Origin of the sequence: Janthinobacterium leeuwenhoeki (assembly GCF_051380795.1) — a bacterium.
GTDB lineage: Bacteria > Pseudomonadota > Gammaproteobacteria > Burkholderiales > Burkholderiaceae_D > Janthinobacterium.
The window spans coordinates 230686-343891 of record NZ_JBNYXT010000001.1 but is presented as its reverse complement, the minus strand read 5'-3'; the positions used below and the strand labels follow the sequence as shown (position 1 = coordinate 343891).

The window sequence follows — 113206 nt, the reverse complement described above, 5'->3', positions numbered from 1 at the left end:
CAGGAAGGGCAGGTGGTGCGTTCGCGCGACCTGTCGACGGCCTTGGGCATCCTGATCAGCATGAAGGTCTTCATTTACCTGCTGCCGGGCTACCTGCAAAGCTTTCGCGAGCTGTTCGCCATGGCCTTCATGCCGCTCGACAGCAAGGGCGCGCTGGAAAATGCCATGTCGATGGCGTTTACCACCTCGGTGGGTTTGCTGATCAAGATGATCGTGCCGCTGTTTTGCGTGCCCCTGTTCGTCGTGCTCGGCTCATTGATCCCCGGCGGCTGGGTCATCAGCACGAAGAACTGGATGCCGAAGATGGAGCGCCTGAGCCCGGCCAAGAACCTGGGCCGTTTGATCGCGCCCAAGCATGCTTTTGAATTCGGCTTGTCCATCGCCAAGGCTGCCGTGCTGGGCATGGTGCTGGTGCATGTCAGCCGCTCCAGCCTGAGGCAGTACGTGGACTTGCAGCACCGGCCTTTGCAGCAAGCCATGCTCGATGGCTCGGCGCTGATGCTCGATGGCTTGATGGCGCTCATTTCCGTCTTCGTCCTGTTTGCCATCATCGACGTGCCGGCGCAGGCGTTCTTCTTTGCCCGCAACCAGCGCATGAGCAAGCAGGATGTCAAGGAAGAACATAAAAGCAGCGAAGGCCGCCCCGAAGTGCGCCAGCGCATCCGCCAGTTGCAGCAGCAGATCGGCCGGCGCAGCGTGCGCAAGACGGTGCCCGACGCCGACGTGGTGATCGTCAATCCCGAGCATTACGCCGTCGCGCTCAAGTATGACCAGGACCGCGCCGAGGCGCCGTTTGTCGTTGCCAAGGGCGTCGACGAGATGGCGCTGTATATCCGCCAAGTGGCGAAGGAACACCATATTGAAACGCTGGAGTTGCCGCCGCTGGCGCGCGCCATCTACAACACCAGCCAGGTGCAGCAGCAGATTCCCGTGCAACTGTACCAGGCCGTGTCACAGGTGCTCAACTACATACTGCAGCTGAAAGCATTCCGGTCCGGGCAGCGTGCTGCCCAGCCCGTATTACCCACCGAGATGGCCGTGCCATCTCATTTGAGCGAGGTAGTCCCTTCATGAATTTCCTGAACCGGTTGGTTGCCGAAATGCGCCGCCACAAGTTCGCCACGCCGCTGTTCCTGCTGGTGATACTGGCCATGATCATCCTGCCGCTGCCGCCCGTGCTGCTCGATATCTTGTTCACTTTCAATATCGTGCTGGCACTGATCGTCATCCTCGTCAGCGTGTCGGCCAAGCGGCCACTCGATTTCTCCGTCTTCCCGACGGTGATCCTGGCCACCACCATGCTCCGGCTGACCTTGAATGTGGCCTCGACGCGCGTGGTGTTGCTGCACGGCCATACGGGCGCGGACGCGGCCGGTAAGGTGATCGAGGCCTTCGGTAACGTGGTGATCGGCGGCAACTTCGTCGTCGGTATCGTGGTCTTCGTGATCTTGATGATCATCAACTTCGCCGTCGTCACCAAGGGCGCCGAGCGCATCTCGGAAGTATCCGCGCGCTTTACCCTCGATGCCTTGCCAGGCAAGCAGATGGCCATCGATGCCGACTTGAACGCCGGCCTGATCAATCAGGAAAAAGCCCAGATCCGCCGCAAGGACGTGGCCGCTGAAGCCGATTTCTATGGTGCCATGGACGGCGCGTCGAAGTTCGTGCGCGGCGATGCCGTCGCCAGTATCTTGATTTTGATCATCAACATGGTCGGTGGCGTGGCCATCGGCTCGCTGATGCACGACTTGTCGTTCGGCGATGCCTTCCGTCAATACGCACTGCTGACCATCGGTGATGGTCTGGTGGCGCAGATTCCGGCGCTGCTGCTGTCGGCTGCGGCCGCCATCCTGGTCACCCGCATCAGCGATTCGGGCGACTTCGAACAGCAAGTGGCAGGCCAGGTGCTGACCTCTCCAACAGTGATCTACAGCGCGGCCGGCATGATGGTGGCGCTGGCATTGATCCCGGGCATGCCGTGGTTCATGTTCATGACCTTTGCGGGCGTGCTGGCTTTTGTTGCCTGGCGCCTGACCAAGCGCGTGAAGGGGCCCGACGCTGCCGGCATGGCGGCTATCGAGGCGGCCTTGCGCGACGAGCGTCCGGCCGAACTGGAGTGGCAGCAACTGCCAGCCGTGCAGCCGCTGATGGTGATGCTCGGCTACAAGCTGGTTGGCATGGTGGATAAAACCCAGGGCGAACCGTTGAACAAGCGGGTCAAGGGCGTGCGCCAGAGCCTGTCCGAGGCCATGGGCTTGCTGCTGCCAAATATCGGCGTGCGCGACGACCTGGCCCTGAAGCCGTCGCAATACGCGATCGTGCTGTCGGGCACCGTGGTGGCGCAGGCGGAAGTGCAGGCCGACCGCCTGATGGCGATCCCCTCGCCGAACGTGTATGGCCAACTGGACGGTATTCCCGGCATCGAGCCTGCCTACGGCATGCCCGTCACGTGGATAGAACCGAGTGAAAAGGCGCATGCGCTGGGCCTCGGTTACCAGGTCATCGAGGCGCCCAGCGTGATCGCCACGCACTTGTCGAAAATGGTGCGCGAATACTTGCCGGAACTGTTCCGCCACGAAGATGTCTCGAACATGATGGAACGCCTGACGGCCCTGTCGCCCAAGCTGGCTGGCGCGCTGGACAAGGCGCTGACGCACACGCAGCTGCTGCGCGTGTTCCGCGTCTTGCTGGCGGAAAATGTGTCGCTGAAGGATATCGTGCCCATCGCCACCACCTTGCTCGACAGTTCGGAAACGACCAAGGATCCGATCTTGCTGGCGGCCGAAGTGCGCTGCGCGCTGCGGCGCCAGATCGTCAGCGGCCTGTTCGGCCAGAAGATGGAAATGCAGGCGTTTAACCTGGGTGGCGAGCTTGAAAACATGCTGCTCGGCTCGCTGAACCAGGCGCGTCAGTCCGGCAAGGTGACGCTGGATAATTACCCGATCGACCCGCACCTGCTGTCGCAACTGCAAGTAAACATGCCGGTGGCGCGCGAGCAGATGAAGCAGCAGGCCACGCCGCCGCTGCTGCTGGTGCTGCCGCAGATCCGTCCGCTGCTGGCCCGCTACGCGCGCCTGTTCGCACCTGGCCTGCATGTGCTGTCGTACAACGAAATCCCGGAAAACCGCGAAGTGAGCATCATCGGCACGGTGGGGTAACATGAAAACCGGCGCTCACTCATGGCGCCGGTTTTTTATTCCGCGTCTATCTTGTTTCAGGCGGCTGCGCACCACGCGCAGGCCGGCGCCCCGGCGAATGATTCAACAAAGCCGCTTGTCATGCACATTCCACGCAATGGCCGTTTGCCGACGCTAAAATAGTTGCCCTTGTTTTTTATTGTGTAGTAACATGGCTACATTATTCAATCATGCGAGGTGCCGCCATGATCATTACCACCTTATCAAGTCGCGAGTTCAATCAAGGGGCGAGCGAGGCAAAACGGGCCGCAAACAATGGGCCTGTGTTCATTACAGACAGAGGCCGGCCGGCGCATGTTCTGATGAGCATCGAGCTTTATCAGCGTATTACCGGAAGCCACAAGAAGATTGCCGATTTGCTGGCAATGCCGGGCATCGCCGATGTTGATTTTGAGATTCCGCGCTCGCGTGAGCTTGCACGACCTGTGGACTTTTCCTGATGTTCCTTCTTGATACCAACGTGGTCTCTGAGCTGCGAAAAATTCGCCTTGGCCGAGCCGATAAAAATGTGACGCAGTGGGCCGACAGTGTGGATGCCGTAGACCTGTATTTGTCGGCCATCGCCGTGCAGGAGCTGGAAATGGGTGTGTTGTTGCTCGAGCGCCGCGACCCTCCACAAGGCGCTATTTTCCGGACTTGGTTCGAGAGCCATGTTTTGCCTGCCTTTGCCGGCCGTATCCTGCCGGTTGATACAGCAGTTGCGCAGCGTTGCGCAGCGCTTCATGTGCCCGACCCGCGCCCGGCCATGGATAGCCTGATTGCAGCAACCGCGCTTGTTCATGGCATGACCGTGGTAACGCGAAACGTGGCTGATTTCCAATCATCTGGCGTGACGATACTCAATCCATGGGAGGCCCAATGATCGACACACGATCAGCAATGCCGTTCTGAACAAATTATGTTGGCGCTGACTCTTTTACTTGACTTCAGTCTCGGCCGGGCTGGACCGATTCTTCAGCACAAAGTTCGGGCTGAGCACCCCTTGATCGCGCATGAACTACCCCGTGTTTTAATCCTGCTCGTCGATGGCCGGCAGCAGGTCTTGCGCCGCCGGCTCCATCTGGAGCAGCGACACTTCTTCAGCCATATCACCGTCGCCGTAGTCATAGCCCAGCGGCGCTGCCACTTCCCTCGATGTCACGACCTCTTCCTCGGGGGCGGCGGGAGCCGGCGCGGCCTGCTCGTCCGGGTTGGCAGCAGCTTCCGCTGGCGGCTGCGTCAGCAATAGCGCCACTTCCGCCATGGCGCGGAACAGGGCCAGCGACAGCGAGGCGGCGCCCGCCTGCATCGGGTAATTGCCGTGCATGCGCTGCGCATGCAACTGGCGGTTCAGGCGGCAGCGCACCACGCGCAGGCCGGCGCGCCGCACGGCGTCAGCGATCTCGGGCAGGGCCAGGCGCAAATGGCGCAGCGCGGCTTCCTCGTCGGCAGCCAGCTCCAGCAGCACGCCATCGCCGGCCGGTTCCATCTGGATCACGACGCGGCCGATGCCGATGATGATCAGTTCGACGCGCAGCGCCACCTTGCCGCGCCGCCTGGGCGCCGCATTTTCTTCCTCGTCGCTGGCCAGCACGCGCAGCAGCAGGCGCTGGCCGCCCCAGCCATACACGGCAAAGCGCCACGCTTCGCTGTCGACCGTCAAGGGTGGACGGGCGCCTTCGCGCAGCAGGGCCGGTTGCTGCTCAGCCATGAACAGATTGCCCGGTACGTGCTGGCCGCGCGCCTGTTCCTGCAGGGCCGCATAGTGCTCGCCATACGTCTTGACCATCACGCGCCACGAGGCGGCCAGCTGCGCCGCGTCGGGCGGCTGCCAGACCAGTTGGCGCGTGAAAAACAGCTGATTGACCTGCATGGCGCTGCTGTCGCGCGGCATGGCGCCACCGGCGCCATCGGCATTCGGCTTGATGAGGGACGCCAGGCTGTCCTGTCCCTTCTGCTGCAGCTGGGCGGGCAGGGTGCCGGCGTCGGGCGCGGGCGCCATGTAGGGGCCGATGGGTACCAGCGGCTGGACCACGCCCGGCACCATCGGCGTGGCGGGGCTGACGTCGAAGCGCTGGGTAATCAGGGGCAGGGGATTGCCTGCGGAGACACGCTCTATCGCCATTGCTGCTCCTCCCGCATGGGATGAATAAAAAAAAGCCAACTGCTTGCGCAGTTGGCTCTGGTCGGCCTGACCTGAGCCAGGTCAGGACACGGCTACTATTATTGCAGCAGGGACATGACCATCGAGGACATGCTGTTGCTTTGTTTCAGCATCGCGGTGCCGGCTTGCAGCAACATTTGCGACGACGTCATGTTCGAGCTTTCCGTAGCGAAGTCGACGTCCATGATGCGGCCGGTAGCGGCCTTGGTGTTGGTGGCGATGTTCGACAGGTTGCTGTTGATGTGGTCCAGGCGGTTGGCTGTTGCACCCAATGCCGAGCGGATTTCGCCCACGTTGTCGATCAGCGTGGCCAGTTTGGTGATGGTGCCATTCGCGGCTGTACCCGTAGCGATTTCGGTGCCAGGCGTCCCCGGGGTGCTATAGGTGCCAGTGGCGAGGCCCAGATTGGTGTCCAATGCCGTCATCTTGGCGGATACATCCAGGGTCATCTGTTCTCCGGCGCTGGCACCGATCTGGAACGTCATGGCTCCGCCTATGGTGCCGCCGACCAGCAGGCCGCTACCGCCGAACGTGGTTTTTGTCATCACATTGCTCAGTTCTTTGCCCAGGGCGTCGAACTCGGCTTGCATAGCGGTCTTGTCATTGGTGGTCGACGAGACATCGGCTGCCTGGGTGGCCAGGTCTTTCATGCGTACCAGCATATTGGTGACTTCGTTGAAGGCACCTTCAGCTGTTTGCAGCATCGAGGTGCTGTTCTGGGTGTTGCTCATGGCGACCGTCATGCCGCTGGTTTGTGCTTTCAGACGGGTGGCGATCTGCAGGCCGGCCGCGTCGTCCATTGCCGAGTTGATGCGGAAGCCGGTGGAGAGGCGGGTCATCGAGGTCGACAGTTGCGCTTGGGTCTTGGCGATCGAATTTTGTGCGGACAGGGATGCGTTGTTGGTGTGCAGGCTCAGCATGAAGATACTCCAGTTAGGTGATTAGGTGCGGAGCAGCATATTCTGCGCTCTCCCAAGTACAAGACGACCATTGCTCCAACTAAATTAAATGCTTATGAGAAATTTTTTAATTTATTTTCAGATCTTGCCAGGAATGTATGCTCGGCCCATGAAAAAGCGCGGCGCCTTGCGGACCGCGCCTTGTCATTATGGCTATCCAGGAAGCTGACATAATCGGATAATTCGGTCCGCCGCCGCTCGGCGTCGTCATCCTTCTTCAAGAATGCGTACACGCCGGCGTGACAGTCGTGCGTTTTCGGGCCCGCTTGCATGGCTAGTTTGATTCTTAAGTATATGAGAACCCTAATAATATGTAGGGTTTAAGCTTACTTGTTGACCTGATCGCTTACGCGGCGTACACTTTTCTCATTGCATAGACGAGTTGTTGATGGTTTTTTGGGGGGGGGTATGAACAAGATGCAAGCAATGAGGACACTCGCGGAGCTTGACCGGCAAGGCGTGTACGTACTGACGAAGGGGGATCTGGCAAAGGCATTTTCGGCAGAGCAAGAGAAGGCGCTGGAAAAATCACTACAGCGCCTCGTTAGCGATGGCATTGTCCAGCGCGTCGCAAGAGGCGTCTATCTCAATCCGATGGCCAAATCCAAAACCAGCCGTGTCGTCGAAGATATCGCGGCCGTACTCAGGCGGGGTCACTATTCCTATGTGTCCCGAGAGTCGATGCTTTCCGAATACGGCGTCATTTCCCAGGTTCCAATGCGCCGGATTACGCTAATGACGACTGGTACTAGCGGTGTCTACGATACTCCCTACGGCACCATCGAATTCACACATACGAAGCGTCGGCCGGCGGAGATTATCCGGCGGACAGTTTCAGTCAAGGATAGGCCACTCAGATTGGCCACCAAGGAGGCGGCCGTGAGGGATCTGGTGCGATCAGGCCGGAATGTGAATATGATGGATGCGATGGAGTTGACTGATGGATAAGCAAGATTTTAACGAACTGGTCAATCTCGCCATGGAGCAGCCTGGACGGCAAACGATGAGGCCGGTAGTCGAAAAGGAAATTCTTCATTACGATATCTTTCATGCCCTGGATACCGCCGGCTTGTTAAAAGACTTGGTGTTTCAAGGAGGGACGTCGTTGCGCCTGTGCCGCGGATCAAATCGTTTTAGCGAAGATCTCGATTTTGCCGGTGGCAAGGATTTCACTTCCCAAAAAATGCAGGCCATTAAAACATGTATCGAGAAACATATCGGTGAGCGATATGGCTTATTGGTGGAGGTAAAGGAGCCGAAGGAGATGGCCGCGCTCCCTGATTACGAAGGTGTCAAGGTTGATAAGTGGCAGGTGACTGTCGAAACCGCACCGCAACAGAGGGACATGCCGCGGCAACGCATCAAGTTGGAAATCGCAAACATTCCTGCGCATACCAGCGAACTGCTGCCTTTGCGCCTGAACTACGATTTCCTGCGCGGGTATGGCACGGTCCTGGTGAATACGGAGACCCTGGACGAAATTATGGCTGACAAAATTGTCGCTTTTCCCGCCTCAGTCAAAAATATCCGCTATCGCGATATTTGGGATCTCGCGTGGCTAGTCCAGCAGGGCGCCATCCTGAATCCGGAGCTAGTCAAGCTGAAGGTCGCAGACTATCATATTGAGGGATACGATCAATTGCTGGAAGATGCAATCACGCGCCTGCCGGCACGCATCGCCGACAAGCCCTTCAAGGACCAGATGCTACGCTTTATTGACTCGGAGACGATCGCGCAGACTCTCGATGACCCACGCTTTCTAAGCTATCTGACGAAGACGGTGGGCGGGCTGTTTGGAGCAATGGCAGCGTATCTCAGAAACGACCCTGAGGATGGCGGGGAGCCGATGTTCAAAATGTGACTGCCTGAACAGGCTAAGATGGAAGCCACTGCAGCGGTTCACGCCAGGTGCAAAATGCCGGGGTGGGACCTTGAGGGGCCGACCCCGGAACTTGCTTTTGGGCTAAAAATTGCCGCTTAACGGCATGCGAGCCGCAAGCTTACATATTCGGATAATTCGGCCCGCCACCACCCTCCGGCGTCACCCACACGATGTTCTGCGTCGGGTCCTTGATATCGCAGGTTTTACAGTGCACACAGTTCTGCGCATTGATCTGCAGGCGTTCGGCGCCGTCGTCGTTTTTCACGAACTCGTACACGCCGGCGGGACAGTAACGCGCTTCCGGACCTGCATACGTGGCCAGGTTGACGTCGACGGGCACGCTGGCGTTCTTCAACGTCAGGTGGATCGGCTGGTCTTCCGCGTGGTTCGTGTTCGAGATGAACACGGACGACATCTTGTCGAAAGTCAGCTTGCCATCGGGTTTCGGGTACACGATCTTTTTCGACTGGGCGGCCGGTTTCAGGCACTCGTGGTCGCCATGCGAGTGGTGCAAGGTCCACGGCGCCTTGCCGCGGAAGATCAACTGGTCGATGCCCGTCATCAGGCTGCCCAGATACAAACCTTTCGACAGCCATGGCTTGACGTTGCGTGCCACGTGCAGTTCTTCATGCAACCAGGATTGTTCGAACGCGACAGGGTAGCTGGTCAGTTCGTCGTGCTGGCGCTGTTCGCCCAGCGCGCCGAAGGCCGCGTCCGCCGCCAGCATGCCGCTCTTGATGGCTGCGTGGCTGCCCTTGATGCGGCTCATGTTCAAAAAGCCCGCATCGCAGCCGATCAGCGCGCCGCCGGCAAACACCAGTTTCGGCAACGATTGCAGGCCGCCGGCCGCGATCGCGCGCGCGCCGTACGAGATGCGCTTGCCGCCTTCGAAGAACTTGCGGATTTCCGGATGCGTTTTATAGCGTTGGAATTCCTCGTACGGCGACAGGTAGGGATTCTCGTAATTGAGGCCCACCACATAACCGACCATCACCTGGTTGTTTTCCAGGTGGTACAGGAAGGAGCCGCCGTAGGTTTTCGTGTCCAGCGGCCAGCCGCTCGAGTGGATGACCAGGCCAGGCTTGTGCTGGGCCGGGTCGATTTCCCACAATTCCTTGATGCCGATACCGTAGGACTGCGGGTCCTTGCCGGCGTTCAGGTCATACTTGGCCATCAATTGCTTGCCCAGGTGGCCGCGCGCGCCTTCGGCGAACAGAGTGTACTTGGCGTGCAATTCCATGCCCAGCTGGAAGTCGGGGCCCGGTTCGCCATCGCGCTTGACGCCCATATTGCCGGTCGCCACGCCTTTCACGGAACCGTCGTCGTTGTAGAGGATTTCCGCGGCAGGGAAGCCGGGGAAGATTTCCACGCCCAGGTTTTCCGCTTGCTGGCCCATCCAGCGCACCACATTGCCCAGCGAGACGATGTAGTTGCCGTGGTTTTCAAAGCAGGCCGGCACGGCGAAGTTCGGTGTTTTATAGGCTTTGGTTTCTGTCAGGAACAGGATGCGGTCTTCCGTCACTTCGGTGTTCAGGGGCGCGCCCAGTTCTTTCCAGTTCGGAATCAGTTCGCTCAAAGCTTTCGGGTCCATGATGGCGCCGGACAGGATATGCGCGCCCAGTTCGCCGCCTTTTTCCAGCACGCAGACGGACACTTCCTGGCTCTTTTCAGCGGCCAGCTGCTTCAGGCGGATGGCCGCCGCCAAGCCTGCGGGGCCACCGCCGACGATCACCACGTCATACTCCATGGTCTCGCGCGGTCCGTACTGTTCAACTAAGTTATTAGGCTGTGTCATGGTCTCGATTGTTAGTCACTAAATGGGTGGGTGAGGAATCTTCGAATAAATTTAAGCACGAGTGTGCTTGTTTTTGGCGAGGATTGCAACTTTGGCGCCATTTTGCGTGACATTGCCCCTCGCCGCAATCTAAATCCGGCCATTTTGTGTAATGATGGCGTTTACCTTAGCTCAAGTACGACGCAAGGTATTTTGCCCCTGTGCCAGTGGCACGGCGTAAAGTGTTATCTAAAATAAAACAGGAGTAGCTCGTGGGCATAGAAGTCAATTTCGAGGGCAAGATTGCCCTGATTACCGGCGCATCGAGCGGCCTCGGCGCGCGTTTTGCGAAAGTACTGGCCCAGGCTGGCGCGCAGGTCGTGCTGGCCTCGCGCCGCACCGAACGCCTGAAGGAATTGCGCGCCGAAATCGAAGCGGATGGCGGCGCCGCGCACGTGGTGTCGCTCGACGTGACCGACTTCGCCAGCATCAAGTCGGCCATCGCGCATGCGGAAACGGAAGCGGGCCCCATCGATATCCTCGTCAACAATTCCGGTGTCTCCACCACGCAACGCCTGGTCGACGTCACGCCCGAAGATTACTCGTTCGTGATGGACACCAATCTGCGCGGATCGTTCTTCGTGGCCCAGCAAACGGCCAAGCGCATGATTGCGCGCGCCAAGGGCGACCCGAAAAAACAGCACCGCATCATCAATATCGCTTCGATGGCGGGCTTGCAAGTGCTGCCGCAGATCGGCGTGTATTGCATGAGCAAGGCGGGCATGGTGCACATGACGCGCGCCATGGCCGTGGAGTGGGGCAAGTACGGCATCAACACCAACGCCATCTGCCCCGGCTACATTTCCACCGAGATCAATGAAGATTATTTCGCCACCGAGCAGGGCAAGAAGCTGATCGAAATGCTGCCGAACAAGCGCCCGGGCAAGCCGGAAGACCTTGACGGCCTGCTGCTCTTGCTGGCGGGCGAGGATTCGCACTTTATCAACGGCGCGATCATTTCTGCAGACGGTGGAATGAGTACCTTCTAACGCTGCAGCTGCAGTCCCACCAGCTTGTGCACCAGCTCGGATGACGTGGCGGCCGCAAACTTGCGCATCAGCTTGGCGCGGTGCATTTCCACCGTGCGGGGGCTGAGGTCGATCTGGCGGGCGATGACCTTGCTGGTCTTGCCTTCCACCAGCAGGGCGGCGATTTCGCGCTCGCGCGGGGTCAACTGGGCCGTCACGGGGCGTTTCTCGCTGACATCCTCGAACGTCCAGATGCCGGCCCCCAGTGGCTGGCCCGGCAGCATGGCGTGGCCCGTGACGTGGCACCAGAACAATTCTCCATTGCTGCGGCGCATGATGCGCTCGTCCGAATAGCGGCCCTTGGCGTTCATGATGGGGATGATGCGGTCACCCGTGCGCAGGAATTCATCGTGCGTGGGGTAGAGTACTTCGAAGGACTGGTCGTCCAGCTGGGCGCGCGCATAGCCGAACATGGCTGCCAGCGCCTCGTTGCAGCTGCGCATGATACGGTTTTCCGACATGCACATGCCCACGGGCGCGTGCAGGAAGATGCTTTCATAATCGATGGCTGACGCGGCGTTCATCTGATACGTATCACTCTCACAGGGGGGATGGCTGGCACGGCGCCGGTAGTTCTACGGTATTGTACTTTCCACTCGCGTATTTTATGCTGAGTCGCTGCCTGAGTCATGGACTCAAGAACCAAGCTTAACAAAAGATAGAGGGACACCCATGAATAAAGTTTATCCTGACGCCGCCTCGGCCCTGGCCGGTATCGTCCAAGATGGCCAGACCATCGCCGTTGGCGGCTTTGGCCTGTGCGGCATTCCCGAAGCGCTGATCGGCGCCTTGCGCGATTCGGGCGTGACGGGCCTGACGGCCATCTCCAACAACGCCGGCGTGGACGGCTTCGGCCTGGGCCAGCTCTTGACCACGCGCCAGATCAAGAAAATGATCGCCTCCTATGTGGGTGAAAACAAGGAATTCGCGCGCCAGTACCTGGCCGGCGAACTGGAACTGGAATTCACGCCGCAAGGCACGCTGGCCGAGAAACTGCGCGCCGGCGGCGCCGGCATTCCCGCCTTCTTCACCAAGACCGGCGTGGGCACCATCGTTGCCAACGGCAAGGAACTGCGCGAGTTCGACGGCGAACAATACGTGATGGAACGCAGCCTGGTGGCCGATGTGTCGCTGGTAAAAGCCTACATGGCCGACCGCGCCGGCAATTTGGTTTATCGCAAGACGGCGCGCAATTTCAATCCGAACGTGGCCATGGCCGGCAAGATCACCATCGTCGAAGTGGAAAAACTGGTCGAAGTGGGCGAGATCGACCCGGACCAGGTGCATACGCCCAGCATCTTCGTGCACCGCATCGTGGTCAACGCGAACCCGGAAAAACGCATCGAGCAGCGCACCGTGCGCACTGACTAAATACAAGATTGGGAGATGATAATGGCTTGGACACGTGATCAAATGGCCGCGCGCGCGGCAAAGGAATTGCAGGATGGCTTTTATGTGAACCTGGGCATCGGCTTGCCGACCCTGGTGGCGAACTATGTGCCGGACAATATGGAAGTGTTTTTGCAGTCGGAAAACGGCTTGCTGGGCATCGGCCCGTTCCCCACCGACGATGAAGTCGATGCTGATCTGATCAATGCCGGCAAGCAGACGGTGACGGCCTTGCCGGGCGCCGCCTACTTCAGCTCGGCTGACTCGTTTGGCATGATTCGCGGCGGCAAGATCAACCTGGCCATCCTGGGCGCCATGCAAGTGTCGGAAAAGGGCGATCTGGCGAACTGGATGATTCCAGGCAAGATGGTCAAGGGCATGGGCGGCGCCATGGACCTGGTCGCCGGCGTCAAGCGCGTCGTGGTGCTGATGGAGCACGTGGCCACGGCCAAGGATGGCACGACGTCGCACAAGCTGCTCAAGCAGTGCGACCTGCCGCTGACGGGCGTGGGCGTGGTCGACGTCATCATCAGCGACCTGGGCGTCATCGACGTGACGGAAAACGGCTTGAAGCTGGTGGAGCTGGCGCCGGGCGTGACCAAGGAGCAGGTGCAGGCGGCCACAGGCGCGGAACTGGACGTTTCCGCCGTGTAAGCCAGGCGTATCGTCGCATTACAGCAGGGCGGACAGCGATGTCCGCCCTTTTTTATACGACAGCCTTGCCGCGCAATGCGTCCAGGCTATAGGCGCCGGCGCCTGCAACTGCGAAGTATAGAAAGGTGAAGCAGTACATCACGGCCATCTCGCCGCCGTTCAGTATAGGCAAAAAGCCGGCAGGTGCATGCGCCATGAAATAGGCGGCCGCCATCTGGCCCGACAGGATGAAGGCGACGGGGCGCGTGAACAGGCCGACGAGCAGCAAGCTGCCGCCCACCAGTTCGATGACGCCGGCCGCGCCCATCACGGACATCAGTTGCAGGCCGTCGAACATGGCCACGTGCGGCGCGCCGAACAGTTTTGCGGTGCCGTGCTGCAGGAAGAGGAAGCCGAGGATGATGCGCAGCAGGCCCAGCAGGCGTGGGTTCCAGGTGGCGTAGAAGGTGGGCGTGAGGGACATGAGCTACTCCATTCAAAGGTGGATGGTTCGGTGTCAGGCTTGCATTAACGCAATGTCATTATGCGCGAGCCTGGCGGCGAACAGATGATAGTACTGTAACGGTTTTTGATTCATTGATCATCGTGATAAATATTGATGCATGATTTACTGTGTGTTGATGATGAGTGCAGTGCGCGCATGAAAAAAGCCCCGCAGAGTGATCTGCGGGGCTTTTCAGGAAGACGTCTCGCTTACTTGACGATACTTACGGCCGGGGCAATATACGCGTCGTCGGCCGGGTGAGTGGGATGGGCCAGCTCGCTATGCAGCTTGTCCATGTCGAGTTCTTTTTCCCATTTCGACACGACGATGGTGGCCACGCCATTGCCCACAAAATTGGTCAGCGCGCGGCATTCGCTCATGAAGCGGTCGATGCCCAGGATCAGCGCCATGCCGGCCACGGGGATCGTCGGCACCACGGCCAGCGTGGCGGCCAGGGTGATGAAGCCGGCGCCCGTGATGCCGGAGGCGCCTTTCGAGGTCAGCATCGCCACGCCCAGGATGGTCAGTTCCTGCCAGATGGTCAGTTCGGTGTTGGTTGCCTGTGCAACAAACAGTGCGGCCATGGTCATGTAGATATTGGTGCCGTCCAGGTTGAACGAGTAGCCGGTAGGCACGACCAGGCCGACCACCGGTTTCGAGCAGCCCAGGCGTTCGAGTTTCTTCATCAAGGCCGGCAGGGCCGATTCCGACGAGCTGGTGCCGAGCACGATCAGCAGTTCTTCCTTGATGTACAGCAAGAAGCGGCCGATGGAGAAGCCCGTGTACTTGGCGATCAGGCCCAGCACGACGAAGACGAACAGGAAGCAGGTCAGGTAGAACGAACCCATCAGTTTAGCCAGCGGAATCAGCGAAGCCAGGCCGTATTTGCCGATGGTAAAGGCCATCGCGCCGAACGCGCCGATCGGTGCCACTTTCATGATGATGTTGACCATGCCGAAGATGGCATGCGACAGCTCGTCGATCAGCTTGGTGACGGGACGGCCGCGCTCGCCCAACAGGGACAGCGAAAAGCCGAACAGGATGGCGATCAGCAGCACTTGCAGGATGTCGCCCTTGGCGAAGGCGTCAACGAAGGTCTTCGGGATGATGTTCATCACGAAGTCGGTGGTCGTCATGCCCTGGGCATGCGTGTATTGCTCGATCGACTTGGCATCGAGGTGAGCCGGGTCGGCGTTGAAGCCGGCGCCCGGTTTGAGCAGGTTGGCAACGACCAGGCCGATGGCCAGCGCGAAGGTGGAGACCACTTCGAAGTACAGCAGCGCCTTGCCGCCTACGCGGCCGATCTTCTTGACGTCTTGCATGCCGGCAATGCCGGAGACCACGGTACAGAAGATCACCGGGGCGATGATCATCTTGATCAGTTTGATAAAGCCGTCGCCCAGCGGTTTCATGTCGACGGCGTTCGAGGGGTAGAACACCCCCAGCAGCACGCCTGCCACGATGGCGAACAGCACCTGCACATACAGGATTTTATAGAACGGTTTTTTCACGAGTGGTCTCCTCTTGCGGGTTGATGGATGCGATCATCCGCGCATTGGATCGCCCGCTCAATTGTGGATAACCGCAGATATGCACTTTCGCTATATCGGGTATTGCGCCATGGCGGGCGTGCTGCGGCGCAGCATTTCATGCGTGCGCTTGGAGCATTGCCCGCGCTGCGCTACACTGCCGTAGCGTCGCGCGCGAGGCAACCGGCAAATCGCCGGTTTCTTTGTTTTTTACTACCAAATAACGACGCCGGATAAAACCGTAGCGAGCGGAAGGGAGTTGTGGCCGAGAAGCGCAACCGTACTGAAGTACGGTGAGCATCGCAGGCCGCAAACACCGACGCGCAGTAGGTTTTCTCCGGTGTTAAAGGAATCGCATGATCGAAGCCAGCATCAAATCCGTCCAGTGCATTTCCCCCGCGGGCTTGCACACCATGTCCTACAAGGAATGGGGCGCACCGGACAATCCGAACGTGCTCGTCTGCGCCCACGGCGTGACGCGCGTGGCGGACGACTTCGACAACCTGGCGCGCGCCATGGCCAGCGATTACCGCGTGATCTGCCCCGACGTGGTGGGACGCGGGCGCTCGGGCTGGCTGGCCAATCCCCAGTTCTACCGCGTGCCGCAGTATGTGAGCGACATGGTGACCCTGCTGGCGCGCGTGCTGGCCTATGGCGAACGCCAGACGGTGGACTGGTTCGGCACCTCGATGGGCGGCTTGATCGGCCTGGGCCTGGCATCGTTGCCCAACAGCCCGATCAGCAAGCTGGTGCTGAACGATATCGGCCCGACCCTGGCGCCGGAAGCCTTGCAGCGCATCGGCGACTACATCGGCCAGGACTTGCGTTTCGAGACATTCGAACAAGGCGCCAAGTTCGTGCGCGACGTGTCCGCCAGCTTCGGCCCGCACACGGACGCGGAATGGCATAAACTGGCCGTCGATGTGTTGCGCCAGGATAAGGATGGTCACTGGCGCCGCCACTATGATATGGGACTGGCCATGCCGTTCCGTTCGGCCACGCCGGAATCGGCGGCCAGCGACGAAGCCATGCTGTGGGCCGCGTATGATGCCGTACGCTGCCCCACCTTGCTGGTGCGCGGGTCGGAATCCGATTTGCTGTCGCATGCGACGGCGCAAATGATGCTGGGCCGTGGCCCGAAAGCGGAGCTGGTGGAAATCGCCGGCGTGGGCCATGCGCCCACTTTTATCCACGACGACCAGATCGCCATCGCACGCAAGTTTTTGCTGGGCAAGTAAGAAGGCAACAAGCAATACCGCCATACAGATTTTGAAACAACCGAAAGTAAAAGCATGGAAATTACACGACTGCACGTAGGCAAACGCCTCTCCGAAGTAGCGATACATAACAACACCATCTACCTGGCTGGCCAGATCGCCGAAGACACCACGCAGGGCATCGTCGGCCAGACGCGCGAAGTGCTGGGCCACGTCGACCGTTTGCTGATGGAAGCGGGCAGCGACAAGACTTGCATCCTGTCATGCCAGATCTACATCGCCGACATGAAGGATTTCGCCGGCATGAATGAGGTGTGGGACGACTGGGTCGCGTCAAGCCACACGCCGCCGCGCGCCACGGTGGAAGCGAAACTGGCCAATCCGGCATGCCTGGTTGAAATCGTCATCATCGCTGCAGAGCGCTAGCTTATGCAGTTATTTAGTTTTTAAGTTTATAAGGCATCACATGGTTTCCATCTCGGCCCCGAATAGCGCCACATCGGAACAACTGGTAGAGGGCTTGAGCGCGCCGGACAGCGCACGCGTGCTGGACGCGTTCGCGTATGCCACCGAAGCGTATGGCGACAAGCAGACCTTTGCCGGCCGCTCTGCGCTGGATTTCGCCCTCGGCGTGGCCACCACCCTGGCTTTCCTGCGCAGCGATGCGGAAACGCGCATTGCCGGCCTGATGTTCGAGCTGACCTTGCTGGAGCCGGATACGGCGGCCGACATCGAGCCGCGCTTCGGCAAGCAGGTGTGCGACCTGGCAACCGGCGTGCGCCAGCTGATCCGCCTGCGCGCGCTGACCCAGGCGCCGCACGGCAGCGCTGCCGGTCGTGGCAAGAATGCGGCGCAGCAAGCCGTGGCCCAGGTGGAAACCTTGCGCAAGATGCTGCTGGCAATGGCCTCCGACATGCGCGTCGTGCTGGTACGCCTGGCCGCTTGCGTGACCACCTTGCGTTACTTTGCCGAACTAAAACTGTTCAACGAAATGACGCGTGAATACGGCAAGGAAACCCTGGATTTGTACGCGCCGCTGGCCAACCGCCTCGGTATCTGGCAGCTGAAGTGGGAACTGGAAGATTTGTCGTTCCGCTTCATCGAACCGGAAGCATATAAACGCATCGCCAAGATGCTGGAAGAAAAGCGCATGATGCGCGAGGGCTTTGTTTCCTCGGCAATTTTGCGCCTGCAAACGGAGCTGGCTTCGGCCGGTATCCAGGCGGAAGTATTTGGCCGCCCGAAACACATTTACAGCATCTGGAACAAGATGCGCGGCAAGGAACTCGATTTCACGTCCCTGTACGATGTGCGCGCCTTCCGCGTCATCGTTTCCGACGTAAAAACTTGCTACACGGTACTGGGTGTGGTCCACAATATCTGGACCCCTATCCCGAAAGAATTCGACGATTACATTTCGCGCCCGAAACCCAATGGATATCAGTCGCTGCACACGGTGGTGACGGCCGAGGATGGCCGCCCGCTGGAAGTGCAAATCCGCACCAATGAAATGCACAGCTTCGCCGAATACGGCGTGGCCGCGCACTGGCGCTACAAGGAAGAGGGCGGCTCGAACTTTGCCGGCCAGAAATACGACGAAAAGATCGCCTGGCTGCGCCAGTTGCTGGCGTGGAAGACGGAAGTGGCAGACGCCGTTGTGGGCCAGGAAGAAATTCAGCGCGAATGGGTGGAAAAGCTCAAATCGGCCACCTTGGACGACCGCATCTTCGTCATGACGCCGCAGGCGCGGGTGCTGGAACTGCCCGTGAGCGCGACGCCCGTCGACTTTGCGTATCACCTGCATACGGACGTGGGCCACCGCTGCCGCGGCGCCAAGGTCGACGGCATCATGGTGCCCCTGAATACGCAGTTGAAGAACGGCCAGACCTGCGAAATCATCACGGCCAAGGGCGCGCCGGGCACGGCCGGGCCGTCGCGCGACTGGCTCAGCGCCGGCTACGCCGTCAGCACGCGCACGCGCTCGAAGATTCGCGCCTGGTTTCACGCCATCGACATGCAGGAAACCCTGGCCCATGGCCGTGCGCTGGTGGAAAAATCCTTGCAGCGCGAAGGCAAGACGGCCGTCAACCTCGAGGCGCTGGCGCAAAAGCTGGGCTTTGCGAAAGTCGACGAGCTGTTCCTGTCGGTCGGCAAGGATGAATTCAGCCTGCGCCACGTGGAGCAGGCGCTGCACGACAATGGCGAAGTGGTGGTGCCGGAAGACGCCGTGCTGGTGGGCAAAAGCCGCGCATCCAGCGTGGAGCAGGGCGCCAAGTCCGGCGTGCTGGTGGTGGGAACCGAGGGTTTGATGACGGTCTTGGCCAAGTGCTGCAAGCCGGCGCCGCCCGATAGCATCGTCGGTTTTGTGACGCGCGGCAAGGGCGTCTCGATTCACCGCGCCACCTGCAAAAATTTCGAGGAAATGCGCGCCAAGTCGCCCGAAAGAGTGCTCTTCACGGAATGGGGCAGCACGGGCGGGCACGACACCGTGTATCCGGTCGACATTTTCATTCTGGCCGGCGACCGTCAGGGCTTGCTGCGCGACATCTCCGAAATTTTCTCGCGCGAAAAGATCAACGTCATCGGTGTCAACACCCAAAGCGCCAAGGGCCAGGCCCGCATGACCTTTACGGCCGAGATCAGCTCGACGGCGCAGCTATTGAAGGCCTTGAATGTCATCAAGGACGTGAGTGGTGTCCTGGAGGCAAGGCGCAGTTGACGCAATGAACTGCCGGGGTCAGACCCCCAAGGCCGCTAACGCAAAGTGTTGAGCTAGCGTGGCCGAGGGTCTGACCCCAGGCCTTGCTAGTGGGTCTTGTCACCCGCATGCAACCCAGCCATCGCGGCCGTCTCCGGCTGCAGAGTGATGTGATCGATACCGTGCTTGCTGAGTAACATCTTCTTGATCGCCCGCAAGACCTTCGGCCAATGGTCGAGGTGCTCGATTTCCACGTGGCCGATCAGGGCCGGCTGGCCCGGCGACATGTCCCACACATGCAGGTCGTGCACGGCGATCACGCCGTCCACTTGTTCCACGTCAGCGCCCACGGCGATGTAATCGATATGCATGGGCACGCCTTCCATCAGGAAGTGGTAAGACTCTTTCAATACCCCGAAGGTGGATTTCAGGATCAGCAGCGACACCAGCACGGACAGCAGTGGGTCGATCTGCATCCAGCCCGTGAAGTAAATCACGGCGCCGGCGATGATGGCGGCAACCGAGCCGAGCAAATCGCCCATCACGTGCACGAGAGCGGCGCGCGTGTTGACGCTTTGCTTGTCTTTCGACAAGACCCACGCCACTACCACGTTGATCGCCAGGCCGATGAAGGCAACGATGAAGACCATGCCGCCCTTGACCGGTTGCGGCGCGGAAAAGCGCAGCGCGGCTTCATAGCAGATCCAGCCCACCACGCACAGCATGGCCAGGCCGTTGACGAAGGCGGCCAGCGCTTCGGCGCGGCCAAAGCCGAACGAATGGCGCGGCGAGGGAGGGCGGCGCGCGATGAGCTGCGCCAGCAGTGCCAGGCCCAGCGCGGCCGCGTCCGTGACCATGTGGCCCGCGTCGGAGATCAGGGCCAGCGAATTGGACAGGAAGCCGGCCGCCACCTCGATGCCCGCAAACGACAGGGTCAGGCCCAGCGCCCACGCGAGGATGCTCTGGCTGCGCCCCTCGAACGAATGGGTGTGCTTGGCGTCGCCTTTCAGGTGGGCGTGCAAATGGGTGGCGTCGTGTTTGGTAGTCTCGTGCATGGAGTAGTTGGTGGGTGGGTGTTGCGCTAGTGTAAAGGAAATGGCGCGATGCCGGGCGCGAACACGCGCCAGGAGGCGCTAACTGGCGGGTGACAAAGCAAGAGATTTGGCTGCACGGTTCCCTGCATAATGAATTGCCGATGCCAGCCAAATTGGCGCCTGGCGGCATGGCAAGCTGAAATGCATGAAAGTTGCTTTACCTACCTGGAGATCCAACAATGAAGATGACATTGAAGGCGCATTTGAGCGTCGTGATCGGTTTTTTGTCGCTGCTTTCCATCGTGATCGGCTTGTTTGGCCTGTACGGGATGAACAAGACCAATGAGGGCTTGAAGACAGCCTATGAAGACCGTACCGTGGCCTTGGAGCAAGTCGCTCGCATCGACAGCCTGCTGGTGCGCAGCCGGCTGCAGCTGGCCGAGGCCCTGCTCGACCCCATCGCCACGAAAATCCACGCCAAGGCTGAGACGATAGAGACGACGATTGTCGAGGTTAACAAGATATGGAATGCCTATATGGCGACGTACCTGACGCCGCACGAGAGGCTACTGGCCGATAAGTTTGCCATCGACCGCGAGAAAATGGTCAAGGAAGGCCTTTTGCCCGCCGTCTCCGCCTTGCGCGAAGGCAAGATTGACGGCGCCAGGCAAGCCGAGGCGCACCTGCAATCGCTGATTCCAGCCGTGCGCGAAGGCATCAATGCTTTGCACAAGCTGCAAGTCGACGAGGCGAAAAAGGAATACGAAGAGTCGAGCTCGCGCTATGTCACCTTGCGCACGATCATCATCGTGATCATTGCCGCCGGTGCGCTGCTGGCCGCCATGATCGGGTTTTTCCTGATCCGCAATATTTATCGCCAACTGGGCGGCGAGCCGGAGTACGCGGCGCATATCGTGCGCAGCATTGCGGCCGGCGACCTGGCCGTGCAGGTGACCACGCACAGAGGCGACCAGCACAGCTTGCTATATGCAATGCAGATCATGCAACAAAACCTGGCGCAGGCGGTCGGTGAAATACGCGAGTCCATCGATACGATAGCCACTGCCTCGGGGCAGATCGCCACTGGCAACCATGACCTGTCGTCACGTACTGAAGAGCAAGCCAGTTCTCTCGAGGAAACGGCTTCATCGATGGAGGAGCTGACTTCCACCGTCAAGCAGAATGCGGACAATGCGCGCCAGGCGAATCAGCTAGCGCTGTCCGCATCGAACGTCGCGCTGAAGGGGGGCGAAGTGGTCGCGCAGGTGGTCGGCACGATGGGCTCGATCAACGAATCGGCGAAGAAGATCGTCGACATCATCGGCGTCATCGATGGCATCGCATTTCAGACGAATATCCTGGCCTTGAACGCGGCCGTGGAAGCGGCGCGGGCCGGCGAGCAGGGGCTCGGTTTCGCCGTAGTAGCCAGCGAGGTGCGCAATCTGGCGCAGCGGTCGGCCGCCGCGGCCAGGGAAATCAAGGAATTGATCACCCATTCCGTCGATGCCGTCGATACCGGCAGCAAGCTGGTCGAGCAGGCGGGCGCGACGATGGAGGAAATTGTCGAGAGCGTCAAGCGCGTGACCGATGTCATGAGCGAAATCACGGCCGCCAGCCAGGAGCAGACGTCGGGTATCGAGCAGATCAATCAAGCCATTACGCAAATGGATACCGTGACACAACGAAATGCGGCTCTGGTGGAAGAAGCTACGGCGGCGGCCGAATCCTTGCAGGACCAGGCCGCCAGCCTGGTGCAAGTGGTCAGCATCTTCAGGCTGGCCGCACCGGGCGCCGCCAGCACGGCAGTGGCCCCGGCGGCCAGCTTGGCGCGCGGCGCCCGGCGTGTGGCAGGCAACGCGAATCAGCTGAAACGCGCGGCAACGGCGAGCGTCACTACACGGGCCGGCCACGTGTTCCAGGCGCTGTAAGCGGCCGTGCTGTGCCGTGCCGGCCTCATGCGGCTGGTGCCGTGGTCTCGCCAAACTTGCCTTCGCGGAAATCCTGTACGGCCTGGAACACTTCCGCCTGGGTATTCATGACAAACGGGCCATATTGCGCGATGGGTTCGTTCAAGGGCTGGCCGGCGACGAGGATCACGCGGCCGCCTTCGGGGGCTTCGATGCGCACGCCGTCGCTGCCCGGCGTGTTGGCGAAGATGGCCATGCGCAGGGCGGGCACGGCCTTGCCATCGACCTGCACTTCGCCACGAAACGTGTACAGGAAGGCGTTATGGCCTGGCGGCAATGGCTGCTCGAAGCTGCTGCCGGCCGGTAAATCGATATCGAGGTATAGCGGCTGCGTCAGTTCGCGCTGCACGGCACCCGTCACGCCATGGCTTGCGCCGGCGATTACTTGCACGGTCACACAAGCGTCCGTCGTGTAGCGGGGGATTTCGCTGCTGGTGAAATCGCGGTACCACGGCGTGCGCATCTTGTCGCGCGCGGGCAAGTTCAGCCACAGCTGAAAACCTTCCATCACGCCTTCTTCCTGCTCCGGCATTTCCGAGTGGATCACGCCGCTGCCGGCCGTCATCCATTGCACGCCGCCCGACGTCAGCAAGCCTTCGTGGCCGGCGCTGTCCTTGTGGCGCATGCGTCCCGTGATCATGTACGAGACCGTCTCGAAACCGCGGTGCGGATGCTCGGGGAAGCCGGCGATGTAGTCGTTCGGCTGGTCGCTGGCAAAGTTGTCGAGCATCAAAAACGGGTCGAGACGGCGCTGCAATTGCTGCGTCAGCACGCGGTTGATCTTCACGCCGGCGCCATCCATGACGGCCTGGCCGGCGATCACGCGCTCGACGGCGCGTGGCTTGTTGACGGTGGTGGTATCGCTCATTGTTCTCTCCTCTAGGCCAGGACGACGCCAGTGCGCCGCCCCTTTCACTGCTGCGATTACACCAGGATCGCGTTGATCTCGGCGTCCGCTTGCGCCTGCGCCTTGGCAACGGCTTCCGGGCCCATGCCCATGCCTTCCGAATACACGTATTGCACCTCGGTCAGGCCCAGGAAACCGAACATGGTGTTCAGGTAAGGCACCTGGCTATCGTTGGCGCTATCGCGGTGCAAGCCGCCGCGGGACAGGCCCACGTAGACTTTCTTGCCGGTCAAGAGGCCCACGGGGCCGTTTTCCGTGTATTTGAAGGTGACGTTGGCGCGGGCAATCGCGTCGAACCAGCTTTTCAGTTGCACGGTGATGCCGAAGTTGTACATGGGTGCGCCGATGACGATGACGTCGGCTGCTTGTACTTGCGCAATCAGCGCGTCGTCCAGGGCGATGCGGGCCGCTTGCTCCGGCGTGCGCTTGTCCGCTGGCGTGAACAGCGCTTGCAGGGTCGGCTCGTCGAGCACGGGGTGCGGTTGGGCAGCCAGGTCGCGGCGCGCCAGGGTGGCTACAGGGTTGGCGGCTTGTACGCGGGCAACGATGGCGTCAGCCAGGCGGGTCGAGGCGGAACCGGTGCTGCGGGCGCTGGAATTGATTTGCAGGATGTTCATCTTGTTTTCTCCGTGGTGAGGTGTCTTGCGATGGATGAACTATAGCAATTCCAAAATTGATGCGGAAGCCGTTAAAATGGATAACATTAATCCACTGATGGAACAATAAGGACACATGGATATCGATCCCGGAGATTTGTTGCTGTTCGCCCGCGTCGTCGAATGCGGCAGTTTCTCGCGCGCCGCCCAGCGCGTGGACTTGCCCAAGTCGACCCTGTCGCGGCGCATCTCGCTGCTGGAGGCGAAATTGGGCGAACGGCTGCTGCTGCGCACCACGCGCAAGCTGGCGCTGACGGAGTTTGGCGCCAGCCTGCTCGAGCATGCGCGCAAGGTGGTCGAGGAAACGGAGGCGGCCGGCGCGCTGGCCCAGCACCGCCAGGCCGGACCCAGCGGCTTGCTGCGCATTTCCATGCCGGCCGACTTTGGCGACGCGCTGATGCGCCAGGTGCTGGCTGAATTCGTGCGCCGCTATCCGGCCATTTCGCTGGAACTGGACTTGTCGGCACGCCGGGTGGATTTATTGGAAGAAAACTTTGACCTGGCCATCCGCATGGGCAACTTGCCCGACGACGCCAGCCTGGCCGCGCGCCGCGTGGCCTTCAGTACGCTGGCGCTGTATGCCTCGCCGCAATACACGAGCGTGCACGGCTTGCCCGAGCATCCGGACGATCTGTACGGCCATGATTTGCTCAGCTTGCCACGGGCCGTGCATGGCCTCGTGCATTGGACATTGATCCGTGGCAAGACGACGTGGGAGCGCGATTTACCCGTGCGCCTGCTGGCCAATTCTCCGGAATTGCTGGTGCGCATGGCCTGCACGGGCGTTGGCATCGCGGCCAGCACGGATCGCTTCGCCAAGGCCTATGTGGCGAAGGGGGAATTGGTGCGCGTGCTGCCGGAATGGAGTTTTCCGCTGGTCACGGGCTGGGCCGTGTTTCCCGGCCGGCGTTTGATGCCGGCCAAGACGCGCGCGTTTCTCGACTTGATGGAGGAAATGTACCAGACAGATGCGCCTGTCTAAACAGGCGCGTTTGTCAGTTACTTGGGCACGTTACCCATGACTTCACCCAGCTGTACGGGGCCGGCCGGTTGCCAGTTGGCGTTGAAGTCCACGGTGCTTTTCGGGAACAGCATGACGACGGTGGAACCGAGCAGGAAGCGGCCCAGCTCGTCGCCCTGTTTCAGCACGACATTGTCGTTGGCATAGCTCCAGTCGCGCACCTGGCCCGTGCGGGGCGGGTTGACGACGCCGTGCCAGACGGTGGCCATGCTGCCGACGATGGTGGCGCCCACCAGGCACATGACGAAGGGGCCGTTGGCCGTGTCGAACACGCAGACGACGCGCTCGTTGCGGGCGAACAGGCCGGGAATGCCGCGCGCCGTCGTCGGATTGACGGAAAACAATTCACCGGGAACATAAATCATGCGCGTCAAACGGCCGTCGCACGGCATGTGGATGCGATGATAGTCGCGCGGGCTCAGGTACAGATTGGCGAAGCTGCCGTGTTCGAACTGGGCCGCCAGGGCCGCATCGCCGCCCACCAGGGCCGTGGTGCTGAAGTTGTGGCCCTTGGCCTGGAAGATCTGGTCCTTGTCGATGCTGCCGAACTGGCTGATGCGGCCGTCGACGGGGCAGATGTAGTCGGCCTTGGCCAGCGGACGGGCGTCCGGGCGCAGCGCGCGCGTGAAAAAGTCGTTAAAGCTCGTGTAGTGCGTGATGTCCGGGTCCAGCGCCTCATCCATGTTGACGTTGTAGCGGCCGACGAACCAGCGGATCAAACGCGTGGTCATGGCGCCGCCCTTGGCACCGGCGATCCGGCCGGCAAAATTGGTCAACGCTCCCTTGGGCAGCAGATATTGAGGCAAAACGGCAAGACGGTCAGACACGATGGGTAGCCTTTGACGGGGTGATGAGAATCGACGAAAACGCATTATAGCGGCGATGTGGCGCGCAATGATATGTACCGTATGCAAGGGTGCGTACTACAGCCTGTCGCCGAATTTAATTTGCTATAGGGAATATTTTCAGGAAACTGTGCCACTCGGAAAAAATTCCAGCACAATACAGCGGCCTGTTTTTTAGCATTTAGCCATTTTTATTCAGCCAACTTTTTTAGCCAGGTCATGATGCCACGCCGTTGCCTTCGCCTTACCGTTGTTTGTTCCGCTGTCCTGTTTGCCTGGAATGCCCAGGCCCGGCAATCCGAAACGCCCGCCGCCACCGATGCTGTCACCGCTGCGCCGCTGAAGGCAGAAAAGCCCATGCAAAGCGTGGAAGTCAAGGGCGGCGGCTATGATCCGCGCCGCGACGATACGGCCAGCAAGATGGTCGTGGGCAGCGAGGAAATCCTCAAGTATGGCGACACGAATGTCACCGACGTGCTCAAGCGCTTGCCCGGCATTACTGTTTCCGGCGCGGCCGGGCGCTCGGGCGGCGAAATCCGCATGCGCGGCCTGGGTAGCGGCTACACGCAGATCTTGCTCAATGGGGAACGGGCGCCGGCCGGTTTTTCGCTCGATACCCTGTCGCCCGACGTCATCGAACGCATCGAGATTTTGCACGCGGCCAGCGCCGAATACAGCACGCAATCGATCGCCGGCACCATCAACGTGGTGCTGAAAAAGGCCGTGAAAACAGCGCAGCGCGAGCTCAAGCTGGGAGTGCAGGGCAGCGACGTGAGTTTTTCACCCAGCGTCAACGTGCAACTGTCCGACCGCGATGGCAATTTCTCCTACTCGCTGGCCGGCTCGCTGTTCCGCTACGACTACCATTATGACAATCCGGGACTGGAACTGGGCTACGCGCCCGATGGCCGGCAAAACCTGCTGCGCCTTACCAACGGCACGGGCGATGGCCGCCCGGAAGGCATCAATCTGTCGCCGCGCCTGAACTGGATACTGGCCAACGGCGACAATGTGACGGCGCAATTCTTCTTCAATGGCGGACGCTCGAATCACCGCAATGTCAGCCGTGCCGAGACGGAGCAGGGCTTGCGCCCCGACTACGACACCAACACGGGCAGCTCGGGCAACCACAATGCCTTCGGCCGCAGCGACCTGACGTGGATGCACAAGCTGGTCGGCGGCGCCCGGCTGGAATTGAAAGTGGGCGCCTCGGCCGCCCGCAATACCTCCGACAGCCTGCAGCAAGGTTTTATCGACGGCAGCGGCCTGGCGCTGGAGCGCAAGGTGGGCGTGAAAGCGACGGAAAACGGCGTCAGTTCCACCGGCAAGTATTCCACGCCCTTGCTGCCCGGCCACGCCCTGTCGATGGGCTGGGATGGCGCCTACACCGAGCGTGAGGAAACGCGCCGGCAGCGCGAAGCGGCCCTGGGCGCCTCGGGTGCGCGTCCGCCCGTCAACAGCGACGAAGGTTTCGACGCCACCATTTCGCGCCTGGCCCTGTTTGTGCAGGACGACTGGGAAATCACGCCGCGCTGGTCGATGTATGCGGGTGTGCGCTGGGAAGGCATCGATACGCGCAGCGCGGGCGACACTTATGAAGAAGTGCAGCAGCGCACCAGCGTGTGGAGCCCGCTGCTGCAAACCCTGTGGAAGTTGCCTGATACCAAGGGCGACCAGGTGCGCCTGGCCCTGACCCGCACCTACAAGGCGCAGCCCACGTCGAGCCTGATTCCGCGCCGCAATACCTCGACCAACAATAGCCAGACGGACCCCGACCGCGAGGGCAATCCGTATCTGAAACCGGAGCTGGCGCTGGGCATCGATGTTTCGTACGAGCACTACTGGGCCGAAGGCGCCTTGCTCAGCGCGCGCGCCTCGGCCCGCCGCATCGACGGCTACACGCGCCAGGGCTTGCTGGTCATCAATGAGCGCTGGGTCTCCACGCCCGTCAACGATGGCCGCGCGAATACACAGACACTGGAACTGGAAGCGAAGTTCCCGCTGCGCGCCGTGCTGGCCGCGCCCGTGCCGGCCATCGACCTGCGCGCAAGTGTCAGCCGCAACTGGTCGCAGGTGGAACAGGTGCCGGGGCCAAGCAACCGTCTCGACCAGCAAACGCCCGTCAGCGGCAACTTCGGTCTCGACTACAAGACGCCGGACGGCATGCTGACGACGGGCGGCAGCTTCAACTTCCGCAATGGCGGCCCCGTGCGCATCACCGAGCGCCAGAGTGCCTACACGTCGCCGCGGCGCGACCTCGACATGTATGCGCTGTGGAAGTTCGATGCGAAGAACCAGCTGCGCCTGGCCGTGTCGAATTTGCTGGCGCAGGACTTCGAAAGCACCACCACATATGCGGATGCCAGCGGCACCATCGTGCGCAACAGCATTTCGCCGAGTTCGCCGCAGGCGCGCGCGACCCTGGAAATGAAGTTCTGACGGGTCTGCTTACTTGCTACTTTCGCGGTGAAACTCCGGCCGGCATCCCCGCTGGCCTATAATCTCGGCAATCGCGCGCGCGGCCCGTCCGTGCGCGCCACCTTTTCATTTGCCAAGATTGCTTTCCCCATGACGTTTTCCTCCCTCGGCCTGATCGATCCCCTGGTCCGCAAACTTGACGAGCTCGGCTATGCCAAGCCCACGCCCGTACAGGCGCAAGCGATTCCCGCCGTGCTGGCCGGGCGCGACCTGATGGCCGCCGCCCAGACGGGCACGGGCAAGACGGCCGGCTTTGCCGTGCCGCTGCTGCAGCGCCTGACTTTGGAAGGCGTGGTGGCGCCCCAGTGCGTGCGCGTGCTGGTGCTGGTGCCTACGCGCGAACTGGCCGAGCAAGTGTATGCCAGCTTCCGCAGCTATGGCGGCAATTTGCCGCTGCGCAGCTTTGTCGCCTATGGCGGCGTGCCCATCGAGCCGCAGATCAGCAAATTGCGCAAGGGTCTCGACGTGCTGGTGGCCACGCCGGGCCGCCTGTTGGATTTGCAGACGCAGGGCGCCGTCAAGTTCGAGCAAGTGCAGACGCTGGTGCTGGACGAGGCGGACCGCATGCTGGATCTGGGATTCGAACGCGAGCTCGACTTGCTTCTGATGAGCATGCCCAAGCAGCGCCAGACCCTGCTGTTCTCGGCCACCTTCTCGGACGCCATCCGCGCCATGGCGAAAACCATGCTGAAGGATCCCGTCTCGGTGGAAGTGAGCGCGCGTAACAGCACGGTCAAGGCCGTGAAGCAATCGGTCATCGTGTGCGACAAGAAACGCAAGCCGGAATTGTTTTTGCACTTGCTGAAGAAAAAGCGCTGGGGCCAGGTCCTGGTCTTCGTCAAGACCCGCAAGGGCGTCGAGTTACTGGTGAACACCTTGCTGGAGCAGGGCGTGCGCGCCGACTCCATCCACGGCGACAAGACGCAGCCGAACCGCCTGCGCGCGCTGGCCCGTTTCAAATCCGCCGAGGTGCAAGTGCTGGTGGCTACCGACGTGGCCGCCCGTGGCCTCGATATCGACCAATTGCCCGTCGTCGTCAATTTCGACTTGCCCACCGTGGCGGAAGACTATATCCACCGCATTGGCCGCACGGGCCGCGCGGGCGCCTCGGGCGAGGCAATTTCCCTCGTCTGCGCCGACGAGGTGGAATTGCTGTCGGCCGTGGAAGCGTTGACGCGGCAAACCCTCAAACGCAACGAGGAGCCCGGTTTCGAGGCCGAGCACCGCGTGCCGGGCACGTCCGCCGGTGGCACGATCCAGAAAAAGGCCGTCAAGGTGCTGGCGCCGAAGGCGGCCGAGCGGGCCAAGAAGCGCCGCTTCTACAAATAAGCGGCGCAGTTAGCTTGGCGAGGCAAGGCGCGCTGCACGGATATGGCATTCGTGCCATCATGCGCCATGACCTCGATACCTTTGTTCCCGCTCAATACGGTGCTGTATCCCGATGGCTATCTGCCCCTGCAGATCTTCGAGGTGCGCTACCTGGACATGATACGTCAGTGCATCATGGGCGAGCAGCCGTTTGGCGTGGTGCAGCTGCTGGACGGCGCGGAAGTGCGCAAGCCGGGCCAGCACGAAACCCTGGCGCCCGTGGGCACCCTGGCGCGCGTCATCGACTGGGCCGCGCCCCTGTCGGGATTGCTGCAAATCAAATGCATGGGCATGCAGCGCTTTCATATCCTCTCCAGCGAGCAGCTCAAGCACGGCTTGTGGATGGCGCAGATTGAATCCTTGCCGCCCGATAAAACCATTCCCATCCCGCAAGAGCAGCAAAACGTGGCCGACGCGCTGGGCGCCCTGATCCGCACCTTGCAGGAGGAAAAGATCCCGCCTGATCAAATGCCCTTGCAGCCGCCGTATCGCCTCGACGAGTGCGGCTGGGTGGCGAACCGCTGGTGCGAGCTGCTGTCCCTGAGCGCCATGCAAAAACAATTGCTGCTGAGCCAGGACAATCCCGTGCTGCGCCTTGAACTGGTGCAGGATATGTTGACGGAAAATGGTTTACTCGAAGAGTAAATCTGCTGAAGCCGCATGTTTTCTCACGCTTGCGTTGTGCAATTGCAATCTTTATTGAGAAATACTTTACGCTTAGCCGCCGCTGGCATAAGATAGTGCCCCTTGGCAAGATTGCCTTGGGCAACATTCAAGAGCAGACGACATGGCAAAAGTAAGCGCGGAACAGATCAATGCGGCAATGGAAGCGATGGCGGGCGAAGGCCAGGCCATCACGGTGCGCGCCTTGCGCGAACGGCTGGGCAACGGCGCCTGTCTCGGCACCATCAGCAAGCTCTTGCTGCGCCGCAAGGCGGGTGCGCAACGCCAGATCGCTGCCGCCGCCGAACTGTCGCCCGTGCTGCAGCAAGCCATCCTCGATTATGTAGGACAGGAATTAAGCGCCAGCCACAGCGCGCATGAAGCCGAGATGAACGACAATCAACAGGAATTGATGGATCTGGCCAGCGAGAACGAGCGCCAGCAAGAGTTGCTCGACCTGCAGGCGGGCGAACTGGAAACCTTGCGCGAGGAACTCGAACGGGAGCGGCAAGTGGCGAACCAGGCGCGCACGGACCTGGCCAAGGCGCAGCTGCGCCTGGAAGGCTTGCCGCGCCTGGAAGAGGCTGCCGAGCAGGCGCGCATGGATCTGGCCAAGGCGCAATTCAAGCTCGAAGGCATCCCACGCCTGGAAGAGGCGGCCGAAGCGGCGCGCGCCGAACTGATCCAGGCCCAGCTGAAGCTGGAAAGCCTGACCCGCGTGGAAACGGAACTGGCGGCCGCGCGCCTGGAACTGGAAGCGGAACGCGAAGAGCTGGGCGAAACGCGCGCCGAGCTGGACGAGGAGCGCACCCTGCGCATCAAGGCGCAGCAGTTCATCGTCGATCCCATCTTCAAAACCCCTGTCTGAGGACACCTGACCAAACCTGCTGCGCGTCGCGCTTTGCGGCCTGCGATGCTCACCGTACTGGAGTACGGTTGCGCTTCTTAGCCACAAATCACTGCCGCTCGCGTCGGTTTTGTCAGGTGTCGATGCGCCGGGGGTATGTGTTATGCGTGCTGAAACGGGCCTTGCTGGCTTAAAATGGCGCACTGTCGCGCCATGCCGTGCGATGCCTTGATCGCAAAGAAGGTTTATGTCTGTAGAAAAAGAAGTGCCGCTGCCGCTTGCGGCCGCCCCGATATCGCCGCGCGCCTTGCCGCCCAGGCCGCCAGCCGCATTCAGTTCACCCGCAGCAGCTCTTGCGCGCAAGCAGGCGCGCGAAGACAAGGATGCGCAGGTACGCGGCGTCACATCCATCGAGGCCATGCGCGAGGCCATCAAGCAGGCGGCGCGTGACTTGCCCACCATCACCGAGGTGCCGCGCCTGGCCATGCTGGACGCGGCCGCTTTCCGCGCGCGCGCCGCGCTGGGCTTGCCATTCCTGATGCGCGGGCTGGTGCAGCGCTGGCCCTTATCCAGGCTGGAGCCCGCAGTCTTGCGCGAACAGTTCAGACACGTGCCCGTGCGTGCGCGGGTGGGCGACTACATCAACACGGCGTTTGCCGCCGACCGCGCCATGCAAGACATGTCGATGGGGCAATATCTGGACCTGGTGGCAGAGGGCAAGTACGCCTTGCCGCCATACCTGGGCAACCTGGAATTGCGCGAGCTGAACCGCCTGTGCCACTGGCCCACGTATTTTGACAAGATGGGCCCGCCGCGCTTCTGGGTCGGGCCGGCTGGCACGGTGACGCCCCTGCATTGTGATTACGACGACAATGTCTTCGCGCAAGTGTGGGGCCGCAAACGCATCTTTTTATCGCCGCCGCACCACGATGCCTTTCTCTATCCCAGCGAAGCGAACGCCATCCTGTTCGGTTCGCCCTTCGACCCGGAAGCGCCCGATTTCGAGCGCTTTCCCCTGGCGCGCCAGGCCAGCATGATCGAATGCATCGTCGAGCCCGGCGACATGCTGTACGTGCCCGCCGGCTGGTACCACCAGGTGCGCGCGCTGACGTTTTCCCTGTCGTCGAATCGCTGGGCCAGGGCCGTGCCGCTGGCCCTGCATGGCGGGGCGGCGCTGCGGCGTACGGCCGATTGAACCATCATTCTTGAATCACTACTGGAGCAGCATATCGATACCCTGGCCCGCGCCCTGATACTTGCCACAACTTACATTGAACGTCTGGACGAGGGCGATCCTGATGCCGACATTGCCGCACTGGAATCGGTCGCGGCCGAATTGCAGCATGCCAGCGCGGAAGAGCAAGCCAGCCTGGTACGGGCCGCCCATGCGCTGGGCGTGCCTGGCTGGCCGGAAGAGATGGGTCTACTCTAATTAGCAAGTACACCGGTGTGATTTTTGCTTGCATCCGGCGGTTCACGCTGCCTTACTGTTGCACTGCCTTGGCCGCGCCGTTCCCCCGTTTCGGCCGCCATTCGCTGAGGATGCCCGCGCCAATGATCAGGATGGCACCCACGATGGCCAGGGCCGGCAGGCGCTCGCCGGCGATGCGGCCGATCACGCCGGCCCACACGGGTTCGCCTGCGTAGATCAAGGTGGCCTTGGTGGCGGAGATGCGCTTTTGCGCCCAGTTCATCACATATTGAATCAGCGCGCTGGCGCAGCCCAGGGCCAGGACGCTGAAGATGAAAGTCTTGCTGAGGACCGGCGGCGCTTCGCCCATGACGGGCATCAGCAGCAGGGCGATCAGGGATGCCGTCGCCAGTTGCACGATGGTCACGCGCAAGATGTTCAATTGCGGCGAGACGCGGCTGATGAGGATGATTTCCAGCGCGATGGCGATGGCGCCCACGGCCGTGATCAGCTCGCCCGTGCCAAAACCCATGCTCAAGCCATCCGTGCCGGTGAGCAGCAGCAAGCCGGCGAAAGCCAGCACCACGGCCGCCCACACGGCAGGGTGGGGCCGCTGCTTGAAGACCAGCCATTGCACCAGCGGCACGATGGGCACATAGAAGGCCGTGATGAAAGCTGACTTGCTGCTCGTGATATACATCAAGCCATAGGTTTGCAGCGCGTAGCCGCCAAAGATGCTCACGCCGATGGCCATACCCGTCAGCAACTCCGCTTTCGTCAACTGGCGCAGCTGGCCGCGGCAAATCAGGGCGCCGATACTGGCGGCCACGGCAAAGCGGGCGGCCACGAAGGCCAATGGCCCGCTGACCGTCACGGCATGCTGCACGATGAGAAAAGTACCGCCCCAGATGAAGGTAATGGCGATCAGGGCCAGTTCGGGCAGGCCGAGGGCGGGCGGGGGACTTGCGTGTGTTTTCATGGGGCGCTATGCTATGAGCAAAATATTTCCCATCATCATAGGAGCAATATATTGCGCAGTCAAGCCGAGGACGGTGGTGTGCTGGCACACCTGGCCAGAAATCTGCGGCGCTTGCGCCTGGCTGCCGGCCTGAGCCAGGAAGAGCTGGCGCGCAAGTCGGGCCTGAGCCGGCGCATGGTCAATGGCGTCGAGGCGGGCAGCACCAACATCAGCCTGGCTAACCTCGACCATGTGGCGGCCGCGTTGAGCGTGGCCTTTGTCGACCTGGTGCAGCCGCCGCAGCAGCCGCACGACAGCCTGCGCGTGCTGATGTGGCAAAGCGCCTCGCAGGCGAGCCAGGCCGTGCTGCTGGGCGCGGCGCCCGCCAGCCGCCAGGTGGAATTGTGGTCGTGGACCCTGGCACCGGGCGAGCGCTATGATGCGCAAGCCGATCCGGCGGGCTTCAGCGAAATGATCTACGTGCTGGAAGGAACGCTGCAACTCGTGCTGGCGGCGGAAACCAGACAGCTGGCTGCGGGCGATTTTCTTGTCTTCAGTAGCGCGCAAGCGTATGCCTACGTGAATGCGGGCGCGTCCACCTTGCGGTTTACGCGCAATGTCGCCAGCTGACGGCGCAGTTACTTGAGGCTACACCCCACCAGCAGCAGCATCGGCCGCTCGCGCTCTTCCGCCAGGGCCGGTTGCTGCGCGACCTGTGCGTCGGTCGGGCCCCATTCTTCCACATGTTCCAGCTGGAAACCGGCGTGTAACAGCGCATTGATGGTCGTGCTCAGGGTGCGATGCTGCTTGATCACGCCGGGCGCCAACCAGTCCGACACGCGCGGGCCTTGCTGCTGGTAGCTGTCGACAGGCCAGCACGTGCGGCCTTGCGCATCCGTCAGCCAGCCAGGCTGGCGCGGCGACATGAAGATCGGGTGTTCGATGGAAAACACCAGCTTGCCGCCCGGTTGTAAACTCTGGCGGATGGCGGCCACCAAGGTGGCAAAATCCTCGATGTAGTGGAAGGCCAGTGAGCTGTAGACGAGGTCGTAGCTGGCCGGCGGCAAGGCCAGTTGTTCCAGGTCAAGCCGGGCATATTCGAGCGCCGCGTGTGTCCCCATGGCGTTCGCCTGCGCCAGCATCTTTTCCGACACATCCACGCCCAGCACCCGCGCCGCGCCAGCGTCAGCCGCCCAGCGGCAGAACCAGCCATAGCCGCAGCCCAGGTCGAGCACGCTTTTTCCCTGCAGTGTGGGCAGCATGGCGCGCAGGGCTGGCCATTCGGGTGCGCTGTCGAGTCCGCCGATGGAGCGGGGCAGCTGGCTGTAGGCCGTGAAGAAGGCGTCGTTGTCGTAGATATTCTGTGTCATGTGTCTTGATCCTTTTGGACTGTGCGTTTGGCGTGGCCGCCCCGCTGCGCCCGGTAAATGCCCGCGTGGCCGGAAAACAGATAAGCCACGACGCAGGCGATGGCCGCGTACACGCCGATTTCGGCGCCAAACAGTTCCATGGCCATCAGGGTCGAGGCGATGGGCGTATTGGCCGCGCCGGCAAACACGGCAACGAAGCCGATGGCGGCCAGCAGGGTGACGGGCTGGTGCAGCAGGGGCCCCAGCGCATTGCCCAGGGTCGCCCCGATGAAGAACAGGGGCGTCACTTCGCCGCCCTTGAAGCCGGTGCCCAGCGAGACGATGGTAAATGCCATCTTGCCGAGAAAATCCCAGGCGGGCAGCGGTGTCTTCAGCGCGTCGACGATGGTGGGAATGCCCAGGCCGATGTAACGATCCGTGCCGATCAGCCACACGGCGAGCGCGATGAGTACGCCACCGGCCAGCGGACGCAGGGGAGGATAGCTGATCCAGCGCTTCATCAGAGCGCTCAAGCCGTGCGTGGCTTGCGCAAACACTTTACCCGTCACGCCGAACAGCACGCCCGCGATCACCATGGCGCACAAAGTCCAGGCGGAAAGGGCGGGGATCAAAGGCACGGCGTAATGCGTATGCTGGACGCCCCACAGCAAGCCCACCTGGTCGGCGATGACGGCAGCAGCCAGGCAGGGCAGCATGGCTTCGTAGCGCAAGCGGCCGATGGCCAGCACTTCCAGGCCGAAGATGGCGCCCGCCAGCGGCGTGCCAAAGACGGAGGCAAAGCCGGCGCTGATGCCGGCCATCAGGATGATGCGGCGGTCTTCATTGTTCAGGCGAAATATGCGCGTCAGCTGGTCGGCCAGCGCGCCGCCCATCTGCACGGCCGTGCCTTCGCGTCCGACAGAGGCGCCGAACAAATGCGAGAGGACGGTGCCGCCCAGCACCAGCGGCGCCATGCGCAAGGGGATGATTTTTTTCGGGTCGTGGATTTCATCGATGAGCAGGTTCGCGCCGCCTTCGACACTGCTGCCGTAACGCAAATACAGCCAGCCGACGGCAAAGCCCGCCACGGGCAGCAGCCAGATCAGCCAGGCGTGCGCCATGCGCGTGCGCGTGGCCCAGTCGAGGGCAAACAGGAAACCGGCCGATGCCGACCCGGCCAGCACGGCCACGACAAAGGCCAGCAGCAGCCATTTCAGCAGATGCCGCAAGAGGTCGGTGAGGGCGCTAAGACGCTGCATCGTGCATCCAGTCAAGGCTGATGGGTGGGTGTTTCCTTACAAGCCCAGTTCCGCCACCAGCGCCTGGCCGATGGCGCGCTGCTCGGCCAAAATGGCGCGCAGGTGGTGGGGGCGCGTCTTGACATTCGTCATGACTACGCGCAGCACGTTGGTCGGGCCAGGGTAGCGCGTCGATTCCAGTACCGTGCGCGAGACAAAGCTGTGGCCTTGCGCCTTTTGCCGGTTTTGCAGCTTGGCATTGAGCGTATTCAGTTGCGTGTTCAGTTCGGTTGCCGCGTCCAGCTGGCCGCTGGCCAGGAAGCTTTCCATGCGCTGGCGCAAGTGCGCGGGCACGTAGCGATAAGTCAGAATGAAGGTGTCCGAGCGCGTGACGAGTTCGAAGTCCTGCTGGTCGGCCAGCAAGTCCTGCAACTGGCCACTCAGAGTGCCCGCCTGCTGCAGCAAGGTCGTGTAGCCGGACACGCCCAGCACCTTGAACGAGGTCCACAGTTTCAAGGCATCGAAGCGGCGCGAGCCTTCCAGCGAGGTCTGGCCCAGGTCGCCCGAATTGTCGCGCAAGATGTAGTTGGCGTTGTGTTTCAGCAAGTTCAAGCTGGCGCTATCCTTGAACAGCACCATGCTTTGCGCCATCGGCACCCACAGCAGCTTATGCCCGTCGATGACGACGGAGTCGGCCAAAGCAATCCCGTCGTACAGGGCGCGGTACTGTTCCGCGATCAGCAGGGCGCCGCCCCAGGCCGCATCCACGTGGAACCAGATGCTTTCTCGCGCGGCAATCGCCGCCATGGCGGCCAGCGGATCGATGGCACCCGTTTCCGTCGTGCCGGCGATGCCGATCATGGCGATGACCTTGATCTTGCGCTGTTTTAAATCGGTAATGGTGGTTTCCAGCGCGGCGATATCGATGCGGTTGTCGCGGTCGACGGCCACCAGTTGCAAGGCGTTTTCGCCCAGGCCCAGGGTCGCCAGCGCCTTTTTCACGGAGTAATGGCTGCGGGCCGAGCCGATCACGGCCAGCCCCGCATGGCCAGAATCTTGCATGGCGGCAAACAGTCCCCGCTTGCGCGTGCCGGGCAACTGCTGTTCCAGCGCCACGGCCAGCGCCGTCAAGTTGCCCATGGTGCCGCCATTGACGACATTGCCCAGCGCCCCGCTGGTGGCGGCCATCGCCTGCGTGTAGACGGCATCCGGTTGCTGGTACACCTGGCGGTGCAGCCAGCCGAGGATCTGCTTTTCGATCAGGGTCGACACATACGCCGTCTCGATCTTGACCTGGTTCTGGTTCAGGGTGGCCGTAAACGCTTCGGCCAGCACGCTGATCCAAGGCAGGGCTTGCGTCATGTGACCGATGTATTGCGGGTGGTTCAGCTGGGCCGTATTGGCCAGCACGGTAGCGTCGAGTTCTTGCAGGAATGCCGCCACGGGCATGCCGTGCGCGGGCAGGCAAGTGTCGGACAGTTGCGTCAGCAGTTCCGCGTATGGCGTGTGCGGATACGGCGTGTCGCGCTCGGCCGCCAGCCAGCCGCCCAGCATGCGCAGCGCCTGCTGCAGGGGCGCTGGTGCTTGCTGCAGCGCATCGATGGAAAAATGCTGCTGCAGCAGTTGTTCGATAGCGGAGTCGGTCATTAGCTATGTTTCAATATATGGTGACCCTAAGACAAGTGCTGGGGTCGGACCCTCAGGGTCCGACCCCAGACTCTGCTGTTGGGTTAGGCAAAAAAATAGCCCTGGCGGAGACGGGATTCTACCCGACTCCGCCAGGGCGCATCAGTTTGCTCTTGGGTTTGCTAATCAGAAATAGTTCAGGCCCAGCGCCGACTTGACTTCATCGGCCGTGCGGGCCGCCACTTCGCGTGCCTTGAAGGTGCCTTCTTTCAGCATCTGGATGACTTGCCCCTTGTCTTTGGCGAACTCTTCGCGGCGGGCGCGGATCGGCGCCAGCATTTCTTGCAAGACCAGATCCAGGCGCTTCTTGACGATGCTGTCGCCCAGGCCGCCACGCACATAATGGGCTTTCATCTCGGCCAGCGCCGCTTTTTCCGGGTCGAATGCATCCAGGTAAGTGAAGGCGATGTTGCCTTCCAAGTGGCCCGGGTCTTCCACGCGCAGGTGCAGCGGGTCGGTATAGACTTTTTTCACGGCGGCCGTGATTTCTGCCGAGGTCGCACCCAGGTTGATGGTGTTGCCCAGCGACTTGCTCATCTTCGCCTTGCCGTCGATGCCGGGCAGGCGGCCGATGTCCGGCACCAGCGCCTTGCATTCCATCAAGACTTCACGGTTGTACATGCGGTTGAAGCGGCGCACGATTTCATTCGTTTGCTCGATCATGGGGATCTGGTCTTCGCCCACGGGCACCACGCCCGCCTTGAAGGCCGTGATGTCGGCCGCCTGGCTGGCAGGGTAGGTCAAAAAGCCCGCCGGGATGTCGCGTTCGAAGCCGCGCAAACGGATTTCTTCCTTGACGGTGGGGTTGCGTTCGAGGCGCGCCACGGTAACGATGTTCAGGTAGTAAAAGGTCAGCTCGGCCAGTTCCGGGATTTGCGACTGGATGAACACCGTGGTTTTCGTCGGGTCGATGCCGACGGCCAGGTAGTCGAGTGCCACTTCGACGACGTTGCGGTGCACCTTGTCGATGTCATCCATATTGTCCGTCAGCGCTTGCGCGTCGGCCAGCATGATGAATTGCTTGTAGTTGTTCTGATACGAAACGCGGTCGCGCAGGCTGCCCACGTAGTGGCCCAGGTGCAAGGGGCCGGTCGGGCGGTCGCCCGTCAGGATCACGGATTGCGCAGCGATGGCGGCAGCGGACAATGGTGCTGCCGGGGCGTTGTCGGTATCGGGAGTATCTGGAGTATTAGGCAAGCTCATCAAGTTTCCTTTTGAGCCGCCTGCATCGGGGATGATCCAGGCTGAGCCTGTTACGCCACCGATCGAGGCGGCGTGGATCAAATTCACATCACTATAGAGTGGCCGCGCGAAAGTGAGCGGGACCACCAATTCAAGCAGGCGTGTTGTGACGGGATAAATTTCATGGCGTTATGGTTGCAGTTCGTGCGCGTTCTGTCAAGTTGCGTGCCGATATATCTGCTGCGCTGCATCAGAGGCTGGCCTACTGCAAAACTTGCTTTCCGGGTACTATTGCTCTTCGGCCACTTTTGCGTGGCATGAATCATTGGAGAACAGTATGCGCGTGTCGTCCCCCGTCCGGCTCACCGGTCTGGCCCTGGTTGTCAGTTCCCTATGCAGTACTGTGCTTGCTGCGTCCATGCAGCCGCAAACGCCGCCCATGACGCCCGATATCGGCGCCAGGCTGGTAATGCCCGACATGAATGACTACGTCAAGCGCGTGGCGATGATACCCATGCGTGACGGCGTCAAGCTGTACACGGTGATCGTCGTGCCGAAAGGCGCCCAAAAAGCGCCCATCATGCTCACGCGCACGCCGTACAACGCGGCCCGCCGCGCCCAGCGCGCGGCCAGCCCCAGCATGCTGGCCACCTTGCCGCAGGGTGACGATACCCTGGTGGAAAACGGCTACATCCGCGTGTTCCAGGACGTGCGCGGCAAGCATGGCTCCGAGGGCGATTACGTCATGACGCGCCCCGTGCGTGGCCCGCTGAACCATACCAAGGTCGATAACGTCACGGATGCGTGGGACACCATAGCCTGGCTCGTAAAAAATGTGCCGGAAAGCAATGGCAAGGTAGGCATGCTGGGTTCCTCCTACGAGGGACATACGGTGCTGATGGCCCTGGTGGACCCGCATCCGGCGCTGAAGGTGGCCATACCCATGAGCGCCATGGTCGATGGCTGGCGCGGCGACGACTGGTTCCATAACGGCGCCTTCCGCATGCCGAGCTTGTCTTACCTGGCGTGGCAGACGAGCGTGCGCGGCAGCGGCGACGCGCCTGTGACGGGCGTCTACGACGACTACGAGGCGTATCTGCGCATCGGCTCGGCCGCCGACTACGCGAAAAAGTTCGGCATCGACAAGCTGACCTACACGAAAAAGCTGTTCGAACACCCGGCCTACGACAGTTACTGGCAGGAACAAGCGCTCGACAAAATCCTCGCCAAGCGCCAGCTGATCGTACCCACCATGCACGTGGTGGGGCAGTGGGACCAGGAAGACATCTATGGCCCCTACGCCAGCTACTGGGCAATGGAGGGGCGCGACACACGCAACAACCTCAATTACCTGGCCATCGGCCCGTGGCGCCACAGCGGCGTCAACTATGACGGTTCCAGCCTGGGCGCCCTGAAGTTTGACGGCGACACGGCGCGCCAGTTCCGTGAAAAAGTCATGCAGCCCTTCCTCAATCAATATCTGAAGGATGGCGCGCCGGAGGCCAACACGGCGCCCGTGGTGTCGTACCAGAGCGGCACGAACCAGTGGCAGCGCTTGTGGCAGTGGCCGCTGGCTTGCGAGACCTGCGAGACGAAACTGACGCCGATCTACCTGCAGGACGGTTCCAGGCTGGGCTTTGCGGCGCCATCGGGCGCTGCGGATGCGGCTGAAGGCGCGTTCGATGAATACGTGGCCGATCCCGCCAAGCCCGTGCCTTTCGTGCCCCGTCCCGTGCGCCTGAGCGATGGCGACCAATGGAAGCCATGGCTGGTCAGCGACCAGCGCGGCTATGCGGACCGCACGGACGTGCTCAGCTACGTTTCCGAGCCCTTGAAAACGGCCGTGCGCATCGCCGGCGCACCGATGGTCAAGCTGTTTGTCTCCACCAGCGGTACGGATGCGGACTGGGTGGTGAAACTGATCGACGTGTATCCGGACGAAGTACCGTCGCAGCCGGCCATGGGCGGCTACCAGCTGGGCGTGGCGATGGATATTTTCCGCGGCCGTTATCGGGACAGCTTCGAGCACCCGACGGCGATACCTGCGGGTAAGGTCGAGCGCTACCGTTTCGCCTTGCCGAACGCCAACCACGTCTTCCTGCCAGGCCACCGCATCGCCGTGCAAATCCAGTCGAGCTGGTTCCCCCTGTACGACCGCAATCCGCAAACCTTCGTGCCGAACATCTTCCTGGCCCAGCCAGGCGATTACAAGAAGGCCACGCAACGCGTGTATCACGCGGCAGGGGCGGCCAGCGCCATCGAGTTGCCGATCGCGCCGCTCGACGCCCGCTAGCCACTCGCATGGGGATGGCGCCCGCCGCGATCAGGGCTGCACCCAAGGATACCAGCAGCGTGCTGAGAAAGGTATCCTTGCCCGACTTGACGATGGCGTTCTAGCTGGCGTGCAGCCGGGCGGCAAACAGGACGACGGCGACGACCAAACCCGACATGTGTATGTCCTTAGCGCGGACGTATGCTGAGCGAGAGCAGTTCCTGGCGGTGATGGCGCTGGAAGGCGTCCATCACGGAACCCGAGCGGCCCGCCTTGTCCAGCAGTTCGCGCAGGGTCGCCTGGTCTTCCGCCGTGAGCGACTTGCGCGACAGGTAGACGCCGCTCATGCCCCACGGCAATTCCGGCAGTGCTTCCAGGCGCAAGCGGTCAGCCAGACCGTACACGCGCGCATCGTTTTGCGCCACGCCGGCCAGGATGGTGGGCGCCATGATGGTGGCATCGATGAAGCCGCTTTGCATCAGGCGCGCCACGGAGAGGGCGTCGACTTCGTAGAACAGGCGTCCCTGGCTGCTCAGCTCCTTCGCCAGCGCCTGGTACGGTGCGCCATAGTCGTAGCCGCGCACCAGCGCCACGCGCAATTCGCGCCGCTCGATCAGTTCCTGCATGGTGTTGATGGGCGCGCGCGCGCCCTGTAGCGAGATCAGCAGGGGGCGGCTGCCCAGCATGGGGATGAACAGGCCATGCTGGTCGCGCCGCAAGGTGCTGCTGGCGGGGATCAGCAAGTCTGCCTTGCCAGCCTCGAACATTGCTTCCAGGCGCGCACGGGGCACGGCCGTGAAGATGAAATTGCAGCCGAGTTTGGCACCCATGCTGCGCAGCAAGTCGGGATAGATGCCGCTGATGGCGGCGCCATTGATCACCACGCTGGCGCCGATGGCCGAGACGGGCACCTGGATGTCGCGCGAGCATTGCGCGCCCGCCAGTGACGGCAGCGCCAGCGCCAGCATGGCAACGGTTCGGCGCCAGGCGCTGGAATAAAAGTCAGTCATACCCATCCTTGCTCACCATCAAATGCAGGACATCGGTAACGCCCCGCTGATTATCTCATTCTCGCCTATTTATTTCTCAAATGCAATATTATCCCGCCGACTACTTTGTGGTGGAAACCACAAGTCTTGCCTGGCGTTGCGCCTTGAAGTAGCGCCAGGCTACCAGGATGCCCAGGATTTGCATGATGGCGCACAGGTAGAAGGTGCTGCCGATGCGCCAGTCCTGCGGCGGCAAATGGCTCACTTTGCCCAGGATCATGCTGCCCAGCAAAGGCATCATGATGATGCCCAGGCTGCTGATCGATTGCAGGGAGCCCATCAGTTCTCCCTGCTCGCTGGCGTCGGATGATTTTGAGATGATGCCTTGCAGGGCCGGGCCGGCGGCAAAGGCCAGCAGGTTGCACAGGATCAGCGCATACATCATCCATCCCTGCGTCGCCAGGCCGTACAGCAGGTAGGTGAGGGCGCCCGAAGCCATGCCCAGCAAGGACAAGCGCACTTCGCCGAAACGCTTGATGAGTATGCCCAGCAAGCCCGCCTGTACCACGGCCGCGCACAGGCCCACGCAGAACAGGGCGATGCCGTTCTGGCGCGGCGTCCAGTCGAAGCGGAAATGCGTGTACAGCACCCAGGTGGTATTGAGCATCATTTGCGCAAACGTCATCAGGCCGAAGGCCAGCACCAGGCCGCGGATCTCCACGCGGCGCACCAGTTTCAGCAGGGCGGCAAAAGGATTGATGCGGGCCAAAGTAAATGGCGCGCGCGGACCCGGCGGCAGCGATTCGGGCACGCAGAAATAGCCGTAGATGAAATTGGCCGCCGACAGCCCCGCCGCCACGTAAAACGGCAGGTGCAGATTGATCTCGCCCAGCAGGCCGCCCAGCATGGGCCCGCAAATGAAACCCAGGCCGAAGGCGGCGCCGATCTTGCCGAAGCTCTTGGCGCGGTTGTCCGGCGTGGACACGTCGGAGGCGTAGGCGGACGCGACCGACATGCTGGCCGACGAGACGCCGCCAATGATGCGGCCGATGAACAGGCAGGCCAGATTCGGCGCCCAGCCTGTGGCGAGGAAATTGATGCCCATGCCGGCCATCGAGTACAGCAGCACGGGACGGCGTCCCACGCGGTCGCTGATGGCGCCCAGCATGGGCATGAAGATGAATTGCAGCAAGCCGAAGACGGCTGCCATGATGCCGTACCAGAACGCCTGGGCATCCTTGCCGCTGACAAAATCGCCGATCAGGATGGGCAGTACGGGCACCACCAGGCCGATGCCCAGCATGTCGATGAAGACGCAGACGAGGATGAAATTGAGGTTGCCGGCGCGCGCGGGCGCGGCGGGCGATGACGGGGAGTGGCTGTCGGGGCTGGTTTTATCGGACATGCATGCTTTCGGCGCGTTGGCAAAGCGCCGGCGCGTTGCAGATTTCTGCTGACGCGCGGCGCGATGCTTGCATTATAGACAGCATGGGCCATGCTGGCTATCGTCACCCATGTCAGGGCGCACACCCCCATTCCTCGGCAAAGGCGGCGCGGAAATTCGTCAGCACGGCCAGCCGCTGTTCCGCCAAGGCGCGGCCTGCCGCCGTCTGCATCTTGCCGGGTAGTTTGTCGAGCTTGGTGACGATATGGTCGAGCGCGTATGCCTTGTCGTCAAGCGGACGCTGCCGAGCCAGCGGATCCGTGCCATGCGCCAGCGCGCTATCCATGCGCGCGGCCGTGTAAAACAGGCGTGCCAGTCCCACGGCGCCCAGCGCGTCGATGCGGTCGGCATCCTGCACGATTTGCGCTTCGATGGTGTGCGGCGGCAGGTTGGCGGAAAAACTGTGCGTCTCGATGGCGTGGGCCACGCCGGCCAGTTTTTCTGCAGGGAAATCCAGTTCCGCCAGCTGGCGGCAAGCCAGCGCTGCCGCCTGGCGCGAGGCCAGATGGCGCTCGGGATGGTTTTTCGGCAGGTTGACCAGGTCGTGCAAATAGCAGGCGGCCATCACGGTGAGCGCATCGGCTTGCGCATGTTCTTGCAGCAGGACACTGGCATTGCGCCAGACGCGCTGCAGGTGGTTGATGTCGTGGGCGCTGTCATCGCCCAGGCCGGCTGTGGCCAGCGTCAGCAGGCGTGGTTGCCATTGAGAAAGCAAAGAGTGCATGGTTCAAAGACGTAAAAAGCAGGGGCCGCCAGTGTGGCATAAAACGCCGCCGCGTGCGGTGGCTTGCCCGGCACTGCGGCGTGCCGTATTTGCCACATGGATTATTTTTCAGGAAAGTATCAGCCCATCGATTGCTCTTTTTTAGTGCATGTAAAATTTACATGAGGTAACATTGCCGCACGGAAATTAGAAGCATAAGCTAATTGCGAGAAAGTATTTGCAAAAATATACAAGTTGCAGCCATTCCATTGTACATGGCTCGCCACATTCAGAGCCTGCATGCAGCGTGCCTTGGCCTGCGCTCCAGGCGAATTAACGAAAGGATTATCATGAACACCATTTCCAGCGACACTGGCGCAAGCGTTGCCAAGGCTGCCGAATACCTGGCTTTTACCCTGGGCCAGGAAGAGTATGGCATCGACATCCAGAAAGTCAGCGAAATCCGCAGCTATGAAACGCCGACCCGCATCGCCAACGCCCCCGAGTTCGTCAAGGGCGTGGTCAATCTGCGCGGCATCATCGTGCCGATCGTCGACATGCGCATCAAATTCAATCTGGGCACGCCCAGCTATGACCAGTTTACTGTTGTCATCATCCTCAATATCGGCAACCGCGTCGTCGGCATGGTCGTCGACCGTGTCTCCGACGTCACTACCCTGATGCCCGAGCAGATCAAGCCGGCGCCTGACATGGGCCGTTCGATCAACACGGAATACGTGATCGGCCTGGGCACCATCGACGAGCGCATGCTGATTCTGGTCGATATTGACCAGCTGATGTCTAGCGCCGACATGGGCTTGATCGAAAAATTAGCCGCCTAGGCCGCCAGGAAAAGTCCAGGCCAGCGTTGCATTGCCTCGCCGTACATTCGTACTGTCTTCGGCAACGCGCCTTGCCCTGAACATTTCCTGACACCCTAGTGCCGAGAGGGTTTCTTAGAAACAATTGACCCCAAGCATTGTTTGCTTTTTCTGCAAGGCACACACTAGCGCATTTCCTGGCGCACGGTTCAGCTGAACCGTGCGCCAGTTTCACTTGAGTTTCACTTTTTACGCCCGTTTCGCCATGGCATCAGCGCTCTCTAGGATAGTCACATGAATTTATTACGCAACGTCAGCATCGGTGTCCGTCTCGGACTCGGTTTTGCCGTGATCTTGCTGTTTTCCATGCTCATTACGGGCATCAGCGTCTGGCGCCTGCACGACGTGGCCAGCGCTACGCGCGTCATGATGGAGCAGCCGCTGGCCAAGGAGCGCTATATTTCCGACTGGTATGGCCGTATCGACAGCGCCGTGCGCCGCACCATCGCCATTGCCCGCAGCAGCGACACTTCGCTGAGCGGCTATTTCGCCGAAGAGTCGAAAGTCTCGTCGTCCAGCTCAGCCGAACTGCAAAAGAAGATCGAGGCGCTGATCGACAAGCCGGAAGAAAAAGCCATGTTCGCGGGCTTGCTGGAACAGCGCAAGGTGTACATCAGTTCCCGCGACCAGGTCTACAAGCTGAAGGGCGAAGCGCAGGTCGATGCCGCCAATGAAGTGTTTGAAAAGACCTTCGTGCCGGCCGCCGCCAAGTACCAGAAGATGGTGCTGGACTTGCTGGAACACCAGCGCGCCAGCATCGACACGACGGCGCGCGAGATCGACGCCGTTGCCAATGCCAGCCGCAAGCTGATGCTGGCCCTGGCCGCGCTGGCGCTGGCTTTTGGCGTCGTCTGCGCCTGGATATTGACGATGGGCATCGTGCGTCCCCTGCGCACGGCCGTGGACATCGCCCGCAAGGTGGCCGATGGCGACTTGACGGCGCAGATCGACGCCAGCGCCAAGGATGAAACGGGGCAATTGCTGCAAGCGTTGAAGGACATGAACACCAGCTTGCTCAATATCGTGGGCGAAGTGCGCAGCGGTACGGACAGCATCGCCACGTCGTCGACACAGATTGCCGCCGGCAACCAGGACTTGTCTTCCCGCACGGAAGAGCAGGCGGGTTCGCTGGAGGAAACGGCCTCGTCGATGGAAGAACTGACCAGCACCGTGAAACAGAATGCGGACAATGCGCGCCAGGCCAACCAGTTGGCGGCCTCGGCGGCGCAAGTGGCCGTCAAGGGCGGCGAAGTCGTGGCGCAGGTAGTGGGCACGATGGAATCGATCAATGCTTCGTCGAACAAGATCGTCGACATCATCAGCGTCATCGATGGCATCGCCTTCCAGACGAATATCCTGGCCTTGAACGCCGCCGTGGAAGCGGCACGTGCGGGTGAGCAGGGCCGTGGCTTTGCCGTGGTGGCGTCCGAAGTGCGCAACCTGGCCCAGCGTTCGGCCAGTGCCGCGAAAGAGATCAAGACCTTGATCGGTGCTTCCGTAGAGCAAGTCAATGCGGGCAGCATGCTGGTGGCGCAAGCCGGTTCGACCATGAACGATATCGTTGACAGCGTGCAGCGCGTGAGCGACATCATCACGGAAATCACGGCGGCCAGCAGCGAGCAAAGCGTGGGCATCGATGAGATCAACCGGGCCATCGGCCAGATGGATGCCGTGACGCAACAAAATGCGGCCCTGGTGGAAGAGTCGGCGGCCGCCGCCGAATCGATGCAGCACCAGGCGCACAATCTGGCGCAAGTGGTCAGCGTCTTTAAACTGAATGGCCAGCAGGCGCTGAAACGCCCGGCAGCGCCGCACACCACCTTGCGCATCGGCACACGCTGATGGCGCTGCGGCTGCCCCGTGCAGCCGCTTTCTGCTGTTCCTCTTTGCTGTCCCCTTTTTTCTATGGTCTGGTTCCGCTTTTTTAGGATATTCACATGAATTTGTTAAGAAACGTCAGTATTGGTGTGCGCCTCGGCTTGGGTTTTGCCGTGATTTTGCTGTTTTCCATGCTCATCACGGGCATCAGCGTGTGGCGCTTGCATGACGTGGCCATGGCCACGCGCACGATGATGGAATTGCCGCTGGCGAAGGAACGCTATATTTCCGACTGGTATTCCAAGATCGATAGCGGCGTGCGCCGCACCACGGCCATCGCGCGCAGCAGCGACACGACATTGGGCGCGTATTTCGCGGAAGAGGCCAAGCAATCGTCGGTCGTATCGGGCGAACTGCAAAAGAAAATCGAAGCCTTGATTTCCAGCCCGGAAGAAAAGGAACTGTTCCGCCTGGTGAGCGAGCAGCGCAAGGTCTATCTCGATTCGCGCGCGCAAGTGTCGAAGCTGAAGGCGGATGGCCAGGAGGCGGAAGCGGAGCAAGCTTTCCAGAATGTCTTCGTGCCCGGATCGACGAAATACCTGAAAGTGGTCAACAACATGCTGCAGTACCAGCGCACCAGCATCGACACGACGGCGCGCGAGATCGACGAGGTCGCCAAGACGAGCCGCAACTTGCTGCTGACCCTGGCCGTGCTGGCGCTGGGTTTTGGCGTCGTCTGCGCCTGGTTGTTGACGATGGGCATCGTGCGTCCCCTGCGCACGGCCGTGGACATCGCCCGCAAGGTGGCCGATGGCGACTTGACGGCGCAGATCGACGCCAGCGCCAAGGATGAAACCGGGCAACTGTTGCTGGCCCTGAAGGACATGAACACCAGCTTGCTCAACATCGTCAGCGAAGTGCGTACGGGCACGGACAGCATCGCGACCTCGTCGACGCAAATTGCCGCCGGTAACCAGGATCTGTCGAGCCGCACGGAAGAGCAGGCCGGCTCGCTGGAAGAGACGGCTTCGTCGATGGAAGAGCTGACCAGCACCGTGAAACAGAATGCGGACAATGCGCGCCAGGCCAACCAGTTGGCGGCGTCGGCGGCGCAAGTGGCCGTCAAGGGTGGCGAAGTCGTGGCGCAGGTAGTGGGCACGATGGAATCGATCAACGCTTCGTCGAACAAGATCGTCGACATCATCAGCGTCATCGATGGCATCGCCTTCCAGACGAACATCCTGGCGCTGAATGCGGCCGTGGAAGCGGCACGTGCAGGCGAGCAGGGCCGCGGCTTTGCCGTGGTGGCGTCCGAAGTGCGCAACCTGGCCCAGCGTTCGGCCAGCGCCGCGAAAGAGATCAAGACCTTGATCGGTGCTTCCGTAGAGCAAGTCAATGCGGGCAGCATGCTGGTGGCGCAAGCCGGTTCGACCATGAACGATATCGTTGACAGCGTGCAGCGCGTGAGCGACATCATCACGGAAATCACGGCCGCCAGCAGCGAGCAAAGCGTGGGCATCGATGAGATCAACCGGGCCATCGGTCAGATGGATGCCGTGACGCAACAAAATGCGGCCCTGGTGGAAGAGTCGGCGGCCGCTGCCGAATCGATGCAGCACCAGGCGCACAATCTGGCGCAAGTGGTCAGCGTGTTCAAATTGACTGGACAGCAGGCCAGTGTCAGCGGTTTGAAGGGGATGAAACGCCCGGCGGCCAAGGCGCCGCAAGAAGCGTTGCGGATTGGCCGCGCCGCCTAAGTTGCTTACCCCGTAACGGCTGGGGTCGTACCCTGAGGGTACGACCCCGGTATTTAAGCCTCTGGGGTGAAGCCGGCGATCGCCAGCTGCGACAGGCGGTCTGCCTCGCCATTCCGGTGGCGCGGCAGCCAGCGCAAGCTCACATCATTGAATTGTTTCAGCAGGGCCACCACGGTGGCCCTGTGCGTTTCCAGTCCCTTGGCGCCCTGCGGCGTCGTTCCCAGCACATCGTTGATCACCACCTGGCTGTCGCCGTACAGCAGCAGTTGCATGGGCGGTGGGCGCACGCCGAGCGCCGCCTGCAGCACGGCTATCAGGGCGGCATATTCCGCGTCGCTGCTGCTGCCATGGCCGGCCGCCTGACTCACTTCGATGCGCTCGCCGTCCGGCCCCAGCAGCAAAGCGCCTATGCCCAGCTTGCCCGGGTTCGGGTGTGCGGAGCCGTCGAACCAGCCGCGCCAGGCCAGCGGGCCGCCGTGGTCCTGGCGGCTGAGCGCCAGCTGCGCGCGGCGCGCCTGCATCTTCGCCTCCTTGCGCAGTTTGCGCGCCTGCGCTTCCGGCGTCATGGCTTGATCAGCAAAGTGTCGATGAAGCTGCCTATCCAGCACACCACCAGCACGCCAACGGCCAGCGTCATGGCGGGTCCGTCATTGGCGGACAGCGCATCGACTTTTTCCACGATCAGCTGTACGTCGAGGGGCAGGGCGCCACTGTCGATCTGTGCCATTACCTGGTCCAAACGTGCCATGATCTGGCGCAATACGAGCACCAGCGCGACCAGGGCGGGCACGAGGAAGAGGCAGCCGCGTGCCTTGCGTCCGAGCAAGAAGTGTCCGCTGCCGGGAAACACGAGGGCCGACAGCAGCAGGGCTTGCGTGCGTTTGGATATGGATGAAGATGAGGGAGAGCCGCTCATGCGCGCCTTGTGTGGGTGGAAGAGCGTTTCATCATACTATTGCCAGCCGAATTTGCGTAGGTACACGCGTTTCATGAACGTCGTCAGCACCGTGTAGCAGACGAGGATGCCCAGCAGCCAGGGGAAGTAGCCCAGTGGCAAGGCTTGCAGCTTGAAGTAGGTCGCCAGCGGGCCCATCGGCAGGAACACGCCCACGGCCATGATGATGGTGGTGGCCACCAGTAGGGGCACGGAAGCAATGCTGTCGATGAAGGGCAGCTTGGGCGTGCGGATCAGGTGCACGATCAGGGTTTGCGTCAACAGCCCCACGACGAACCAGCCGGATTGGAACAGGGTTTGCTGCTCAGGCGTATTCGCGCCGAACACATGCCACATCAAGATAAACGTGCTGATGTCGAAGATCGAGCTGATGGGCCCGAAGAAGACCATGAAGCGGCCGATGTCGCGCGGATTCCAGCTCAGTGGTTGCTGGATCAGTTCGGCGTCGACATTGTCGAAGGGAATGGCGATCTGCGACACGTCATACAGCAGGTTTTGCACCAGCAAGTGTAGCGGCAGCATCGGTAAAAACGGCAAAAAGGCGCTGGCCACCAGCACGGAAAACACATTGCCGAAGTTCGAGCTGGCCGTCATGCGTATGTATTTGAGCATGTTGCTGAAGGTGCGCCGGCCCTCCAGCACGCCTTCTTCCAGCACCATCAGGCTTTTTTCCAGCAAGATGATGTCGGCCGCCTCCTTGGCGATATCGACGGCCGAATCGACGGAAATGCCGATATCGGCCGCGCGCAAGGCGGGCGCGTCGTTGATGCCGTCGCCCATGAAGCCGACGATATGGCCATTGCCGCGCAGGGCGCGTACCAGGCGCTCCTTGTGCAGCGGGCTGAGCTTGGCGAACACGGTGTTGTCCTCAGCTGCCCTGGCCAGGGTGGCGTCGTCCATGTCGTCCAGTTGCGGGCCTTGCAGCACGCCATGCACGGCCAGGCCCACTTCGCGGCAAATCTTCGCCGTCACCAGGTGGTTGTCGCCCGTCAAGACTTTCACGGTGACGCCGTGTTCCGCCAGCGCGCGCAGGGCGGGCGCCGTCGATTCCTTCGGCGGATCGAGAAAGGCGACATAGCCGATCAGGGTCAGCGCCGTTTCATCGGCCACGCCATACACGGTTTTATGCGGCGGCACTTCCTTGACGGCCACGGCCACCACTCTTAGCCCTTCCGCATTCAGGCCATGCGTGGTATCGAGCACCTTGGCCAGCAGCGCGGCATCGAGTGGAATGTTGGCGCCGCCGAGGCGCAAATGGCTGCAGGCGGCGAGGATTTCCTCGACGGCGCCCTTGCAGATCAGTTCATGGTGATCATTCTTTTCGGAAACGACGACGGACATGCGGCGGCGCACGAAGTCAAACGGGATTTCATCGACTTTGACGTAATCGCGTGCCAGTTGCATTTCCGTCTGCAATTCCACATGGTCGAGCACGGCGCGGTCCAGCAGGTTTTTCAGGCCCGTCTGGTAATGGCTGTTCAGGTAAGCGAACTGCAGCACTTCATCGGAGGGCTGGCCAAACACGTCCGTGTGGCGCTCCAGCACGATCTTGTCCTGCGTCAAGGTGCCAGTCTTGTCCGTACACAACACGTCCATGGCGCCGAAGTTCTGGATCGCATCGAGGCGTTTCACGACGACCTTCTTTTTCGATAATTTCACGGCGCCCTTGGCCAGGGTGCTGGTGACGATCATGGGCAGCATTTCTGGCGTCAGGCCTACGGCGACAGAGAGGGCGAAGAGGAATGCTTCCATCCAGTCGCCCTTGGTCCAGCCATTGATCAGGAACACCAGCGGCGCCATCACGAGGGCGAAGCGGATCAGCAGCCAGCTGACGCTGTTGACGCCCGCTTCAAACGCCGTCGGCGTGCGCTCGGTGGCCGTCACGCGCGTGGCGATCGTGCCGAAGTAGGTGCGGTTGCCGGTGGCCAAGACCAGCGCCGTGGCGGCGCCCGAGATCACATTCGTGCCCATGAACAGCAAATTGGCCAGCTCCATCGGGTCGCGGCCCGCGCTGTCGACCAGCTCGGCCATCTTTTCCACCGGCAAGGATTCACCCGTCATGGCGGCCTGGCTGACGAACAGGTCTTTTGCGGAAAGCAAACGGCAATCGGCGGGGATCATGTCGCCGGCTGACAGCACGATGATGTCGCCCTGCACCAGCTGGCGGATGGGTAGCTCGATTTGCTGGCCATTGCGCAGCACGGTGGCCGTATTGCTGACCATGGCTTTCAGGCGTTCGGCGGCCCTGTTCGAGCGGCCTTCCTGCACGAAGCGCAGCAGGGTCGACAAAATCACCATGGTGCCGATGACGATGGTCGCCTTCGGGTCTTCCGTCAGGTAGGAAACAATCGCCAGCACGGTGAGCAGCAGGTTGAACGGATTCTTGTAGCACAGCCACAGGTGCTGGTACCAGGCCAGCGGTTTTTCATGCTCGACTTCGTTGGGGCCCGTTTGCGCGCCGATGACTTGCGCCTCGGCATCGCGCAAACCTTCCAGGCGCGTGTGCAGGCGGTTCAGGGCGCTATCGATGTCTTCATGGGCGGCGGCCAGCAGCTGGCGCGCCAGGTGGTCGGGCACGGGCCGGGCCGTGCTGTTTTCCAGCGGCATGGCGCGGCGGCGGAAGTGACCAGCCGTATGGCGCTTGCGCAGGAACGATTCGAATAAGCGGGTGAAGAGATTCATGGCTCTTCCTTTCACGACGAGGTGTTGACGGGCGGCGCAGCCGCAGGCAGGCTTGCGTGCCGTCAGCGCGCATGACAAAGCATGGCGCTGGCGGGCAATCCGGGTCAGTAGCCGGTCGCGATCGGAAAGAGGGAGGAGGCGCGCGGCCAGACTGGCCGCACGAGACACCGCACCTTGCTCAGCAAGGCACGGAGGAAAGAGAGTTCCGCGTTGCTTGCTGTTTAGCTGCCGAGGCAATCACCGATACAAGATCGGCTACTGTCACTAGAACAAGTACCCACGTGGGACTCCGTAAATGAATAATGAGGGCATCTTATGGATGCGCTGCAAGGGTGTCAACTGAAGAAATCTTAGGTTTCCAAAGTGTAATGTGGGTGTGGGCGGGCATGCTAGTGGGGGCCGGAAGCGGCCATTCGCGTTGATGTGACAATGTGTTATTTTTTCCGCCTGGCAATCCGTTATGCTCGGGTACGCTGATGGGCTAGAAATAGCCGTGGTAAACGCTATGCAGATACAGAAAAACAAATGACTATGGAATTGATCGTCGGGGCAATAGTAGCCGGACTTGTTGTCATGCTCTTTGCCGGCAAGTACTTTTCTAAAAAACTACCCAAAGAAACACATTTCGAATGTGCCCGTTGCGGCACGCTTGCACGCCATACCGATCGAACCATCGACGCCTGGCGTAACAACAAAACCACATTCTTTTGCCAGTCCTGTCATATTAAATGGGTACGTGCCAGGGCGCTACGAGAGCGCGAGCGCAACACTTCTCTTGCAGGTTCCGGATCCGGATCCGGATGCCTTGGCGTTGTTGTGCTGTTTGCCGTCGTTCCGCTGGCTGGCTTTCTACTGGTGCACGCGTATGCCTGACCCATTTCTGGCGTGGTGCGCCTTGCCAGAAACATCTCCTTCCTTTCCAGCTTCTGGGATGTTGCTGCTCAGTATGTCTGGAAACGGGAAGATGACTGTTTTACGGCGAGCAGCATTGGCAGCGACGAATGTCTTTCGGCCTATTGTTTTGAATAAGCCGGGCGGCAACAATTTCGGATGGTCTCACACCTCCAGGCAAGCGGAGATTGTTCGCTATCAACGATGAACGACAAAATCGACGTTGACGCAGCCGAGAAATATCACCCAGTTGATTCGACCTTAGCGCTCGGCCAAGAGCATACGGTCGCTTTATCAAGGAGAAACAGCTTACGCACGCTAGCCACGAATTCGGTCGGACCCCCAAAGAGAGACAGCAAACTAAAACTTCTTCAGGTAAATTATTGTCGTTTTTTATGTGGATGCAGGTTTATTGGGATAATGCGGCCCCTTGGCTTACTTTGAAAGTGCGATAGTGGCTATAACGGACGTATCGACCCTATTCTTCGGCATGACACTTAACCTGTCGATCATGGCCGTGGCGTTGCCCTATTTTATGGGGCGGGTGAACCGTGCTGCGCGCTATGCACAAGCCGGTATCATATTGCAAACTGCAGGTTGGATTTTCCTGCTGTGGTCAAGTACTTTTGAACGGGGCGGCTGGGCCGACCACCTATTGTCAACGATGGCAATGGGCAGCGTCTCGGGCGGCATGGTATTCAACGCCATGGCCTTTCAATTGTGGTACGGCCGTAAGGCGAGTGCTCGCATTCCAGCCGCCATAGCCGTACTGATGACAGTCGGCTACTGCATCGGTTTTTCCGACTATCCGTTCAGGGTAGGCTGGGCGAATGGCCTGCTGGCATTGCAGATTGCAACCATCATAGTTCCCCTGTGCCGTGCGCCACAGGTGGCAGTTGGACGCTGGCGTTGGCTATTAATCATATGTCTTACAGTTCAGATGCTGGTACTTGCCGGCCGTGCCGTGCTGGGTGCGTTCTACACCGCTGAGTTTCCGAATTTTTTTGGGCCGTACCTGATCAACCGGGTGTTTGCCTTGTCATCGAACTCGATGATGATGATGTCGGTGGTGGCCATCCTCCTTGCGCACCGCGACGAGGCGGCCCGGGAACTGGAACGGCTGGCTACGCTAGACGGTCTGACCGGCGCCTTGAACCGCCGCGCCTGGATACTAAAGTCCGAAATCGACCTGGCCAGAAGTTTGCGATACAAGCAGCCGCTCGGCGTGTTGATGCTTGACCTCGACTATTTTAAGCAAATCAACGACAAGCACGGCCATGCCGGTGGCGACAGGGCGTTGCAAGTTTTCGTCACTGGCTTACGGGCTGTGAGCCGTACCGGAGATATGTTCTGTCGCTACGGCGGCGAGGAATTCTGCGTGCTACTCAACTGTGCCGACCTCGATTCGATCATAGCTTACGACGAACGCATGCGGCAGTGGCTGGCGCTGCATTCGCTCAACGAACTGGGTTTTGCCCTCTCTTACAGCGGAGGCATCGCCATGCGTATGCACAATACCGACACCATAGAGAATATGCTTGAGCGTGCCGACGTCGCCCTCTACAAAGCCAAGTCGCAGGGGCGTGGCTGTACGCTTGCCAGCTCGGAAGTTCTCTGCGCATAAAACGGTGGTTTTTTATGTCTGTAGCCCTTGCAAAACTGTTCACCCGCGACGGCATGGCGCTCCACAGCGCGCGACGCCAGCCACCCAGCCTTAGGGCTTTGCGAGGAATTGCGCAGTACCAGAGACCTTTCTCGTTTTGCCCAACTTCAAGGCTTACAAGCTGCATTTTTGTGAGCGGAAGCCAGGAAATATCGAAGAAAAGGAGCAGCAATTCTTCCCCCAACCAAGAGTGCCTCGCCATGCGATCCCGATCTGCGGACGGACGGTCGCCAATTCCTGGCCGGGCGACTGAATATTCAACAGGCGTTTGCTACCCTATTGATGGAGAAAATTGATGGGGATCGATCAAAGTCCGTTCAATGCCGACTAATTGCTGAATTTCCTCGCAAAACGCGAACTCGAAACGCGCATGCTGATTTGGACCTTGAATATCGATCTGACGCCGGTGTATGCGATTGAACCAAGCGAGCCATCCGCGCGCGACACTTATGCGCTGCTGAGATCAAAGTTGTGCGTCTGATTTTTGGATCGATTGAAACGCCCGCTTTGTGGCGCAAGCGGAACTTCGCATGCGCAGTTCCGGCAGCAAGCCTTACCACATTTGAATCTGGCAAACCCGTGCTGTCGAAGAGTCGATGGCAGCCTGTGTCAGACCTGTTCGTCGGTACACAGTGTGGCTGCAAGCTATAACGCTTCAGGACGATTGCGCCGCCATCGCCATCGCCAGCGAATCGGAGAGGATCTGCCACAAGGCCGCGTGGCGCTGCTGCAGCGCGGCGCCGCCCGCGTAGATCAGCTCCACGTGCAGGCTGTCGACGATACCCAGGTAGGCTTGCGCATACAGGTCGAGGCGCAGGGGTGCCAGGGCGGGCGCCATGCGGCCCAGGCTGGCCACGTAATACTGCTGCAGTTGCGCCAGCAAGGCTTCGTAGCCTGTGCCGACTTCGATGCGCAGCGTGGCGGGCGGCAAATACGCCGTGCGCAGCAAAAAGCGCAAATGGGCCGAATCGGCGTAGCGCTGCGCCATGCGGTCGCAGTACAGCGAGCCGGCGAGCTGGCCGCCGGGTGCCGTCAGCGACGCTTCATCGGCGAAACAGGCATCCATGAAGGCTTGTTCTTCGGCAAGCGCGTCGGCAAACACGTCCAGAAACAGGGCGTCCTTGCCGGCGAAGTGCGAATACAGCGACGCCTTGCGCATACCCGCCTGCCCGGCGATGTCGCTGAGGGACGAAGCGTCGTAGCCATGTTCGGAAAAGTGCACGACGGCGACGGCACAGATGTTATCGGCCGAGGCCGAGCGTTTTTTCATCATTGGGGTCAGTGTGAGTGAGGCGTCAGTGCGCTCCCAGGCTGCTGGCATGGACCGGATGGACGCGTGCAGTGGCCAGGGTCAGCCATGATACCAGCAGGCCGGCCACCGTCAAGAACAGTAGCCAGGGCAGCGGGCCCCATTCGGACAGGCTGGCCGCCAGCGGTGTGGCCAGCGATGACAAGGTCATCTGGATGGCGCCCAGCAGGGCGGCCGTGGAACCGAGTGCGCGCTGTTGCGAACCCATGGCCATGGCCATCAGCGCCGCTTCCGCGATACCCAGGCCAAACAGGGCCACGAACATGCCGGGCACGACGGCGACGATGCCGAAGCCCGCCCACGCACCCAGCAGGGCCAGTACGGCGCCGCCCAGCATGGCGGCGCTGCCCGCCACGCAGAGGCGCGCCACACCGTGCTGTTCCACCAGGCGGCCGCTGGCCATGGCGCCCAGCAGCACGGCCACGCCCGTGGCGCCGAACACCAGGCCGAAGCTGCCGGCGGACAAGCCGAAATCGCGCTGGTATACCAGCGACGCTCCGCCGATATAGGCAAACAGGAAAAAGAAAGTGGCGGACAGGGCCAGCGCGGGCAGCAGGAAGGCGCGGTCCAGCGCGATGCGCGCATACGTGCGGTGCAGGCCGCGCGGCGAGACCCGCCTGGTGACGGGTAAAGTTTCCAGCAAGAACAATGCGCTATTGAGCAGCGTCAAGGCGCCCAGCGCGGCCAGGGCCAGCATTACGGCGCGCCAGCCATAGTGCGCGTCGAGCAAGCCGCCGACGGCCGGCGCCAGCACGGGCGCCAAGCCGACGATGGTCATCAACAGGGCAAACAGCTGGGCCGCCTGCACGCCATCGGCCACGTCGCGCACCATGCTCATCACCACGACCAGGGTCAATGCCGCGCCCAGGCCCTGCAGCAAACGCGCCAGCAGCAGGGTGGTCAATTGATCCGCCTGCGCCGCCCACACGGCGGCAAGAATGTAGACGCCGATGCCGGCCAGTAGCGGACGGCGCCGGCCCAGCATGTCCGTCAGTGGGCCGCACAGCAACTGTCCGCCGCCCAGGGCCAGCAGGAAGACGGTCAGGCTCAGTTGCACATTCGCATACGAGGTGTGCAGCTCGCGCGCCATGGCGGGCATGGAAGCGAGGTACATGTCGATGCCTGCCGGGCCGAGCACGGCCACCAGGGCCAGGGAAGCCGCCAGCCCAAGACTGGCGGCGGGAAGAGTGGTTTGCTGCTGCATTGCGATTCCTTCGTGTTGTTAAAAAACCGGGCATGGACGCCGTCGTGTTTTTTATTGTACACTTACTTCCTACCGGTAGGTAGGTTGATCAATCAATGAAAAGGATGAGACCAATGAAAGAAGAAATCATGGCGGGCGCATTGCCGTTGCGGGGAGAACTGGCATGACGGAAGTGGGGATTTCGCTCAGCGGCGTGGCTGTCGCGCTGTTGTTTGCCGCGTGGAGTTCGCACCGCAGCCGCTGCGAGCGGCGCGATGTCATGTTGCTGACGATACTGGGCACCATGCTGGGGTTGCCGGGTGCGGCTTTGCTGGCGTTGTCGGTCGCGTAGGTCGGATTAGCGTAGCGCAATCCGACAACATTGTTGGCGAGGCCGGTGGTGGTGTCGGATTACGCGCTCACGCGCTAATCCGACCTACCCTTGCGGGCATGAAAAAAGGCAGGCCGTCTGGCCTGCCTTCCTGTCGCTGGCACGCCCGCCGAAGCGGGCGCGTGGCGTTTACTCCTCCTCGTACGAGCTGATCGGTGCACAGCCGCAGAACAGATTACGGTCGCCATACACGTTGTCGGCGCGGCCGACCGGCGGCCAGTATTTGCGCTGGCGCAGGGACGCGACGGGGTAGGCTGCGATTTCGCGGCTGTACTTGCGTTCCCAGTTGTCCGACATCAATACCTGTGCCGTGTGCGGCGCGTTCTTCAAGGGGTTGTCGTCGTGGTCGAATTCACCGCTGGCGACCTTGGCGATTTCCGCGCGGATGGCGATCATGGCGTCTATGAAGCGGTCGATTTCTACTTTCGATTCGCTTTCCGTCGGCTCGATCATCAGGGTGCCCGGTACGGGGAAGCTCATGGTCGGCGCATGGAAGCCGAAGTCCATCAAACGCTTGGCCACGTCTTCGTTGCTGATGCCGGTGGCGTCCGTGATCGGGCGCAGGTCCAGGATGCACTCGTGCGCGACCAGGCCGTCATGGCCCGAGTACAGCACCGGGTAGTGCGGCGCCAATCGGCGCGCGATGTAGTTCGCCGCCAGGATGGCCGTCTCGGTCGCTGCGGTTAATCCCTCTGCGCCCATCATGGCGATGTACATCCACGAAATCGGCAAGATGCTGGCCGAGCCGAATGGCGCGGCGCTGACGGCGCCTATACCCGCATCGGCTACGTCGCGCCGGTAACCCGTAGAACGCTGGTTCGGCAGGAATTTCGCCAGGTGGGCGCCCACGCCGATCGGGCCCACGCCCGGTCCGCCACCGCCGTGCGGGATGCAGAAGGTTTTATGCAGGTTCAGGTGCGACACATCGCCGCCAAACGAGCCGGGAGCGGCCACGCCGACCAGTGCGTTCATGTTGGCGCCGTCGATGTAGACCTGGCCGCCGTGCGAGTGGATGATTTCGCACAGTTCCTGGATGCCTTCTTCAAACACGCCGTGGGTGGACGGGTAGGTGACCATCACGCAAGCCAGGTTGGCGCTGTGCTTTTCCGCTTTCGCTTTCAGGTCGGCCAGGTCCACGTTGCCGTTGGCGTCGCAGCTGGTGACCACCACCTGCATGCCGACCATATTGGCCGAGGCGGGGTTGGTGCCGTGCGCCGACGATGGAATCAAACAGATGTTGCGGTGGCCTTCGCCGCGCGATTCGTGATACGCCTTGATCACCAGCAGACCCGCGTATTCGCCCTGCGAGCCGGCGTTCGGCTGCAGCGAGACGGCCGCGTAACCCGTCAGCGCGCACAGCATTTCTTCCAGCTGCGCAATCATTTCGCGGTAGCCCACGGTTTGCGCGTCTGGCGCGAACGGGTGGATGTTGGAGAATTCAGGCCAGGTGACGGGAATCATTTCGCTCGTCGCGTTCAGCTTCATGGTGCACGAGCCGAGCGGGATCATGGTGCGGTCCAGCGCCAGGTCCTTGTCGGCCAGGCTGCGCAGGTAGCGCAGCATCTCGTGTTCCGAATGGTAGCTGTTGAAGACGGGGTGGGTCAGGTAGGCGCTCTCGCGCGCCAGGTTTGCCGGCAGGGCGCTGGTCACATTTGCTTCCACGCTGTCCAGGTCAGGCGCGGCAGGTGCGTTGGCCAGGCCGTGCGCGAACACCTTCCACAGCAGCGCGATATCGTCGCGCGTGGTGGTTTCATCGAGCGACACGCCGACGTGGGTGTTGTCGATCTTGCGCAGGTTGACGCCGTGCTGCATGGCCGTCGCGTGCAGTTGCGCCGCATCGGCAACGTTGACGGTCAATGTGTCGAAGTAGCTCGCGTTGACGACGCCGTAGCCCAGGGTTTTCAGGTTGGCGGCCAGCACGCCCGTAAAGCGGTGCACGCGCTGGGCGATCTGCAGCAGGCCGGCAGGGCCGTGGTAGACGGCGTACATCGAGGCCATCACGGCCAGCAGCACTTGCGCCGTGCAGATGTTGGATGTGGCTTTTTCGCGGCGGATATGCTGTTCGCGCGTTTGCAGGGCCAAACGATACGCCTTGTTGCCTTGCGCGTCGACGGTCACGCCCACCAGGCGGCCCGACATATTGCGCTTGAATTCATCGCGCGTGGACAGGAAGCCAGCGTGCGGGCCGCCGAAACCGAGCGGTACGCCGAAGCGCTGGCTGTTGCCGACAACGACGTCGGCGCCCCATTCGCCAGGAGGCGTCAGCATGGTCAGGGCCAGCAGGTCGGCCGCGACGATGACCATGGCGCCATGCGCGTGCAGTTTTTCCACGCCGGCGCGGTAGTCGCGCACGACACCGTTGACGCCAGGGTATTGCAGCAGCACGCCGAAGCACGCGTCCAGCGATTCAATCTCTTCAGGTTTAACGACGCGCACCTCGATGCCGATCGGCTGGGCGCGCGTCTGCACCACTTCCAGCGTTTGCGGCAGCACGTCATTGGCGACATACAGCACGTTCGATTTCGATTTGCCCACGCGCTGGATCAGGGTCATCGCTTCGGCGGCGGCCGTGCCTTCGTCCAGCATCGAGGCGTTCGAGATGCCCATGCCCGTCAGATCGGTGATCACTTGCTGGAAGTTCAAAATCGCTTCCAGGCGGCCTTGCGAAATCTCGGGCTGGTAAGGCGTATAAGCCGTGTACCAGGCCGGGTTTTCAAAGATGTTGCGCAACACGACGCCAGGCGTAAACGTGTTGTAGTAGCCTTGGCCGATCAGGGATTTCAGCACCTGGTTCTTGCCGGCGATGGCTTTCAGGCGCGACAGGGCTTCCTGTTCCGGCATCGGCTGCGAGTACGCGCCCAGGGGCAGGGCGCCCTTGTTGCGGATGTTGGCCGGTACCAGGGCGTCGATCAGCGCGGCGCGCGATGGATAGCCGAGGGTCGCCAGCATGGCTTGCTGTTCGGTGGAAGAAGGGCCGATGTGGCGGGCGATGAAGGCATCGCGTGCTTCGAGTTGGGTCAGGCTGGTGCGGGTCATGATATAGAGGCCAAAAAAGACTGAAAAACCGGGATGCGGCGCGCGGGCGCAGCGCCGGGGCATAGCTACAAAATTAAATGCAAACGGGCCGCAATTGCGGCCCGTGAGTCAAACGCGATTAGGCGCTGGTGGTGGCGCCATAGGCGGCAGCGTCGAGCAAGCCGTCCAGGGCCGACACGTCGGCTGGCTTGATCTTGAACAGCCAGTTGGCGTAGGCGTCGGCGTTGATCGACTCTGGCGAGTTGACCACGTCGTCGTTGACGGCCACGACTTCGCCGGCGATCGGCGCGTAGATGTCGCTCGCTGCCTTGACCGATTCCACCACGGCGGCGTCGTCGCCCGCGCCATAGGTATTGCCCACGCTTGGCAGTTCGACGAAAACGATGTCGCCCAGGGCGTCCTGCGCGTACTCGGTGATGCCGACGGTGATGGTGCCGTCGCCTTCAAGGCGTACCCATTCGTGGGAAGCGGTGTACTTCAGGTCTGCAGGAATGTTCATGTGTGGCTCCAGATGGTAAGTGTTCGTTATTGATGTTGGTTGTACGGTCTTGCGGGCGGTGGCTCTCTATCGCTAATCGCTTACGCAGCCAGGATTTTACCGTTACGCACGAAAGGCAGCTTGACGACCGAGGCGGCCAGTTGCTTGCCGCGGATTTCCACGTGCACGGTGTCGCCTACAGCTACGCCGTTGGGTACGCGCGCCAGGGCAATCGCTTCCTGCATGGTGGGGCTGAAGGTGCCGCTGGTGATTTCGCCCGTGGCTTCGCTGCCGGCGATGATGACTTTTTGATGGGCGCGCAGCACGCCGCCTTTTTCGCGCAGGATTAGGCCGACGAATTGCGCGTTCTGGCCTTTGGCCAGCAGGGCCGCCTTGCCGATGAAGTCGCGCTCGCTGACCAGGTCGATGGTCCATGCCAGGCCTGCGTCGAGCGGGTTGACGCTTTCATCCATGTCCTGGCCGTACAAATTCATGCCCGCTTCCAGGCGCAGGGTGTCGCGCGCACCCAGGCCGGCCGGCTTGACGCCGGCGGCGATCAGGGCGTTCCACAGCGCTTCCACCTGGGTGGCGGCCACGCCGATTTCAAAACCGTCTTCGCCCGTGTAGCCGGTGCGCGCCAGCATGACTTCGCCGAACGCCGTCTCTTTGACGATGACGACGTTGAAGGGCTTGATGGCTTCGGAAGCGGCTTGCGTCTCTGGCAGCACTTGCCATACCTTGGCGCGCGCGTTCGGGCCTTGCACGGCGACCAGGGCCATCGGATTGTTGGCATTGCGGCGCTCGGTGATCGTCAGGCCGCTGTTGGTGCTGGTATTTTGCTGCTGCATCCAGGCCACGTCTTTTTCCGCCGTGCCCGCGTTGACGACCAGGCGGAACCAGTTTTCATTGAAGAAGTAGACGATCAGGTCATCGATGACGGTACCTTCGGCATTCAGCATGCACGAGTACAGCGCCTTGCCCGACACTTGCAGCTTGTCAACGTTGTTGGCCAGCAAGCCGCGCAGGAAAGCGCGCACGTTGGGGCCTTCGATATCGACCACGCACATATGGGACACGTCGAACATGCCGGCGTCGCTGCGCACGGCGTTGTGCTCTTCGATTTGCGAGCCGTAGTTGACAGGCATGTCCCAGCCGCCGAAATCGACCATGCGGGCGCCGAGAGCACGGTGGGCGTTATTGAGTGGGGTCGCTTTGAGCGTCATGGATTCCTCGGGACGAAGGTAAAGGGGAAGTTAACAGCACACACGGAGCCAAACACGGCTTTCCGGCGTGATCACTGACCCCCCTGTCCTTTGTACCTGAGAGATTACGGGGGCTTGCCCCGTGCGCCCCTTCGGTGGGCCGCCGGCAATAGCCGCGGCCGCTCTCCAGAGTTGAATTGAAGCTGCCGCCAAAGCAACAGCTTCAGTCCGCCTGATCGGTCCTTTTGCCTGAGAGTTTTTGGGTAGTGCCCCTTCGGCGGCAACGCTGGGTTGCCCTCTCCCGATCAAGTGGGAGGAATATATGCCAGCAGGGTGTTTCTGTCAATCTGAAAAGACGTTGCCAAATTGCAGGCAAAGCCCCGGTTTGCGGGGCTGGGAGGGGCGCTGGCCTGTTACAAAAGGGCGCCCGGCCGTGCGGGAATGCGCTATGATGAAAGCCTGGCTTTCTTGCGGGTGCCTGCCATGAACACTACACAAAGCGAGACGCAAAACAACACCGAGCAGCACGGTTACTTTACCCTCTCGGGCGATGTCAACAGTGACATGGTGCGGCGCGTCTTCAACGCCGCGGCCGACATCACGGAAGACAAGCTCACCACCGCGCACATTTTGATCCAGTCCAACGGCGGCTATGTCAGCGACGGGATCTGTCTGTACAACTTCCTCAGCAAGTTGCCACTCGACATCATTACCTATAACGCGGGCGCCGTGGCATCCATCGCCGTCACCCTGTTTCTGTCGGGGCGGCACCGCCATGCCAGCGACACGGCCCGCTTCATGGTGCACAAGTCGCATGCGACAGCCTCGCCCGGTTCCCGCCCCGATGCGCTCAGCATCATCGTCGAGGGCTTGCGCGCCGACGACATGCGCACCGAGCGCATCCTGCGCGGCCACGTCAACCTGACGCAAGAGCAGTGGCAGGTGCACGCGTATTCCGATCTGCACCTGACGGCCGACCAGGCGCTGGAGGTGGGCATGATCGAATCGATCCGCGATTTCGCGCCGCCCAAGGGCAAGCGCCTGACGAATATCTGACGCTCCGGCGCTGTGCAGGCGGATGGTTGGGCGCGGGAATTTTGTAATCGAATGTAATTCTTCGCTGCAGCACAGCAAAAGCCGCGCGGAACAGGGCTGAGTCGTGGCATAGTGCAAGCTGATCATGAAATAAGCGCGTGTACGATGACTTGGTGGAATGGGATTTCTTTTGCGGCCGATATGTCCGTCATGGGGCCGGCTGGCGTGGCGATTGCCCTGTGGCTGCTCGTCTCGCGCCAGTGGCGCCTGGTGCTCAGCTGGAGCCTGTGGTATGGCGGCGGCCTGGCCCTCGTAGTGTTGTCGAAGCTGGCCTTCATGAGCTGGGGCGTGGGCAGCAGCGCGCTCGATTTTACGGGTTTCAGCGGCCACGCCATGCGCGCCGGCGCCGTGTTTCCCGTGCTGATGTATGTGCTGCTGCAGCGGGCCGCACCGCGCTGGCGCCATGCCGGCGTGCTCGTCGGCGTGGCCTTCGCCGTGCTGGTGGCCATTTCGCGCGTGGTCGTGCATGCGCACAGCGTGTCGGAAGCCGTCAGCGGTTGCGTGCTGGGCCTGGCGCTGGCGCTGGGCTTCATGTGGAATGCCCGCGGCGCCGTGAATTTCGCCGTCAGCCATGCGCTGGCCCTGTCCAGCCTGGTGCTGATGGTAGTGCTCAGCTTCAAGGCGGAACCCATGCCGACCGAGCAATGGCTGCAAAAACTGGCCATCGTGCTGTCCGGCCATGAGCGCGTTTTTTCCCGCGAAGACTGGAAACTGGCGCAGGATGGCCGCCCAGCCCGTTAATATGGTGCCGGGATGGTGCCGGCCGGCACTTGACGCTGCTGTTTTTTGGCCAGAAAAGCATCAGGAAATGGTATGATGAGCCACTTTTTTGCGCTGAGCGGCCAGATTGTCGTCGCAATGGTGCATCTGAACTGAATATGAACCGGGTTCGCCGATCTCAACCGCCAGCATAGGCCAGGAACTCTAAAACACGTGCGTCTCTCTTCCATCAAGTTGTCGGGATTTAAGTCTTTCGTCGATCCCACCAATTTCCAGGTGCCAGGCCAGCTCGTGGGCGTGGTCGGGCCGAATGGCTGCGGCAAGTCGAACATCATCGACGCCGTGCGCTGGGTGCTGGGCGAATCGAAAGCATCGGAATTGCGCGGCGAATCGATGCAGGACGTCATTTTCAATGGCTCCACCCACCGCAAGCCGGCCGGGCGCGCTTCCGTGGAACTGGTGTTCGACAATAACGATGGCAAGGCGTCCGGCCAGTGGGGCCAGTACGCCGAGATCGCTGTCAAGCGCACCCTGACGCGCGATGGCACGTCCACCTATTACATCAATGGCCAGCCCGTGCGCCGGCGCGATATCCAGGATATCTTCCTCGGCACGGGCCTTGGCCCGCGCGCCTATGCCATCATCGGCCAGGGCATGATTTCGCGCATCATCGAATCGCGCCCCGAAGAATTGCGCGTCTTCCTCGAAGAAGCGGCCGGTGTCTCCAAATACAAGGAACGCCGCCGCGAGACGGAAAACCGCCTGCAGGACACGCGCGAAAATCTGTTGCGCGTGGAAGACATCTTGCGCGAACTCAATGCCAACCTGGAAAAGCTGGAAGCGCAGGCGGCTGTCGCCACGCGTTTCCACGCCTTGCAGGCGGATCAGGAAGAAAAGCAGAAACTGCTGTGGCTGCTGCGCAAGAACGAGGCGCAAAACGAGCAGACGCGCTATTTCCGCGAGGTGGAACAGGCGCAGACGGACCTGGAAGAGCAGACGGCCAAGCTGCGCAACGTGGAACTGACGCTCGAGCAGATGCGCCAGGCGCATTTTGCCGTGGGCGACCGCCTGCATACGGCGCAAGGCCATCTGTACCAGACGAATGCGGAAATCGGCAGCCTGGAAGCACAGATCAAGTTCGTCATCGAATCGCGCGCCCGCCTGCAGGCGCAGCTGGCGACCCTGACGGCCCAGCGCGACCAGTGGAACAGCCAAGGCAGCGAATACCAGGAACAGATCGAAGAGGCGGAATTCCACCTCGAAGAGCTGGCGGCCAAGGTGGAGCAATCGCAAATGATGGCCGAACAGAAGGGCGAGCAATTGCCCGAACTGGACGCCGCCTGGCGCGCCGCACAGAACAAGAGCACGGAATCGCGCGCGCGAATTATGCAGGCCCAGCAGCAGCTGGAACTGGAATCGGCGCACCAGCGTAACGCTTCAAACATCCTGGCCAGCCTGTTGACGCGCCGCGAGCGCCTGCAGCAGGAAAAGAACAGCCTGAGTTTGCCCGACAGCAGCCACCTGGAAAACCTGAAACTGCAGCTGGAAGAAAAGCAGCAAGCGCTGGAAGAACAGGGTTTCTACCTGGAAGAAGCGCTGGAGCAGCAACCCAAGCTGGAGCAGGAACGGATGGAGGCGCAGGCGCAAGTCAATGCCGAAACAAACGCCAACGCCCAGCTGGAGGCGCGTCTTTCTGCTTTGAAACAATTGCAGGAACGGGTACAGACGCAAGGCAAGGTCCAGCCCTGGCTGAAAAAGCACGAGCTCGACACCTTGCCGCGCCTGTGGCAAAAGCTGCAGATCGAGGCGGGCTGGGAAGCGGCCATGGAATCGATCTTGCGCGAGCGCACCTCTGCCCTGCAACTGTCGAATATCGACTGGGCCAAGGCCTTCTTTGCCGATGCGCCACCGGCCAAGCTGGCCCTGTATGCGCCATCGACCCTGGCGCCGTTGCCGCTGCCGGACGTGCCGGGCCTCAAGCCCTTTTTGAACTTATTGAAACTCAACGATCCCGGTTTGCGCGGCTTGCTGCAGGATTGGCTCTACAACGCCTACGCCGTGGAAGACGCGGCCGAAGCGCTGGCCGAGCGTAGCAAGTTGCCGCCGGGCGGCTATTTCGTCACGCGGCTTGGGCACGTGGTCACGGCCACCAGCGTGCGCTTCTATGCAGCTGATTCGGAGCAGGAAGGCATGCTGGGCCGCCAGCAGGAAATCGAGAATATCGGTAAACAGTTGCGCGCCCAGCAATTGCTGGCCGAAGAGGCGCGCGCCCGTTCCGTGCGGGCCGACGCAGCCGTGGGAACCTTGACGCGCAACCTGTCCGACTTGCGCCTGCGCATACAGCAGCTCACTTCTTCCGTGCATACTCTGCAACTGGACGTGGTGAAATTGTCGGAAGTGGAAGCCCGCTTCAACCAGCGCAGCACGCAGATCGGCGCGGATCTGGCCGAGATCGCCGCGCAGGAAGCCGAGCAGATGCAGACCAAGCTGGAATCGGAAGAAAAATTCGAACAGCTGGACATGGAACTGGGCAACTTGCAGGAAGCGCACGAAGACGGCCACACGGACTTCTTGCAGAAGGAACAGCGCTTGGCCGAAGCGCGCGAAGCCTTGCGCGACCTGGAACGCGCCGCCAAGGATACGGAATACGCGGAAAAAGCCCATCGCGCGAAGATCGAGGAATTGCGCCGCAACATCGCCACGGCCAGTACGCAGGCGCAGCAAGTGACGGCCAGCCTGCAGGCGGGTGAGCTGGAGCTGGCCAACCTGGAAAGCGGCGCGGCCGCCGACGGCTTGCAGGACTTGCTCGAGCGCCGCACCACGCAGGAGCGGGCGCTGGCGGACGCGCGCCATGAACTGGACCAGATCACGCAGCAGCTGCGCCTGTCCGAAGATGCGCGCACGCAATCGGAACGCAGCCTGCAGCCGCAGCGCGACAAGATCATGGAAATGCAGCTCAAGGAACAGGCCGCGCGCCTGAACCAGGAGCAATTCGCCCAGCAATTGCTGGAATCGGGCGCCGACGAGGCTGTCTTGAGCGAAAAGTTGCACCCGGACATGCGCCCATCGTATCTGCAGGGCGAAGTGACGCGCCTGACGAATGCCATCACGTCCCTGGGCGCCGTCAATCTGGCCGCGCTGGATGAGCTGGCGCAGGCGTCCGAGCGCAAGAATTTCCTCGACGCCCAGAATGCCGACCTGACGGAAGCGATCAATACGCTGGAAGATGCGATCCACAAGATCGACAAGGAAACGCGCGACTTGCTGCAAGACACGTTCGACAAGGTCAATCATCACTTTTCCGAGCTGTTCCCCATCCTGTTTGGCGGGGGGCAGGCCAAGCTGACCATGACGGGCGACGAGATTCTCAATTCCGGTGTACAAGTCATGGCGCAGCCTCCCGGCAAGAAAAATGCCACCATCCACCTGTTGTCCGGTGGAGAGAAGGCGCTGACCGCGACCGCATTGGTGTTTTCCATGTTCCGCCTGAATCCGGCGCCGTTCTGCCTGCTCGACGAAGTCGATGCACCGCTGGACGATTCGAACACGGAACGCTTCTGCCGCATGGTCAAGCGCATGTCCGACCAGACCCAATTCCTTTTCATTTCGCATAACAAGATTGCGATGGAAATGGCCCATCAATTGATCGGTGTGACGATGCAGGAGCAGGGCGTATCGCGCATCGTGGCGGTGGACATGGAGTCCGCCGCAAATTTTGCAACCGAGGCACAAGCAGCATGACAGACCTTCAAATTACCTTGTTCGGCGCCGGCGGCGTCTTTATCGTCGGCGTTTTTTCGTACAACAAATGGCAGGAATACAAGGCCAAGAAAAGCGTGGAACGGGCATTTTCCACCGACCACGATGACGTGCTGATGCGCGAGGGCGACGCCCCCGCGGTGGATGTCCAGGAACCCGTCTTGCGCCAGGAGCCGCGCTTTGACGCCGCGCCCGCCGCCAAGGCCGAACCATCGTTCGGCGCGCCGCCAGCGGCGCCTGTGTCCGACGCCCCCGTGCATGTGGAGCCGTCGCTGGGTGGGGGGGCTGCCGAGCCGGCCCCTGCACCAGCCGCCGAGCCCGTGCAAGAAGTCAGCGCCGCCAGCGAGCAGGCGACCAGCCTGGTCGACCCGCTGATCGATTGCCTGCTGCCCCTGTCGCTGGAAGCGCCCGTGCGCGGCGACAAGATCCTGCCCGTGCTGCAAACCCTGCGCCTGGTGGGCAACAAGCCCGTGCATTTCATCGGCTTGCACGTGAATGGCGACTGGGAACCGATCACGCATGGCGGTGTCTACACCAAGATGCAGGGCGGCGTGCAGCTGGCCAGCCGCAGCACGGCCTTGAATGAACTCGAATACTCGGAACTGGTCACGCGCCTGCGTGGTGTTGCCGACGAGATCGGTGCCGAGCCGGAAGTGCCCGACATGATGGAAGTAATGGCCGAAGCGCGCAATCTGCACCGCTTCGTGGCCGGCCACGACGCCCAGCTGGGCGTGAACCTGCACACGAATGGCGCGCCATGGGCCATTGCCACCTTGCTGTTCGCGCTGGAAAAACAGGGCTTTGACGTGCGTCCGGACGGCCGTTTCGTCATGCCGGACGGCGACGGCAGCTATCTGTTCTCGCTGTCGACGAATGTCACCCTGGCCGAGGAAACCACGCCGCGCCTGACTCTGCTGCTGGACGTGCCCTGCGTGGCGCCCGCGCGCGACGGTTTCGGCGCCATGGTCGCCTGCGCCAAGGCACTGGTGGGCCGCCTGGACGCGACCATCGTCGACGATTACAACCAGGCCTTGTCGGACGCGGCGCTGGCCGAGATCGCCGGCCAGGTGCAAGAGTTTTACCAGGAAATGGACGCGGCCGACATTCCCGCCGGCTCCACCCGCGCCCTGCGTTTATTTAGCTGAAGAATCCCGCAACAATGACTGATCCGATCAACCAGGACGCCGCCCGCGTCCTGGCACTCACTGCCGAACTCAATCGGCATCTGCACGCCTACCACGTGCTCGACAATCCCACCATCCCCGACGCCGAGTACGACAAGCTGTTTGTCGAACTGCAAACGCTGGAGGCGGCCCATCCGCACTTGCGCACGCCAGACTCGCCCACCTTGCGCGTGGGCGCGGCGCCGCTGCCGCAGTTCGAGCAAGTCACGCACACGGTGCCGATGTTGTCGCTGAATAATGGTTTCTCCGATGACGATATCGTCAATTTCGACCGCCGCGTGCGCGAAGGCCTGGACCTTGACGCTGCAGAAGTCGACTACGCGGCCGAAGTGAAGTTCGATGGCCTGGCCATCAACCTGCGCTATGAAAATGGGATGTTCGTGCAGGCCGCCACGCGCGGCGACGGCGCCACCGGGGAAGACGTGACGGCGAATATCCGCACCATTTCCGGCATCCCTTTGCGCCTGCATGGCGACAAGATTCCCGCCGTGCTCGACGTGCGTGGCGAAGTGATGATGTTCAAGGCCGATTTTGCCCGTTTGAATGAGCGCCAGCGCGAGGCGGGCCAGAAGGAATTCGCCAACCCGCGCAACGCGGCGGCGGGCAGCCTGCGCCAGCTCGATTCGCGCATCACGGCGCAGCGCAAGCTGCGTTTCTATGCCTACGGCATCGGCACCCTAGCGGGCGCCGCCATGCCGGTGTCGCATTCGGCCTTGCTGGACTGGTACGACACCCTGGGCATCCCCGTGTCGAAGGAGCGCCGTGTGGTGCAGGGTGCGCAGGGCTTGTTGGCATACTACGCCGATATCGGCGCGCGCCGCCCCGTCTTGCCGTATGAAATTGATGGCGTGGTCTACAAGGTGAATGCGACGCAAGACCAGCAGGAGCTGGGTTTTGTCTCACGCGCCCCCCGGTTTGCGCTGGCGCACAAGTTCCCCGCCGAAGAGGCGTTGACGCAGGTGCTGGGCATCGATATCCAGGTGGGACGCACAGGCGCCATGACGCCCGTGGCGCGCCTGGCGCCCGTGTCCGTGGGTGGCGTGACGGTGACCAATGCCACCTTGCACAATGAAGATGAGGTACTGCGCAAGGATGTGCGCGTGGGCGATACCGTTATCGTGCGCCGCGCCGGCGACGTGATTCCCGAAGTGCTGTCCGTGGTGCTGGAAAAGCGGCCGGAACCGGCACCGCTGCCGTTCAAGATGCTGGAAGCATGTCCCGTGTGCGGCTCGCACGTGGTGCGCGAAGAAGGCGAGGCGATTGCCCGCTGCTCGGGCGGCCTGTTCTGCTCGGCGCAGCGCAAGGAAGCGTTCCGCCATTTTGCGGGCCGTCGCATGATGGATATCGAAGGCCTGGGGGAACGTTATATCGATACCCTGGTCGAACTGGAATACGTGCATGGCTTGGCCGACCTGTACGGCCTGACCCTGGAAAAACTGCTGGAAATGAAGTTGCGCGCCGACGAGCGCGACGGCTCGACGCCAGAAACAGTGCAACAAGGCAAGATTCCCACCAAATGGGCGGAAAACTTGCTGGTAGGCATAGAAGCGAGCAAACGCCCGCCGCTCGAACGTTTCCTGTTCGCGCTGGGCATCCGCCACGTGGGCGAATCGACGGCCAAGACGCTGGCCGAGTGGCTGGGTAGCCTGGACTATGTGCGCCGTGCGCCGGCGGCCTTGTTGCGCGTGCTGCCCGATATCGGCGGCACCGTGGCCGAGTCGATTGCCGACTTCTTTGCCGAAGAAAAGAATCAGCAGGCGCTGCAGGCTTTGCTGGACGCCGGTGTCACGCCGCAGGGCGAACACGCGCCCAGCGCCAAGCTGCGCACGCAACTGGAACAAACCACGTTGCTGGCAGCCATCGGTATCCCCAAGCTGACGGAGCCGCGCAGCAAGCAGCTGGTGGAGCGGGGCGTGACCCTGGCCAGCCTGGCCGCGCAAGGCGCCAGCTTCCACGCGGGCTTGCCCGCCGCCGTTGCCGAAGCGCTGGCGCAATGGCTGGCCGATGAGGGTAATCTCAAGCTGCTTGCTCAACTGGACGCCTTGCGAAATGAATTACTGTCACAATTGCCTGAAATGCCAGCCGCTGGCGGCAAGCTGGACGGCAAGACTTTCGTCTTGACGGGCACGTTGCCCAATATGAGCCGCGACGAGGCTGCGGAGCTGATCGAGGCGGCCGGTGGCAAGGTCAGCGGTTCTGTATCGAAGAAGACAGGCTATGTCGTCGCCGGCTCGGACGCCGGCAGCAAGCTGGCCAAGGCGCAGGAACTGGGCGTCGCCATACTCGATGAGGCAGGCTTGCTGGCCTTGCTCGCGCAAGACTAATCATTAAAATATTATAGAAGACCCATGAAAAAAATCAGAAAAGCAGTCTTTCCCGTCGCCGGCCTGGGCAGCCGTTTCTTGCCTGCGACCAAGGCGCAACCGAAGGAAATGTTGCCCATCGTCGACAAGCCATTGATCCAGTATGCTGTGGAAGAAGCCGTGGCGGCCGGCATCACGGAAATGATCTTCATCACGGGGCGCAACAAGCGCGCCATCGAAGACCATTTCGATACGGCTTACGAGCTGGAGTCGGAACTGGAAGCGGCCGGCAAGCGCCAGTTGCTCGAGATGGTGCAAAACGTCATTCCCAAGCACATCAACTGCATTTACATACGCCAGTCTGCGCCACTGGGCCTGGGGCATGCCGTGCTGTGCGCCCGTCCCGTGATCGGCGACGAGCCGTTTGCCGTCTTGCTGGCCGACGATTTCATGGATGTGGAAGAGGGCGCGCGCCCCGTGCTGGCGCAGATGACTGATGTCTTCCAGTACGAGAATTGCTCGCTGCTGGCGGTGCAGGATGTGCCGCGCGCAGAAACCAAGCAGTACGGTATCGTGTCGGCAAAGAATTATCAGCCCGACCTGGAGCTGGTTTCTGCCATCGTGGAAAAACCTGCGCCCGAAGAGGCGCCATCGACCCTCGCCGTGGTGGGCCGTTATGTGTTGACCAGCCGCATCTTTAACCATCTGGCAAATATCGGCGCGGGCGCTGGCGGCGAAATTCAATTGACGGACGGCATCGCCGCCCTGATGCGCGAAGAGCGAGTGCTGGCTTATCGCTACCAGGGGCAGCGTTATGACTGCGGCTCCAAGCTTGGTTATCTGAAGGCAACGACGGCGATGGGCATGAAACATCCGGAAACGGGGGCAGCCTTCCGCACTTATCTGCAAGAACTGCAATCGGCACTGGACACGAAATGACCGTACGTGAAATCCTCAAGATGGGCGATCCGCGCCTGTTACGCATGGCCGAGCCCGTACGTGAATTCGATACGCCCGAACTGCAGGCCTTGATCGCCGACATGTTCGACACCATGCATGCGGCCAATGGCGCGGGCCTGGCGGCGCCGCAGATCGGCGTCAATCTGCAGGTGGTGATCTACGGCTTCAAGCAGAATTTGCGCTACCCCGACGCGCCGCAAGTGCCGGAAACAGTGCTCATCAACCCTGTGCTGACGCCTTTGTCTGAACGCAAGGAAGAGGGCTTCGAAGGTTGCCTGTCCGTGCCCGGCTTGCGCGGCAGCGTGCCGCGCTGGAGCGAGCTGCACTATGAAGGCGTGGACCAGTTCGGCCAGCCCATCAGCCGCGACTGCGACGGCTTCCATGCCCGCGTGGTGCAGCATGAGGTGGATCACTTGCACGGCATCCTGTATCCGATGCGTATCGTCGACTTCACGCAGTTCGGCTATACCGAGGTCATGTTCCCCGATCTCGATCCGAACGACGACGACTAGGCAGCCGACATCCGGGGGCAGACCCCCGGATGCGTTAGCGCAGAGCTTTGTGTTAGCGGTGTTGAGGGTCTGACCCCAGTCTCAGCGCACCTTGCGGCTGCTGCCCAGGTTATCCAGCAGCATTTTCAATTCATCCTGCATGGCATCCGTCAGGTTCAGGAAGCGGCAACCGATCTGCACTTGCTCGCCCAGCAGGAAGGAGCGGAAGGTGCGCGACAGGCGGATTTCCAGGTCGGCGATCATGACTTTGTCTGGCCCCAGTTCCAGGCGCACGCGCGACAGCTTGCGGCCCACATACAGGCCGACCGTGTCGCGCGGATGGGCGCGCATGCCGATGCCGCCGGCCGAGAAATCATACAGCTGCAATTCATATGGACGACCCTCGAGCACGAAGGCGGCCAGGTAGTACACGCCCAGCGGTGTTTCCAGGCGCGTCGATTCGCGCCGTTCCAGCACCAGGCAATGGCTGGGGAAGTTGGTCAGGTAGACGTTCGGCCGCTCGGGATACGCCTGCCATTCGCCATTGATGGTAAATTGCAGCTTGGCGCTTTGCACCCACGACACAAACGTGGCGCCACCAGGCGGCAGGGTAGCGCCTTCATTGAGTTCCAGCACGAATTGCGGCAAGTCGTCGTCGACGGACAAAATGCGCGCCATGATGACGTCTTCGCCGTCCGTCGGATAGATGGAAATGGCGTCGCCATTGTCAGCCAGGCTGCACAGGGTTTCGCCGATATCCCACGGATCGCTCATATGGTGCGGCTTGGTGCCTGGCGCCATCGGCTCGGCCACGTCGGCCAGGCTGGGCGCGCCTTTGCGCAGGGGATTAGGGATGGGATCGTTCACGACAGCGTATCTCTTTTGTTCTAATGGGGAATAGTGTATAGGTTTAAAGCAATATTTACTAAGTAAATTACAATAATTGTTTTTATATCACTTTATTCCTGTTGCTTATGTATCCTGGCTTGGCATGCCGCCTTGACGTCGCCGCTTAAAACTGTTCGTCCGCGCTCAGGTAACGCCATTGGCCCGTCGGCAAGTCGCCCAGCTTGACCTTGCCGATGCGCACGCGTTTCAATCCCAGCACTTTCAGGCCAACGGCTTCGCACATGCGGCGGATCTGGCGTTTCTTGCCTTCGCGCAGGGTAAAGCTCAGCTGGTCTTCGTTTTGCCAGCGCACCTTGGCCGGCAGCAAAGCCTTGCCGTCAAGCCACAGGCCGTGGTTGAGCTTTTTCAGCTCGCTGTCGGGCAGGGTGCCGCCCTTGCTGTAGCTCACGCGCACCAGGTATTCCTTGTCGATATCGGTATCGTGGCCGATCAGCTGCTTGGCCACGCGGCCGTCTTGCGTCAAGACCAGCAGGCCGACGGAATCGATGTCCAGGCGGCCGGCCGCCACCAGGCTGCGCAGCTGTGTCGGATGGAACTGTTCCGGGCTGCGGTCTTCCGCCCAGCGGTTTTCCGCCTTGATCAGGGCCACGGCTGGCGTGTAGCCGTCTTCGGCCTGGCCGCTGACATAGCCGACGGGTTTGTTGATCAGCACGGTGACCCGCTTCGATTGCTCTGCAGCCGCCTGGCGTTCCACGGTGACTTTCTGGCTGGGATAGACTTTGCTGCCCAGCTCGGATACCACCTTGCCGTCGACGCGGACCCAGCCGCGCGCGATCCACTCATCGGCTTCGCGGCGCGAGGACAGGCCCAGTTCGGACATGCGTTTGGACAAGCGTAATAATTCTTCGGTCATGTTGTTTCAGTTTCAGTAAGGGTAGGCGCTGCGCGGAAAGTCTATACTTTCAACGCATCGAGTAAATCGGTTTCCAGCAATATCTGGTTGCGGGCATTGTTGAGCGCGGGACCGTCGACGAGGAAGACGTCTTCGACCCGCTCGCCCAGGGTCATGATCTTGGCCGTGTGCAAGTTGATGCGGTACTTGGTCAGCACGTTGGCGATCGCGTACAGCAAGCCCGTGCGGTCGTTGGCCGCCACCGACAGCAAATAGTATTGGCCCTTTTCATCGGGCCGCAAATCCACCGTCGGCTGAAAGGGAAAGGTGCGCGACAGGCGCGACAAGCGTCCCTTGCCTGGCGGCGGCAGTGGCGTTTGCGACTGCAGCAGCTCGCCCAGCTCATGCTCGATCAGGCTGATGATGTCGCGGTAGCTCTTGGCGAAGTTTTGCTCGGTGACAAGGAAGGTGTCGAGCGCATAGCCATTCCTGGTCGTGTGGATCTTGGCGTCGAGAATGCTGAAGTTCTTGCGGTCGAAATAGCTGCAGATGCGCGCGAACAGGTCGGGCTGGTCGGGAATGTACACGGCCACCTGCAAGCCTTCGCCGATGGGCGCCAGACGGCATTTTACCACCGGCAACTTACTGTCGAGCTTGTCATATAGCGAGCGCGTCTGCCAGGCGATGTCGGAGGCGTCGTGGCGCAGGAAATACGCCACGTCCAGCTGCTGCCACAGTTTCAGATGGGCATCCGGCGGCAAGCCGTACAGGCGCAGGGTGGCCAGCGCCTCCTGCTGGCGGTTTTTCAGCTCGCGGTCGGCCGTATGCGGCTCGCCGCCCAGCACGCGCAAGGTGATCTTGTACAGGTCTTCCAGCAGCTTGCCCTTCCAGGCATTCCACACTTTCGGGCTGGTGCCGCGGATATCGGCCACCGTCAGCAGGTACAGGCCCGTCAGGTGGCGCTCGTCCCTGACCACTTTCGCAAAGGCGGCGATGACGTCCGGGTCGGACAGGTCTTGCTTTTGCGCCACTTGCGACATGGTCAGATGATTTTCCACCAGGAATGCCACCAGTTCCGTGTCTTCTTGCGACAGGCCGTGATCCTGGCAGAACTGGGTGGCGTCGGCCACGCCCAGCTTCGAGTGGTCGCCGCCGCGGCCCTTGGCGATGTCGTGGAACAGGGCCGCCACGTACAGCAGCCACGACTGCGAGAAATCGGCCATCAGTTGGCTGCAGAACGGGTATTCGTGCGCGTGTTCGCTCATGGTGAAGCGGCGCATGTTGCGCACCACCATCAAAATGTGCTGGTCGACCGTGTACACGTGGAACAGGTCGTGCTGCATCTGGCCCACGATGCGGCGGAAATTGGGCAGGTAGCGCCCCAGGATACTCATCTCGTTCATGCGCCGCAGCGCATGGATGATGCCCACGGGTGCTTTCATGACGCGCAGGAAGAGGGCGCGGTTGACAGGATCCTGGCGGAAGGGGGCGTCGATCTTGAAGCGCGCGTGCCACAGGGCCCGCGTGGCGCGCGAGGTCATGCCTTTCAGGGCCGGGCGCTCCGTCATCAGGACAAAAATTTCCAGCATAGCCGACGGATATTGCTCGAACGTATCGTCGGCGCTGATGTCGATCAGGCTGTTGACTTCATTGAAGCGTTCGTTGATGGGCACGGCCACGTCGTCTTGCGGAAACAACCGCGCTTCGATGTTTTGCAGCAGAATCGTGTTGAGCTGGGTCACCGTCTTGGCGGCCCAGTAGTAACGCTGCATGAGGAATTCGCTGGCGCGGCGCATGTGCGGCCCGCTGCCCGTCGCTTGCAAGCCCAGCGATTCGGCAATCGCTGTCTGCACGTCGAACACCAGGCGGTCTTCGCGCCGTCCCGCATGCAGGTGCAGGCGCACGCGGATGTCCTTGAAGGCGCGTTCCTTTTCCATCAGCTGGCGTGCTTCCGTCAGGGTGATCAGGCCGCCCGTGGCCAGCGTGCGCCACGAGTTCGCCAGGCCGGCCGCCTTGGCCACCCACAGGATGACCTGCAAGTCGCGCAAGCCGCCCGGGCTTTCCTTGCAATTCGGTTCCAGGCTGAAGGCCGTGTCTTCGTATTTGGCGTGTCTCTGGCGCATTTCCGCCGTTTTTGCCTGGAAAAACGCCTGCGGATCCATGGCCGCGTCATAGCGCTGCTGCAATTGCGCGAACAGGTCCGCGTTGCCGCACACGAGACGCGCTTCGAGCAAGCTCGTTTGCACGGTGATGTCGGCCTTCGATTCGACCATGCATTCCTCGACCGTGCGGATGCTGTGGCCGATTTCCAGGCCCAGGTCCCACAGCAGTTGCACCAGTTCCTCGAGTTTTTCCTGCGCGGCCGCATCCGGCGCCTGTTGCAGCAGGATCAGCAGGTCAACGTCGGAATACGGAAACAGTTCGCCGCGGCCATAGCCGCCCACGCCCACCAGGGCAGTGCCGGGCGGCAAGCCCGCCTCTTGCCAGGCACGCGCCAGCACGCCGTCGACGCTGTGGCGCAGGCTGCGCAGCAGTTTTTCCGGCTTGCCGTCGGCCTGGAAAGCTGCAATGACGACCTGGCGGTCGGCTTTCAGTTGCTGTTTCAGCTGTTCCCGAACTTGCTTTTTCATCTGGGCCCTGGGTGGCGGTGCGTGGGATGGAGAATCAGGCTTTGTTCAGGATCAACGCCGGTGGCGGCGGCATGCCGGGCGAGACGGTCAGCACTTCATAGCCCGTTTCCGTGACCAGCACCGTGTGTTCCCATTGCGCCGACAGGCTGCGGTCCTTGGTTTTGATGGTCCAGCCATCGTTCATTTCGCGGATTTCGCGGCGGCCCGAGTTGATCATCGGTTCGACGGTGAAAATCATGCCCGCTTCCAGGCGCTCCAGGGTGCCAGGTTTGCCGTAATGCAGCACTTGCGGCTCTTCATGGAAGACCTTGCCGATGCCGTGGCCGCAGAATTCGCGCACCACGCTGTAGCCGGCCTTTTCAGCGTGCTGCTGGATGGCGTGGCCAATATCGCCCAGGTGGGCGCCCGGCTTGATCTGGGCTATGCCCAGCCACATGCATTCATAGGTGATTTCCGACAGGCGCTTGGCCAGGATGGTCGGCGTTCCGACGAGGAACATGCGGCTGTTGTCGCCGTGGTAGCCATCCTTGATGACGGTGATGTCGAGGTTGACGGAGTCGCCGCTCTTGAGCACCTTGTCGCCGGGAATGCCGTGGCAGATGACGTCGTTGACGGAGGTGCAGATGGCCTTCGGATACGGCGTGTAGCCGGGCGGGCAATAGTTCAGCGGAGCAGGGATGGTGCCTTGCACGTTGACCATGTATTCGTGGCACAGACGATCCAGTTCGCCGGTCGTGACGCCGACCTTGACGAAGGGGGTGATGTAGTCGAGTACTTCGGCGCCGAGCTTGCCGGCAACGCGCATGCCTTCGATGTCGGCGGCGGAATTGATACGGATGGTAGACATGGTGTAATTCGCAATCTGCAAGAATTCAGGTGAAAAGCACAGACGTGTCCTGTTATACGGGGAAAAGTCTGCAAATATGTCGAAATTATAAACGAGGCGCCCTGTATCCGCCGCCTCCATCCTATGGCTGGCAGGCGATTTTTGCGGGAAAAGCCATGGCGGATACGCGTTGCACCACTGTGGTGCAACGTCTGCCATCGCTGCGCGCGCGATTTGCGTCGTGGACTTGATGGAATGGGCATTTCGGTGTAGAATCCCGGGTTGCTTGAATTCTCTTTTAAGCAATGTAGTAAAACAGTGTCTTTAATTTATATAAACACGCGAATCCGGTCGACAAGGGTGCCTGTATGGTGACTGATCGGATTCCAGACCCAACCCTGGAGTTAATAATGTCCGTAACAATGCGCGAAATGCTGGAAGCCGGTGTCCACTTTGGTCACCAAACCCGTTTTTGGAATCCAAAAATGGCACCGTTCATCTTCGGCCATCGCAACAAGATCCACATCATCAACCTGGAAAAAACCATGGCGATGTACCAGGACGCAATGAAGCACGTGCGTCAACTGGCTGCAAACCGTGGCACCATCCTGATGGTTGGCACCAAGCGTCAAGCTCGCGAAATCATCGCTGCTGAAGCACAACGCGCTGGCGTGCCTTTCGTTGATCAACGTTGGTTGGGCGGCATGCTGACCAACTTCAAAACGATCAAAACCTCGATCAAGCGTCTGAAAGACATGGAAGTCATGGTTGAAGACGGTTCGATCGAGAAGCTGTCGAAAAAAGAAGCGCTGATGTTCTCCCGCGAAATGATCAAGCTGCAAAAATCGATCGGCGGCATCAAGGACATGGGCGGCATTCCTGATGCAATCTTCGTTGTGGACGTCGGCTACCACAAAGGTGCGATCACCGAAGCAGCTAAACTGGGTATCCCGGTCATCGGCGTTGTCGATACCAACCACTCCCCAGAAGGCGTGAACTTCGTGATCCCAGGTAACGATGACTCCTCGAAAGCCATCATGTTGTACGCTCGCGGTGTTGCTGATGCAATCATCGAAGGCCGTGCAGCTGCCGGTAACGAAGTTGTTGAAATGGTTAAAGCAGCCGCTGGCGACGAATTCGTCGAAGTAAACGAACAGGCTTAATGGCCAGGCTATCGCAAGATAGCCGTTTGTAAGCACAGCAGTAAGGGAAAAGGGGTGGCAGCAGCTCCCCCTTTTTTTTAACAAAAAAACGATAGTGACCGCTGGCGAGGCATGCATGCCCGGCCGCGACTGTCGACTCACCGAATCAGGAGAAACACATGGCAGCGATTACAGCAGCGATGGTAGGCGAATTGCGCGGCAAGACCGACGCACCAATGATGGAATGCAAAAAAGCACTGACCGAAGCCGATGGCGACATGGCGCGTGCGGAAGAGATCCTGCGCGTCAAACTGGGCGGCAAGGCATCGAAAGCATCGGCACGCATCACCGCTGAAGGCGTCGTGGCAACCTACATCGCCAATGGCGTAGGCGCCCTGGTCGAAGTGAACTCGGAAACCGACTTCGTTGCGAAAAACGACGATTTCCTGGCACTGGCCAACAACGCTGCCCGTCTGGTAGCAGAACACAACCCGGCTGACGTAGCTGCCCTGCTGGCCCTGCCACTCGATGGCAAGACCCTGGACGAAGTGCGCGCTGCCCTGATCGGCAAAATCGGCGAAAACATGACCATCCGCCGCTTCCAGCGTTTCGAAACCAGCGCCAAGCTGGCGTCGTACCTGCACGGTGCGCGCATTGGCGTGATCGTCGAATTCGACGGCGCCGATGAGCAAGTGGGCAAAGACGTGGCCATGCACATCGCTGCCATGAAGCCAGTGTCGCTGTCGTCGAACGAAGTTCCTGCGGAACTGATCGAAAAAGAGCGTTCGGTTGCCCAACTGAAAGCCGAAGAAGACGCAGCCAAAGCGGCCGCCGAAGGCAAACCAGCGCAATCGCCAGAAATCCTGGCCAAGCGCCTGGAAGGTTCCGTACAGAAGTTCCTGAAAGAAGTGTCCCTGCTGAACCAGGCTTTCGTGAAAAACGACAAGCTGTCGGTTGAGCAAATGCTGAAGGCGGCGAACACCAGCGTCAAAGGTTTCGCCATGTACGTAGTGGGCGAGGGCATCGAGAAGAAGCAAGACGACTTCGCAGCAGAAGTCGCAGCACAGATGGCTGCCTCCCAGGGAGCGTAAGTAAAGCGGGCCGAGAGGCCCGTTTTTTTGGCCCGCCCGCACCTGTCGTGCCGGGCGGCGGCATGGGCAGCCCCGCGCGCCTATCCGGCGCTGCAAGGCGCTGCGCCATGTCATACTCGAATAACCTCATTTATGGAGCCCCAGCTCATGTCAAAACCAGCCTACAAGCGCGTCCTCCTCAAGTTGTCCGGCGAAGCCCTGATGGGGGATGATCCCTACGGCATCAACCGCGCCACGATCGAGCGCATGGTGGCCGATGTGGCCGAGGTGGCGAAGTTGGGTGTGGAACTGGCAATCGTGATTGGCGGCGGCAACATCTTCCGCGGCGTCGCGCCTGGCGCGCAAGGCATGGACCGTGCCACCGCCGACTACATGGGCATGCTTGCCACGGTGATGAACGCCCTGGCCCTGGCCGATGCCATGCGCCACGTCGGCATTACCGCACGCGTCATGTCGGCCATCGGCATCGAACAAGTTGTCGAGCCGTACGTCCGCCCGAAAGCCCTGCAATATCTGGAAGAAGGTAAAGTGGTGGTCTTCGCCGCCGGCACCGGCAATCCGTTCTTCACCACCGACACGGCAGCCGCCCTGCGCGGTTCCGAGATCAGCGCCGAGATCGTCCTGAAGGCCACCAAGGTCGACGGCGTCTACACGGCCGATCCGAAGAAGGATCCGAACGCCACACTGTTCCACACGATTACGTTCGACGACGCCATCGCCAAGCACCTGCAAGTGATGGACGCCACCGCATTCGCCCTGTGCCGCGACCAGAAACTGCCGATCAAGGTGTTTTCGATCACGAAACCAGGCGCCCTCATGCGTGTGATCATGGGCGAAGATGAAGGCACTCTGGTGCACGTATAGAAATAAGGAGCACCGAGAAACCGTCCATGGCTGCGTTGCAGCGCCTCGCCGTACATTAAGTACTGTCTTCGGCGCCGCGCCTTGCCCTGCACGGTTTTCGGCACTCCCGACTGAGCTAGTGTTTTCATCGCAAGCGAAGTAGAAATATTCATTATTATCAAGACAAGGAGTACAGTAATGTCCTTAGCTGACGTTAAAAAGAACACCCAGGAACGCATGACGAAGTCGCTGGAAACACTGCGGGCCGACCTGGCCAAAGTGCGTACCGGCCGCGCCCATACGGGCATCCTGGACCACGTGATGGTCGATTACTACGGTTCGCCAACGGCGCTGACCCAGGTCGCCAACGTGACCCTGATCGACGCGCGCACCATCGGTGTGCAGCCGTACGAAAAGAAGATGGCCTCGACCGTTGAAAAAGCCATCCGCGACGCCGACCTGGGCTTGAACCCATCGGCACAGGGCGACATGATCCGCGTCCCGACACCGCCGCTGACGGAAGAGCGCCGCAAGGAAATGGTCAAGCTGGTCAAGACCGAAGCGGAAGACGCGAAGATTGCCGTGCGTAACATTCGCCGCGATGCGAACGAGTCGCTGAAGAAACTGGTCAAGGAAAAAGCCTGCTCCGAGGACGATGAGCGCCGCTCGTCGGAAGAAGTGCAAAAACTGACGGACAAGTTTATTGCCGACATCGACAAGATGGTGGTCGACAAAGAAAAAGAAGTACTGACGGTCTAGTTTTCAGTCCTCTGACGCTGCCCGGGAAAGCATGGCTTTTCCGGGCAGTGCTATTTGGCGCATAATAGCTATCTTTTATTTTTGGTATTCGTGTTTTCATGATCTATTCGAGTTCGACAACAGCAGTACCTGAGGTGGGCACGGTGCCGCGCCATGTGGCAATCATTATGGATGGCAATGGCCGCTGGGCAACCAAGCGCTTCCTGCCCCGCGTGGCTGGCCACGTCAAGGGCGCTGACGCCGTGCGCGGTATCGTCGAGACTTGCCTCGACCGGGGCGTCGAATATCTGACCCTGTTTGCCTTCAGTTCGGAAAACTGGCGCCGCCCGGAAGAAGAGGTGTCGATGCTGATGCGCCTGTTCGTTACCATGCTGGAACGTGAAGTGGTCAAGATGCATGCCAGCGACATCTGCTTGAAAGTGGTGGGCGACCTGTCGCGCTTCAACGGAGAGCTGCAAACCCTGATCGCCAATGCGGAGCGCAAGACGGCGAACAACACACGCCTGACGGTGTCCATCTGCGCCAACTACGGCGGGCGCTGGGACATCATGCAGGCAGTCAATAAAATGACGGCCGAGGCTGCAGCCAATGGCCAGGCCCTGGCGCATGCCTTTACGGAGGAGCAGCTGGCGCCGCACCTGGCCATGGCCTACGCGCCCGAGCCCGACCTGTTCATCCGCACGGGCGGCGAGCAGCGCATTTCCAATTTCCTCCTGTGGCAACTGGCGTACACTGAGTTGTTTTTCACCGAAACTTTCTGGCCCGACTTCAATGCCGAGTGCCTCGACGCGGCAATCGCGTCTTACCAGCAGCGCGAACGGCGCTTTGGCCGTACCAGCGCGCAATTAACTGAAAAGACAAACTGATGCTGAAAACACGGATAATCACCGCCCTGGTCCTCTTGGCGGTCTTGCTGCCGGTTCTGTATCTGAATTATTTCCCCGCCTTCGCCGTGATTGCCACGGCGTTCTTCGGGGCCGCCGTCTGGGAAAGCTTCCGCATTTTCAAAAATCGCCATGCGCTCGTGATTGCCGCCGTCTGGACTGCCGCCTTCGCGTATACGTTCTTTGTCGGTAACGGCATGGCGCAGCTCAATTTCTGGTTCGCCCTGTGCGTTGCCATCTGGCTGATCCGCTTCGTGCCCTCGCTGGCGACGGGCTTGCCGCCCACCGAAGGCCTGGGCAATACCTTGCTCAGCCTGGTGTATCCGGTGACCATCGTCGGCTGCTTCGTCGCCATCATCGCCCTGTTCCTGCATAGCCCCTTGTACCTGCTGTCCGTCATGGCGCTGGTGTGGATCGCCGATATCGGCGCCTATTTCTCGGGCAAGGCTTTCGGCAAGCGCAAGCTGGCGCCAAGTATTTCCCCAGGTAAATCTTGGGAAGGCGCCATCGGCGGCGGCATCGCCGTGCTGGTCATTGCCGCCATCACCATCGTGGCCGCGCCATCGCTGCCGGTCTTGCAAGACACCTTCGCCGTGCAGCTGCAATTGCGCCGCGGCTGGCTGCTAGCCTTGCTGGTGCTGTTGCTGGTCGTCGCCGCCAGCATCGTCGGCGACCTGTTCGAATCCCAATTGAAGCGCCGCGCCGGCATCAAGGACAGCAGCAAGCTGCTGCCTGGCCATGGCGGCGTACTCGACCGTATCGACGCCTTGATCCCGGTCCTGCCATTTGCCGCCCTCGTGGCCAGCTGGCTTTAAGGAAACTCATGCAATACATCACCATCCTTGGCGCGACCGGCTCAATCGGCGTGTCCACCCTGGACGTGCTCGCACGTCATCCCGAGCAATACAGCGTGTATGCGCTGAGCGCGCACAGCCGTGTGGCCGAACTGGCCGCTCAGTGTCTGAAGTTCCGTCCGCAGCGCGCTGTCGTCGGCACTGCTGAAGCCGCTCTTGAACTGACGCGTTTGCTGCGCGGGCAGGGCGTTGAGACGCAAGTCGAGTACGGCGTGGAAGCCTTGTGCGCCATCGCCAGCGCGCCGCAAGTGACGGGCGTGATGGCGGCCATCGTCGGCGCGGCCGGCCTGGCACCCACTTTGGCGGCGGCACGTGCTGGCAAGAAAGTATTGCTGGCCAATAAAGAGGCCCTGGTCATGTCCGGCCAGTTGTTCATCGATGCCGTGCACGATAACGGCGCCGTGCTGCTGCCGATCGACAGTGAGCACAATGCCATCTTCCAGTGCATGCCGCACGCCCATGGCCGCGCGCCTGGCGCTGCGGGCGTGGCGAAAATCGTGCTGACGGCGTCAGGCGGCCCCTTCCTCACGCGCGACGTCGAGACGCTCGACACGGTCACGCCGGACCAGGCCTGCAAGCATCCTACTTGGGCCATGGGACGCAAGATTTCCGTCGATTCGGCCACCATGATGAACAAGGGCCTGGAAGTGATCGAAGCGCACTGGCTGTTCGGCGCGCCTGCCGAGCAGATCGAGGTGCTGATCCACCCGCAAAGCGTGATCCATTCCATGGTGTCGTATGTCGACGGCTCCGTGCTGGCCCAGTTGGGCAATCCAGACATGCGCACGCCAATCGCGCATGCGCTGGCGTATCCACAGCGCATCGCTTCCGGCGTGGCGCAACTGGACCTGGCGCAAGTGGCTACCTTGCAGTTCGAGCGTCCCGATCTGCGCCGTTTCCCTTGCCTGGCGCTGGCCTTCGACGCCCTGCGCGCGGGCGGCACGGCGCCGGCCCTGCTGAATGCGGCCAATGAAGTGGCCGTGCAAGCCTTCCTCGACGAGCAGATCGGCTTTCGCCAGATCGACCGCGTCATCGCGCACGTGATCGAGACGGTGCCGCACGGCGCCGCTTCCAGCATCGAAGCCGTGATGGAGCAGGACCGCCTGGCCAGGGCGGCCGCGCACGCGTACATCGCCCAAAGGCTGGCCGCATGACGCTGATCACGACCTTGCTGGCCTTTATCGTCGCGCTCGGTTCACTGATTACCCTGCACGAGCTGGGTCACTACCTGGTGGCGCGCTGGTGCGGCGTGAAAGTGCTGCGTTTCTCGATTGGCATGGGAAAAGTGGTGTATTCGCGCAAGTTTGGCAAGGACCAGACGGAATGGGCGATTTCCGCGCTGCCGCTGGGCGGCTATGTCAGCATGCTCGACAGCCGCGCACAAGACCTCAGCGACTTGCCGGAAAGCGAATTACGCCGCGAATTCACGCGTCAGAGCGTGTGGCGCCGCATCGCCATCGTGGCCGCCGGCCCGCTGGCCAATTTCCTCGTCGCCATCGTGCTGTACGCGGGCCTGTTCATGCATGGCATCGAAGAGCCGTCGAGCAAGCTTGGTCCCGTGGCCGAGCAGACGGCCGCCTATACGGCCGGCTTGCGCAGCGGCGATACGGTCGAAGCGGTGAATGGCAAGGCCGTGGCCAGCTGGTCCGAGCTGCGCTGGGAGCTGATCCAGGTCACCCTCGACAAGCAGCCGGCCCGCATCGAAGTGCGCCGGCCTGACCGTGGCCAGCAGGAAGCGACCTTGCCAATGGCCAGCCTGACGGAAACGGACCTGGAGGGCGACGTGCTGGGCAAACTGGGTCTGACCCTGGCTCGTTCTGCGCCGACCCTGATGGAAATCATGCCCGGTGGCGCCGCCGCGCGCGCCGGCTTGCAGAAAAACGACCAGATCCTGGCCATCGACGAACAGCCCGTGCACGACGTGGCGGCCGTGATCGCCACCCTGAGCCAGGCGCCGGGCCGGACCTTGCAATTGCAACTCTTGCGCCAGGGCAAGGACTTGACCCTGCCCATTACGCCGGAAGCCGTGCCGGGCGCCGGAGCAGAGAGAGCTGTAACAGTTGGTAAGATACAGGCAAAGCTGGGGCAGGTGCCAGATATGATCACCGTGGCATCCGGACCGTTCGCCGCCGTCGGCAAGGCCTGCGCCAAGGTCTGGGATACGAGTGTCATGAGCCTGAAAATGCTGGGCAAAATGATCACCGGCCAGGTTTCGCTGAAGAATGTGACGGGGCCCATTACCATCGCCGATTATGCGGGCCAGACGGCGCGCATTGGCCTGGTAAGCTACCTCAGCTTCATTGCCTTCATCAGTATCAGTCTTGGCGTGATGAATTTGCTACCCATTCCTGTTCTGGATGGCGGGCATTTGCTGTATTATTCGCTGGAAGTTTTGACCGGACGCCCCTTGCCGGAGCGCGTAGGCGAGATTGCCCAGCGCCTGGGGATCGGTTTGTTGCTGACCTTGATGGTGCTTGCCGTCTTTAATGACGTGTTGCGATTGCTGAACTAGGGCGGTGGTTGATGCCATTGCGTGAGTCGCACAAGCAATCTTTTGTGTATGTTGTCCATTGATTTACCCATTGAATAACCCCAATGAAATTACATTCTGCTCGTTTTGCCTTGCCTTCCTTTCGCCGCAGCCTGATCGGCGCCGCCGTCATGGCTTTCTGTTCCGGCCATGCGCTGGCCGTCCAGCCATTTACTGTCAAGGACATCCGGGTCGAAGGGATCCAGCGTACCGAAGCGGGCACCGTCTTTGCCTACCTGCCCGTGCGGGTTGGCGAGACGTTCTCCGACGAGAAGAGTATCGCTGCCATCAAGGCCTTGTATGCGACGGGCATGTTCAAGGATGTGCGCCTGGAAGCCGATGGCGACGTGCTGGTGGTGCTGGTCGAGGAACGTCCGGCCATCGCAAGCGTGGAATTTACGGGTACCAAAGAATTTGAAAAGGATGTGCTGGTCAAGGCATTGAAGGAAATCGGCGTCGGTGAAGCCAAGATTTTCGACAAAGCATCCGTCGACCGCGCGGAACAGGAACTCAAGCGCCAGTACCTGTCGCATGGCCTGTACGGCGTGAAAATCACCACCACCGTCACGCCGATCGAGCGCAACCGCGTCAACGTGGTGTTCGCCGTCGACGAGGGCGACGTGGCCCGCATCAAGCAGATCAACATCGTCGGCAACAAGGCCTTTACGGACAAGGAATTGCGCGAGCAGCTGGCCCTGAATACGGGCGGCTGGTTCAGCTGGTACACCAAGGCCGACCAATATTCGAAAACCAAGCTGACGGGCGACATCGAGTCGCTCAAGTCCTACTACCTGGACCGCGGCTATATCGAGATGCAGGTCGACTCGACGCAAGTGTCGATCACGCCCGATAAAAAAGACATTTACCTGACGATCAATATCACCGAAGGCGAGAAGTACAAGATCGCCGGCACCAAGTTCGAAGGCGAGATGTTTGGCCGCGAAGAGGAGCTGAAAGCGCTGAACCTGATGCGCGAAGGCGAGATCTATTCGGGCGCGCGCCTGACGGCGACGAACAAGCGCATCCAGGACCGCCTGGCCACGTTCGGCTATGCCTTTGCCAACGTCAACGCGAATCCGGAAATCAACCGTGAAAAGCATGAAGTCGGTTTTACTTTCTTCATCGATCCGGGCAAGCGCGTGTATGTGCGCCACATGAATATCGCCGGCAACACCACCACGCGCGATGAAGTCATCCGCCGCGAATTCCGCCAGTTCGAATCGTCCTGGTACGACAGCAACAAGATCAAGCTGTCGCGCGACCGTGTCGACCGCCTGGGCTACTTCAAGGACGTGACCATCGACACGCCGGAAGCGCAGGGCACGACCGACCAGGTCGACGTGAACGTGAAGGTGGTGGAAAAACCAACCGGTAACTTCCTGATTGGCGGCGCATTCTCGCAATCGGAAAAATTCACCCTGTCGGCATCGATTTCGCAGGCCAACTTTGCCGGTAGCGGCAACACTGTCGGCATTGAACTCAATACCAGCCACTACAGCCGCACGATTGCGTTTTCGCAAACCAATCCGTACTACACGGACGATGGCATTTCGCGCAGCTTTGAAGTCTACCTGCGTACGACGGAACCGCCGGCGCTGAACATCGGCAGTTACAAGATCAAGCAAACCGGTGGCCGCGTGAGTTTTGGCGTGCCGTTCTCGGAAGTCGACACCGTCTTCTTCGGTATTGGCGCCGAGCGGTCGCGCATCGAGACCGACATCACCAGCCCGATCCGCTTCAAGCAGTACGTGGTCGACAATGGCGGCCCGTCCGACGGTATCGGTTCGGCTACCACCAATTCCATCCCGCTGACGGCGGCATGGCAGCGCGACAGCCGCGACAGCGCCCTGACGCCATCGATCGGCCGCTACCAGCGCGTCAACCTGGAGGCTGACCTGATCGGCGACCAGAAGTACTTCCGTGCCATCTATGAGCACCAGTATTTCCGTCCGCTGTTCAGCAAGGTGACCCTGGCGCTGAAAGGCGAGATCGATTACGGCCACGGCATTGGCAATCACGTGTATCCGGTTTTCAAGAACTTCTACGGCGGCGGCATCGGTTCGGTGCGCGGTTACCTGAGTTCCTCGCTGGGCGCGGTCGAACCGAGCACCAACGATGCCTTGGGCGGCGCTTCGCGCCTGATCGGTAATGCGGAACTGCAGATGCCATTCCCCGGTTCGGGCAATGACCGCAGCCTGCGCTGGTTCGGTTTCCTTGACGGCGGCCAGGTCTACCAGGAAGGCGAAAAAATGCGTCTCTCGCAATTGCGCTATTCTGCTGGCTTGGGCATCAGCTGGATTTCACCGGTGGGCCCGCTCAAGCTGAGCTATGCCAAGCCGCTGAACGCCAAGCCGACGGACCGCCTGGAGCGTTTCCAGTTCCAGATGGGCACCGGTTTCTAACCGGCCATCTGAACCGGGGCGACAGCTTTTACCTTTTGACCATGGAGTATCATGAACACCGCATCCGCCACCCTGCCCAAGACCCTTGCCGTGATCGCATTGTGCTGGAGTTCGCTGTTGCCGGTGCAGGCGCAGGCTCAGGAGTCGAAGATCGCCTGGATCAGCAGCGAACGTATTTATAATGAATCGAGGCTGGCCAAGCTGGCCAGCGCCAAGCTGGCCGAAGAGTTCCGCTCGCGTGAAAAAGCCGTGCAGGAACTGGCCAGCCGCTTCAAGGTCGCCAACGAAGCCCTTGAAAAGGACATGCCGACCCTCAGCGAGGCGGAGCGCGCCAAGCGTCAGCGGGAGTTTTTTGAGCTGGACAAGGAGTTGCAGCGCCGCCAGCGCGAGTTCCGCGAAGACTTGAGCCAGCGCACGAACGAAGAGCGCAGCGCCATCGCGGAAAAAGCCAACACCATCATCCAGCAGATGGCGCATATCGAAGGATATGACATCGTGCTGCAGGAAGCCCTGTGGGCCAGCCCGCGCATCGACATTACCGACAAGGTCTTGAAGGCGCTGGACAAGTAATCGAAACGGTTTTAAGCCTGACAGTGCCGTAGCGAGCGGATGTGAGTTGTGGTTGAGAAGCGGAGCTGTGCGTATGCACAGTGAGCATCGGAGACCGCAAATCGCGCCGCGCAGTAGGCGTAGTCAGGCGTTCTTATAAGGGTAAAAGATGGGCACTCGACTAGGAGATTTGGTCGAACGCTTCGGCGGGCAATTGGCGGGCGATCCGAACCTGGAAGTTTCAGGCATCGCACCGCTGGCCGACGCCGGCGCTTCGCACATCAGCTTTCTCAGCAATAGCAAATTCCGCGTACAGGCCGCCCAGAGCGGCGCCGCGGCGCTGATACTCACGCCGGCCGACGACGCACTGATCGGCGACGAGTATGCCGGCGCGCGCATCGTCACCCCGAATCCCTATGTGTATTTCGCGCGCGCGGCGCAGTATTTCGCCGCCCTGCATGAGATTAAAGCCCCGCTCGGCATCCATCCGGGCGCCTTTGTCGACGCCAGCGCGCGGGTTGACGCCAGCGCCTCTGTCGGTGTACACGCGGTGATCGAAGCGGGCGCCGTGATCGGTGCCGGCTGCGTCATCGGCGCCGGCTGCGTGGTGGGCCGCGACGCCGTCATCGGCGCCGGTACCCAGCTGTTCGCCAACGTGACCTTCCACGCGCGCTGCGTGATCGGCCAGCGCGGCATCATCCATTCGGGCGCCGTGATCGGCACCGACGGATTCGGCTTCGCCAACGAAGGCGGCGTGTATATCAAGATTCCGCAGACGGGCAGGGTGGTGATCGGTGACGATGTCGATATCGGCGCCAACACCACCATCGACCGTGGCGCACTGGCCGACACCATCATCGAAGATGGCGTCAAGCTCGATAACCAGATCCAGATTGGCCACAACTGCCACATCGGCGCGCATACGGCCATGGCCGGCTGCGTCGGCGTGGCCGGCAGCGCCATCATCGGCAAGTACTGCACCTTTGGCGGCGCCGCCATGGTGCTGGGCCACCTGACCATTGCCGACCGCGTCCACGTGGGCTCGGGCAGCATGGTCTCGCGGTCGATTCTCGAAGCGGGCCAGTACACGGGTTTTTATCCGCTGGCCAAAAACGCCGACTGGGAAAAGAGCGCCGCCATCGTGCGCAACCTGTCAAGCATGCGCGAGAAAATCCGCGCGCTTGAAAAAACAATTAAAACACTGACCACGCAAGACGAAAAATGACTACTGAAAAAAAGACCCTCGACATCCTCGCCATCAAATCGCTGCTGCCGCACCGCTACCCGCTGCTGCTGGTTGACCGCGTGCTGGACTGGGAAGCGAACAAAACCATCACCGCTATCAAGAACGTGACGGTCAACGAAGAGTTCTTCCAGGGCCATTTCCCGCACAAGCCGGTCATGCCCGGCGTGCTGATGATCGAAGCGCTGGCGCAGACGGCGGCCTTGCTGTCGTTCCTGTCGATGGGTGTGAAACCTGACGAAAATTCGGTGGTGTACTTTGTCGGCATCGACAATGCGCGCTTCAAGCGTCCTGTCGAACCAGGCGACCAGCTGAAGATGGATGTGGAAATCCTGCGCGTCTCGCGCGGCATCTGGAAATACAAGGCTGTCGGTACGGTCGACGGCAAGCTGGCGGTGGAAGCGGAACTGATGTGCACCATCCGCAGTGCGCAGGATGCGAGCCAATCTGCGAGCCAGCCAGCGGGGCAGTGATGGCGGCTATCCACTCCACGGCAGTGATCGACCCGAAGGCCGAGCTCGACAGCTCGGTTGAGGTGGGTCCGTACACCATCATCGGTCCGCACGTGCGCATCGGCGCTGGCACCAAGGTTGGTCCGCACGTGGTCATCGACGGCCACACGACGATCGGCAGCGACAACCACCTGTTCCAGTTTTCCTCCATCGGCGCGCAGCCGCAGGATAAAAAATGGGCAGGCGAGGCAACGCGCCTGGAAATCGGCGACCGCAACACCATCCGCGAATTCTGCACCTTCAACACTGGTACGGTGCAGGGCGGCGGCGTGACGCGCCTGGGCAACGACAACTGGATTTCGGCGTATGTGCACCTGGCGCACGATTGCCTGGTGGGCAACAACACGATCTTTTCGAACAACGCGCAACTGGCGGGCCACGTGGAGATCGGCGACTGGGTCATCATGAGCGGTTTCGCCAATGTGCACCAGTTCTGCAAGATCGGCGCACACGCCTTTGTCGGCATGAGCACCAGCCTGACGCAGGACGTGCCGCCTTTCGTACTCCTGAACGGCAATCCCGCGCAGGCACATGGCGTGAATATCGAGGGCCTGAAACGCCGCGGCTTTACGCGCGAGCAGATCAACGGCATCCGCAGCGCGTATAAACTCATCTACCGCGCGGGACTGACCCTGGAAGAATCCAAGGCCGCCCTGTTCGAAGAAGAAGCGGCGGCGTCGCCGGAAGTGGCGCAACACATTCGCGCCATGCGCGAATTCCTTGGCGTGGCGTCGCGTGGCATCGTCCGCTGACCAGTCCAGCGGCCTGTCGGTCGCCATCGTCGCCGGCGAGGTGTCGGGTGACCTGCTGGCCAGCCGGCTGCTGTCCGGCCTCGTGCCGCAGCTGCCCGGCGCGCGCTTCCACGGCATCGGCGGCGAGCACATGGCCAAACAGGGTTTCGTTTCCGACTGGCCGCTCGACAAGCTGACCGTGCGCGGCTTGTTCGAGATCATTCCCCGCTACCGCGAGATCAAGGGCATCCAGAGCGCATTGCGCGACCAGCTGCTGGCCGAGCGTCCCGCCGTCTTCATCGGCGCCGACTATCCCGGTTTTAACCTGGGACTGGAGCAGCAGCTGAAGGAAGGCGGCATCCCCACCGTGCATTACATCGGACCGCAGATCTGGGCCTGGCGCGGTGGCCGCATCAAGAAAATCATCAAGGCTGTCTCGCACATGCTGGTGATCTTCCCGTTCGAGGAAGAGATCTACCGCAAGGCGGGCGTGCCCGTTACCTATGTCGGCCATCCGCTGGCTGAAATGATTCCCCTGCAGCCCGACGAAGCGGCCGCGCGCCGCAGCCTGGGCTTGCCGGAAGACGCGAATGTCGTGACCCTGATGCCGGGCAGCCGCATGGGCGAACTCAAATACAATGCGGTGGCGTTCGTGGCCGCCTGCAAATTGCTGCTGGCGCGCGACCGCTCGCTGCGTTTTGTCGCGCCCATGGCCGGCGAAAAGCAGCGCCAGTATTTCCTGCAGCTGATCCGCGAAGCTGGCTTGCAGGACGTCGAGATATTGCTGACCGATGGCGGTTCGCACACGGCCATCTGCGCCGCCGATGCGGTGCTGGTGGCGTCGGGCACGGCGTCGCTGGAAGTGGCGCTGTACAAGAAGCCCATGGTCATCGCCTACAAGATGATGCGCGCGTCGTGGGAAATCATGCGCCACATGGGTTATCAGCCGTGGATAGGTTTGCCTAACATCCTGGCGCGTGACTACCTGGTGCCCGAGCTGCTGCAAAACGCGGCCAGCCCGGAAGCGCTGGCCGAGGCCATGTGGCAGCAGCTGAGCGACGTGCCGGGCCGTCTGCGCCTGGTGCAGCGCTTTGCGGACATGCACCACAGCTTGCTGCGCGACAGCGCGCGCGAGAGCGCCAACGCCGTCATGCAAGTCATCGCCGCCAACCGCAAGTAAGCCCCGATCACCGCTTCAACCGCAGTACCAACCAAAGATTCAACGTGAAAAATATCTATCCCGGCCTGTTTGACGACTTGCCATTCTCGCTCGATGAAATCATCTGCGGCGTCGACGAGGCAGGCCGCGGCCCGCTGGCCGGCCCCGTGTTCGCCGCCGCCGTGATTCTCGACCCGCAGCAGCCGATCGACGGCTTGCGCGATTCGAAAAAACTCACCGAAGCCAAGCGCGACCTGCTGGCACCGCAGATCAAGGCCAAGGCCCTGGCCTGGGCCATCGCCGAAGCGTCGGAAGAGGAAATCGACCGCCTGAACATTTTGCAGGCGTCGATGCTGGCCATGCGCCGCGCCGTCGAGGCGTTGGCCACCGTGCCGACCCTGGCCCTGATCGACGGCAACCGCTGTCCCGTGATGCCGATACGCGGCATGGCCATCATCGGTGGCGACGACAAGGTCGATTCGATTTCCGCCGCCTCGATCCTGGCCAAGACGGCGCGCGACGCGGCCCTGGTGCACCTGCATGCGGCCTATCCCGAGTACTGCTTCGACCAGCACAAGGGCTATGGCACCAAATTGCACCTGGAACGATTGCACCTGCACGGCGCCTCGCCCGTGCACCGCCGTTCGTTCGCGCCCGTGCGCAACGTGATCGCCCTGTTTGGCGGACAAGAGGTGGTGGCATGAAAACGATTACCTCGCGCGACAACGCGCAATACAAGGAGTTGCTGAAACTGGCGGGCAGTTCGCAGGCGCGCCGCAAGTCGGGCCGTACCTTGCTCGACGGCGTGCATCTGTGCCAGTCCTACTTGCAGCTGCGCGGCATGCCGGAGCAGTGCATCGTCAGCGAAAGCGCCTTGCAGAACGGGGAAGTGGCGGACATCGTCGGCCAGCTGGAAAGCGACCGCGGGCACGTACTGGGCTTGCCCGATGCGCTGTATAAGGCAGTGAGCCAGGTGGAACACGGCGTGGGCGTGATGTTCCTCATCGAGACGCCGGAACGGGCCGTGACGCAGCCCCTGAGCGTGTCGGCCGTGCTGCTCGATAACCTGCAAGATCCGGGCAACGTGGGCTCCATCCTGCGCAGCGCGGCCGCCGCCGGCATCACGCAGGTGTACTGCAGCGCCGGGACGGCCTTCTGCTGGTCGCCGAAGGTGCTGCGCGCGGCCATGGGCGCGCATTTCGTGCTCGATATCTTTGAAAACGTCGACCTGGCGGCGCTGGTTGCCGGCGCCAAGGTGGCGACCCTGGCCACCAGCGGCTACGCCACGAAGCAGCTGTACGACGTCGACCTGCGCCAGCCCGTCGCCTGGCTGTTCGGCCATGAAGGGCAGGGCGTGGCTGACGATCTCCTGTCGATGGCGACGCACCAGGTGGTCATTCCCCATCTGGGCCAGATCGAATCGCTGAACGTGGCCGCCTGCGCTGCCGTCTGCTTCTTCGAGCAGCTGCGCCAGGGCCAGTCCTGAACTGGCCGCACCTGCCGCGTTGGGTTATCACGCGCGCCAGCTGCAGCAAGCCTTGCTGCAGCGCTTCCGCATCTTCACGGTGGAACGCAACATCGGCGATGCCGATATCGTGCGCGCCACGGTGGCAGTCAGTACCACCACCGCTGAGTTGGACCGGTTAGTGGCGGCGCTGACGGTACTATCCAGAGAAACGGACGCCTGACAAAACCGACGCGCAGCAGGTTTGGCCAGGTGTTCTAGTACTCGCGGCGGTTCGGCTTAATCTCTTGCAAGATCGTCGTGGAGATTTCCTCGATCGACTTGGTGGTCGAGGAGAGCCAGCGGATACCTTCGCGTTTCATCATTTTTTCCGCCTCGTTGACCTCGTACCGGCAATTTTCGATGGCCGCATACTTGCTTCCAGCGCGTCTTTCGTTGCGTATTTCCGACAAACGTTCGGGCGTAATGCTCAATCCAAAAATTTTATTCTTAAATTCCAACAGGGCCGATGGCAGCTTGTCGCGCTCGAAATCGTCGGGAATCAGTGGATAATTGGCCGCCTTGATACCGTATTGCATGGCCAGATACAGGCTGGTCGGGGTCTTGCCAGAGCGCGAAACACCCACCAGAATGACATCGGCCGAGGACAGGTTCTTGTGCGACTGGCCATCGTCGTGCGCCAGCGAATAGTTGATCGCCTCGATGCGGTTCTTGTATTCCTCGCTGTCGACGATATTGTGCGAGCGCCCGATGGTATGGGTCGACATCACGCCCAGCTCCTGCTCCAGCGGGGCGACAAAGGTCTGGATCAGGTCCATGTGCATGCCGCTGGACTTGCGGATCACGGCCGACAGATCGTTCTTCACCAGCGTGGAGAAAATGATCGGACGCTGGCCATCGGCGGCGAAGGCTTCGTTGATCTTGCGCGCCGCCTCGTAGGCCTTGTCCATGGTATCGATGAAGGGCAGGCGGATCTGGCGGAAGCGCAGATCGAACTGCGTCAGCACCGAGTGGCCGAAGGTCTCGGCGGTGATGCCGGTGCCGTCGGAAACGAAGAAGACGGTGCGGGCCGCGGAGGGCAGAGGAGGGCGTGGTTCTTGTGTCATGGGTTTTCGGATCAAGATTGTGCGTCGTCAATTTGCGCCGCACAAGGTAAAATGGCTGCAACGGTATGATTGTGCTGCACGACGCCAAGAATAACAAGAAGACTGTCTGTGCGCCGCGCGTAAAGATTTCTATCATCAGTAAGGGTGTCATTATGACCAACGCAGTATCGCAACAGCAGGAAGACAAGGACGCGGTGTATGTTGCCTCGTTCGAGCATTTGCGCATGACGGATGTCGAATCCGTCGGCGGCAAGAACGCCTCCCTGGGCGAAATGATCAGCCAACTGGCGGAAGCCGGCGTGCGCGTGCCTGGTGGCTTTGCCACCACGGCGCAGGCCTTCCGCGATTTCCTGTCGTATAGCGCCAATGGCGGCTTGCCGCTGGCCGAACGCATCGCCCAGCGCCTCGAAGGCCTGAACATCGATGACGTGCGCTCGCTGGCGCAAGCCGGTGCCGAGATTCGTCAGTGGATCGTGGAAACGCCATTCCAGCCACGTCTGGCCGCCGAAATCGACCAGTTCTACGCCAAGCTGGTGGCCGATTCCGATACCGAAATGTCGTTTGCCGTGCGCTCTTCGGCCACGGCGGAAGACTTGCCGGACGCGTCTTTTGCTGGTCAGCAAGAAACCTTCCTGAACGTGGTCGGCATCGACAACGTGCTCGATGCCATGAAACAGGTGTTCGCATCGCTGTACAACGACCGCGCCATCTCGTATCGCGTGCACAAGGGCTTTACGCACGCTGAAGTGGCCTTGTCGGCAGGCGTGCAGCGCATGGTGCGTTCCGACCTGGGCGCGGCCGGCGTGATGTTTACCATCGATACCGAGTCGGGCTTCAAGGACGTGGTCTTCGTCACCTCCAGCTATGGCCTGGGCGAAACCGTGGTGCAGGGCGCCGTCAATCCCGACGAATTCTATGTGCACAAGCCGATGCTGGAAAAAGGCAAGTCGCCTGTAATTCGCCGCAATATCGGCTCGAAGCTGCTGAAGATGGAATTTACGAACGAAGCGAAAGCTGGCCGTTCCGTGAAAACCGTCGACGTGCCCGTCGAAATGCGCAACCGCTACTCGCTGAACGACAGCGAAGTGGTGGAACTGGCCAAATACGCCGTCATCATCGAGAACCACTACGGCCGTGCTATGGACATCGAGTGGGGCAAGGATGGCCGCGACGGCAAGCTGTACATCCTGCAAGCGCGTCCTGAAACCGTCAAGTCGCAGCAAAAGGCGACCGACGTACAAGAGCGCTTCAAGCTGAAAAGCACCGGTACCGTGCTGACGTCCGGCCGCGCCATCGGTCAGAAGATCGGCGCCGGCCCCGTGCGCGTGATCCACGACCCGGCCGACATGGAACGCGTGCAGCCAGGCGACGTGCTCGTTGCCGACATGACGGATCCGAACTGGGAGCCGGTCATGAAGCGCGCTTCGGCCATCGTCACCAACCGTGGCGGCCGTACTTGTCACGCAGCAATTATTGCGCGTGAACTGGGCGTGCCGGCCGTCGTCGGCTGTGGCAATGCCACCGACTTGCTGAAAGATGGCACGTTTGTCACCGTGGTCTGCTCCGAAGGCGACGAAGGCAAGATCTACGATGGCTTGCTGGAAACGGAAGTGTCGGAAGTGTCGCGCGGTGAATTGCCGAAGCTCGACACCAAGATCATGCTCAACGTGGGTAATCCGCAGCTGGCGTTCGACTTCCAGTCCGTGCCGAATGCCGGCGTGGGCCTGGCGCGCCTGGAATTCATCATCAATAACAATATTGGTGTGCACCCGCGCGCTATCCTGGAATATCCGAACATCGATGCCGACCTGAAAAAGGCCGTGGAATCGGTGGCGCGTGGCCACGCTTCTCCAAAAGCGTTTTACATCGACAAGCTGGCCGAAGGCATCGCCACCATCGCCGCCGCGTTCTGGCCGAAAAAAGTCATCGTGCGCCTGTCCGACTTCAAGTCGAACGAGTACAAGAAGCTGATCGGCGGTTCGCGCTACGAGCCGGACGAGGAAAACCCGATGCTGGGCTTCCGCGGCGCGGCGCGCTACCTGTCGGCCGACTTCTCCGAAGCGTTCAACATGGAATGCGAAGCGATGAAGCGCGTGCGCAATGACATGGGCCTGACGAACGTGGAAATCATGGTGCCATTCGTGCGTACCCTGGGCCAGGCCGAGAAAGTCATCGACTTGCTGGCGAAAAACGGCTTGAAGCGCGGCGAGAACGACTTGCGCGTCATCATGATGTGCGAAGTGCCGTCGAACGCCATCCTGGCTGACCAGTTCCTCGACCATTTCGATGGTTTCTCGATCGGTTCGAATGACCTGACCCAGCTGACCCTGGGCCTGGACCGCGATTCCGGCATGGAATTGCTGGCCGCCGATTTCGACGAGCGCGATCCTGCCGTGAAAGCCCTGCTGGCGCTGGCCATCAAGGCTTGTCTGGCACGCGGCAAGTACATCGGCATTTGCGGCCAGGGTCCTTCCGACCACCCGGACTTCGCCGTCTGGCTGATGGAACAGGGCATCGAATCGATGTCCCTGAATCCGGACTCGGTGATCGACACCTGGCAAAAGCTGGCTGCGCTGAAAGCGTAAGCATCTATATCGCCGTCTGAAAACCCGCTGCCGTTGACCTGGCAGCGGGTTTTTTTATGACTGTCATGCGGCGCACGGCAGTATCTGATGGGTTTGCGCCAGATCAGCTAAAATGATTCCACCAATACATTGAAACAGGAGTTCACATGGCAAGCAAGAAACCAAGCAAAGTGGCAAAGATCGACATCGGCATTTCCGAGGCGGACCGCGCGAAGATTGCGGAAGGCCTGTCCGGCCTGCTGGCCGACAGCTACACCTTGTACCTGATGACCCATAATTTTCACTGGAACGTCAAGGGGCCGATGTTCAATACCCTGCACCAGATGTTCATGACGCAATACACGGAGCAGTGGGCCGCGCTGGACCTGATCGCCGAGCGCATTCGCGCCCTCGGTTATCCGGCGCCAGGCACCTACAAGGAATTCGTCAAGCTGGCCTCGATCAAGGAAATCGACGGCGTACCGCCGGCACTGGACATGGTCAGCCACCTGGTGTCGGCACAGGAGGCGACCGCGCGCACGGCGCGCCGCTTGTTCCCATTGCTGGAAAAAGCCAATGACCAGCCGACGGCAGACCTGATCACGCAGCGCCTGGACTTGCATGAAAAGACGGCGTGGATGCTGCGCAGCCTGCTGGAGGAATAAACGCCTGGCCTGCGGCGATAATTCGCCCCTGGCTATTGACGCCATCAGGAATTGCGTTAGACTGCATGTATATAGGTGTCTGGCAAGAATAATATCAGGCAGTCATACGCATTAAACCCCGTCGCTTATATAGGCTGCGGGGTTTTTTATTTTCGGGTTCGCAAAGATGGAGGCATCATGGCTGAATGGGTAGGCTGGTTTGTGGCGGCTGGCGCGGTATTGATCCTGGAGCTGTTTACGGGCACGTTTTATTTGCTGATGATCGCCATCGGCATCAGTGCCGGAGGGCTGGTGGCGCTGGCGGGCGGCAATGGCAGCTGGCAAGCGCTGACGGCCGCCATTGTCGGTGTGGTGGCCACCCTGTTATTGCGGCGCAGCCGTTTTGGCAAGGCGTCGCGGCGCGATGCGGCGCAAGACCCGAATGTCAATCTCGATATCGGCCAAAGCGTAGCGGTAGCGCATTGGATTGATGGTGCGGCGCGCGTCATGTATCGCGGCGCCTTGTGGGATGTGGAACTGATTCCCGGCAGCGATACCCAAGCTGGCCATTACACCATACGTGCTGTGCGTGGCAGCCGTTTGATTGTTGGATAACCTGGAGAGTAGATTATGGAAGTAAGCATTGGAAGCGTGTCGCTGATCTTGTTATTGCTGGCATTGGTATTTGTCTTCAAGACGGTCAATGTGGTGCCACAGCAGCATGCCTGGGTGGTGGAGCGCCTGGGCAAGTTCCACGCGGTATTGGGCCCTGGCCTGAATATTGTCGTGCCTTTTGTCGACCGCATCGCCTACAAGCACGTGCTCAAGGAAATTCCACTCGACGTGCCGCCGCAGGTGTGCATTACGCGCGACAATACGCAATTGCAGGTCGATGGCATTCTGTATTTCCAGATTACCGATGCCATGCGTGCCTCCTATGGCTCGTCGAACTATATTGCCGCCATTACGCAACTGGCGCAAACGACCTTGCGTTCGGTGATCGGTAAAATGGAACTCGACAAGACATTTGAAGAGCGCGACCATATCAATACGGCCATCGTGAATGCGATCGATGAATCGGCGGCGAATTGGGGCGTCAAGGTATTGCGCTATGAAATCAAGGATTTGACGCCGCCCAAGGAAATCCTGCATGCGATGCAGGCACAGATTACGGCCGAGCGCGAAAAGCGCGCCCTGATTGCCGCCTCGGAAGGGCGCAAGCAGGAACAGATCAATATCGCCAGCGGCGAGCGCGAAGCGGCCATTGCCCGCTCCGAAGGCGAGAAGCAGGCCTCGATCAACCGTGCCGAAGGCCAGGCCACGGCCATCGTCGCGCTGGCACAGGCCAGTGCCGAGGCGCTGCGCCAGGTGGGCGCCGCCATTCGCGAACCGGGTGGGGAAGATGCCGTGAACCTGAAAGTAGCCGAGCAGTATGTGGGCGCGTTCGCGCAATTGGCGAAAACAAATAACGCGATTATCGTGCCGGCCAATCTGAGCGATATGAGCAGTTTGATCGCCACGGCGATGCAGGTGGTTAAAACGCAGAAGCCGAAAGGCAGTGTGGCGATTCCCTGATTGCCTGCTGGATGGCAAACTAGTAGCAGGTTTGTTGTCCAAACTGCCCGCCATATCGCGGGCAGTTTTCATTCGCGCCACTGGAATATATGCTGGCAGCCGGGCTGCAGTATCAGCGCTTGAAGCAGTAACGTTGAAAATATTTTCTTTATGCTATGCTGTGCGCACTTTCGGGATTATATGCTGTCGTGCGACGCTTATCTTTTTGATTGAAGTAAAATCTGCCACGCATGCGTGGCGCCGATTGTGCTGATATCTGTGCCGAATGCTTGGCTGGTGTTCGGGAGTCGATGCGTAAATGGCGATAGTATTGCTTCCATGTATATTTCGAATTGCTATTTATAATTACTATAAATTGCAATGAAACAAAAAATACTGCAAAATAAATGCTGCCAATGATGTTGTATTGAATCGCAGCCGCACAAAGCAAAGACGCTTGCACAGGCAGTTCATGCACGATGCCGTTTCCCCATGCTGGAAGGATTGCGCTGCTTGAAAGCCGGGGAAGTAGGTTTTTTGGTAAGAGAATTGTAAAAAACAATCAAATCTGAAGAAAAATCACCTCAGTCGCGTTACAATTGGATAGAATTTAACTGTTCAGTTATATTTTTCAACTCACACAAGGAAATATCATGGATCTGTCCAGCTTATCCCTGTCCGAACTGCGCACCTTGCAGGACGACATCAAGAAACAAATGAAGAAACGCGAACAGGACGATCTGTCCAAAGCGCGCGAGCAAATCCTGGCCATCGCCCAGAGCGTTGGCGTTTCCGTAAAAGATCTGGTTGGCACGGGTATCCGCGCTAAAACCGGCACGGTCGCAGTGCGCTATCGTAATCCGGATGATGCAACGCAACAATGGACTGGCCGTGGCCGTCAACCGAAATGGGTCAAAGAGTGGACCGATTCGGGCAAGTCGCGTGATCTGCTGAAGGTTTGATTCTGAAGGTTTAAAAACCGTTCATTCGGATGCTTGTCCTGTGGAGTGGTACAGGTGTAGTACAAGGCGGCATGCAAGCATCCGGAACTTTCCTGATTTATCGTCTTTGGCCGGGCCGGCAAAGCTAATTCATTCGCTTATCTTCATGGTGTTTTCACGAATACCAGTTTTTTCCGCCGCATCTCTTTCATCTCCTGTTTTTTATCCCATTGCGCTGTGCGTTTCCGCTTGCCGCAGGCATGGGCAAAATAAAACCCGGCATATAGCCGGGCTTGATGGTATCGGCGCAGCACGCTGCGCGTAGTGCCGGATCAGCGGCGATGCGACTTCATTGCTGCCTGTACTTCACGCGCGCCGTCGCGGTCGCGTTCCGCTGCCCGCTTGTCGTGCTGCTTCTTGCCCTTGGCCAGGCCGATTTCGCATTTTACGCGGCCGCCCTTGTAGTGCAGGTTGAGCGGCACCAAGGTATAGCCGGAGCGTTCCACCTTGCCGATCAGTTTATCCATTTCCGTACGGTGCAGCAGTAGCTTGCGCGTGCGCACGGCTTCCGGATGGATGTGGGTGGAGGCGGTCGGCAGGGCGCTGATATGCGCGCCGAACAGGAAGAGTTCATCGCCGCGGACGACAACGTAGGCTTCCTTGATTTGTACACGGGCGTCGCGGATGGCTTTGACTTCCCAGCCTTCCAGCACGATGCCGGCTTCGTAGCGATCCTCGATAAAGTAGTCGTGGAAGGCTTTTCTGTTGTCTGCTATGGTCATGAGATGGTAAATGTGCGCGGGTCGGTTAAACTACTGTCTCGCGCAAGCGCGATAAAATCACTATATTCAACATCATAGCAAATGGTTCTTCAATGGCAGTAGTACATAAATCAGTTTTTCTCGGCTACAGCGCCGAACAAATGTTCGCGCTGGTGGCGGCGGTGGAGGATTATCCCAAATTCCTGCCCTGGTGTGGTGCGGTCGAGATTCGCGAGCGGGGCGAGAACACGGTTGTCGCCAGCGTGGGCATACATTACCACGGCGTGCGCCAAAGCTTCACCACGTCCAACGAGAACGTGCCGCCGACTTCCATCAAGATGAAGCTGGTGGACGGTCCTTTCAAGACCCTCGACGGCGTGTGGACCTTCAAGGCCCTGCGCGAAGATGCCTGCAAGATCGAACTGGACCTGCACTACGAGTTTTCCAGCCGGGTACTGGAACAGATCATCGGCCCCGTCTTCGGCATGATCGCCAACAGCATGGTCGATTCCTTCTGCAAGCGCGCGGAGACGGTGTATGGCTGATGCCAGCATTCAGGGTATTGCTGTGCAGGTTTGCCACGCCTTGCCCGACAGCAGCTTTCTGCGCTCACTGAAGGTGCCTGCCGGCACCACCATCGAGCAGGCGGTGATGCTGAGCGGCTTGCTGCGGGAAATCCCCGCCATCGACCTGGCCGTGAACATGGTCGGTCTCTATGGCAAGAAAAAGCCTTTGGATACCATCCTGCGCGAGCATGACCGGGTGGAAGTGTACCGTCCCCTGCAAGCGGACCCGAAAGAGGCGCGCCGGCGCCGTGCCGGCGGCAAGCCGGCGAAAGGTTGAACGGGCAGGGCGGCGGCGCAGCGCTGCCTGGTGCGCGCCATTTTTTGCTATTTTCAAATATCTTTTCTATGCTGCAATGACGAAAGGCTGATCCTTCTGTATAATTCACTTTTGCGCCAATAGGAAATGCTATGCGTCTACTTCAAAAAGCACTCACATTCGATGACGTGCTGCTCGTCCCAGCCTACTCCAACGTTCTGCCCGCCGATACGTCCCTCAAAACTCGTTTGACCCGCAATATCACCCTGAATATTCCCTTGCTGTCCGCAGCCATGGATACGGTGACGGAAGCCCGTCTGGCGATCGCGATGGCCCAGGAAGGCGGCATCGGCATCATCCACAAGAATTTGAATCCGAAGGACCAGGCGCGTGAAGTGGCCCGCGTAAAGCGTTTCGAAGCTGGCGTGCTGCGTGATCCGATCACGATTCCGCCGGAAATGAAAATCCGCGACGTGATCGCGCTGACGGAACAATACGGCATCAGCGGTTTCCCTGTCGTCAAGGGCAAGGAAGTCGTCGGCATCATCACCAACCGCGATTTGCGCTTTGAAAAGGAACTCGACGCGGAAGCCTCCGCCAAGATGACTCCGCGCGAAAAGCTGGTGGTCGTCAACGAAGATGCCGATACGGCCGAAGCCAAGCGCCTGATGAACAAGCACCGCCTCGAGCGCGTGCTGGTCGTCAACGACGCCTTTGAATTGCGCGGCCTGATCACCGTCAAGGATATCCAGAAGTCGACTTCCCACCCGTTCGCGTCGAAAGACAGCCAGGGCAAATTGCTGGTCGGCGCTGCCGTCGGCGTAGGCGCCAAGGATGAAGAACGCATCGACCTGCTGGTCGCCGCCGGCGTCGACGTGCTGGTGGTCGACACGGCCCACGGCCACTCGCAAGGCATCCTCGACCGCGTACGCTGGATCAAGACCAAGTATCCACAAGTGGAAGTGATTGGCGGCAATATCGCTACCGCCGCTGCCGCCAAGGCGCTGGTGGAATACGGCGCCGATGCGGTCAAGGTCGGCATCGGTCCTGGCTCGATCTGCACCACGCGTATCGTCGCCGGTGTGGGCGTACCGCAAATCACGGCCATTTCGAATGTTGCCGAAGCACTGGAAGGCACGGGCGTGCCATGTATCGCCGACGGCGGTATCCGCTTCTCGGGCGATATCTCGAAAGCGCTGGCCGCTGGCGCCTCGACCGTCATGATGGGTTCCATGTTTGCCGGTACGGAAGAAGCACCGGGCGAAGTGATCCTGTACCAGGGCCGCAGCTACAAATCGTACCGCGGCATGGGTTCGCTGGGCGCGATGTCCGATGGCTCGGCTGACCGTTATTTCCAGGACGCCACGATGAAAGCCGACAAGTTCGTGCCTGAAGGTATCGAAGGCCGCGTCGCCTACAAGGGCAGCGTGCTGGCGATCATTTTCCAGCTGGTGGGCGGCGTGCGTCAATCGATGGGTTACTGCGGTTGCGCCACCATCGACGAACTGCGCGAAAAAGCGGAATTCGTGGAAATCACCTCGGCCGGCATGCGCGAGTCGCATGTCCATGATGTGCAGATTACCAAGGAAGCTCCCAACTACCGCTCTGAATAAGCCGTAGTGATAGTCCAGACCGGCGCCTAGTGCGCCGGTTTTGTAATGACCCCAGATAAAGTCCCCATCATGCACTCTAAAATCCTCATTCTCGATTTCGGTTCCCAAGTCACCCAGTTGATCGCCCGCCGCGTGCGCGATTCCGGCGTGTTTTCCGAAGTCTTCCCGTATGACGTCAGCGACGAATTCGTACGCAACTATGGCGCCGCCGGCGTGATCCTGTCGGGCAGCCACAATTCCACGCTCGACGGCGACTCGCCGCGCGCGCCGCAAGCCGTGTTCGAGCTGGGCGTGCCCGTGCTGGGCATCTGCTACGGCATGCAAACCATGGCGGCCCAGCTGGGCGGCAAGGTGGAAAACGGCCTGGTGCGCGAATTCGGCTACGCCGAAGTGCGCGCCCGCAGCCACACCAAATTGCTCAACGGTATTGCCGACTTCGTCACCGACGAAGGCCACGGCATGCTGAAAGTGTGGATGAGCCATGGCGACAAGGTGCTGGAAATGCCGCCAGGCTTCAAGCTGATGGGCAACACCCCGAGCTGCCCGATCGCCGCCATGGCCGACGAAGAGCGCCAGTTCTACGGCGTGCAGTTCCACCCGGAAGTGACGCACACGGTGCAGGGCAAGGCCATGATCGGCCGTTTCGTGCATGAAATCTGCGGCTGCAAGTCGGATTGGAACATGCCCGACTACATCAGCGAAGCGGTGGAAAAAATCCGCGCGCAAGTCGGTACTGACGACGTCATCCTGGGCCTGTCCGGCGGCGTCGACTCGTCCGTGGCCGCTGCCCTGATCCACCGCGCCATCGGCGACCAACTGACCTGCGTCTTCGTCGACCACGGCCTGCTGCGCCTGGATGAAGGCAAGATGGTGATGGATATGTTCGCCAAGAACCTGGGCGTGAAAGTCATCCGCGTCGATGCGGAAGAGCAGTTCATGGGCCACCTGGCCGGCGTTACCGACCCCGAGCAAAAGCGCAAGATCATCGGCCGCGAATTCGTCGAAGTGTTCCAGGTCGAGTCGGGCAAGCTGGTCAACGCCAAATGGCTGGCGCAAGGCACGATTTACCCGGACGTGATCGAATCGGCCGGCAAGGGCAAGAAAGGCCAGACCATCAAGAGCCATCACAACGTGGGCGGCTTGCCGGACACCATGAAGCTCAAATTGCTGGAGCCCTTGCGCGAACTGTTCAAGGACGAAGTGCGCAAGCTGGGCGTGGCCCTGGGCTTGCCGCATGACATGGTCTACCGCCACCCATTCCCGGGCCCGGGCCTGGGCGTGCGCATCCTCGGCGAAGTCAAGAAAGACTACGCCGACCTGCTGCGCCGCGCCGACGCCATCTTCATCGAAGAACTGCGCAACACGCCGTACGAATTCGTCGCCGGCCAGGCCGTCGACCCGGACGCGCTGCCAGCGAACTGGTATGAAGCGACGAGCCAGGCTTTCGCCGTCTTCCTGCCCGTCAAATCGGTGGGCGTGATGGGTGATGGCCGCACCTACGAATACGTGGTGGCCCTGCGCGCCGTGCAAACGCAGGACTTCATGACGGCCCACTGGGCGCACCTGCCGCACAGCCTGCTGGGCAAGGTCTCTAACCGCATCATCAATGAAGTGCGCGGCATCAACCGCGTCGTCTACGATATCTCGGGAAAACCGCCGGCGACCATCGAGTGGGAGTGATGAGTTCGCTTTAACTGTTTGAATTTAAAGTGAAAAATAGATGGCCGTTGATAATTCAAAAAGAATTATCAATGGCCATTTTTTTGATGTGCGTGCGGTTGATCCGTCGCGCCAAGGAAATACTTGCATTGACCTCTACAGCGCGATCCCAGGTCAATGACTCCATCCAGCCATCAGGCAGTTTTTTGACTGCACAGGTCAGCGCATGAATCACGCTCCGCGTATTTCCCCGTGAGCTGCACCACTCCAGCTACCGCGACTTCTCAGCAAGGTAGTGATCCGGTTATTTCTCGCTCTTGCTTGCGGACTCGGCGCAATCCAAGGTTTTTTTTGGGATGGCTTCGAGGCCTTGACGCGCGAGATCCAGCAGCTCTATTTCCACGGTGCTGCCATTTTGCATGGACAGGCGCTTCACGGCGGAGGCCAGCACGGGGGGAAGTTCCAGAAAATTCAGGATTAGCGCCCCTCCGGCCGGCACTGGCGGGTCGATTTGCGTCCCTCTGGCGATGGGCAATGTCCCATGCACAAGCCAGGCGGTGCTGACGTCGAGGGCCGCGGCAATCTTATCTGCCGCGTCCATAAGTAGTTTGGCTTTGCCTGATTCATAGCGATACAGTTGCGTGGGATTGATGCCCGCCAGTTCGGCAAGCAGCACTTGTGAGATATGAAGATTCTCGCGGCAGCTTTTGAGGCGCTCAGAAACATGGGTGTTGCCAGACATACATATTGCCTTTCAATATACAACGTTCGTGAATGACCGGCTGTGACGCAGCTGTCTCCACAATGATGAAAGGAACGAGAGCGTTTTGCTAACCACAGCCTGGTCAACCGCAATGATTTTACCGCCCGGGAGCGGTATGGCGGCATCCCTTGTTTCGTATTCCTTCCGGTCGGCACGGCCAAGGTCGAGATCGTGTACGAATGCCGGAGCTGAGTTCGCCCCGCGCAGGGGAGGGAGCCGGGTGCAGTTGAGCTTTCCAATAGTTGGCCTGCGTTGCATGAGCTATCTTGCTTGACCCCGCTCTCAGGTCCTGGATGTCAGCGCTCAGGATGGATGAAATACTGACGAATACGGTTTTTCTTGCGGAAGCATGTGCTTTGCTTCCTCAAACTTTTCTTGGGCGAGCAACGCATGGATTGCGTGGGCCAGCGGCGTCACATCCACCACCCTGCTTATCCATTGATTTACGTAAAGTTCTACCGCCTTTTTGCTGAGACCGATCTGAATGGCTCTGTGAGCTTGCGGCCGCAACAGCAGATCCCGCTCCGGGTCCCATTGGATGCGCACAGGCGATGCCTCTTTCTTCGCCGACCATTCATCCTTGCTCATGGATGCATCCGCGTGGCTCAGGCAACCGTGCTCCAGTGCCCATTCAAATCCCGCTCTGCTGATATCGATCGCCAGTATGCGTTGCTGACCAGCGTCTTTGAATCCCCAGCTCGCGCGATACATCATCCATAAGAAAGACGGTTTAATCCAGGTCATGCGTTCCATTTCGGCAGGCCGGGGTCAGGTCCGGCATTCGTACACGATCTCAGCCTTGGCCGTCTCGATCAGCAGCGGGTTGTGCTTTCCTAAATGCCGATACTGCTCGACTGACCGTCCTGCTCGAGACGTGAAAAGCTGCGGCGATGTGAGACATAGTAAAAGCTGTTGACAGATAAGCGCGTGCCATCGCCTCGTCCCTGTCGCTGTAGCGGGCCTGGTATTGGGCTAATGTTAGTGTGACAGCGCGGCGCTGCAGCCTTGGCGTATCTTTTAATTCATCGGAACGCTGCGATTGTTGATGTGCCGAAACGAAGGTTTCATCGCCAAGTAGAATCTGGTGACAGGTGCAAGCGAGTGGACTTGCCTCTCCTATTCCGGCCGCGACAAACCGACAGTAGTTGGCAATTGCCTCGTCGCGCGTGTCGCCGAAATGGCTTAAAAGCCAGTCGCATGCTAACCAACATGGAGGCGCTGCGTCGTCCAAAAAGTAGTGATGGCTACTCCAGTACCAGTCGCTGGGGGACGTGACCATGTGCGCGCGGACTGGATTCAAGACGATGTAGCGGGCCAATTCCAATAGATAGTTCTCTTTCTGCACCAAGATAGCTTTGTAGCGGCCTTGCAGTACGTGTCCGACAAGCTTATGGCGCCGATTGAAATGCTGAGTGTACACGCCATTTAGTTGGCGCATGCCCTGCGATAGATTCGCCTCGATCGTTTCAACGAGCAGATGATAATGGTTGCTCATCTGGCAAAAGCTATGCACGATAAAATGGTGTCGCTCGCATACAAGGGCTAGCACTTCTTGCCAGGCAATGCGATCGGTGTCGTCCCGATAAATGGCGCCGCGCCGGTCGCCACGCGAAGTAACTGGTAGAGAGCACCGGCAAACTCAAGGCGTAGTGGTCGCGTCATGGTTAGATGGTGCCTGGGTTAAGTATATTGGCACTGAGATTGCGCAGAGGTTTTGTAGACAGTGCATTGCTGAGGCGGTGTCGGAATGCCGGACCTGACCCCGACGCCCTTGGTCACGCGTCAACCAGCATGGAGGCATTGCATCGTCCAAAACGTAGTGATGGCTGCTCCAGTACCAGTCGTCGGGTGATGTCACCATGTGCGCCCGGACTGGATTCAAGACGATGTAGCGGGCCAATTCCAGCAGATAGTTTTCTTTCTGCACCAAGATGGCTTTGTAGCGGCCTTGCAATACGTGCCCGACAAGCTTATGGCGTCGATTGAAATGCTGGGTATAGACGCCATTGAGTTGGCGCATGCCCTGCGACAGATTCGCATCGACCGTTTGAACGAGCAGATGATAATGATTGCTCATCTGGCAGAAACTGTGCACGACAAAATGATGCCGTTCACACACAAGTTCCAATACTTCTTGCCAAGCAAGACGATCGGTATCGTCCCGATAAATTGCGCCACGCCGGTCGCCCCGCGAAATAACGTGGTAGAGGGCACCGGCGAACTCAAGTCTTAGTGGTCGCGTCATGCGGTAGACGATACCTGAGCTATGTGCATTGGCGCTGAGATTGCGCAGAGGTTTGCACATTGATATGGCTGAGGTCGTGTCGGAATGGCGGACCTGACCCCCATCCGGCCAGCTTATGGCGTCGATTGAAATGCTGGGTATAGACGCCATTGAGTTGGCGCATGCCCTGCGACAGATTCGCCTCGACCGTTTCAACGAGCAGATGATAATGATTGCTCATCTGGCAGAAACTGTGCACGACAAAATGATGCCGTTCACACACAAGTTCCAATACTTCTTGCCAAGCAAGGCGATCGGTATCGTCCCGATAAATTGCGCCACGCCGGTCGCCCCGCGAAGTAACGTGGTAGAGGGCACCGGCGAACTCAAGTCTAAGTGGTCGCGTCATGCGGTAGACGATACCTGAGCTATGTGCATTGGCGCTGAGATTGCGCAGAGGTTTGCACATTAATATGGCTGAGGTCGTGTCGGAATGGCGGCCCCCTATCCGGGTGGTAGAATATAATGTGGATAATGTGCAGTATAAAGTTACTTTTAAAAATATAGTTTAAGGATGAAAAGTGGAATCGAAAGATATTGAAATATCTAAGGAAGTTGGAAAATATTTATATAGTATCGCTCCGGAAGATGCAAAAATAATTTTGATGATTGCAGTCCTTTCTCCTGAGGGTGATGTCGGTCGATTTGAGTTTTATTCAAATAACGGAGTCATCGAGAGAAATTTCTCCATCAGTGATTTAGAGACGGAGAAACTTCTTGATTTGGTTGGTGACCATCAGCAATTCATGGTCAGCAATAATCAGCCTGCATGGACACGTTGCGAATTTACGGTAAATGTTGAAGCCGGTAAATTCTCTATGGAGCTGGGTTATGAGGCGGATTTATTTAAAGAAGGTTCGTTGCGATAATTGATAGGTGACTTTTCATCGGTATGGTGAGGTTTCGTTGAAATGGCGAAGCCTCATTCCGTCCGTGAAATTGTTACTGATCCTGGGTGCCGCAGCACCGGAGCAGATCAAACCGCCGCATTCACGTCGTCTGCCCCAGGCCGACCAGGCGGGCGAGGGTTTCCTGCGCATTCATGGACTTGGCCAGCGAAACGGCGGTCATGCCGCGGCTGTCCACGGCATCGATGCGGGCGCCGTGTTGCAGCAGCAGGTCGAGGATGGCCAGGCGGTTGAACATGGCGGCCATCATCAAGGGGGTCTTGCCATCCGGGCTGCTGCCTTCTACCTTGGCGCCGTGCTGGAGCAGCAGTTCGGCGATGTCCAGGTAGCCCTTGTAGGCCACACCGGCCAGCGGCGTCTGGCCCTGGTCGTTCGGGACGTTGGCGTCGGCGCCCGCTGCGAGCAGCAGGCGTGACGTTTCCAAGTGGCCATGGTAGCTGGCCAGCATGATCAGGCTGTCGCCTTTTTCGTTGCGGAAGTTCACTGGCACGCCCTGGGCAAGCATGGCGCCCAGTTGCTGCGTGTCGCCTTCGCGTACCAGGGCGAACAGGCTCTGGATGAATTCCAAGGTTTCGGCATCCATCGTTGGGGGGATTTTTCGGGCATCGGTGTTCATCGTGTTCTTTCCTCGAAGGTCGGCTATCCCTTTAGTCTACTATGCGGCTGGCGCCAGCGCCTTTTGCCGCGAAGCCAGCGCCGCGCCGATGAAGAGAGCGATGGCAGAGGCGATCAAACCCCGCTCCAGGCCGGCGGGGCCGTCTGCGATCCAGCCGACCACGATGGGGCCGACGATCTGGCCCAGCGCGAACACCGTCGTGTAGGCGCTGATGCCTGCCGTCCAGGATTGCTGCGGCAGGTTATGCCGCACCAGGGCCGTGGTCGACGCCACTACCGACAGGAATACGGCGCCGAAGACCAGTCCGGAGAGGAACACGACGGGGACAAAGCTCGTCAGCGCGGGCAGGATGGTGACCACGCCCAGCACGCCATTCAATATCGCCAGCGATTCGCCGCCCCTGTAGCGGTCCAGCATGCGCGCCCAGATGCGCGACGACGCCACCACCGCCAGGCCCAATACAGTGTAGAACACGGTGATCAAGGTGGCGCTCATGCCTTGCTGCTTGAGCAGGGCGATGACGAAAGTCATGTAGCCGATGTAGCCGACGCCGAACATGAAATAGCCGGCCAGGCTGGGCAAGAAATCACGCCAGGCAAAAGGTCGCGGCGTGTCGAGGGCGCGCGGCGCTTCGCCGATTGCTTTCGCCGGCAAGGCCATGATGGCGGTGGCGAGCAGGCAGGCGATCCCGAGTGCCAGCCATGGCCACTGCCAGGCATGCGCGGCGCCGTGCTCCTGGGCGGACGTCAGCGCGGCCGGCACCAGCAGGGCCGACAGCGCGATGCCGAAACCCGTGCCGCCGTAATACAGCCCGATGTAGAAGCCGGCGCGCTGGCTGTGCATGGAACCGAGCCGCGCCGCCAGTACGCCGCCGGCGATGAACATGAAGGCGCTCGCCACGCCCGCGCACACGCGCTGCAGGAACAGGGTGGTCGTGTCGCTGACGAGGCCCGACATCAGCATGAAGATGCTGGCCAGCACGGAACCGATGATCAGCAAACGCCACACGCCCAGGCGGCGCATCAGGGCCGGCGTGGCCAGGGCGCCGAGAAAATAGCCGAGCGCATTGAAGGTGTTCATGGCTCCGGCCAGCAGGTAGGACCAGCCCAGGTCGGCGCGCATGGGCGGCAGCAGCAAGCCATAGGAAAAGCGCGACAGGCCCAGGGCGACGGCGGCACCCAGCGAGAGCGCCAGCGCCGTGGCCAGCGGATGGGCCGGGGAATGATCGTGTGTCGGCATGGCCTGGAGACCTGTCTATGTGAAAAGCGTGGAGTGGGCGCCGGGGTGGGGCAGGTCGGCGGGCAAGGTCTGTGAGGAACAGTGGCATAGGGCGCTGACGACACGCTTTTACTACTAAGTTAATGAATCTGACCTGGGAAGTCAAGCAGGGCCGCGCCTGTACAGGACGGGCAATCATGCAATCCTTGTCATCGTTACTTTTGGAGAGAATTATGAGACATGCAATACCATATAATTGCAGGCAGGAAATTAACTTGCCTAAAATCAATTTTGCAGGTGGCTCCTGATCCTCCATATCTTAAGGGCACTATGAACAAGAATAAACCCGGCGCGTTGTTGATTGCAGCGCTGATTGGCGCGGCCTTGGCTGGCTGCGCTTCCGAATCCTCGCAAGCCCTGGCTGTCCCCACGGTCGCCAGTGCAGCCCGTCCCTACGTTGGTCCACGCACGCTGATCGCTGTCGGTAAATTCGACAACCGCTCGAATTTCATGCGCGGCATCTTTTCCGATGGCGTCGACCGCCTGGGCAGCCAGTCGAAAACGATCCTGATTGCGCACCTGCAAACGTCCAACCGTTTCAACGTGCTCGACCGCGACAACATGGCCGAGCTCAAGCAAGAAGCCGAATTCAAGAAGCAGGGCCAGAACATCAAGGGCGCGGACTTCGTCGTCACGGGCGACGTGACCGAATTCGGCCGCAAGGAAGTGGGCGACAAGCAATTGTTCGGCATCATGGGTCGCGGCAAGACGCAAGTGGCATATGCCAAGGTCACCTTGAACGTCGTCAATATCGCCACCTCGGAAGTCGTGTACTCGGCGGGCGGCGCCGGTGAATACAGCCTGTCGAACCGTGAAGTGCTGGGCTTTGGCGGCACCGCCAGCTACGACGCCACCCTCAACGGCAAGGTACTGGACCTGGCCATGCGCGAAGCGGTCGAGCGCCTGGTGGCTGGCGTTGAAGCGGGCGCACTGCGCAAACAATAAGGTATCCCATGAAAACAATGATGAACAAGGGCGCAGCCCTGCTGGCTATGCTCGCCTGTGCCGCCCTGACCGGCTGCGCCACGCAATCGAAGACCCTGTACCAATGGGAAGGCTACCAGCCGCAAGTGTACGAATACCTGAAGGGTGAAAGTCCCGAGCAGCAGATCGCCGCCATGGAAAAAGACCTGCAAGTGATCGCTGCGAAGGGCAATCATGCGCCGCCGGGCTACCACGCCCACCTGGGCATGTTGTACTCGATCGCGGGCAAGCCGGAGCAGGTCGCCGCGCAGTTCGAAGACGAGAAAAAACTGTTCCCGGAATCGACGCCGTACATGGACTTCCTGTTGGGTAAATTGAAAAAAGGCGAGAAATTATGATGTCGCGCATGTTGAAAATGGCCCTGTGCCTGGGTCCTGCCATCTTCATGGTCGGTTGTGCCACCAAGCAGGCGGCATACGATTACACCGCTTTCAAGGCGGCCAAGCCCCGCTCGATCGTGGTCTTGCCGCCGCTGAACAACTCGCCGGAAGTCAATGCCGGTAACAGCGTCTACGCGCAAGTGACCTATCCGCTGGCCGAAGCGGGCTACTATGTGCT

At 60.6% G+C, this 113206-nt stretch carries 105 protein-coding genes and 2 riboswitches (2 of these 107 running past the window's edge); of the genes, 64 read left to right on the top strand and 41 right to left on the bottom strand.

Annotated elements, in window-relative coordinates:
- The 4 genes from ACQ4WS_RS01405 to ACQ4WS_RS01390 form a co-directional block, all read left to right on the top strand.
- Window positions 1–1074, top strand: the 3' portion of a protein-coding gene (locus tag ACQ4WS_RS01405) for an EscU/YscU/HrcU family type III secretion system export apparatus switch protein (RefSeq protein WP_436472979.1). 66 nt of this gene lie to the left of the window's left edge; 1074 of the gene's 1140 nt are visible here — the last part of the coding sequence; the start codon falls outside the window, past its left edge; its stop codon occupies window positions 1072–1074.
- A complete protein-coding gene (locus ACQ4WS_RS01400) occupies window positions 1071–3158 on the top strand; it encodes a flagellar biosynthesis protein FlhA (protein ID WP_436472977.1) in 2088 nt (695 codons plus the stop codon). The genes ACQ4WS_RS01405 and ACQ4WS_RS01400 overlap by 4 nt, the downstream gene beginning before the upstream one ends.
- Before the next feature lie 224 nt (window positions 3159–3382).
- A complete protein-coding gene (locus ACQ4WS_RS01395) occupies window positions 3383–3637 on the top strand; it encodes a type II toxin-antitoxin system Phd/YefM family antitoxin (RefSeq protein ID WP_436472975.1) in 255 nt (84 codons plus the stop codon).
- Window positions 3634–4059 (top strand): type II toxin-antitoxin system VapC family toxin, encoded by a 426-nt coding sequence (locus tag ACQ4WS_RS01390; RefSeq protein ID WP_436473165.1) that lies wholly within the window; start codon window positions 3634–3636, stop codon window positions 4057–4059. The genes ACQ4WS_RS01395 and ACQ4WS_RS01390 overlap by 4 nt, the downstream gene beginning before the upstream one ends.
- 147 nt (window positions 4060–4206) lie before the next feature.
- On the opposite strand, the gene ACQ4WS_RS01385 is transcribed toward ACQ4WS_RS01390, so the two are convergent.
- Together ACQ4WS_RS01385 and ACQ4WS_RS01380 are read right to left on the bottom strand one after the other, a co-directional pair.
- Window positions 4207–5301 carry a hypothetical protein gene (locus tag ACQ4WS_RS01385; RefSeq protein ID WP_436472973.1) on the bottom strand — a complete coding sequence of 365 codons (1095 nt, stop codon included), beginning with the start codon at window positions 5299–5301 and terminating at the stop codon, window positions 4207–4209.
- 98 nt (window positions 5302–5399) lie between these two features.
- Window positions 5400–6260 (bottom strand): flagellin N-terminal helical domain-containing protein, encoded by an 861-nt coding sequence (locus ACQ4WS_RS01380; RefSeq protein WP_436472971.1) that lies wholly within the window; start codon window positions 6258–6260, stop codon window positions 5400–5402.
- Window positions 6261–6707: 447 nt separating this feature from the next.
- Between ACQ4WS_RS01380 and abiEi the strand changes: the two genes are divergently transcribed.
- Both abiEi and ACQ4WS_RS01370 read left to right on the top strand, forming a co-directional pair.
- Window positions 6708–7247, top strand: coding sequence for a type IV toxin-antitoxin system AbiEi family antitoxin (abiEi, locus tag ACQ4WS_RS01375; RefSeq protein WP_436472970.1), 540 nt, complete (start codon window positions 6708–6710; stop codon window positions 7245–7247).
- Complete coding sequence (locus ACQ4WS_RS01370) at window positions 7240–8160, top strand: nucleotidyl transferase AbiEii/AbiGii toxin family protein (protein WP_436472968.1); 921 nt, start codon at window positions 7240–7242, stop codon at window positions 8158–8160. Before abiEi ends, ACQ4WS_RS01370 begins: the two co-directional genes overlap by 8 nt.
- A gap of 139 nt (window positions 8161–8299) precedes the next feature.
- On the opposite strand, the gene ACQ4WS_RS01365 is transcribed toward ACQ4WS_RS01370, so the two are convergent.
- Window positions 8300–9976, bottom strand: coding sequence for an electron transfer flavoprotein-ubiquinone oxidoreductase (locus ACQ4WS_RS01365; RefSeq protein ID WP_436472966.1), 1677 nt, complete (start codon window positions 9974–9976; stop codon window positions 8300–8302).
- Window positions 9977–10227: 251 nt separating this feature from the next.
- Here ACQ4WS_RS01365 and ACQ4WS_RS01360 point away from each other — a divergent pair, with 251 nt between their 5' ends.
- The gene (locus ACQ4WS_RS01360; RefSeq protein ID WP_034752351.1) at window positions 10228–11004 is read left to right on the top strand and encodes an SDR family oxidoreductase; all 777 of its coding nucleotides are present in this window, start codon (window positions 10228–10230) and stop codon (window positions 11002–11004) included.
- Here the strand turns inward: ACQ4WS_RS01360 and ACQ4WS_RS01355 are convergent.
- Window positions 11001–11567 (bottom strand): LuxR C-terminal-related transcriptional regulator, encoded by a 567-nt coding sequence (locus tag ACQ4WS_RS01355; RefSeq protein WP_436472964.1) that lies wholly within the window; start codon window positions 11565–11567, stop codon window positions 11001–11003. The genes ACQ4WS_RS01360 and ACQ4WS_RS01355 overlap by 4 nt on opposite strands.
- A gap of 148 nt (window positions 11568–11715) precedes the next feature.
- On the opposite strand from ACQ4WS_RS01355, the gene ACQ4WS_RS01350 reads away from it, so the two are divergent.
- Together ACQ4WS_RS01350 and ACQ4WS_RS01345 are read left to right on the top strand one after the other, a co-directional pair.
- Complete coding sequence (locus ACQ4WS_RS01350; RefSeq protein ID WP_436472963.1) at window positions 11716–12414, top strand: CoA transferase subunit A; 699 nt, start codon at window positions 11716–11718, stop codon at window positions 12412–12414.
- A gap of 21 nt (window positions 12415–12435) precedes the next feature.
- Complete coding sequence (locus ACQ4WS_RS01345) at window positions 12436–13086, top strand: CoA transferase subunit B (protein WP_436472962.1); 651 nt, start codon at window positions 12436–12438, stop codon at window positions 13084–13086.
- A 52-nt stretch (window positions 13087–13138) separates the two neighbouring features.
- Here ACQ4WS_RS01345 and ACQ4WS_RS01340 read toward each other — a convergent pair whose 3' ends face one another.
- Both ACQ4WS_RS01340 and ACQ4WS_RS01335 read right to left on the bottom strand, forming a co-directional pair.
- Complete coding sequence (locus ACQ4WS_RS01340; protein ID WP_436472960.1) at window positions 13139–13549, bottom strand: DoxX family protein; 411 nt, start codon at window positions 13547–13549, stop codon at window positions 13139–13141.
- A 230-nt stretch (window positions 13550–13779) separates the two neighbouring features.
- Window positions 13780–15081: a dicarboxylate/amino acid:cation symporter gene (locus tag ACQ4WS_RS01335; protein WP_436472958.1), complete on the bottom strand. Its 1302-nt coding sequence runs from the start codon at window positions 15079–15081 to the stop codon at window positions 13780–13782.
- A 374-nt stretch (window positions 15082–15455) separates the two neighbouring features.
- Here ACQ4WS_RS01335 and ACQ4WS_RS01330 point away from each other — a divergent pair, with 374 nt between their 5' ends.
- Genes ACQ4WS_RS01330 through ACQ4WS_RS01320 form a run of 3 tightly spaced genes read left to right on the top strand, consistent with a single transcriptional unit; the run spans window position 15456 to window position 19035 of the window.
- Window positions 15456–16337, top strand: a complete 882-nt coding sequence (locus tag ACQ4WS_RS01330) for an alpha/beta fold hydrolase (RefSeq protein WP_436472956.1) — start codon at window positions 15456–15458, stop codon at window positions 16335–16337.
- A gap of 54 nt (window positions 16338–16391) precedes the next feature.
- On the top strand, window positions 16392–16742 hold the full coding sequence (locus ACQ4WS_RS01325; RefSeq protein ID WP_436472954.1) for a RidA family protein: 351 nt from the start codon (window positions 16392–16394) through the stop codon (window positions 16740–16742).
- 40 nt (window positions 16743–16782) lie between these two features.
- A complete protein-coding gene (locus tag ACQ4WS_RS01320; RefSeq protein ID WP_436472952.1) occupies window positions 16783–19035 on the top strand; it encodes a RelA/SpoT family protein in 2253 nt (750 codons plus the stop codon).
- Between the two features lie 86 nt (window positions 19036–19121).
- Here ACQ4WS_RS01320 and ACQ4WS_RS01315 read toward each other — a convergent pair whose 3' ends face one another.
- Window positions 19122–20069, bottom strand: a complete 948-nt coding sequence (locus ACQ4WS_RS01315) for a cation diffusion facilitator family transporter (RefSeq protein WP_436472951.1) — start codon at window positions 20067–20069, stop codon at window positions 19122–19124.
- Between the two features lie 218 nt (window positions 20070–20287).
- Here ACQ4WS_RS01315 and ACQ4WS_RS01310 point away from each other — a divergent pair, with 218 nt between their 5' ends.
- Window positions 20288–21976 carry a methyl-accepting chemotaxis protein gene (locus ACQ4WS_RS01310; protein ID WP_436472950.1) on the top strand — a complete coding sequence of 563 codons (1689 nt, stop codon included), beginning with the start codon at window positions 20288–20290 and terminating at the stop codon, window positions 21974–21976.
- A gap of 25 nt (window positions 21977–22001) precedes the next feature.
- Here the strand turns inward: ACQ4WS_RS01310 and ACQ4WS_RS01305 are convergent, their stop codons facing one another.
- Together ACQ4WS_RS01305 and ACQ4WS_RS01300 are read right to left on the bottom strand one after the other, a co-directional pair.
- Window positions 22002–22883: a pirin family protein gene (locus ACQ4WS_RS01305; protein WP_436472949.1), complete on the bottom strand. Its 882-nt coding sequence runs from the start codon at window positions 22881–22883 to the stop codon at window positions 22002–22004.
- A 56-nt stretch (window positions 22884–22939) separates the two neighbouring features.
- Window positions 22940–23539 (bottom strand): FMN-dependent NADH-azoreductase, encoded by a 600-nt coding sequence (locus ACQ4WS_RS01300; protein ID WP_436472948.1) that lies wholly within the window; start codon window positions 23537–23539, stop codon window positions 22940–22942.
- Between the two features lie 115 nt (window positions 23540–23654).
- Here ACQ4WS_RS01300 and ACQ4WS_RS01295 point away from each other — a divergent pair, with 115 nt between their 5' ends.
- The gene (locus tag ACQ4WS_RS01295) at window positions 23655–24560 is read left to right on the top strand and encodes a LysR family transcriptional regulator (RefSeq protein ID WP_436472946.1); all 906 of its coding nucleotides are present in this window, start codon (window positions 23655–23657) and stop codon (window positions 24558–24560) included.
- 17 nt (window positions 24561–24577) lie between these two features.
- On the opposite strand, the gene asd is transcribed toward ACQ4WS_RS01295, so the two are convergent.
- Window positions 24578–25426 carry an archaetidylserine decarboxylase gene (gene asd / locus ACQ4WS_RS01290; protein WP_436472944.1) on the bottom strand — a complete coding sequence of 283 codons (849 nt, stop codon included), beginning with the start codon at window positions 25424–25426 and terminating at the stop codon, window positions 24578–24580.
- 375 nt (window positions 25427–25801) lie between these two features.
- On the opposite strand from asd, the gene ACQ4WS_RS01285 reads away from it, so the two are divergent.
- The 5 genes from ACQ4WS_RS01285 to ACQ4WS_RS01265 all read left to right on the top strand — a co-directional run bounded on the left by ACQ4WS_RS01285 (window position 25802) and on the right by ACQ4WS_RS01265 (window position 31995).
- Complete coding sequence (locus ACQ4WS_RS01285) at window positions 25802–27883, top strand: TonB-dependent receptor plug domain-containing protein (RefSeq protein WP_436472942.1); 2082 nt, start codon at window positions 25802–25804, stop codon at window positions 27881–27883.
- A 129-nt stretch (window positions 27884–28012) separates the two neighbouring features.
- A complete protein-coding gene (locus ACQ4WS_RS01280) occupies window positions 28013–29251 on the top strand; it encodes a DEAD/DEAH box helicase (RefSeq protein ID WP_436472940.1) in 1239 nt (412 codons plus the stop codon).
- 66 nt (window positions 29252–29317) lie between these two features.
- Window positions 29318–29935: an LON peptidase substrate-binding domain-containing protein gene (locus tag ACQ4WS_RS01275; RefSeq protein ID WP_436472938.1), complete on the top strand. Its 618-nt coding sequence runs from the start codon at window positions 29318–29320 to the stop codon at window positions 29933–29935.
- A 142-nt stretch (window positions 29936–30077) separates the two neighbouring features.
- Window positions 30078–30821, top strand: a complete 744-nt coding sequence (locus ACQ4WS_RS01270; protein ID WP_035818092.1) for a DNA-binding protein — start codon at window positions 30078–30080, stop codon at window positions 30819–30821.
- A 226-nt stretch (window positions 30822–31047) separates the two neighbouring features.
- Window positions 31048–31995, top strand: a complete 948-nt coding sequence (locus ACQ4WS_RS01265; protein WP_436472937.1) for a cupin-like domain-containing protein — start codon at window positions 31048–31050, stop codon at window positions 31993–31995.
- A gap of 289 nt (window positions 31996–32284) precedes the next feature.
- Here the strand turns inward: ACQ4WS_RS01265 and ACQ4WS_RS01260 are convergent, their stop codons facing one another.
- The gene (locus tag ACQ4WS_RS01260; RefSeq protein ID WP_436472935.1) at window positions 32285–33190 is read right to left on the bottom strand and encodes a DMT family transporter; all 906 of its coding nucleotides are present in this window, start codon (window positions 33188–33190) and stop codon (window positions 32285–32287) included.
- Between the two features lie 51 nt (window positions 33191–33241).
- Here ACQ4WS_RS01260 and ACQ4WS_RS01255 point away from each other — a divergent pair, with 51 nt between their 5' ends.
- A complete protein-coding gene (locus ACQ4WS_RS01255) occupies window positions 33242–33799 on the top strand; it encodes a helix-turn-helix domain-containing protein (protein WP_436472933.1) in 558 nt (185 codons plus the stop codon).
- 8 nt (window positions 33800–33807) lie between these two features.
- Here the strand turns inward: ACQ4WS_RS01255 and ACQ4WS_RS01250 are convergent, their stop codons facing one another.
- The 4 genes from ACQ4WS_RS01250 to trpS all read right to left on the bottom strand — a co-directional run bounded on the left by ACQ4WS_RS01250 (window position 33808) and on the right by trpS (window position 38645).
- Window positions 33808–34539 (bottom strand): class I SAM-dependent methyltransferase, encoded by a 732-nt coding sequence (locus tag ACQ4WS_RS01250; RefSeq protein WP_436472931.1) that lies wholly within the window; start codon window positions 34537–34539, stop codon window positions 33808–33810.
- The gene (locus tag ACQ4WS_RS01245) at window positions 34536–35777 is read right to left on the bottom strand and encodes a voltage-gated chloride channel family protein (RefSeq protein WP_436472929.1); all 1242 of its coding nucleotides are present in this window, start codon (window positions 35775–35777) and stop codon (window positions 34536–34538) included. Before ACQ4WS_RS01245 ends, ACQ4WS_RS01250 begins: the two co-directional genes overlap by 4 nt.
- A 36-nt stretch (window positions 35778–35813) precedes the next feature.
- Window positions 35814–37403, bottom strand: a complete 1590-nt coding sequence (locus ACQ4WS_RS01240) for a pyridoxal-dependent decarboxylase (protein WP_436472927.1) — start codon at window positions 37401–37403, stop codon at window positions 35814–35816.
- Between the two features lie 165 nt (window positions 37404–37568).
- Entirely contained in the window at window positions 37569–38645 is a 1077-nt protein-coding gene (gene trpS / locus ACQ4WS_RS01235) for a tryptophan--tRNA ligase (RefSeq protein WP_436472926.1), read from the bottom strand.
- Window positions 38646–39042: 397 nt separating this feature from the next.
- On the opposite strand from trpS, the gene ACQ4WS_RS01230 reads away from it, so the two are divergent.
- A complete protein-coding gene (locus ACQ4WS_RS01230) occupies window positions 39043–40917 on the top strand; it encodes a CocE/NonD family hydrolase (RefSeq protein ID WP_436472924.1) in 1875 nt (624 codons plus the stop codon).
- A gap of 167 nt (window positions 40918–41084) precedes the next feature.
- On the opposite strand, the gene ACQ4WS_RS01225 is transcribed toward ACQ4WS_RS01230, so the two are convergent.
- From ACQ4WS_RS01225 to ACQ4WS_RS01215, 3 genes are all read right to left on the bottom strand, one after another.
- Complete coding sequence (locus tag ACQ4WS_RS01225; protein ID WP_436472922.1) at window positions 41085–41906, bottom strand: substrate-binding periplasmic protein; 822 nt, start codon at window positions 41904–41906, stop codon at window positions 41085–41087.
- Between the two features lie 100 nt (window positions 41907–42006).
- A complete protein-coding gene (locus ACQ4WS_RS01220; protein WP_436472920.1) occupies window positions 42007–43290 on the bottom strand; it encodes a TCR/Tet family MFS transporter in 1284 nt (427 codons plus the stop codon).
- A gap of 112 nt (window positions 43291–43402) precedes the next feature.
- The gene (locus tag ACQ4WS_RS01215; RefSeq protein WP_436472918.1) at window positions 43403–44053 is read right to left on the bottom strand and encodes an HD domain-containing protein; all 651 of its coding nucleotides are present in this window, start codon (window positions 44051–44053) and stop codon (window positions 43403–43405) included.
- A gap of 329 nt (window positions 44054–44382) precedes the next feature.
- Here ACQ4WS_RS01215 and ACQ4WS_RS01210 point away from each other — a divergent pair, with 329 nt between their 5' ends.
- From ACQ4WS_RS01210 to ACQ4WS_RS01200, 3 genes are all read left to right on the top strand, one after another.
- A complete protein-coding gene (locus ACQ4WS_RS01210) occupies window positions 44383–44874 on the top strand; it encodes a chemotaxis protein CheW (RefSeq protein WP_436472916.1) in 492 nt (163 codons plus the stop codon).
- A 273-nt stretch (window positions 44875–45147) separates the two neighbouring features.
- Window positions 45148–46755, top strand: coding sequence for a methyl-accepting chemotaxis protein (locus ACQ4WS_RS01205; protein WP_436472914.1), 1608 nt, complete (start codon window positions 45148–45150; stop codon window positions 46753–46755).
- Between the two features lie 95 nt (window positions 46756–46850).
- Window positions 46851–48488 carry a methyl-accepting chemotaxis protein gene (locus ACQ4WS_RS01200; protein WP_436472912.1) on the top strand — a complete coding sequence of 546 codons (1638 nt, stop codon included), beginning with the start codon at window positions 46851–46853 and terminating at the stop codon, window positions 48486–48488.
- A 53-nt stretch (window positions 48489–48541) separates the two neighbouring features.
- Here ACQ4WS_RS01200 and ACQ4WS_RS01195 read toward each other — a convergent pair whose 3' ends face one another.
- Genes ACQ4WS_RS01195 through mgtA form a run of 3 tightly spaced genes read right to left on the bottom strand, consistent with a single transcriptional unit; the run spans window position 48542 to window position 52125 of the window.
- Window positions 48542–49054 (bottom strand): ribonuclease HI family protein, encoded by a 513-nt coding sequence (locus tag ACQ4WS_RS01195; RefSeq protein WP_436472910.1) that lies wholly within the window; start codon window positions 49052–49054, stop codon window positions 48542–48544.
- Window positions 49051–49404 (bottom strand): hypothetical protein, encoded by a 354-nt coding sequence (locus tag ACQ4WS_RS01190; RefSeq protein WP_436472908.1) that lies wholly within the window; start codon window positions 49402–49404, stop codon window positions 49051–49053. The genes ACQ4WS_RS01195 and ACQ4WS_RS01190 overlap by 4 nt, the downstream gene beginning before the upstream one ends.
- A 36-nt stretch (window positions 49405–49440) precedes the next feature.
- Complete coding sequence (mgtA, locus tag ACQ4WS_RS01185; protein WP_436472907.1) at window positions 49441–52125, bottom strand: magnesium-translocating P-type ATPase; 2685 nt, start codon at window positions 52123–52125, stop codon at window positions 49441–49443.
- Between the two features lie 531 nt (window positions 52126–52656).
- Between mgtA and ACQ4WS_RS01180 the strand changes: the two genes are divergently transcribed.
- Both ACQ4WS_RS01180 and ACQ4WS_RS01175 read left to right on the top strand, forming a co-directional pair.
- Complete coding sequence (locus tag ACQ4WS_RS01180) at window positions 52657–52998, top strand: hypothetical protein (RefSeq protein ID WP_436472905.1); 342 nt, start codon at window positions 52657–52659, stop codon at window positions 52996–52998.
- 448 nt (window positions 52999–53446) lie between these two features.
- Entirely contained in the window at window positions 53447–54640 is a 1194-nt protein-coding gene (locus ACQ4WS_RS01175; RefSeq protein WP_436472903.1) for a GGDEF domain-containing protein, read from the top strand.
- A 694-nt stretch (window positions 54641–55334) separates the two neighbouring features.
- On the opposite strand, the gene ACQ4WS_RS01170 is transcribed toward ACQ4WS_RS01175, so the two are convergent.
- A complete protein-coding gene (locus tag ACQ4WS_RS01170; protein ID WP_436472901.1) occupies window positions 55335–55952 on the bottom strand; it encodes a TetR/AcrR family transcriptional regulator in 618 nt (205 codons plus the stop codon).
- A gap of 22 nt (window positions 55953–55974) precedes the next feature.
- Complete coding sequence (locus ACQ4WS_RS01165; RefSeq protein WP_436472899.1) at window positions 55975–57192, bottom strand: Bcr/CflA family efflux MFS transporter; 1218 nt, start codon at window positions 57190–57192, stop codon at window positions 55975–55977.
- 163 nt (window positions 57193–57355) lie between these two features.
- On the opposite strand from ACQ4WS_RS01165, the gene ACQ4WS_RS01160 reads away from it, so the two are divergent.
- Window positions 57356–57523 carry a hypothetical protein gene (locus tag ACQ4WS_RS01160; protein WP_436472897.1) on the top strand — a complete coding sequence of 56 codons (168 nt, stop codon included), beginning with the start codon at window positions 57356–57358 and terminating at the stop codon, window positions 57521–57523.
- Window positions 57524–57691: 168 nt separating this feature from the next.
- Here the strand turns inward: ACQ4WS_RS01160 and gcvP are convergent, their stop codons facing one another.
- From gcvP to gcvT, 3 genes are all read right to left on the bottom strand, one after another.
- Complete coding sequence (gene gcvP, locus ACQ4WS_RS01155) at window positions 57692–60598, bottom strand: aminomethyl-transferring glycine dehydrogenase (protein ID WP_436472895.1); 2907 nt, start codon at window positions 60596–60598, stop codon at window positions 57692–57694.
- A 118-nt stretch (window positions 60599–60716) separates the two neighbouring features.
- On the bottom strand, window positions 60717–61097 hold the full coding sequence (gcvH, locus tag ACQ4WS_RS01150) for a glycine cleavage system protein GcvH (protein WP_436472893.1): 381 nt from the start codon (window positions 61095–61097) through the stop codon (window positions 60717–60719).
- An 80-nt stretch (window positions 61098–61177) separates the two neighbouring features.
- On the bottom strand, window positions 61178–62299 hold the full coding sequence (gene gcvT / locus ACQ4WS_RS01145; RefSeq protein ID WP_436472891.1) for a glycine cleavage system aminomethyltransferase GcvT: 1122 nt from the start codon (window positions 62297–62299) through the stop codon (window positions 61178–61180).
- A gap of 73 nt (window positions 62300–62372) precedes the next feature.
- Window positions 62373–62478, bottom strand: a riboswitch (glycine riboswitch).
- A gap of 27 nt (window positions 62479–62505) precedes the next feature.
- Window positions 62506–62592: riboswitch (glycine riboswitch) on the bottom strand.
- Between the two features lie 169 nt (window positions 62593–62761).
- Here gcvT and ACQ4WS_RS01140 point away from each other — a divergent pair.
- The 7 genes from ACQ4WS_RS01140 (at window position 62762) to def (ending at window position 72811) form a co-directional block, all read left to right on the top strand.
- Window positions 62762–63334 (top strand): ATP-dependent Clp protease proteolytic subunit, encoded by a 573-nt coding sequence (locus ACQ4WS_RS01140; RefSeq protein ID WP_436472889.1) that lies wholly within the window; start codon window positions 62762–62764, stop codon window positions 63332–63334.
- Between the two features lie 144 nt (window positions 63335–63478).
- Window positions 63479–64114 (top strand): phosphatase PAP2 family protein, encoded by a 636-nt coding sequence (locus ACQ4WS_RS01135; RefSeq protein WP_436472887.1) that lies wholly within the window; start codon window positions 63479–63481, stop codon window positions 64112–64114.
- 192 nt (window positions 64115–64306) lie between these two features.
- The gene (gene smc, locus ACQ4WS_RS01130) at window positions 64307–67834 is read left to right on the top strand and encodes a chromosome segregation protein SMC (protein ID WP_436472885.1); all 3528 of its coding nucleotides are present in this window, start codon (window positions 64307–64309) and stop codon (window positions 67832–67834) included.
- On the top strand, window positions 67831–68997 hold the full coding sequence (locus ACQ4WS_RS01125; protein WP_436472883.1) for a cell division protein ZipA C-terminal FtsZ-binding domain-containing protein: 1167 nt from the start codon (window positions 67831–67833) through the stop codon (window positions 68995–68997). Before smc ends, ACQ4WS_RS01125 begins: the two co-directional genes overlap by 4 nt.
- 14 nt (window positions 68998–69011) lie before the next feature.
- Window positions 69012–71360, top strand: coding sequence for an NAD-dependent DNA ligase LigA (gene ligA, locus ACQ4WS_RS01120; RefSeq protein ID WP_436472881.1), 2349 nt, complete (start codon window positions 69012–69014; stop codon window positions 71358–71360).
- A 24-nt stretch (window positions 71361–71384) separates the two neighbouring features.
- Window positions 71385–72278: a UTP--glucose-1-phosphate uridylyltransferase GalU gene (gene galU / locus ACQ4WS_RS01115; RefSeq protein WP_436472879.1), complete on the top strand. Its 894-nt coding sequence runs from the start codon at window positions 71385–71387 to the stop codon at window positions 72276–72278.
- Complete coding sequence (def, locus tag ACQ4WS_RS01110; RefSeq protein WP_436472877.1) at window positions 72275–72811, top strand: peptide deformylase; 537 nt, start codon at window positions 72275–72277, stop codon at window positions 72809–72811. The genes galU and def overlap by 4 nt, the downstream gene beginning before the upstream one ends.
- Before the next feature lie 81 nt (window positions 72812–72892).
- On the opposite strand, the gene ACQ4WS_RS01105 is transcribed toward def, so the two are convergent.
- The 4 genes from ACQ4WS_RS01105 to map all read right to left on the bottom strand — a co-directional run bounded on the left by ACQ4WS_RS01105 (window position 72893) and on the right by map (window position 78008).
- A complete protein-coding gene (locus ACQ4WS_RS01105; RefSeq protein WP_436472875.1) occupies window positions 72893–73657 on the bottom strand; it encodes a flagellar brake protein in 765 nt (254 codons plus the stop codon).
- 145 nt (window positions 73658–73802) lie between these two features.
- Complete coding sequence (locus ACQ4WS_RS01100; protein WP_436472873.1) at window positions 73803–74552, bottom strand: pseudouridine synthase; 750 nt, start codon at window positions 74550–74552, stop codon at window positions 73803–73805.
- Between the two features lie 41 nt (window positions 74553–74593).
- A complete protein-coding gene (locus tag ACQ4WS_RS01095) occupies window positions 74594–77161 on the bottom strand; it encodes a [protein-PII] uridylyltransferase (protein WP_436472871.1) in 2568 nt (855 codons plus the stop codon).
- 34 nt (window positions 77162–77195) lie between these two features.
- On the bottom strand, window positions 77196–78008 hold the full coding sequence (map, locus tag ACQ4WS_RS01090) for a type I methionyl aminopeptidase (RefSeq protein ID WP_131685990.1): 813 nt from the start codon (window positions 78006–78008) through the stop codon (window positions 77196–77198).
- A 389-nt stretch (window positions 78009–78397) separates the two neighbouring features.
- On the opposite strand from map, the gene rpsB reads away from it, so the two are divergent.
- From rpsB to ACQ4WS_RS01005, 17 genes are all read left to right on the top strand, one after another.
- Window positions 78398–79150 carry a 30S ribosomal protein S2 gene (rpsB, locus tag ACQ4WS_RS01085; protein WP_071077760.1) on the top strand — a complete coding sequence of 251 codons (753 nt, stop codon included), beginning with the start codon at window positions 78398–78400 and terminating at the stop codon, window positions 79148–79150.
- Window positions 79151–79308: 158 nt separating this feature from the next.
- The gene (gene tsf, locus ACQ4WS_RS01080; protein ID WP_436472868.1) at window positions 79309–80220 is read left to right on the top strand and encodes a translation elongation factor Ts; all 912 of its coding nucleotides are present in this window, start codon (window positions 79309–79311) and stop codon (window positions 80218–80220) included.
- A gap of 147 nt (window positions 80221–80367) precedes the next feature.
- Window positions 80368–81084 carry a UMP kinase gene (gene pyrH / locus ACQ4WS_RS01075; RefSeq protein WP_034752258.1) on the top strand — a complete coding sequence of 239 codons (717 nt, stop codon included), beginning with the start codon at window positions 80368–80370 and terminating at the stop codon, window positions 81082–81084.
- Between the two features lie 177 nt (window positions 81085–81261).
- A complete protein-coding gene (gene frr / locus ACQ4WS_RS01070) occupies window positions 81262–81822 on the top strand; it encodes a ribosome recycling factor (RefSeq protein WP_071077757.1) in 561 nt (186 codons plus the stop codon).
- A 98-nt stretch (window positions 81823–81920) separates the two neighbouring features.
- Window positions 81921–82688 (top strand): polyprenyl diphosphate synthase, encoded by a 768-nt coding sequence (gene uppS / locus ACQ4WS_RS01065; RefSeq protein ID WP_436472866.1) that lies wholly within the window; start codon window positions 81921–81923, stop codon window positions 82686–82688.
- Entirely contained in the window at window positions 82688–83521 is an 834-nt protein-coding gene (locus ACQ4WS_RS01060) for a phosphatidate cytidylyltransferase (RefSeq protein WP_436472864.1), read from the top strand. The genes uppS and ACQ4WS_RS01060 overlap by 1 nt, the downstream gene beginning before the upstream one ends.
- Before the next feature lie 8 nt (window positions 83522–83529).
- Window positions 83530–84714, top strand: coding sequence for a 1-deoxy-D-xylulose-5-phosphate reductoisomerase (gene ispC / locus ACQ4WS_RS01055; protein WP_436472862.1), 1185 nt, complete (start codon window positions 83530–83532; stop codon window positions 84712–84714).
- On the top strand, window positions 84711–86072 hold the full coding sequence (gene rseP, locus ACQ4WS_RS01050) for an RIP metalloprotease RseP (protein ID WP_436472860.1): 1362 nt from the start codon (window positions 84711–84713) through the stop codon (window positions 86070–86072). Before ispC ends, rseP begins: the two co-directional genes overlap by 4 nt.
- Window positions 86073–86155: 83 nt before the next feature.
- Window positions 86156–88492, top strand: a complete 2337-nt coding sequence (gene bamA, locus ACQ4WS_RS01045; RefSeq protein ID WP_436472858.1) for an outer membrane protein assembly factor BamA — start codon at window positions 86156–86158, stop codon at window positions 88490–88492.
- Window positions 88493–88543: 51 nt separating this feature from the next.
- The gene (locus ACQ4WS_RS01040; protein ID WP_051958405.1) at window positions 88544–89062 is read left to right on the top strand and encodes an OmpH/Skp family outer membrane protein; all 519 of its coding nucleotides are present in this window, start codon (window positions 88544–88546) and stop codon (window positions 89060–89062) included.
- Window positions 89063–89210: 148 nt separating this feature from the next.
- Entirely contained in the window at window positions 89211–90266 is a 1056-nt protein-coding gene (gene lpxD / locus ACQ4WS_RS01035) for a UDP-3-O-(3-hydroxymyristoyl)glucosamine N-acyltransferase (RefSeq protein WP_436472855.1), read from the top strand.
- Window positions 90263–90757 carry a 3-hydroxyacyl-ACP dehydratase FabZ gene (gene fabZ, locus ACQ4WS_RS01030; protein WP_436472853.1) on the top strand — a complete coding sequence of 165 codons (495 nt, stop codon included), beginning with the start codon at window positions 90263–90265 and terminating at the stop codon, window positions 90755–90757. The genes lpxD and fabZ overlap by 4 nt, the downstream gene beginning before the upstream one ends.
- Window positions 90757–91548: an acyl-ACP--UDP-N-acetylglucosamine O-acyltransferase gene (gene lpxA, locus ACQ4WS_RS01025; protein WP_436472851.1), complete on the top strand. Its 792-nt coding sequence runs from the start codon at window positions 90757–90759 to the stop codon at window positions 91546–91548. Before fabZ ends, lpxA begins: the two co-directional genes overlap by 1 nt.
- Window positions 91532–92707, top strand: coding sequence for a lipid-A-disaccharide synthase (gene lpxB / locus ACQ4WS_RS01020; protein ID WP_436472849.1), 1176 nt, complete (start codon window positions 91532–91534; stop codon window positions 92705–92707). The genes lpxA and lpxB overlap by 17 nt, the downstream gene beginning before the upstream one ends.
- A gap of 44 nt (window positions 92708–92751) precedes the next feature.
- Window positions 92752–93390, top strand: a complete 639-nt coding sequence (gene rnhB / locus ACQ4WS_RS01015; RefSeq protein WP_436472847.1) for a ribonuclease HII — start codon at window positions 92752–92754, stop codon at window positions 93388–93390.
- On the top strand, window positions 93387–94172 hold the full coding sequence (locus ACQ4WS_RS01010; protein WP_436472845.1) for a TrmH family RNA methyltransferase: 786 nt from the start codon (window positions 93387–93389) through the stop codon (window positions 94170–94172). Before rnhB ends, ACQ4WS_RS01010 begins: the two co-directional genes overlap by 4 nt.
- A gap of 19 nt (window positions 94173–94191) precedes the next feature.
- Window positions 94192–94374 carry a hypothetical protein gene (locus ACQ4WS_RS01005; RefSeq protein ID WP_436472843.1) on the top strand — a complete coding sequence of 61 codons (183 nt, stop codon included), beginning with the start codon at window positions 94192–94194 and terminating at the stop codon, window positions 94372–94374.
- A gap of 34 nt (window positions 94375–94408) precedes the next feature.
- Here ACQ4WS_RS01005 and ppsR read toward each other — a convergent pair whose 3' ends face one another.
- Window positions 94409–95257 carry a posphoenolpyruvate synthetase regulatory kinase/phosphorylase PpsR gene (gene ppsR / locus ACQ4WS_RS01000; protein ID WP_436472841.1) on the bottom strand — a complete coding sequence of 283 codons (849 nt, stop codon included), beginning with the start codon at window positions 95255–95257 and terminating at the stop codon, window positions 94409–94411.
- Window positions 95258–95409: 152 nt separating this feature from the next.
- Between ppsR and ppsA the strand changes: the two genes are divergently transcribed.
- The 4 genes from ppsA (at window position 95410) to ACQ4WS_RS00980 (ending at window position 100040) form a co-directional block, all read left to right on the top strand.
- Window positions 95410–97842 (top strand): phosphoenolpyruvate synthase, encoded by a 2433-nt coding sequence (ppsA, locus tag ACQ4WS_RS00995; RefSeq protein ID WP_436472839.1) that lies wholly within the window; start codon window positions 95410–95412, stop codon window positions 97840–97842.
- Window positions 97843–97988: 146 nt separating this feature from the next.
- Window positions 97989–98486: a Dps family protein gene (locus tag ACQ4WS_RS00990; protein WP_436472837.1), complete on the top strand. Its 498-nt coding sequence runs from the start codon at window positions 97989–97991 to the stop codon at window positions 98484–98486.
- A gap of 177 nt (window positions 98487–98663) precedes the next feature.
- Window positions 98664–99080, top strand: a complete 417-nt coding sequence (locus tag ACQ4WS_RS00985) for an NfeD family protein (protein ID WP_436472835.1) — start codon at window positions 98664–98666, stop codon at window positions 99078–99080.
- A 15-nt stretch (window positions 99081–99095) separates the two neighbouring features.
- A complete protein-coding gene (locus tag ACQ4WS_RS00980) occupies window positions 99096–100040 on the top strand; it encodes an SPFH domain-containing protein (protein ID WP_436472833.1) in 945 nt (314 codons plus the stop codon).
- A 148-nt stretch (window positions 100041–100188) separates the two neighbouring features.
- On the opposite strand, the gene ACQ4WS_RS00975 is transcribed toward ACQ4WS_RS00980, so the two are convergent.
- A complete protein-coding gene (locus ACQ4WS_RS00975; protein ID WP_436472831.1) occupies window positions 100189–100497 on the bottom strand; it encodes a hypothetical protein in 309 nt (102 codons plus the stop codon).
- Window positions 100498–100672: 175 nt separating this feature from the next.
- On the opposite strand from ACQ4WS_RS00975, the gene ACQ4WS_RS00970 reads away from it, so the two are divergent.
- Window positions 100673–100981 carry an H-NS histone family protein gene (locus tag ACQ4WS_RS00970; RefSeq protein WP_010397665.1) on the top strand — a complete coding sequence of 103 codons (309 nt, stop codon included), beginning with the start codon at window positions 100673–100675 and terminating at the stop codon, window positions 100979–100981.
- Window positions 100982–101292: 311 nt separating this feature from the next.
- On the opposite strand, the gene smpB is transcribed toward ACQ4WS_RS00970, so the two are convergent.
- Window positions 101293–101742: an SsrA-binding protein SmpB gene (smpB, locus tag ACQ4WS_RS00965; RefSeq protein WP_034752217.1), complete on the bottom strand. Its 450-nt coding sequence runs from the start codon at window positions 101740–101742 to the stop codon at window positions 101293–101295.
- A 92-nt stretch (window positions 101743–101834) separates the two neighbouring features.
- Between smpB and ACQ4WS_RS00960 the strand changes: the two genes are divergently transcribed.
- The 4 genes from ACQ4WS_RS00960 (at window position 101835) to guaA (ending at window position 105836) form a co-directional block, all read left to right on the top strand.
- Window positions 101835–102266 (top strand): type II toxin-antitoxin system RatA family toxin, encoded by a 432-nt coding sequence (locus ACQ4WS_RS00960; protein WP_035818194.1) that lies wholly within the window; start codon window positions 101835–101837, stop codon window positions 102264–102266.
- Window positions 102259–102564 (top strand): RnfH family protein, encoded by a 306-nt coding sequence (locus ACQ4WS_RS00955; RefSeq protein ID WP_436472828.1) that lies wholly within the window; start codon window positions 102259–102261, stop codon window positions 102562–102564. Before ACQ4WS_RS00960 ends, ACQ4WS_RS00955 begins: the two co-directional genes overlap by 8 nt.
- A gap of 131 nt (window positions 102565–102695) precedes the next feature.
- Window positions 102696–104156: an IMP dehydrogenase gene (gene guaB / locus ACQ4WS_RS00950; RefSeq protein ID WP_099377100.1), complete on the top strand. Its 1461-nt coding sequence runs from the start codon at window positions 102696–102698 to the stop codon at window positions 104154–104156.
- Window positions 104157–104225: 69 nt separating this feature from the next.
- On the top strand, window positions 104226–105836 hold the full coding sequence (guaA, locus tag ACQ4WS_RS00945; RefSeq protein ID WP_426075120.1) for a glutamine-hydrolyzing GMP synthase: 1611 nt from the start codon (window positions 104226–104228) through the stop codon (window positions 105834–105836).
- A 55-nt stretch (window positions 105837–105891) separates the two neighbouring features.
- On the opposite strand, the gene ACQ4WS_RS00940 is transcribed toward guaA, so the two are convergent.
- The 6 genes from ACQ4WS_RS00940 to ACQ4WS_RS00915 all read right to left on the bottom strand — a co-directional run bounded on the left by ACQ4WS_RS00940 (window position 105892) and on the right by ACQ4WS_RS00915 (window position 109211).
- A complete protein-coding gene (locus ACQ4WS_RS00940) occupies window positions 105892–106050 on the bottom strand; it encodes a hypothetical protein (RefSeq protein ID WP_436472826.1) in 159 nt (52 codons plus the stop codon).
- A gap of 69 nt (window positions 106051–106119) precedes the next feature.
- Window positions 106120–106557 (bottom strand): helix-turn-helix domain-containing protein, encoded by a 438-nt coding sequence (locus tag ACQ4WS_RS00935; RefSeq protein ID WP_436472824.1) that lies wholly within the window; start codon window positions 106555–106557, stop codon window positions 106120–106122.
- A gap of 324 nt (window positions 106558–106881) precedes the next feature.
- Window positions 106882–107331, bottom strand: a complete 450-nt coding sequence (locus ACQ4WS_RS00930; protein WP_436472822.1) for a DUF4291 family protein — start codon at window positions 107329–107331, stop codon at window positions 106882–106884.
- Window positions 107332–107371: 40 nt separating this feature from the next.
- Complete coding sequence (locus ACQ4WS_RS00925; protein WP_436472820.1) at window positions 107372–108127, bottom strand: transposase; 756 nt, start codon at window positions 108125–108127, stop codon at window positions 107372–107374.
- Window positions 108128–108217: 90 nt separating this feature from the next.
- Window positions 108218–108883, bottom strand: coding sequence for a transposase (locus ACQ4WS_RS00920; RefSeq protein ID WP_436472819.1), 666 nt, complete (start codon window positions 108881–108883; stop codon window positions 108218–108220).
- Window positions 108843–109211: a transposase gene (locus ACQ4WS_RS00915; RefSeq protein WP_436473163.1), complete on the bottom strand. Its 369-nt coding sequence runs from the start codon at window positions 109209–109211 to the stop codon at window positions 108843–108845. The genes ACQ4WS_RS00920 and ACQ4WS_RS00915 overlap by 41 nt, the downstream gene beginning before the upstream one ends.
- Before the next feature lie 172 nt (window positions 109212–109383).
- Between ACQ4WS_RS00915 and ACQ4WS_RS00910 the strand changes: the two genes are divergently transcribed.
- Window positions 109384–109731: a hypothetical protein gene (locus ACQ4WS_RS00910; protein ID WP_436472817.1), complete on the top strand. Its 348-nt coding sequence runs from the start codon at window positions 109384–109386 to the stop codon at window positions 109729–109731.
- Window positions 109732–109852: 121 nt separating this feature from the next.
- Here ACQ4WS_RS00910 and ACQ4WS_RS00905 read toward each other — a convergent pair whose 3' ends face one another.
- Together ACQ4WS_RS00905 and ACQ4WS_RS00900 are read right to left on the bottom strand one after the other, a co-directional pair.
- Complete coding sequence (locus ACQ4WS_RS00905) at window positions 109853–110386, bottom strand: ankyrin repeat domain-containing protein (protein ID WP_436472816.1); 534 nt, start codon at window positions 110384–110386, stop codon at window positions 109853–109855.
- 39 nt (window positions 110387–110425) lie between these two features.
- Window positions 110426–111625 (bottom strand): YbfB/YjiJ family MFS transporter, encoded by a 1200-nt coding sequence (locus ACQ4WS_RS00900; RefSeq protein ID WP_436472814.1) that lies wholly within the window; start codon window positions 111623–111625, stop codon window positions 110426–110428.
- 309 nt (window positions 111626–111934) lie between these two features.
- Here ACQ4WS_RS00900 and ACQ4WS_RS00895 point away from each other — a divergent pair, with 309 nt between their 5' ends.
- The 3 genes in view from ACQ4WS_RS00895 to ACQ4WS_RS00885 are tightly spaced (at most 8 nt apart) and all read left to right on the top strand, a layout consistent with a single transcriptional unit that may run on beyond the window.
- Entirely contained in the window at window positions 111935–112609 is a 675-nt protein-coding gene (locus ACQ4WS_RS00895) for a CsgG/HfaB family protein (protein WP_071077629.1), read from the top strand.
- 8 nt (window positions 112610–112617) lie between these two features.
- Window positions 112618–112986 (top strand): DUF4810 domain-containing protein, encoded by a 369-nt coding sequence (locus tag ACQ4WS_RS00890; RefSeq protein ID WP_425269243.1) that lies wholly within the window; start codon window positions 112618–112620, stop codon window positions 112984–112986.
- On the top strand, window positions 112983–113206 hold the beginning of the coding sequence (locus ACQ4WS_RS00885; protein WP_131688753.1) for a DUF799 domain-containing protein. Its footprint extends 439 nt past the window's final position; the window shows 224 of its 663 coding nt (coding positions 1–224); the start codon lies at window positions 112983–112985; its stop codon lies off the right edge, out of view. Before ACQ4WS_RS00890 ends, ACQ4WS_RS00885 begins: the two co-directional genes overlap by 4 nt.

Bases quoted from the DNA above. Each gene is read 5' to 3' on its own strand.
- ACQ4WS_RS01400 (WP_436472977.1), top strand. From the start codon at position 1,071: ATGAATTTCCTGAACCGGTTGGTTGCCGAAATGCGCCGCCACAAGTTC.
- ACQ4WS_RS01395 (WP_436472975.1), top strand. From the start codon at position 3,383: ATGATCATTACCACCTTATCAAGTCGCGAGTTCAATCAAGGGGCGAGC.
- ACQ4WS_RS01385 (WP_436472973.1), bottom strand. From the start codon at position 5,301: ATGGCGATAGAGCGTGTCTCCGCAGGCAATCCCCTGCCCCTGATTACC.
- ACQ4WS_RS01380 (WP_436472971.1), bottom strand. From the start codon at position 6,260: ATGCTGAGCCTGCACACCAACAACGCATCCCTGTCCGCACAAAATTCG.
- abiEi (WP_436472970.1), top strand. From the start codon at position 6,708: ATGAACAAGATGCAAGCAATGAGGACACTCGCGGAGCTTGACCGGCAA.
- ACQ4WS_RS01370 (WP_436472968.1), top strand. From the start codon at position 7,240: ATGGATAAGCAAGATTTTAACGAACTGGTCAATCTCGCCATGGAGCAG.
- ACQ4WS_RS01365 (WP_436472966.1), bottom strand. From the start codon at position 9,976: ATGACACAGCCTAATAACTTAGTTGAACAGTACGGACCGCGCGAGACC.
- ACQ4WS_RS01355 (WP_436472964.1), bottom strand. From the start codon at position 11,567: ATGAACGCCGCGTCAGCCATCGATTATGAAAGCATCTTCCTGCACGCG.
- ACQ4WS_RS01350 (WP_436472963.1), top strand. From the start codon at position 11,716: ATGAATAAAGTTTATCCTGACGCCGCCTCGGCCCTGGCCGGTATCGTC.
- ACQ4WS_RS01345 (WP_436472962.1), top strand. From the start codon at position 12,436: ATGGCTTGGACACGTGATCAAATGGCCGCGCGCGCGGCAAAGGAATTG.
- ACQ4WS_RS01340 (WP_436472960.1), bottom strand. From the start codon at position 13,549: ATGTCCCTCACGCCCACCTTCTACGCCACCTGGAACCCACGCCTGCTG.
- ACQ4WS_RS01330 (WP_436472956.1), top strand. From the start codon at position 15,456: ATGATCGAAGCCAGCATCAAATCCGTCCAGTGCATTTCCCCCGCGGGC.
- ACQ4WS_RS01325 (WP_436472954.1), top strand. From the start codon at position 16,392: ATGGAAATTACACGACTGCACGTAGGCAAACGCCTCTCCGAAGTAGCG.
- ACQ4WS_RS01320 (WP_436472952.1), top strand. From the start codon at position 16,783: ATGGTTTCCATCTCGGCCCCGAATAGCGCCACATCGGAACAACTGGTA.
- ACQ4WS_RS01315 (WP_436472951.1), bottom strand. From the start codon at position 20,069: ATGCACGAGACTACCAAACACGACGCCACCCATTTGCACGCCCACCTG.
- ACQ4WS_RS01310 (WP_436472950.1), top strand. From the start codon at position 20,288: ATGAAGATGACATTGAAGGCGCATTTGAGCGTCGTGATCGGTTTTTTG.
- ACQ4WS_RS01305 (WP_436472949.1), bottom strand. From the start codon at position 22,883: ATGAGCGATACCACCACCGTCAACAAGCCACGCGCCGTCGAGCGCGTG.
- ACQ4WS_RS01300 (WP_436472948.1), bottom strand. From the start codon at position 23,539: ATGAACATCCTGCAAATCAATTCCAGCGCCCGCAGCACCGGTTCCGCC.
- ACQ4WS_RS01295 (WP_436472946.1), top strand. From the start codon at position 23,655: ATGGATATCGATCCCGGAGATTTGTTGCTGTTCGCCCGCGTCGTCGAA.
- ACQ4WS_RS01285 (WP_436472942.1), top strand. From the start codon at position 25,802: ATGCAAAGCGTGGAAGTCAAGGGCGGCGGCTATGATCCGCGCCGCGAC.
- ACQ4WS_RS01280 (WP_436472940.1), top strand. From the start codon at position 28,013: ATGACGTTTTCCTCCCTCGGCCTGATCGATCCCCTGGTCCGCAAACTT.
- ACQ4WS_RS01275 (WP_436472938.1), top strand. From the start codon at position 29,318: ATGACCTCGATACCTTTGTTCCCGCTCAATACGGTGCTGTATCCCGAT.
- ACQ4WS_RS01270 (WP_035818092.1), top strand. From the start codon at position 30,078: ATGGCAAAAGTAAGCGCGGAACAGATCAATGCGGCAATGGAAGCGATG.
- ACQ4WS_RS01265 (WP_436472937.1), top strand. From the start codon at position 31,048: ATGTCTGTAGAAAAAGAAGTGCCGCTGCCGCTTGCGGCCGCCCCGATA.
- ACQ4WS_RS01260 (WP_436472935.1), bottom strand. From the start codon at position 33,190: ATGAAAACACACGCAAGTCCCCCGCCCGCCCTCGGCCTGCCCGAACTG.
- ACQ4WS_RS01250 (WP_436472931.1), bottom strand. From the start codon at position 34,539: ATGACACAGAATATCTACGACAACGACGCCTTCTTCACGGCCTACAGC.
- ACQ4WS_RS01245 (WP_436472929.1), bottom strand. From the start codon at position 35,777: ATGCAGCGTCTTAGCGCCCTCACCGACCTCTTGCGGCATCTGCTGAAA.
- ACQ4WS_RS01240 (WP_436472927.1), bottom strand. From the start codon at position 37,403: ATGACCGACTCCGCTATCGAACAACTGCTGCAGCAGCATTTTTCCATC.
- trpS (WP_436472926.1), bottom strand. From the start codon at position 38,645: ATGAGCTTGCCTAATACTCCAGATACTCCCGATACCGACAACGCCCCG.
- ACQ4WS_RS01230 (WP_436472924.1), top strand. From the start codon at position 39,043: ATGCAGCCGCAAACGCCGCCCATGACGCCCGATATCGGCGCCAGGCTG.
- ACQ4WS_RS01225 (WP_436472922.1), bottom strand. From the start codon at position 41,906: ATGACTGACTTTTATTCCAGCGCCTGGCGCCGAACCGTTGCCATGCTG.
- ACQ4WS_RS01220 (WP_436472920.1), bottom strand. From the start codon at position 43,290: ATGTCCGATAAAACCAGCCCCGACAGCCACTCCCCGTCATCGCCCGCC.
- ACQ4WS_RS01215 (WP_436472918.1), bottom strand. From the start codon at position 44,053: ATGCACTCTTTGCTTTCTCAATGGCAACCACGCCTGCTGACGCTGGCC.
- ACQ4WS_RS01210 (WP_436472916.1), top strand. From the start codon at position 44,383: ATGAACACCATTTCCAGCGACACTGGCGCAAGCGTTGCCAAGGCTGCC.
- ACQ4WS_RS01205 (WP_436472914.1), top strand. From the start codon at position 45,148: ATGAATTTATTACGCAACGTCAGCATCGGTGTCCGTCTCGGACTCGGT.
- ACQ4WS_RS01200 (WP_436472912.1), top strand. From the start codon at position 46,851: ATGAATTTGTTAAGAAACGTCAGTATTGGTGTGCGCCTCGGCTTGGGT.
- ACQ4WS_RS01195 (WP_436472910.1), bottom strand. From the start codon at position 49,054: ATGACGCCGGAAGCGCAGGCGCGCAAACTGCGCAAGGAGGCGAAGATG.
- ACQ4WS_RS01190 (WP_436472908.1), bottom strand. From the start codon at position 49,404: ATGAGCGGCTCTCCCTCATCTTCATCCATATCCAAACGCACGCAAGCC.
- mgtA (WP_436472907.1), bottom strand. From the start codon at position 52,125: ATGAATCTCTTCACCCGCTTATTCGAATCGTTCCTGCGCAAGCGCCAT.
- ACQ4WS_RS01180 (WP_436472905.1), top strand. From the start codon at position 52,657: ATGGAATTGATCGTCGGGGCAATAGTAGCCGGACTTGTTGTCATGCTC.
- ACQ4WS_RS01170 (WP_436472901.1), bottom strand. From the start codon at position 55,952: ATGATGAAAAAACGCTCGGCCTCGGCCGATAACATCTGTGCCGTCGCC.
- ACQ4WS_RS01165 (WP_436472899.1), bottom strand. From the start codon at position 57,192: ATGCAGCAGCAAACCACTCTTCCCGCCGCCAGTCTTGGGCTGGCGGCT.
- ACQ4WS_RS01160 (WP_436472897.1), top strand. From the start codon at position 57,356: ATGACGGAAGTGGGGATTTCGCTCAGCGGCGTGGCTGTCGCGCTGTTG.
- gcvP (WP_436472895.1), bottom strand. From the start codon at position 60,598: ATGACCCGCACCAGCCTGACCCAACTCGAAGCACGCGATGCCTTCATC.
- gcvH (WP_436472893.1), bottom strand. From the start codon at position 61,097: ATGAACATTCCTGCAGACCTGAAGTACACCGCTTCCCACGAATGGGTA.
- gcvT (WP_436472891.1), bottom strand. From the start codon at position 62,299: ATGACGCTCAAAGCGACCCCACTCAATAACGCCCACCGTGCTCTCGGC.
- ACQ4WS_RS01140 (WP_436472889.1), top strand. From the start codon at position 62,762: ATGAACACTACACAAAGCGAGACGCAAAACAACACCGAGCAGCACGGT.
- ACQ4WS_RS01135 (WP_436472887.1), top strand. From the start codon at position 63,479: ATGACTTGGTGGAATGGGATTTCTTTTGCGGCCGATATGTCCGTCATG.
- ACQ4WS_RS01125 (WP_436472883.1), top strand. From the start codon at position 67,831: ATGACAGACCTTCAAATTACCTTGTTCGGCGCCGGCGGCGTCTTTATC.
- ligA (WP_436472881.1), top strand. From the start codon at position 69,012: ATGACTGATCCGATCAACCAGGACGCCGCCCGCGTCCTGGCACTCACT.
- galU (WP_436472879.1), top strand. From the start codon at position 71,385: ATGAAAAAAATCAGAAAAGCAGTCTTTCCCGTCGCCGGCCTGGGCAGC.
- def (WP_436472877.1), top strand. From the start codon at position 72,275: ATGACCGTACGTGAAATCCTCAAGATGGGCGATCCGCGCCTGTTACGC.
- ACQ4WS_RS01100 (WP_436472873.1), bottom strand. From the start codon at position 74,552: ATGACCGAAGAATTATTACGCTTGTCCAAACGCATGTCCGAACTGGGC.
- ACQ4WS_RS01095 (WP_436472871.1), bottom strand. From the start codon at position 77,161: ATGAAAAAGCAAGTTCGGGAACAGCTGAAACAGCAACTGAAAGCCGAC.
- map (WP_131685990.1), bottom strand. From the start codon at position 78,008: ATGTCTACCATCCGTATCAATTCCGCCGCCGACATCGAAGGCATGCGC.
- rpsB (WP_071077760.1), top strand. From the start codon at position 78,398: ATGTCCGTAACAATGCGCGAAATGCTGGAAGCCGGTGTCCACTTTGGT.
- tsf (WP_436472868.1), top strand. From the start codon at position 79,309: ATGGCAGCGATTACAGCAGCGATGGTAGGCGAATTGCGCGGCAAGACC.
- pyrH (WP_034752258.1), top strand. From the start codon at position 80,368: ATGTCAAAACCAGCCTACAAGCGCGTCCTCCTCAAGTTGTCCGGCGAA.
- frr (WP_071077757.1), top strand. From the start codon at position 81,262: ATGTCCTTAGCTGACGTTAAAAAGAACACCCAGGAACGCATGACGAAG.
- uppS (WP_436472866.1), top strand. From the start codon at position 81,921: ATGATCTATTCGAGTTCGACAACAGCAGTACCTGAGGTGGGCACGGTG.
- ACQ4WS_RS01060 (WP_436472864.1), top strand. From the start codon at position 82,688: ATGCTGAAAACACGGATAATCACCGCCCTGGTCCTCTTGGCGGTCTTG.
- ispC (WP_436472862.1), top strand. From the start codon at position 83,530: ATGCAATACATCACCATCCTTGGCGCGACCGGCTCAATCGGCGTGTCC.
- rseP (WP_436472860.1), top strand. From the start codon at position 84,711: ATGACGCTGATCACGACCTTGCTGGCCTTTATCGTCGCGCTCGGTTCA.
- bamA (WP_436472858.1), top strand. From the start codon at position 86,156: ATGAAATTACATTCTGCTCGTTTTGCCTTGCCTTCCTTTCGCCGCAGC.
- ACQ4WS_RS01040 (WP_051958405.1), top strand. From the start codon at position 88,544: ATGAACACCGCATCCGCCACCCTGCCCAAGACCCTTGCCGTGATCGCA.
- lpxD (WP_436472855.1), top strand. From the start codon at position 89,211: ATGGGCACTCGACTAGGAGATTTGGTCGAACGCTTCGGCGGGCAATTG.
- fabZ (WP_436472853.1), top strand. From the start codon at position 90,263: ATGACTACTGAAAAAAAGACCCTCGACATCCTCGCCATCAAATCGCTG.
- lpxA (WP_436472851.1), top strand. From the start codon at position 90,757: ATGGCGGCTATCCACTCCACGGCAGTGATCGACCCGAAGGCCGAGCTC.
- ACQ4WS_RS01010 (WP_436472845.1), top strand. From the start codon at position 93,387: ATGAAAACGATTACCTCGCGCGACAACGCGCAATACAAGGAGTTGCTG.
- ppsR (WP_436472841.1), bottom strand. From the start codon at position 95,257: ATGACACAAGAACCACGCCCTCCTCTGCCCTCCGCGGCCCGCACCGTC.
- ppsA (WP_436472839.1), top strand. From the start codon at position 95,410: ATGACCAACGCAGTATCGCAACAGCAGGAAGACAAGGACGCGGTGTAT.
- ACQ4WS_RS00990 (WP_436472837.1), top strand. From the start codon at position 97,989: ATGGCAAGCAAGAAACCAAGCAAAGTGGCAAAGATCGACATCGGCATT.
- ACQ4WS_RS00985 (WP_436472835.1), top strand. From the start codon at position 98,664: ATGGCTGAATGGGTAGGCTGGTTTGTGGCGGCTGGCGCGGTATTGATC.
- ACQ4WS_RS00980 (WP_436472833.1), top strand. From the start codon at position 99,096: ATGGAAGTAAGCATTGGAAGCGTGTCGCTGATCTTGTTATTGCTGGCA.
- ACQ4WS_RS00970 (WP_010397665.1), top strand. From the start codon at position 100,673: ATGGATCTGTCCAGCTTATCCCTGTCCGAACTGCGCACCTTGCAGGAC.
- smpB (WP_034752217.1), bottom strand. From the start codon at position 101,742: ATGACCATAGCAGACAACAGAAAAGCCTTCCACGACTACTTTATCGAG.
- ACQ4WS_RS00960 (WP_035818194.1), top strand. From the start codon at position 101,835: ATGGCAGTAGTACATAAATCAGTTTTTCTCGGCTACAGCGCCGAACAA.
- ACQ4WS_RS00955 (WP_436472828.1), top strand. From the start codon at position 102,259: ATGGCTGATGCCAGCATTCAGGGTATTGCTGTGCAGGTTTGCCACGCC.
- guaB (WP_099377100.1), top strand. From the start codon at position 102,696: ATGCGTCTACTTCAAAAAGCACTCACATTCGATGACGTGCTGCTCGTC.
- guaA (WP_426075120.1), top strand. From the start codon at position 104,226: ATGCACTCTAAAATCCTCATTCTCGATTTCGGTTCCCAAGTCACCCAG.
- ACQ4WS_RS00935 (WP_436472824.1), bottom strand. From the start codon at position 106,557: ATGTCTGGCAACACCCATGTTTCTGAGCGCCTCAAAAGCTGCCGCGAG.
- ACQ4WS_RS00930 (WP_436472822.1), bottom strand. From the start codon at position 107,331: ATGGAACGCATGACCTGGATTAAACCGTCTTTCTTATGGATGATGTAT.
- ACQ4WS_RS00920 (WP_436472819.1), bottom strand. From the start codon at position 108,883: ATGTGCAAACCTCTGCGCAATCTCAGCGCCAATGCACATAGCTCAGGT.
- ACQ4WS_RS00915 (WP_436473163.1), bottom strand. From the start codon at position 109,211: ATGACGCGACCACTTAGACTTGAGTTCGCCGGTGCCCTCTACCACGTT.
- ACQ4WS_RS00905 (WP_436472816.1), bottom strand. From the start codon at position 110,386: ATGAACACCGATGCCCGAAAAATCCCCCCAACGATGGATGCCGAAACC.
- ACQ4WS_RS00900 (WP_436472814.1), bottom strand. From the start codon at position 111,625: ATGCCGACACACGATCATTCCCCGGCCCATCCGCTGGCCACGGCGCTG.
- ACQ4WS_RS00895 (WP_071077629.1), top strand. From the start codon at position 111,935: ATGAACAAGAATAAACCCGGCGCGTTGTTGATTGCAGCGCTGATTGGC.
- ACQ4WS_RS00890 (WP_425269243.1), top strand. From the start codon at position 112,618: ATGAAAACAATGATGAACAAGGGCGCAGCCCTGCTGGCTATGCTCGCC.